95 protein-coding genes, 1 pseudogene and 1 riboswitch (2 of these 97 running past the window's edge) are annotated in these 115,343 nt (G+C 70.8%); of the genes and pseudogenes, 57 read left to right on the top strand and 39 right to left on the bottom strand.

The genetic code is table 11. The features are described 5' to 3' along the window. The 4 genes from OG331_RS35475 to OG331_RS35460 all read left to right on the top strand — a co-directional run. On the top strand, positions 1-1,438 hold the 3' portion of the coding sequence (locus OG331_RS35475) for an ATP-binding protein (RefSeq protein ID WP_406203971.1). 8 nt of this gene lie to the left of the window's left edge; the window shows 1,438 of its 1,446 coding nt (coding positions 9-1,446); the start codon falls outside the window, past its left edge; its stop codon occupies positions 1,436-1,438. After that, positions 1,435-2,097: a response regulator transcription factor gene (locus OG331_RS35470; protein ID WP_406203968.1), complete on the top strand. Its 663-nt coding sequence runs from the start codon at positions 1,435-1,437 to the stop codon at positions 2,095-2,097. The genes OG331_RS35475 and OG331_RS35470 overlap by 4 nt, the downstream gene beginning before the upstream one ends. An 84-nt stretch (positions 2,098-2,181) precedes the next feature. Beyond that, the gene (locus OG331_RS35465) at positions 2,182-3,585 is read left to right on the top strand and encodes an SLC13 family permease (protein WP_406210504.1); all 1,404 of its coding nucleotides are present in this window, start codon (positions 2,182-2,184) and stop codon (positions 3,583-3,585) included. Positions 3,586-3,720: 135 nt separating this feature from the next. Next, positions 3,721-4,914 (top strand): glycerate kinase, encoded by a 1,194-nt coding sequence (locus tag OG331_RS35460; RefSeq protein ID WP_406203965.1) that lies wholly within the window; start codon positions 3,721-3,723, stop codon positions 4,912-4,914. Here the strand turns inward: OG331_RS35460 and OG331_RS35455 are convergent. The 6 genes from OG331_RS35455 to OG331_RS35430 form a co-directional block, all read right to left on the bottom strand. After that, on the bottom strand, positions 4,869-6,236 hold the full coding sequence (locus OG331_RS35455) for an aminotransferase class V-fold PLP-dependent enzyme (RefSeq protein ID WP_406203962.1): 1,368 nt from the start codon (positions 6,234-6,236) through the stop codon (positions 4,869-4,871). The genes OG331_RS35460 and OG331_RS35455 overlap by 46 nt on opposite strands. A 144-nt stretch (positions 6,237-6,380) precedes the next feature. Beyond that, positions 6,381-6,497, bottom strand: a riboswitch (SAM riboswitch). An 85-nt stretch (positions 6,498-6,582) separates the two neighbouring features. Continuing rightward, on the bottom strand, positions 6,583-7,647 hold the full coding sequence (gene trpD, locus OG331_RS35450; protein ID WP_406203959.1) for an anthranilate phosphoribosyltransferase: 1,065 nt from the start codon (positions 7,645-7,647) through the stop codon (positions 6,583-6,585). A 138-nt stretch (positions 7,648-7,785) separates the two neighbouring features. Then, the gene (locus OG331_RS35445; protein ID WP_406203956.1) at positions 7,786-9,423 is read right to left on the bottom strand and encodes a cytochrome bc complex cytochrome b subunit; all 1,638 of its coding nucleotides are present in this window, start codon (positions 9,421-9,423) and stop codon (positions 7,786-7,788) included. Further along, complete coding sequence (locus tag OG331_RS35440) at positions 9,420-10,469, bottom strand: Rieske 2Fe-2S domain-containing protein (protein WP_406203953.1); 1,050 nt, start codon at positions 10,467-10,469, stop codon at positions 9,420-9,422. Before OG331_RS35440 ends, OG331_RS35445 begins: the two co-directional genes overlap by 4 nt. Beyond that, positions 10,466-11,278, bottom strand: a complete 813-nt coding sequence (locus OG331_RS35435; RefSeq protein ID WP_406203950.1) for a c-type cytochrome — start codon at positions 11,276-11,278, stop codon at positions 10,466-10,468. Before OG331_RS35435 ends, OG331_RS35440 begins: the two co-directional genes overlap by 4 nt. A gap of 80 nt (positions 11,279-11,358) precedes the next feature. Next, positions 11,359-11,979, bottom strand: a complete 621-nt coding sequence (locus OG331_RS35430) for a heme-copper oxidase subunit III (RefSeq protein ID WP_328428293.1) — start codon at positions 11,977-11,979, stop codon at positions 11,359-11,361. A gap of 145 nt (positions 11,980-12,124) precedes the next feature. Here OG331_RS35430 and OG331_RS35425 point away from each other — a divergent pair, with 145 nt between their 5' ends. Beyond that, positions 12,125-12,526, top strand: a complete 402-nt coding sequence (locus OG331_RS35425; protein ID WP_406203947.1) for a hypothetical protein — start codon at positions 12,125-12,127, stop codon at positions 12,524-12,526. 22 nt (positions 12,527-12,548) lie between these two features. On the opposite strand, the gene OG331_RS35420 is transcribed toward OG331_RS35425, so the two are convergent. The 4 genes from OG331_RS35420 to coxB form a co-directional block, all read right to left on the bottom strand. Then, entirely contained in the window at positions 12,549-13,811 is a 1,263-nt protein-coding gene (locus OG331_RS35420) for an Ig-like domain-containing protein (RefSeq protein WP_406203944.1), read from the bottom strand. Positions 13,812-13,941: 130 nt separating this feature from the next. Continuing rightward, positions 13,942-14,340 carry a cytochrome c oxidase subunit 4 gene (locus OG331_RS35415; RefSeq protein ID WP_406203941.1) on the bottom strand — a complete coding sequence of 133 codons (399 nt, stop codon included), beginning with the start codon at positions 14,338-14,340 and terminating at the stop codon, positions 13,942-13,944. Next, positions 14,337-16,073, bottom strand: a complete 1,737-nt coding sequence (gene ctaD / locus OG331_RS35410) for a cytochrome c oxidase subunit I (protein WP_406203938.1) — start codon at positions 16,071-16,073, stop codon at positions 14,337-14,339. The genes OG331_RS35415 and ctaD overlap by 4 nt, the downstream gene beginning before the upstream one ends. Further along, the gene (gene coxB, locus OG331_RS35405; RefSeq protein ID WP_406203935.1) at positions 16,070-17,035 is read right to left on the bottom strand and encodes a cytochrome c oxidase subunit II; all 966 of its coding nucleotides are present in this window, start codon (positions 17,033-17,035) and stop codon (positions 16,070-16,072) included. Before coxB ends, ctaD begins: the two co-directional genes overlap by 4 nt. 259 nt (positions 17,036-17,294) lie before the next feature. Between coxB and OG331_RS35400 the strand changes: the two genes are divergently transcribed. Beyond that, positions 17,295-18,671, top strand: coding sequence for a cysteine desulfurase/sulfurtransferase TusA family protein (locus tag OG331_RS35400; protein ID WP_406203933.1), 1,377 nt, complete (start codon positions 17,295-17,297; stop codon positions 18,669-18,671). A gap of 27 nt (positions 18,672-18,698) precedes the next feature. On the opposite strand, the gene OG331_RS35395 is transcribed toward OG331_RS35400, so the two are convergent. Further along, positions 18,699-19,673 carry a carbohydrate kinase family protein gene (locus tag OG331_RS35395; RefSeq protein WP_406203929.1) on the bottom strand — a complete coding sequence of 325 codons (975 nt, stop codon included), beginning with the start codon at positions 19,671-19,673 and terminating at the stop codon, positions 18,699-18,701. Between the two features lie 131 nt (positions 19,674-19,804). Here OG331_RS35395 and OG331_RS35390 point away from each other — a divergent pair, with 131 nt between their 5' ends. Next, positions 19,805-20,014 (top strand): hypothetical protein, encoded by a 210-nt coding sequence (locus OG331_RS35390; protein WP_406203926.1) that lies wholly within the window; start codon positions 19,805-19,807, stop codon positions 20,012-20,014. A 206-nt stretch (positions 20,015-20,220) separates the two neighbouring features. Continuing rightward, positions 20,221-22,137 carry a hypothetical protein gene (locus tag OG331_RS35385; protein WP_406203923.1) on the top strand — a complete coding sequence of 639 codons (1,917 nt, stop codon included), beginning with the start codon at positions 20,221-20,223 and terminating at the stop codon, positions 22,135-22,137. Positions 22,138-22,272: 135 nt separating this feature from the next. On the opposite strand, the gene OG331_RS35380 is transcribed toward OG331_RS35385, so the two are convergent. Beyond that, positions 22,273-22,629: an iron-sulfur cluster assembly accessory protein gene (locus OG331_RS35380; RefSeq protein ID WP_030582488.1), complete on the bottom strand. Its 357-nt coding sequence runs from the start codon at positions 22,627-22,629 to the stop codon at positions 22,273-22,275. Between the two features lie 328 nt (positions 22,630-22,957). On the opposite strand from OG331_RS35380, the gene nadA reads away from it, so the two are divergent. Further along, a complete protein-coding gene (nadA, locus tag OG331_RS35375) occupies positions 22,958-24,142 on the top strand; it encodes a quinolinate synthase NadA (protein ID WP_406203920.1) in 1,185 nt (394 codons plus the stop codon). A gap of 28 nt (positions 24,143-24,170) precedes the next feature. Here the strand turns inward: nadA and OG331_RS35370 are convergent, their stop codons facing one another. Further along, positions 24,171-26,426: a protein kinase domain-containing protein gene (locus tag OG331_RS35370; RefSeq protein ID WP_406203917.1), complete on the bottom strand. Its 2,256-nt coding sequence runs from the start codon at positions 26,424-26,426 to the stop codon at positions 24,171-24,173. Between the two features lie 215 nt (positions 26,427-26,641). Between OG331_RS35370 and OG331_RS35365 the strand changes: the two genes are divergently transcribed. The 5 genes from OG331_RS35365 to OG331_RS35345 all read left to right on the top strand — a co-directional run bounded on the left by OG331_RS35365 (position 26,642) and on the right by OG331_RS35345 (position 33,348). Continuing rightward, a complete protein-coding gene (locus OG331_RS35365) occupies positions 26,642-27,064 on the top strand; it encodes an SseB family protein (protein WP_406203914.1) in 423 nt (140 codons plus the stop codon). Continuing rightward, positions 27,061-27,663: a hypothetical protein gene (locus tag OG331_RS35360; protein ID WP_406203911.1), complete on the top strand. Its 603-nt coding sequence runs from the start codon at positions 27,061-27,063 to the stop codon at positions 27,661-27,663. The genes OG331_RS35365 and OG331_RS35360 overlap by 4 nt, the downstream gene beginning before the upstream one ends. Next, on the top strand, positions 27,663-32,366 hold the full coding sequence (locus tag OG331_RS35355) for a putative T7SS-secreted protein (RefSeq protein ID WP_406203908.1): 4,704 nt from the start codon (positions 27,663-27,665) through the stop codon (positions 32,364-32,366). Before OG331_RS35360 ends, OG331_RS35355 begins: the two co-directional genes overlap by 1 nt. Then, positions 32,363-32,830, top strand: a complete 468-nt coding sequence (locus OG331_RS35350) for a barstar family protein (protein WP_406203906.1) — start codon at positions 32,363-32,365, stop codon at positions 32,828-32,830. Before OG331_RS35355 ends, OG331_RS35350 begins: the two co-directional genes overlap by 4 nt. A gap of 197 nt (positions 32,831-33,027) precedes the next feature. Then, positions 33,028-33,348: a hypothetical protein gene (locus OG331_RS35345; protein WP_406203903.1), complete on the top strand. Its 321-nt coding sequence runs from the start codon at positions 33,028-33,030 to the stop codon at positions 33,346-33,348. A 78-nt stretch (positions 33,349-33,426) separates the two neighbouring features. Here the strand turns inward: OG331_RS35345 and OG331_RS35340 are convergent, their stop codons facing one another. The 5 genes from OG331_RS35340 to OG331_RS35320 all read right to left on the bottom strand — a co-directional run bounded on the left by OG331_RS35340 (position 33,427) and on the right by OG331_RS35320 (position 40,071). Beyond that, entirely contained in the window at positions 33,427-36,618 is a 3,192-nt protein-coding gene (locus OG331_RS35340; RefSeq protein ID WP_406203900.1) for an efflux RND transporter permease subunit, read from the bottom strand. A 254-nt stretch (positions 36,619-36,872) separates the two neighbouring features. Then, the gene (locus OG331_RS35335) at positions 36,873-37,556 is read right to left on the bottom strand and encodes a response regulator (RefSeq protein ID WP_406203897.1); all 684 of its coding nucleotides are present in this window, start codon (positions 37,554-37,556) and stop codon (positions 36,873-36,875) included. 49 nt (positions 37,557-37,605) lie between these two features. After that, a complete protein-coding gene (locus tag OG331_RS35330) occupies positions 37,606-38,778 on the bottom strand; it encodes a sensor histidine kinase (protein WP_406203894.1) in 1,173 nt (390 codons plus the stop codon). 184 nt (positions 38,779-38,962) lie between these two features. Beyond that, entirely contained in the window at positions 38,963-39,241 is a 279-nt protein-coding gene (locus OG331_RS35325) for a hypothetical protein (protein ID WP_406203891.1), read from the bottom strand. 41 nt (positions 39,242-39,282) lie between these two features. Continuing rightward, a complete protein-coding gene (locus tag OG331_RS35320) occupies positions 39,283-40,071 on the bottom strand; it encodes a PspA/IM30 family protein (protein ID WP_406203888.1) in 789 nt (262 codons plus the stop codon). 289 nt (positions 40,072-40,360) lie between these two features. Between OG331_RS35320 and OG331_RS35315 the strand changes: the two genes are divergently transcribed. The 3 genes from OG331_RS35315 to OG331_RS35305 all read left to right on the top strand — a co-directional run bounded on the left by OG331_RS35315 (position 40,361) and on the right by OG331_RS35305 (position 43,321). After that, positions 40,361-40,999, top strand: a complete 639-nt coding sequence (locus tag OG331_RS35315; RefSeq protein ID WP_406210501.1) for a DUF3043 domain-containing protein — start codon at positions 40,361-40,363, stop codon at positions 40,997-40,999. 83 nt (positions 41,000-41,082) lie between these two features. Beyond that, positions 41,083-41,784 (top strand): class I SAM-dependent methyltransferase, encoded by a 702-nt coding sequence (locus OG331_RS35310; RefSeq protein WP_406203885.1) that lies wholly within the window; start codon positions 41,083-41,085, stop codon positions 41,782-41,784. A 448-nt stretch (positions 41,785-42,232) separates the two neighbouring features. After that, the gene (locus tag OG331_RS35305) at positions 42,233-43,321 is read left to right on the top strand and encodes a S1C family serine protease (RefSeq protein WP_406203882.1); all 1,089 of its coding nucleotides are present in this window, start codon (positions 42,233-42,235) and stop codon (positions 43,319-43,321) included. A 42-nt stretch (positions 43,322-43,363) separates the two neighbouring features. Here OG331_RS35305 and OG331_RS35300 read toward each other — a convergent pair whose 3' ends face one another. Next, positions 43,364-43,573, bottom strand: a complete 210-nt coding sequence (locus OG331_RS35300; RefSeq protein WP_389451733.1) for a hypothetical protein — start codon at positions 43,571-43,573, stop codon at positions 43,364-43,366. A 113-nt stretch (positions 43,574-43,686) separates the two neighbouring features. On the opposite strand from OG331_RS35300, the gene OG331_RS35295 reads away from it, so the two are divergent. Next, positions 43,687-44,889 carry a bifunctional adenosylcobinamide kinase/adenosylcobinamide-phosphate guanylyltransferase gene (locus OG331_RS35295; RefSeq protein ID WP_406203879.1) on the top strand — a complete coding sequence of 401 codons (1,203 nt, stop codon included), beginning with the start codon at positions 43,687-43,689 and terminating at the stop codon, positions 44,887-44,889. Here the strand turns inward: OG331_RS35295 and OG331_RS35290 are convergent. Beyond that, entirely contained in the window at positions 44,878-45,750 is an 873-nt protein-coding gene (locus tag OG331_RS35290; RefSeq protein ID WP_406203876.1) for a class I SAM-dependent methyltransferase, read from the bottom strand. The two genes, OG331_RS35295 and OG331_RS35290, sit on opposite strands and share 12 nt — an antisense overlap. Positions 45,751-45,966: 216 nt before the next feature. On the opposite strand from OG331_RS35290, the gene cobT reads away from it, so the two are divergent. After that, positions 45,967-47,094, top strand: a complete 1,128-nt coding sequence (cobT, locus tag OG331_RS35285; RefSeq protein WP_406203873.1) for a nicotinate-nucleotide--dimethylbenzimidazole phosphoribosyltransferase — start codon at positions 45,967-45,969, stop codon at positions 47,092-47,094. A gap of 79 nt (positions 47,095-47,173) precedes the next feature. After that, the gene (locus OG331_RS35280; RefSeq protein WP_406203870.1) at positions 47,174-47,878 is read left to right on the top strand and encodes a hypothetical protein; all 705 of its coding nucleotides are present in this window, start codon (positions 47,174-47,176) and stop codon (positions 47,876-47,878) included. Here the strand turns inward: OG331_RS35280 and OG331_RS35275 are convergent. Beyond that, positions 47,818-48,582, bottom strand: a complete 765-nt coding sequence (locus tag OG331_RS35275; RefSeq protein ID WP_406203867.1) for a hypothetical protein — start codon at positions 48,580-48,582, stop codon at positions 47,818-47,820. The two genes, OG331_RS35280 and OG331_RS35275, sit on opposite strands and share 61 nt — an antisense overlap. Before the next feature lie 73 nt (positions 48,583-48,655). Between OG331_RS35275 and OG331_RS35270 the strand changes: the two genes are divergently transcribed. Continuing rightward, on the top strand, positions 48,656-49,435 hold the full coding sequence (locus OG331_RS35270; protein WP_406210499.1) for an adenosylcobinamide-GDP ribazoletransferase: 780 nt from the start codon (positions 48,656-48,658) through the stop codon (positions 49,433-49,435). 8 nt (positions 49,436-49,443) lie between these two features. On the opposite strand, the gene OG331_RS35265 is transcribed toward OG331_RS35270, so the two are convergent. The 4 genes from OG331_RS35265 to OG331_RS35250 all read right to left on the bottom strand — a co-directional run bounded on the left by OG331_RS35265 (position 49,444) and on the right by OG331_RS35250 (position 55,252). Then, positions 49,444-50,094: a spherulation-specific family 4 protein gene (locus OG331_RS35265; RefSeq protein ID WP_406203864.1), complete on the bottom strand. Its 651-nt coding sequence runs from the start codon at positions 50,092-50,094 to the stop codon at positions 49,444-49,446. Next, entirely contained in the window at positions 50,091-51,593 is a 1,503-nt protein-coding gene (locus tag OG331_RS35260) for a hypothetical protein (protein WP_406203861.1), read from the bottom strand. The genes OG331_RS35265 and OG331_RS35260 overlap by 4 nt, the downstream gene beginning before the upstream one ends. Further along, positions 51,590-53,110 carry a GT4 family glycosyltransferase PelF gene (pelF, locus tag OG331_RS35255; RefSeq protein ID WP_406203858.1) on the bottom strand — a complete coding sequence of 507 codons (1,521 nt, stop codon included), beginning with the start codon at positions 53,108-53,110 and terminating at the stop codon, positions 51,590-51,592. Before pelF ends, OG331_RS35260 begins: the two co-directional genes overlap by 4 nt. Before the next feature lie 108 nt (positions 53,111-53,218). Continuing rightward, on the bottom strand, positions 53,219-55,252 hold the full coding sequence (locus tag OG331_RS35250) for a hypothetical protein (RefSeq protein ID WP_406203856.1): 2,034 nt from the start codon (positions 55,250-55,252) through the stop codon (positions 53,219-53,221). Between the two features lie 353 nt (positions 55,253-55,605). Between OG331_RS35250 and OG331_RS35245 the strand changes: the two genes are divergently transcribed. The 8 genes from OG331_RS35245 to OG331_RS35210 all read left to right on the top strand — a co-directional run bounded on the left by OG331_RS35245 (position 55,606) and on the right by OG331_RS35210 (position 66,615). After that, positions 55,606-57,147: a leucyl aminopeptidase gene (locus OG331_RS35245; RefSeq protein WP_406203853.1), complete on the top strand. Its 1,542-nt coding sequence runs from the start codon at positions 55,606-55,608 to the stop codon at positions 57,145-57,147. 253 nt (positions 57,148-57,400) lie between these two features. Further along, positions 57,401-58,789: a dihydrolipoyl dehydrogenase gene (gene lpdA, locus OG331_RS35240; protein ID WP_328428260.1), complete on the top strand. Its 1,389-nt coding sequence runs from the start codon at positions 57,401-57,403 to the stop codon at positions 58,787-58,789. Between the two features lie 59 nt (positions 58,790-58,848). After that, positions 58,849-60,621: a 2-oxoglutarate dehydrogenase, E2 component, dihydrolipoamide succinyltransferase gene (gene sucB, locus OG331_RS35235; RefSeq protein ID WP_406203849.1), complete on the top strand. Its 1,773-nt coding sequence runs from the start codon at positions 58,849-58,851 to the stop codon at positions 60,619-60,621. Between the two features lie 211 nt (positions 60,622-60,832). Continuing rightward, positions 60,833-61,465, top strand: a complete 633-nt coding sequence (locus OG331_RS35230; RefSeq protein WP_328882140.1) for a GntR family transcriptional regulator — start codon at positions 60,833-60,835, stop codon at positions 61,463-61,465. 242 nt (positions 61,466-61,707) lie between these two features. Continuing rightward, entirely contained in the window at positions 61,708-61,839 is a 132-nt protein-coding gene (locus OG331_RS35225) for a hypothetical protein (RefSeq protein WP_406203845.1), read from the top strand. A 332-nt stretch (positions 61,840-62,171) separates the two neighbouring features. Next, positions 62,172-64,874 (top strand): pyruvate dehydrogenase (acetyl-transferring), homodimeric type, encoded by a 2,703-nt coding sequence (gene aceE, locus OG331_RS35220; protein WP_406203842.1) that lies wholly within the window; start codon positions 62,172-62,174, stop codon positions 64,872-64,874. 134 nt (positions 64,875-65,008) lie between these two features. Further along, positions 65,009-65,983, top strand: a complete 975-nt coding sequence (locus OG331_RS35215) for a helix-turn-helix transcriptional regulator (RefSeq protein WP_406203839.1) — start codon at positions 65,009-65,011, stop codon at positions 65,981-65,983. A gap of 113 nt (positions 65,984-66,096) precedes the next feature. Beyond that, positions 66,097-66,615, top strand: coding sequence for a DUF4240 domain-containing protein (locus tag OG331_RS35210; RefSeq protein WP_328884497.1), 519 nt, complete (start codon positions 66,097-66,099; stop codon positions 66,613-66,615). Between the two features lie 40 nt (positions 66,616-66,655). Here the strand turns inward: OG331_RS35210 and OG331_RS35205 are convergent, their stop codons facing one another. Then, the gene (locus OG331_RS35205; RefSeq protein WP_406203836.1) at positions 66,656-66,874 is read right to left on the bottom strand and encodes a hypothetical protein; all 219 of its coding nucleotides are present in this window, start codon (positions 66,872-66,874) and stop codon (positions 66,656-66,658) included. Between the two features lie 224 nt (positions 66,875-67,098). Here OG331_RS35205 and OG331_RS35200 point away from each other — a divergent pair, with 224 nt between their 5' ends. Next, positions 67,099-68,226: a lipid II:glycine glycyltransferase FemX gene (locus tag OG331_RS35200; protein ID WP_406203833.1), complete on the top strand. Its 1,128-nt coding sequence runs from the start codon at positions 67,099-67,101 to the stop codon at positions 68,224-68,226. A gap of 520 nt (positions 68,227-68,746) precedes the next feature. Here OG331_RS35200 and OG331_RS35195 read toward each other — a convergent pair. After that, positions 68,747-69,481 (bottom strand): peptidoglycan recognition protein, encoded by a 735-nt coding sequence (locus tag OG331_RS35195; RefSeq protein WP_406210495.1) that lies wholly within the window; start codon positions 69,479-69,481, stop codon positions 68,747-68,749. Between the two features lie 1,126 nt (positions 69,482-70,607). Here OG331_RS35195 and OG331_RS35190 point away from each other — a divergent pair. Then, entirely contained in the window at positions 70,608-71,792 is a 1,185-nt protein-coding gene (locus OG331_RS35190) for a MarP family serine protease (RefSeq protein WP_406203830.1), read from the top strand. 53 nt (positions 71,793-71,845) lie between these two features. Here the strand turns inward: OG331_RS35190 and OG331_RS35185 are convergent, their stop codons facing one another. Continuing rightward, positions 71,846-72,343 (bottom strand): GNAT family N-acetyltransferase, encoded by a 498-nt coding sequence (locus OG331_RS35185; protein ID WP_406203827.1) that lies wholly within the window; start codon positions 72,341-72,343, stop codon positions 71,846-71,848. Positions 72,344-72,414: 71 nt separating this feature from the next. Between OG331_RS35185 and OG331_RS35180 the strand changes: the two genes are divergently transcribed. Then, complete coding sequence (locus tag OG331_RS35180) at positions 72,415-73,314, top strand: TIGR01777 family oxidoreductase (RefSeq protein WP_406203824.1); 900 nt, start codon at positions 72,415-72,417, stop codon at positions 73,312-73,314. Positions 73,315-73,515: 201 nt separating this feature from the next. Further along, positions 73,516-74,904 carry an NAD(P)/FAD-dependent oxidoreductase gene (locus tag OG331_RS35175; RefSeq protein WP_406203821.1) on the top strand — a complete coding sequence of 463 codons (1,389 nt, stop codon included), beginning with the start codon at positions 73,516-73,518 and terminating at the stop codon, positions 74,902-74,904. Between the two features lie 7 nt (positions 74,905-74,911). Here the strand turns inward: OG331_RS35175 and OG331_RS35170 are convergent, their stop codons facing one another. Next, the gene (locus OG331_RS35170) at positions 74,912-76,351 is read right to left on the bottom strand and encodes a regulator (RefSeq protein WP_406203818.1); all 1,440 of its coding nucleotides are present in this window, start codon (positions 76,349-76,351) and stop codon (positions 74,912-74,914) included. A 278-nt stretch (positions 76,352-76,629) separates the two neighbouring features. Between OG331_RS35170 and lipB the strand changes: the two genes are divergently transcribed. The 4 genes from lipB (at position 76,630) to OG331_RS35150 (ending at position 79,724) form a co-directional block, all read left to right on the top strand. Continuing rightward, positions 76,630-77,430, top strand: a complete 801-nt coding sequence (gene lipB, locus OG331_RS35165; RefSeq protein WP_406203815.1) for a lipoyl(octanoyl) transferase LipB — start codon at positions 76,630-76,632, stop codon at positions 77,428-77,430. 94 nt (positions 77,431-77,524) lie between these two features. Continuing rightward, on the top strand, positions 77,525-78,490 hold the full coding sequence (gene lipA / locus OG331_RS35160; RefSeq protein WP_406203812.1) for a lipoyl synthase: 966 nt from the start codon (positions 77,525-77,527) through the stop codon (positions 78,488-78,490). Positions 78,491-78,746: 256 nt separating this feature from the next. Further along, positions 78,747-78,947, top strand: a complete 201-nt coding sequence (locus OG331_RS35155) for a hypothetical protein (protein WP_328882127.1) — start codon at positions 78,747-78,749, stop codon at positions 78,945-78,947. Positions 78,948-79,022: 75 nt separating this feature from the next. Continuing rightward, complete coding sequence (locus OG331_RS35150; RefSeq protein ID WP_406203808.1) at positions 79,023-79,724, top strand: DUF4191 domain-containing protein; 702 nt, start codon at positions 79,023-79,025, stop codon at positions 79,722-79,724. Positions 79,725-79,834: 110 nt separating this feature from the next. Here OG331_RS35150 and OG331_RS35145 read toward each other — a convergent pair whose 3' ends face one another. Then, a complete protein-coding gene (locus tag OG331_RS35145; RefSeq protein WP_389451818.1) occupies positions 79,835-80,302 on the bottom strand; it encodes an RDD family protein in 468 nt (155 codons plus the stop codon). 198 nt (positions 80,303-80,500) lie between these two features. Here OG331_RS35145 and glnA point away from each other — a divergent pair, with 198 nt between their 5' ends. The 4 genes from glnA to OG331_RS35125 all read left to right on the top strand — a co-directional run bounded on the left by glnA (position 80,501) and on the right by OG331_RS35125 (position 83,982). Further along, positions 80,501-81,910, top strand: coding sequence for a type I glutamate--ammonia ligase (gene glnA / locus OG331_RS35140; RefSeq protein ID WP_406203805.1), 1,410 nt, complete (start codon positions 80,501-80,503; stop codon positions 81,908-81,910). A gap of 121 nt (positions 81,911-82,031) precedes the next feature. Beyond that, a complete protein-coding gene (locus OG331_RS35135; protein ID WP_406210492.1) occupies positions 82,032-82,304 on the top strand; it encodes a hypothetical protein in 273 nt (90 codons plus the stop codon). A 128-nt stretch (positions 82,305-82,432) separates the two neighbouring features. Continuing rightward, on the top strand, positions 82,433-83,350 hold the full coding sequence (htpX, locus tag OG331_RS35130) for a zinc metalloprotease HtpX (protein ID WP_406203802.1): 918 nt from the start codon (positions 82,433-82,435) through the stop codon (positions 83,348-83,350). 2 nt (positions 83,351-83,352) lie between these two features. Continuing rightward, the gene (locus OG331_RS35125) at positions 83,353-83,982 is read left to right on the top strand and encodes a hypothetical protein (RefSeq protein WP_406203799.1); all 630 of its coding nucleotides are present in this window, start codon (positions 83,353-83,355) and stop codon (positions 83,980-83,982) included. A gap of 56 nt (positions 83,983-84,038) precedes the next feature. Here OG331_RS35125 and OG331_RS35120 read toward each other — a convergent pair whose 3' ends face one another. After that, positions 84,039-84,335, bottom strand: coding sequence for a hypothetical protein (locus OG331_RS35120; protein WP_406203796.1), 297 nt, complete (start codon positions 84,333-84,335; stop codon positions 84,039-84,041). A 266-nt stretch (positions 84,336-84,601) separates the two neighbouring features. Here OG331_RS35120 and OG331_RS35115 point away from each other — a divergent pair. Then, positions 84,602-86,271 (top strand): annotated as a pseudogene (locus tag OG331_RS35115) (alpha/beta fold hydrolase). A 31-nt stretch (positions 86,272-86,302) separates the two neighbouring features. On the opposite strand, the gene OG331_RS35110 reads toward OG331_RS35115, so the two are convergent. Next, a complete protein-coding gene (locus tag OG331_RS35110; RefSeq protein WP_406210490.1) occupies positions 86,303-87,640 on the bottom strand; it encodes a DUF2252 domain-containing protein in 1,338 nt (445 codons plus the stop codon). Between the two features lie 350 nt (positions 87,641-87,990). On the opposite strand from OG331_RS35110, the gene OG331_RS35105 reads away from it, so the two are divergent. After that, entirely contained in the window at positions 87,991-89,181 is a 1,191-nt protein-coding gene (locus OG331_RS35105; protein ID WP_406203793.1) for a winged helix DNA-binding domain-containing protein, read from the top strand. Positions 89,182-89,248: 67 nt separating this feature from the next. Here OG331_RS35105 and OG331_RS35100 read toward each other — a convergent pair whose 3' ends face one another. Beyond that, positions 89,249-89,557, bottom strand: a complete 309-nt coding sequence (locus OG331_RS35100) for a hypothetical protein (RefSeq protein ID WP_391394482.1) — start codon at positions 89,555-89,557, stop codon at positions 89,249-89,251. Between the two features lie 220 nt (positions 89,558-89,777). On the opposite strand from OG331_RS35100, the gene OG331_RS35095 reads away from it, so the two are divergent. The 8 genes from OG331_RS35095 to OG331_RS35060 all read left to right on the top strand — a co-directional run bounded on the left by OG331_RS35095 (position 89,778) and on the right by OG331_RS35060 (position 98,109). Continuing rightward, positions 89,778-90,143, top strand: coding sequence for an ArsC/Spx/MgsR family protein (locus tag OG331_RS35095; protein WP_391394484.1), 366 nt, complete (start codon positions 89,778-89,780; stop codon positions 90,141-90,143). Between the two features lie 131 nt (positions 90,144-90,274). Next, positions 90,275-91,042: a hypothetical protein gene (locus OG331_RS35090; protein ID WP_406203789.1), complete on the top strand. Its 768-nt coding sequence runs from the start codon at positions 90,275-90,277 to the stop codon at positions 91,040-91,042. 327 nt (positions 91,043-91,369) lie between these two features. Continuing rightward, positions 91,370-92,398 (top strand): glutamine synthetase, encoded by a 1,029-nt coding sequence (glnII, locus tag OG331_RS35085; RefSeq protein WP_406203786.1) that lies wholly within the window; start codon positions 91,370-91,372, stop codon positions 92,396-92,398. A 313-nt stretch (positions 92,399-92,711) separates the two neighbouring features. Continuing rightward, a complete protein-coding gene (locus tag OG331_RS35080) occupies positions 92,712-93,257 on the top strand; it encodes a winged helix-turn-helix domain-containing protein (protein ID WP_406203784.1) in 546 nt (181 codons plus the stop codon). 83 nt (positions 93,258-93,340) lie between these two features. Continuing rightward, complete coding sequence (locus tag OG331_RS35075) at positions 93,341-94,363, top strand: NAD-dependent epimerase/dehydratase family protein (protein WP_406203782.1); 1,023 nt, start codon at positions 93,341-93,343, stop codon at positions 94,361-94,363. A 51-nt stretch (positions 94,364-94,414) separates the two neighbouring features. After that, positions 94,415-95,689 carry a sensor histidine kinase gene (locus OG331_RS35070; RefSeq protein ID WP_406203779.1) on the top strand — a complete coding sequence of 425 codons (1,275 nt, stop codon included), beginning with the start codon at positions 94,415-94,417 and terminating at the stop codon, positions 95,687-95,689. Further along, positions 95,674-96,327 carry a response regulator transcription factor gene (locus tag OG331_RS35065; RefSeq protein WP_328882111.1) on the top strand — a complete coding sequence of 218 codons (654 nt, stop codon included), beginning with the start codon at positions 95,674-95,676 and terminating at the stop codon, positions 96,325-96,327. Before OG331_RS35070 ends, OG331_RS35065 begins: the two co-directional genes overlap by 16 nt. 204 nt (positions 96,328-96,531) lie before the next feature. Beyond that, positions 96,532-98,109, top strand: a complete 1,578-nt coding sequence (locus tag OG331_RS35060; protein WP_406203776.1) for a DUF1996 domain-containing protein — start codon at positions 96,532-96,534, stop codon at positions 98,107-98,109. Positions 98,110-98,183: 74 nt separating this feature from the next. On the opposite strand, the gene OG331_RS35055 is transcribed toward OG331_RS35060, so the two are convergent. Continuing rightward, complete coding sequence (locus OG331_RS35055; RefSeq protein ID WP_406203773.1) at positions 98,184-98,615, bottom strand: hypothetical protein; 432 nt, start codon at positions 98,613-98,615, stop codon at positions 98,184-98,186. Between the two features lie 70 nt (positions 98,616-98,685). On the opposite strand from OG331_RS35055, the gene OG331_RS35050 reads away from it, so the two are divergent. The 5 genes from OG331_RS35050 (at position 98,686) to OG331_RS35030 (ending at position 104,018) form a co-directional block, all read left to right on the top strand. Continuing rightward, the gene (locus tag OG331_RS35050) at positions 98,686-99,237 is read left to right on the top strand and encodes a tetratricopeptide repeat protein (RefSeq protein ID WP_406203770.1); all 552 of its coding nucleotides are present in this window, start codon (positions 98,686-98,688) and stop codon (positions 99,235-99,237) included. Between the two features lie 82 nt (positions 99,238-99,319). Next, on the top strand, positions 99,320-101,245 hold the full coding sequence (locus tag OG331_RS35045; RefSeq protein ID WP_406203767.1) for a hypothetical protein: 1,926 nt from the start codon (positions 99,320-99,322) through the stop codon (positions 101,243-101,245). Positions 101,246-101,350: 105 nt separating this feature from the next. After that, the gene (locus tag OG331_RS35040) at positions 101,351-102,247 is read left to right on the top strand and encodes a metal-dependent hydrolase (RefSeq protein ID WP_406203764.1); all 897 of its coding nucleotides are present in this window, start codon (positions 101,351-101,353) and stop codon (positions 102,245-102,247) included. Then, positions 102,247-103,272 (top strand): PDR/VanB family oxidoreductase, encoded by a 1,026-nt coding sequence (locus OG331_RS35035; RefSeq protein ID WP_406203761.1) that lies wholly within the window; start codon positions 102,247-102,249, stop codon positions 103,270-103,272. The genes OG331_RS35040 and OG331_RS35035 overlap by 1 nt, the downstream gene beginning before the upstream one ends. Positions 103,273-103,328: 56 nt before the next feature. Next, positions 103,329-104,018 carry a TetR/AcrR family transcriptional regulator gene (locus OG331_RS35030; protein WP_328882104.1) on the top strand — a complete coding sequence of 230 codons (690 nt, stop codon included), beginning with the start codon at positions 103,329-103,331 and terminating at the stop codon, positions 104,016-104,018. A gap of 30 nt (positions 104,019-104,048) precedes the next feature. On the opposite strand, the gene OG331_RS35025 is transcribed toward OG331_RS35030, so the two are convergent. The 3 genes from OG331_RS35025 to pulA form a co-directional block, all read right to left on the bottom strand. Then, complete coding sequence (locus OG331_RS35025; protein ID WP_406203758.1) at positions 104,049-104,405, bottom strand: 5-carboxymethyl-2-hydroxymuconate Delta-isomerase; 357 nt, start codon at positions 104,403-104,405, stop codon at positions 104,049-104,051. A gap of 28 nt (positions 104,406-104,433) precedes the next feature. Then, positions 104,434-106,329, bottom strand: a complete 1,896-nt coding sequence (locus OG331_RS35020) for a SpoIIE family protein phosphatase (protein ID WP_406203755.1) — start codon at positions 106,327-106,329, stop codon at positions 104,434-104,436. 74 nt (positions 106,330-106,403) lie between these two features. After that, positions 106,404-111,812, bottom strand: coding sequence for a pullulanase-type alpha-1,6-glucosidase (gene pulA / locus OG331_RS35015; protein ID WP_406203752.1), 5,409 nt, complete (start codon positions 111,810-111,812; stop codon positions 106,404-106,406). A gap of 234 nt (positions 111,813-112,046) precedes the next feature. Here pulA and OG331_RS35010 point away from each other — a divergent pair, with 234 nt between their 5' ends. Further along, positions 112,047-112,370: a hypothetical protein gene (locus OG331_RS35010; RefSeq protein WP_406203749.1), complete on the top strand. Its 324-nt coding sequence runs from the start codon at positions 112,047-112,049 to the stop codon at positions 112,368-112,370. Positions 112,371-112,400: 30 nt separating this feature from the next. Here OG331_RS35010 and OG331_RS35005 read toward each other — a convergent pair whose 3' ends face one another. Continuing rightward, complete coding sequence (locus OG331_RS35005; protein WP_406210487.1) at positions 112,401-113,723, bottom strand: alpha-amylase family protein; 1,323 nt, start codon at positions 113,721-113,723, stop codon at positions 112,401-112,403. A gap of 324 nt (positions 113,724-114,047) precedes the next feature. Then, positions 114,048-115,343, bottom strand: the 3' portion of a protein-coding gene (locus tag OG331_RS35000; protein WP_406203746.1) for a glycoside hydrolase family 13 protein. It continues 384 nt past the right edge of the window; 1,296 of the gene's 1,680 nt are visible here — the last part of the coding sequence; its start codon lies off the right edge, out of view; it ends in the stop codon at positions 114,048-114,050.

Genomic DNA, 115,343 nt, shown 5'->3' with positions numbered 1-115,343 from the left:
GACGACACCCCCCGACCCCGTGCGCCGCCGGATCTCCGCGCGGGTCCGCATCCTGCTCTGGCTGCTGCTCGTCATGGCCGTCGGGCTGGTGTCCGTCGCGACGACCACGCGGTCGATCCTGTTGCGGGACGTCGATCACCGGGTGAACGGGCTGCTCGCACAGGAGGCGGGCGAGTTCGCGAACTTCCAGGAGCGGGGCGTCGACCCCGAGACAGGGCGCCCGTTCACCGACCCGTCCCGGCTGCTGCGCGAGTTTCTGGTACGCCAGTACGCCGATCCGGACGAGGAGCTGATCGGCCTGGTGGTCCGGGCGGGCCGGACCCCGGCACAGTTCATCCAGCCGCGCGACATCCCCGCCGCCGTTCCCCTGCACGAGGACGCCGACGCCCGCCGCCGTATCCTCGACTCGCCCGACGCCACCGGCACCGTGCACCGGGCGTCCGGCGAGATCCGCTGGGCCAAGGTCACGATCGCCCGCGCCGGCGGCGAGGCGGAGGCGGCCTTCGTCGTCGCCTTCCACCCGGGGCGCGAACAGGCCGCCGTGAACGCGGAGTTCCGTATCCTGCTCGCCATCTCCGGGGTCGCCCTGCTCATGATGACCGGCATCGGCTGGGCGGTCTCCGGGCGGATCCTCAAGCCGGTGCGGCTGGTGCGCACCGCGGCGGCGCAGCTCACCGAGCAGGACCTCACCCGCCGTATCCCGGTGCACGGGCGCGACGACATCGCCGCGCTCGCGGAGACCTTCAACGCGATGCTCGACCGGCTGGAGCGCGCCTTCGCCGCCCAGCGCGAGTTCGTCGACGACGCGGGCCACGAGCTGCGCACGCCGATCACCATCGTGCGCGGCCATCTGGAGCTGATGGGCGACGACCCGGCCGAGCGCGAGGAGACGATACGCCTGGTCACCGACGAGCTGGACCGGATGAGCCGCATCGTGGAGGACCTGCTGCTGCTCGCCAAGGCCGAGCGCCCCGACTTCGTCACCGCCGAGCCGGTCCAGCTCGCCGAGCTCACCGCCGACGTCTACGTCAAGGCCCGCACCCTCGGCGAACGGGACTGGCAGCTCGCCGAGGTGGCCGACGTCGAGGCCGAGCTGGACGCGCAGCGGATCACCCAGGCGATGGTCCAGCTCGCCCAGAACGCCGTGCAGCACACCGCGCCCGGGCAGACCGTCCGGATCGGCTCGCGCGCGGACGGGCCGGGCGTCGAGCTGTACGTCGCCGACTCCGGCTGCGGTGTCCAGCCGCAGGACGGCGAGGTGATCTTCGAACGGTTCCGGCGCGGCACGTCCCGCCGCGGCGCCCGCGGCTCCGGAGCCGGGCTCGGCCTGTCGATCGTCCGGGCGATCGCCGAGGCACACGGCGGCCGGGTCCGGCTGCGCGACACCGACGGCGGCGGCGCCACCTTCGTACTGGCACTGGGAGAGGCACACACGTGAACCGCATTCTCATCGTCGAGGACGAGGAAAGGATCGCCTCCTTCGTGCAGAAGGGGCTGCGCTCCAACGGCTTCACCACGACCGTCGTCGGCGACGGCGACGCCGCCCACGAGTACGCGCTGACCGGCAGTTTCGATCTGGTGGTCCTGGACATCGGCCTGCCCGGCCGGGACGGCTTCACGGTGCTGCGCGAGCTGCGCGAGGCCCGGGTGACGGTCCCGGTGATCGTGCTGACCGCGCGGGACTCCGTACGGGACACGGTGGCGGGCCTGGAGGGCGGCGCCGACGACTGGATGACGAAGCCGTTCCGCTTCGAGGAACTGCTCGCGCGGGTGCGGCTGCGGCTGCGTACGGCGGCACGGGCGCCCGAGGTGACGGTGCTGCGGTCGGGTTCGCTGACCCTCGACCTGCGCACCCGTCGGGCGCGGGCCGACGAGCGGACCGTCGACCTGACGGCCCGTGAGTTCGTGCTCCTGGAGCTGTTCCTGAGGCATCCCGGCCAGGTACTGTCCCGCGAGCAGATCCTGTCGCACGTGTGGGGCTACGACTTCGACCCCGGGTCGAACATCGTGGATGTGTACGTGCGGGCACTGCGCAAGAAGCTCGGGGCCGAACGGTTCGAGACGGTGCGCGGCGTGGGGTATCGCCTGTCCACCTGAAGTCCCCTTCGGCCCGCGTGAAGTCTCCTTCATGTACGGCTCATCGACGGCTCACGGCCCAGGTGAACCCTGGATGACGTGACCCTGAACCTCCGACTGGGCGTCGGCCTCTGCGTCGCGTTCTCCCTGTGCGCGCTGCTCGCCGTGCCCGGCAACTTCGCCGGACTCGGCGCCGACGCCCGGCTCACCCTCGCCGTGTTCGCCCTGGCGACCTGCGCCTGGATCGCCACCCCGGTCGACGACACGTACATCGCGCTGGGCGCCGGACTAGCGCTCACGGTGACCGGGGTGATCAGCAGCGACACGCTCTTCGGCACCCTCGGCGACTCGACGGTGTGGCTGCTGATCTGCGCCTTCGTGCTGGCGGCCGCGGTGACCCGGACGGGGCTCGCGGGACGGGCGGCGGCGTTCCTGGTCGGCGGGGCGCGGACCGTGCGGCAGCTCGTGCACCTGACCACGGCCGCCCTGGTCGTCACGGCGTTCGCGGTACCGGCCACGTCCGGCCGGGCCGCCCTCGCACTGCCGGTGTTCCTCGCGCTCGCCAAAGCTCTGGCCGACCGGCGCCGGCTGGTCGTGATGCTGGCGCTGCTGTTTCCGACCGTGATCCTGCTGTCGGCGGTGGCGACCCTGATCGGCGCGGGCGCGCACCTGATCACCGTCTCGGTGCTGTGGCAGGCCACCGGCGACCGGATCGGCTTCACCGAGTGGCTGCTGCTCGGCCTGCCGCTGGCCGTGGCGTCGTCCCACCTGGCCGCCGAAGCCGTACTCCTGACGACGACTCGGCGCGCGGACCGCAAGGGCCCCGTGCGCATCACTCCCGAGCAGATCCAGGAGCACAGCGACGAGCCGGTCACCGGCCCCTGGTCGCAGGCCGAGAAGCGGTGCGCGCTGCTGCTCGGCACGGTCGTGGTGCTGTGGTGCAGCGAGCCGCTGCACCGGGTGCCGCCTGCGGTCGTCGCGCTGATCGGCGCGGTGGTGGCGGCCTCGCCGGCCCTCGGCACGGTGCACCTGAAGGACGCGCTGAAGACGGTCCCCTGGTCACTGCTGTTGTTCATGGCGGCGACGATGGCGATGGGCGTCGCGCTGGCCGATTCCGGGGCGGCGGAGTGGCTGGTGGCCGAGCTGCCCACGGGAGTCAGCCCGCTGCTGTTCCTGGCCGTGGTGATCGCGATCAGCACGGCGGCCCACCTGGTTCTTCAGTCCCGCTCGGCCCGTTCGTCGGTGCTGGTGCCGCTGGTGGTCGCGGCGGCGGTGGGGGCTGGGGTGAATCCGGTCGCCGCCGCGCTCGCGTCCACCGCCGCGGCGGGCTACTGCCACACGCTCCCGGCTTCTGCCAAGCCGGTCACGCTCTTCTCCGACCTTCCCGGGACCCCTACCTACACGCCGCGCGACCTGTTGCGTCTGTCCGCCGTCCTGGCGCCGCTGACGGCCGCGCTCGTCCTGCTGTTCGCCGTGGCGGTGTGGCCGCTGCTGGGCGTTCCACTGTGAGTCGCCGCGTCATGCCGTCGGTTGTCTGCGGCGACGTCGTGGCTGGTCACGCAGTTCCCCGCGCCCCTAAGGGCGTTGCCCTCGGGGCGTTGCCGCAGTGCAGCGGCCTCATCCGACCTGCTTAGGAGACCTCTGATGCTGACCCGAGTAGTCGTAGCCCCCAGTGGCTTCAAGGAGTCCCTGTCCGCCCAGGCCGCCGCCGATGCCATCGCGGACGGTGTCCGACGGGTCCTGCCGGATGTCGTGATCGACCTGATCCCGCTGGTGGACGGCGGCGAGGGCACCGCCACCGCGCTGGCCGCCGCGACCGGCGGACGGCTCGTCGCCCTGCCGGCCACGGGCCCGGTGGGCGAACCGCTCGGCACGCACTTCGCCCTGCTCGGCTCGCGGGACACGGCGCTCGTCGAGATGGCCGCGGTGGCCGGGCTGTCCCTCGTCCCGCGCGCCCTGCGCGACCCGGGCGCCACGACGACCTACGGCGTCGGCGAGCTGGTCCGCGCCGCGCTCGACACCGGCGTACGGCGCATCCTGGTCGGCTGCGGCGACTCGGGTACGTCCGACGGGGGCGCCGGCGCGCTCCAGGCCCTCGGCGCCCGACTGCTGGACGTCGACGGCTTCGAACTCCCGCGTGGTGGCCGTGAGTTGACGCGGCTGGCCCGGATCGACCCGTCCGGCCTGGACCCGCGCCTGCGGGACGTCGAGCTGCTGGTCGCCTGCAACCCGTACAACGTGCTGTGCGGCGAGCGCGGCGTGGCCCGCGTCTTCGGCCCGCAGAAGGGGGCGACGCCCGCGCAGGTCGAGCATCTGTCGGCCGGCCTGGAGAACTGGGCGGACGTCCTCACCCGCGACCTGGGGGCCGTGGGCACCGACCTGCACCACGGCCTCGGCACCGGAGCGTCCGGCGGTCTGGGCGCGGGCCTCGCAGCCCTCGGCGCCCGGCTGCTCCCCCGCTTCGACGTGCTCCTCGACCACCTCGACCTCGACGCCCGCCTCGCCCGCGCCGACCTGGTCGTGACCGCGGAGGGCGCCCTGGACCACCAGACCCCTCGTGGCAAGGTCCCGGCCGAGGTGGCCCGCCGGGCCAAGCTGTACGGCCGCCCGGTGCTGGCGCTGGCGGGCACGCTCGGCGAGGGTGCGCACGACGTGCCGGGCGTGGACGCGTTCAGCGGCATCCTGCCGGCCCCGATGGCCCTGGCGGAGGCCCTGGTGCGGGCCTCGGAACTCCTCACGGACGCCACCGAGCGCGCCCTGCGGATGATCCTGCTCGGCGCCCGGCTACCGGCTCACGCGGAGGTGTCCGGGACGCAACGGCCGTCCTCCGTGCGGTAGTTCCACCGGGCGCCGTCCGTCACGAGCTCCCGCACGGCGTTCACGAACCGCTCGACGTGCTCGTCCGGCGTTCCGGCCCCGAAGCTCACCCGGATCGCGTTCAGGGACTTCTCGCCGGGCGCCGCGTCCGGGGCCCCGCACTCGCCCTGCGTCTGCGGGTCGCTGCCCAGCAGGGTGCGCACCAGGGGGTGGGCGCAGAACAGCCCGTCGCGCACCCCGATGCCGTACTCGGCGGAGAGGGCGGCGGCGAAGTGGGAGCTGTTCCAGCCCTCGACGACGAAGGAGATGACGCCGACGCGCGGGGCGTCGTCACCGAAGAGGGAGAGGATCCGGACCTCGGGGACCTCGGCGAGGCCCGCGCGGACCTTCTCGATCAGATACTGCTCACGGGCGACGAGCGAGTCGAAGCCCGCCTCCGTCAGAGCCTTGCAGGCGGAGGCGATGGAGTAGGCCCCGATGACGTTCGGGGAGCCGGCCTCGTGGCGGGCGGCGCTCTCGTGCCACTCCACGTCGACGCCCCCGTCCCCACGCTGCGACACCTTCCGCGAGGCACCGCCGCCCGCGAGGTACGGCTCCGCCGCGCGCAGCCAGTCGGAGCGGCCGGCCAGGACACCGGAGCCGAACGGGGCGTACAGCTTGTGGCCGGAGAAGGCGACCCAGTCGACGTCCAGGTCCCGCACGCTCACCGGGTGGTGCGGGGCCAGCTGGGCGGCGTCGAGCACGATGCGGGCGCCGTGCGCGTGGGCGGCGGCCGCGAGCTCCCTTACGGGCCACAGCTCACCCGTGACGTTCGAGGCTCCGGTGACGCAGACCAGGGCCGGGCCGTAAGGGTCGCGGTCGGCGAGGGCGCGTTCCAGGGTCTCGACGGCCTGGCGGGGGGTGCGGGGCGCGTTGAGGTAGGTGACGCGGGCGTCGCGCCAGGGCAGCAGGGAGGCGTGGTGCTCGGTCTCGAAGACGAAGACCTGGCAGTCGGCCGGCAGGGCGGCGGCGAGGAGGTTCAGCGAGTCGGTGGTGGACCGGGTGAAGATCAGCTGGTCGTCGGGGCGGCAGTCGAGGAACTCGGTGACGGTCCTGCGGGCGTTCTCGAACAGGTCGGTGGAGAGCTGGGAGAGGTAGCCGGCCCCGCGGTGGACGCTGCCGTAGTACGGCGCGTAGGCGGCGACGTCGTCCCAGACGCGCTGGAGGGCGGGGGCGCTGGCGGCGTAGTCGAGCGCGGCGTAGGTGACCTCGCCACCGGTGACGAGCGGAACGGTGACATCACGGCCCAGAACGGGCAGAGAGGCACAAACGGACTGGTCGGCGGCAGCGGTGGAGACAGACATGGCGAACTCCCGTGAGGGGCATGCCGGCTGAGGGGCATGCGAGAAAGAGAAAAGGGTCTGCGGAGGCGGGGCTCTGCGGCCCTATCGCATTCGCTTGCTCACGGAAGGCTCCCTCGAACGACCAGGACCCCTGGTTTCGAGAGGGGCCCGCGCTTGCCGCAGACCTCGCTGCCTACGGCCTGGTCTTCACCCGGGGCACCCCGCCACGGACGGAGGGTTGCCGGACAGTCGGCCGGGGCCTCATGACTGTCACTCATGACCTGGTCCAATATCCTGCCACACGATCTTCAGCCCGCAAGGCGCAGTCCGGATCCTGGACTGCGCCTTGCGTCACATCGCGTGGTACTCAGGCGTTGCTGGCCGCCACCCACCGGTCCAGCGTCCGCTTCGCCGCGCCCGAGTCGATCGACTCCGCCGCCTTCGCCATCCCGGCGCGGATCTGCTCGGTGAGCGGGGCGTCGGTCGGGTTCAGCGCCACCAGGGCGGCGGCCGCGTTGAGCAGTACGGCGTCCCGTACGGGACCCGTCTCCCCGTTCAGCATGCGCAGCGCCACATCGGCGTTGTACGAGGCGTCCGCGCCCCGCAGCGCCTCCACCGGAACCAGCTCGATGCCGACGTCACGCGGGTCGAAGGCCTCCTCGGTCACCTTGCCGTCGCGCACGACCCAGACCCGGGAGGTGGCCGTGGTGGTGAGCTCGTCGAGGCCGTCGTCGCCGCGGAACACCAGCGAGGAGTTGCCGCGCTCGGCGAAGACGCCCGCGACGATCGGTGCCATGCGCGGGTCCGCCACGCCGACCGCCTGGGCCTTCACCTTCGCCGGGTTCGTCAGCGGACCGAGCACGTTGAAGGTCGTCCGGATGCCCAACTGGCCACGGGCCGCCGCCACATGCCGCAGCGCGGGATGGAACTTCACCGCGAAGCAGAAGGTGATCCCGGCCTCCTCGGCGACCGCGGCCACCCGCCCGACCGGCAGTTCCAGATTGACGCCGAGCTTCTCCAGCACGTCCGAGGCACCCGACGCCGACGACGCCGCCCGGTTGCCGTGCTTGACGACCTTCGCGCCCGTACCGGCGATGACGATCGCCGACATCGTGGAGATGTTGACGGTTTTCGCGCCGTCGCCGCCCGTGCCGACGATGTCGACGGTCTGCCCCGGCACCTCGATCACGTTCGCGTGCGCGTACATCGTCCGCACGAGCCCGGTGATCTCCTCCACCGTCTCGCCCTTGGCGCGCAGTGCCACGACGAACCCGGCGATCTGCGCGTCCGTCGCCTCGCCGCGCATGATCAGGTCCATCGCCCACGCGGTGTCGTCGGCAGCCAGGTCCTGACCGTTCAGCAGGCCGTTCAGCAGCAGGGGCCAGGAGCGGGCCGCCGCGGTGTCGCCTCCGGCGGGGGTCACAGCGCTCATAAGCCGCTCCAGGGTCAGGTGTCCCGCACTGCGGGACATGAGTCTCAACGAGGTCCACCCTATCCAGCCCGGGGCACGGCGAAGGGCCCCGTCCGTACAACGGACGGGGCCCTCAACCGTGGCGTGGCGGTCGCAGCGTCAGTGGTGGCCGTGGCCGCTCGTGATCTCCTTGTACTCGTCGACGGTCGGCTTGGGGATCTGGCCGTCCTCGCCGAAGTACGACTTGCTGAGCTTGGCGCGCAGCTTCTCGGAGCCCTTCACCTTGCGCTCGACGCCGTTCTCGTCGACCGTCGGGCCGATCTCGAGCGGCTGGTACTGCTCGTGCGCGGTGAGGGTGTGCAGCGCGTCCTGGCTGAGCGGCTCGTGCACCTCGATGAACTCACCGTGCGGCAGGCGCTTGATGATGCCCGACTCGCGGCCGTGCAGCACCTTGTCCTTGTCCCGGCGCTGCAGGCCGAGGCAGATCCGCTTGGTGACGATGAACGCGAGGACCGGTCCGACGAAGAAGCCGATCCGGACGAACCAGGTGACCGCGTTGATCGACAGGTGGAAGTGGGTGGCCCACAGGTCGTTGCCACCGCCGACCAGGCCGATCATGTACACCGTGACCCAGGCGACGCCGAACGCGGTACGCGTCGGGGCGTTGCGCGGACGGTCCAGGATGTGGTGCTCGCGCTTGTCGCCGGTGACCCAGGACTCGATGAACGGGTAGAGCGCGATCGCCATCAGCACCAGGCCGAAGAGCACCAGCGGGATGAACACACCCAGCACGAGCGTGTGACCCCAGAAGTTGACCTCCCAGCCCGGCATGTACCGGACCAGCCCCTCGGCGAAGCCCATGTACCAGTCGGGCTGGGCGCCGGTGGACACCATGTCCGGACGGTACGGACCGATGGCCCAGATCGGGTTGATCTGCGCGACCGCCGCGATGACCGCGATGACACCGAAGACCAGGAAGAAGAAGCCTCCGGCCTTGGCCATGTAGACCGGCAGCAGCGGCATGCCGACGACGTTCTTGTTGCTCTTTCCGGGGCCCGCGAACTGCGTGTGCTTGTGGTAGAAGACCAGGATCAGGTGGCCGACCACCAGACCGAGCATGATGCCCGGCAGCAGCAGGATGTGGATCGAGTAGAAGCGGGCCACGAAGTCGGTGCCCGGGAACTCGCCGCCGAAGAGGAAGAACGAGATGTACGTGCCGACGATCGGCATGGACAGGATCGCGCCCTCGGTGAAACGGACACCGGTGCCGGAGAGCAGGTCGTCGGGGAGCGAGTAGCCGGTGAAACCGGTGAACATGCCCAGGACGAACAGCAGGAAGCCGAACAGCCAGTTGATCTCACGCGGCTTGCGGTACGCGCCCGTGAAGAACACGCGCATCATGTGCACGAACATGCCGGCGAGGAAGATCAGCGCGGCCCAGTGGTGGATCTGCCGGATGAGCAGACCACCGCGCACGTCGAAGGAGATCTCCAGCGTGGAGCTGAACGCCTGGCTCATCAGCTGTCCCTGGAGCGGGACGTAGCTGCCGTGGTACTCCACCTCAGCCATCGAGGGCTGGAAGAACAGCGTCAGATACACACCCGTGAGGATGATGATGATGAAGCTGTAGAGGCAGACCTCACCCAACATGAACGACCAGTGGTCGGGGAAGATCTTGCGCATGTTGGCCTTGGCGAGGGAGTAGATCCCCAGCCGGCCGTCGGCCCAGTCGGCGACGCGCTCGCCGGCCGGTGCCTTCCCGCGCGAGCGGGACTCGGTGGTCTCTGTCGTGCTCATCCGCGCTCCCAGAATGCAGGACCGACGGGCTCTTCGAAGTCGCCGAGCGCCTCGAGGTAGCCCTCGTCGTTCACGCCGATGCGCAGCTGCGGCAGGGCGTGACCGGCGGGGCCGAAGATCACCCGGGCACCGTCGGAGAGGTCGAAGGTGGACTGGTGGCAGGGGCAGAGCACGTGGTGTGTCTGCTGCTCGTACAGGGAGATCGGGCAACCGACGTGGGTGCAGATCTTCGAGTACGCGACGATGCCCTCGTGCGACCACTCGAGCTCGCGCTTGTCCTTGATGTCGGCCGGCTGGATCCGGACGATCATCAGGGCGGCCTTGGCGATCTCGTTCTGGAAGTCGTGGTCGTGCTCCTCCAGGCCCTCCGGCTTGGCGAAGGTGAGGGAGCCGACCGCGACGTCCGAGGGACGCAGCGGCTCGTCGGTGTTCATGTTGACGAGCAGCTTCCCCTTGGACCACAGCGTGTGGCGCAGCTTGGTCCCGGGCAGCGGGCCGAGGTCGCGCAGCAGCACGACGCCGGAGAGCGGGAACAGGGCCAGCGCTCCGAACATCGTGTTGCGGATCAGCTTGCGGCGACCCAGCGCGGACTCCTTGGCGCCCTGCTTGAAGTCGGCCATGACCTTGGCCTTGACCTCGGGCTCCGCGGCGATCGGGTGGCGCTCGTCGGCGACCTCCACGTCGGACATCAGGGTGCGGGCCCAGTGGACCGCGCCCGCGCCGATGCAGAACAGCGCCGCACCGAGGGTCAGACCCAGCGCGAAGTTCAGCGCGTTGAGGTGACCGATCGGGAAGACGAAGATCGACTTGTCGTGCGGGATCGCGACGTACGAGGCGATGAAGCCGACGGTGGCGAGCATCGACACCGTGAACAGCAGGGCCACCGCGCGCTCGGACCGCCGGGCGGCCCGCTCGTCGACGTCCTGGATCCGGTGCTCGTGGGGCGGCAGGCCGGGGTCGGCGAAGGGGTTCTTCTCGTCCGCCACCGCGACGTGGGCGTCCTGCTCAGCGGGCAGGTTCTCTTCTGGAATGTCTTGGCTACTCATGACTTCTTGGCCTTTGCGGTCCGAGCGGCGACCCAGACGGCGACCGCGATCAGTGCACCGAGCCCGAAGATCCAGGCGAAGAGGCCCTCACTGACCGGCCCGAGGCCGCCCAGCTCCAGACCACCCGGGTTGACCGTCTCGTCGCTGTTGACCGCGTGCAGGTACGCGATGATGTCCTTCTTGTTCTGCTCCGACAGCGTGGTGTCGGGGAACGACGGCATGTTCTGCGGGCCGGTCAGCATGGCCTCGTAGATGTGCTTCGGGTCGACACCCTCGAGGCTGGGTGCGTACTTGCCCTTCGTCAGCGCGCCGCCCTTGCCGGTGAAATTGTGGCACTGGGCGCAGTTGTTGCGGAAGAGCTCGCCGCCCTTGCCGATGTCCGCGCCCTCGGAGCTGTACTGCTCCTCGGTCGGGACGGTCGGACCGGCGCCCAGCGAGGCGATGTACGCCGCGAGCTGGTCGATCTCGGCCTGCGAGTAGATGTTCTTCTTCGCCGGGACCTGGGCGCCCTGCGAGGTGGCGGCCGGCATACGGCCCGTCGAAACCTGGAAATCGACGGAGGCGGCGCCGACACCCACCAGGCTCGGACCGTCGGAGGTGCCCTGACCGCCCGTTCCGTGGCAGCTGGCGCAGCCGACGGCGTAGAGCTTCTTGCCCTCTTCGATGGTGAGGGACTGGGCGGTTTCCTCGGCCTGTGCCTTGCCCGCGGGCGCGAACACGGCGTACACCCCTCCCGTGCACGCCAGCGCGAGGAGTAGGACGACGACCGCCGCCAGCGGATGGCGTCGTCGTGCGGAGAGCTTTTTCACGGATTACCCCGGTGTCAGGATCTTCTGCGTCGATGCTTCTGTCAGGTGCGTTCGTGGAACGCGCGCGGGATCGGGCCCGGCTACTTGATCATGTAGATCGTGGCGAAAAGGCCGATCCAGACGACATCGACGAAGTGCCAGTAGTAGGACACGACGATCGCGGCGGTCGCCTGCTCGTGCGTGAACCTCTTGGCCGCGTAGGTGCGGCCGAGGACCAGCAGGAAGGCGATCAGACCGCCCGTCACGTGCAGGCCGTGGAAGCCGGTGGTCAGGTAGAAGACCGAGCCGTACGGGTCGGACGAGAGCGAGAGGCCCTCGTGCTTGACCAGCTCGGTGTACTCGTACACCTGACCGCCGACGAAGATCGCACCCATGATGAAGGTGACGATGAACCAGCCCCGGAGCTTCTTCACGTCACCGCGCTCGGCGGCGAAGACGCCGAGCTGGCAGGTGAGGGAGGAAAGCACCAGGATCGTGGTGTTCGTCGCCGAGAACGGGAAGTTCAGGGCGTCGGCCTTCTCATGCCAGAAGTCCGGACCGGTCACCGATCGCAGGGTGAAGTACATCGCGAAGAGGGCCGCGAAGAACATCAGCTCGGAACTCAACCAGATGATGGTTCCGACGCTGGTGAGGTTCGGTCGGTTGACCGACGGGTGCGCGTGACCCTTGTCTACTGTCGTTGCTGTCGCCACGACCGACATTATGTCGGTCGCTTATCCCGCCCTCACTCCGGGGGGTGCCGTTCGGAGTGTCTTCACCGTTCGTACCGGTGTTGACGTGGTGTTCAAGGGAGTAGCATCCGGCCCAACGGGCCTGTCCTTACGACGCTGACGTCACGGAGGAACAATGCAGCCGACCGCCACGGTGCTGGTCTACAGCGACGACTCCAACACCCGCGAGCAGGTGAGGCTCGCCACCGGGCGCCGGCCTGCTCCGGACGTGCCGGTGGTGCAGTTCCTGGAGTGCGCGACGCCGGAGGCGGTGGTGCGTGAGCTGGACAAGGGGGGCATCGACGTCTGCGTGCTGGACGGTGAGGCCGTGCCCATGGGGGGCATGGGGGTCTGCCGGCAGATCAAGGACGAGGTGTTCAACTGCCCGCCGGTGCTGTTGCTGATCGGGCGCCCGCAGGATGCGTGGCTGGCCACGTGGAGTCGGGCCGAGGCGGCTGTGACGCTGCCTGTGGAGCCGGTGGAGTTCGCGGGGGCGCTGGCTTCCCTGTTGCGCACGCTGAGGCTTCAGAGCGCGTAAGGGAGCCTGCCGGGCCGGCGGTTCAGACGCTCTGCGGCCTCAGCCTTGCCCGTTCCGACGGGCTGGGGCCGTCCGGGGTGCCGCCCACCAGCGCGCTGCCGTTGCGCCAGTTGTTCCACTCCAGGTTCCAGTCGCCGAAGCCGTTGCCGAACGGTTCCATGGTGTTGCCGTACGAGTTGATGACCTTGACGATGTCGCCCTCGCGGACGTTGTCGAAGAACCACTCGGCGTTGGCGGTGCTCATGCCGGTGCAGCCGTGGCTGACGTTGGCGGAGCCCTGGGAGCCGACCGACCAGGGGGCGGCGTGGACGTATTCGCCGCTCCAGGTCACCCTGGTGGCGTAGTAGACCGGTAGGTCGTAGGACTCCGCGGAGCCTTCGGCTATGCCGATGCTCGTGCCGCGCATGCGTACGAAGTACTCCTTGCCCAGTACGACCTTGACGCCGTTGCGGGTCTCGAAGCCGGGCTTGCCGGTCGTGACCGGTACGGACCTGACCTCCTCACCGTTGCGGTAGAGCGTCAGCTGGTGGGACGCGGCGTCCGTGACGGCTATGACCTGGTCGCCCGTGGTGATGCGCAGCGGCTTGGCCTTGCCGCCCCAGAGGCGGTCGCTGACCTTGACGCCCTCCAGGTTGCTGCGGGCCTGGATGGTGGCGTTCGCGGGCCAGAACTCCTTGGGGCGGTAGTGGAGTTTCTTGTCGTCCACCCAGTGCCAGTTGCCCTCGACGGCGGGCGCGGAGTCGACCTTGAGGGCCCGCTCGACTATCGCCCGCTGGTTCCGGTCCCTGATGGGCTGGCTCACTTCGGCCGTGACGGGCTGGCCGACGCCGTAGGTACCGGCCTTGGGGCCGAAGGTCACCGTCAGGTGCTTCTTGCTGGTCGGCTTGCTGGTGTCGAAGGTGAGGACCTTGCGGCCGGGGGCGCCGTCCTCGTCCTCGGTGCTCACGCGGACCGTGTAGCGGGCGTTGGCGGCGAGCGGAGAGGTGCTGTGCCAGCGGGTGCCGTCGGCGGTGAGTTCGCCCGCGACGTAGCGTCCTGCGGCGTCCCTGGCGGTGACGTCCGTGATACGGCCGTCGGAGTCCTCCGCGGTGACTTCCAGAGGCTTGTCGGGGTCGGCCTTCTTGCCGTCGCCCGCGGGGCCGTTGAAGGCGATCTGGTCCGCCGCGTCGTACGGCTCGGCGGACAGCGGGTTGCCGTCGCTGCTGCAGCCGGCGGCGCTCGCGCCGAGCGCGATCAGCAGGAGCGTGCAACCTATGACGGGGCCCTTGCTCGGTTTTCTGCTCATGGCCTCACGCTAGGAAGCAGCGTCGGCCGCGGCGCGCCGGATAAGGCGTTTGGGTGATCGTGGCTACGGCAAACGAAGGAACCCGGACACTCCTGACGGAATGTCCGGGCTCCTTGGAGCTCAGCTCGTGTTACTGGGTGCGGTTCTCACCGCGGTAGTACTCGAAGACCCAGCCCCAGAGGCCGACCAGGATCAGCGGCGCCGAGAAGTACATCAGCCACCAGCCGATCGCGATCGACAGGAAGGCGAGGGCGCCTCCGATCGCGAGGGAGAGCGGCTGCCAGCTGTGCGGGCTGAAGAACCCGACCTCGCCGGCGTCGTCCGCCACATCCGCTTCCTTGTTGTCCTGCGCGCCCGCGTCGACCCGCCGGGCGGTGAAGCCCAGGTAGAAGCCGATCATGATGCACAGACCGAAGGCCAGGAAGAGGGCCGTGGTACCGGCCGGCTCCTTCGACCAGACGCCATAGACAACCGCCATGGCGAGCACGAAGATGCTCAGCCACATGAACATCCTGCCCTGGATCTTCACTTGCCGGCCTCCTTGCCACCAGCCAGAGCCTTCTCACCGTGAGGGGCGTTCTCGAGCTGGTCGAGAGCGGCGATCTCAGGGTGATGCAGGTCGAACGCCGGGGATTCGGATCGGATCCGCGGCAGAGTGAGGAAGTTGTGCCGCGGCGGCGGGCAGGACGTCGCCCACTCCAGCGAGCGGCCGTAGCCCCACGGGTCGTCGACCTCGACCTTCTTGCCGTACTTGGCGGTCTTCCACACGTTGTAGAAGAACGGCAGCAGCGACGCGCCGAGCACGAACGAGCTGATCGTCGAGATCGTGTTCAGGGCGGTGAAGCCGTCGGCCGCGAGGTAGTCCGCGTAACGACGCGGCATGCCCTCGGCACCGAGCCAGTGCTGCACCAGGAACGTGCCGTGGAAGCCGACGAACAGCGTCCAGAAGGTCATCTTGCCGAGGCGCTCGTCGAGCATCTTGCCGGTCATCTTCGGCCACCAGAAGTGGAAGCCGGAGAACATCGCGAAGACGACGGTGCCGAAGACGACGTAGTGGAAGTGCGCCACCACGAAGTACGAGTCGGACACGTGGAAGTCCATCGGCGGCGAGGCCAGGATGACACCGGTCAGACCACCGAAGGTGAAGGTGATCAGGAAGCCGACCGCCCAGAGCATCGGTGTCTCGAAGGACAACGATCCCTTCCACATCGTTCCGATCCAGTTGAAGAACTTCACGCCGGTTGGTACGGCGATGAGGAACGTCATGAAGGAGAAGAACGGCAGTAGTACGCCGCCGGTGACGTACATGTGGTGCGCCCACACCGTCACGGACAGACCCGCGATCGCGATGGTCGCCGCGATCAGACCCATGTAGCCGAACATCGGCTTACGGGAGAAGACCGGGATCACTTCGGAAATGATTCCGAAGAATGGCAGGGCGATGATGTACACCTCTGGATGGCCGAAGAACCAGAAGAGGTGTTGCCACAGCAGGGCCCCGCCGTTGGCGGCGTCGAAGATGTGGGCTCCGAACTTGCGGTCCGCCTCCAGCGCGAACAGCGCCGCTGCGAGGACGGGGAAGGCGAGCAGGACCAGGACGGCCGTCAGCAGCACGTTCCACACGAAGATCGGCATGCGGAACATGGTCATGCCCGGGGCGCGCATGCAGATGATCGTGGTGATGAAGTTGACCGAGCCGAGGATGGTGCCGAAGCCGGAGAAGGCCAGACCCATGATCCACATGTCGGCGCCGATACCCGGGCTGCGGACCGCGTCCGACAGCGGGGAGTAGGCGAACCAGCCGAAGTCGGCGGCGCCGTCCGGGGTGAGGAAGCCGCCGACCGCGATGAGCGAGCCGAACAGGTACAGCCAGTAGGCGAACATGTTCAGCCGCGGGAACGCCACGTCCGGCGCGCCGATCTGCAGCGGCATGATCCAGTTCGCGAAGCCGGCGAACAGCGGCGTCGCGAACATCAGCAGCATGATCGTGCCGTGCATCGTGAACGCCTGGTTGAACTGCTCGTTCGACACGATCTGCAGACCGGGCCGGGCGAGCTCGGCGCGCATGATGAGCGCCATCACGCCACCGATCACGAAGAACGCGAACGACGTGACGAGGTACAGCGTTCCGATCGTCTTGTGGTCGGTGGTGGTGAGCCACTTGACCACGACGTTGCCGGGTTGCCTGCGCCGGACCGGCAGCTCGTTCTCGTACGAGTCCTCAGCTGCCGCGGCACCCTGGGGTTCGTTGAGGATGCTCACAGGTTGTTCGTCTCCCGGTTCTTCTCGTGGCTCGTCTGCGCGATGCCGGCGGGAACGTAACCGGTCTGCCCCTTCTTGGCGAGGTCCTTGAGGTGCTGCTCGTAGCGCTCGGGGGAGACGACCTTCACGTTGAACAGCATCCGGGAGTGGTCGACGCCGCACAGCTCGGCGCACTTGCCCAGGAAGGTGCCCTCCTTGTTGGGGGTCACCTCGAAGGCGTTGGTGTGGCCCGGGATGACGTCCTGCTTCATCAGGAACGGCACCACCCAGAAGGAGTGGATGACGTCACGCGAGGTGAGGACGAAGCGGACCGTCTTGCCCTCGGGCAGCCACAGGGTGGGGCCGGGGTTGCCCGTCTGGGGGTTCCGGCTGCCGGGGGTACCGGCGTCGTAGACACCGCCCGCGTTCGCCGGGAAGTCCTCCTTGAACCGGTCCGGAATGGCCGCCAGGTTCTTGTCGGTCTTCGCGTTGCCCGTGGAACCGTCGACGGGCTGGACGTAGTTGAAGGCCCAGCTCCACTGGTAGCCCACGACGTTGACCGTGAGGTCGGGCTTGTCCTTGAGGCTGAGCAGCTTCGTCTCGTCGCGCGCCGTGAAGTAGAAGAGCACCGAGACGATGATGAGCGGGACCACCGTGTACAGCGCCTCGATCGGCATGTTGTACCGGGTCTGCGGAGGAACCTCGACCTTGGTGCGGCTGCGCCGGTGGAAGACGGTGCTCCACAGGATCAGGCCCCAGACCAGCACGCCTGTGGCGAGCGCGGCCGCCCACGAGCCCTGCCACAGGGAGAGGATCCGCGGAGCCTCTTCCGTGGTCGGGGTGGGCATACCAAGACGGGGGAAGTCCTCCCAGTTGTACGAGCAACCGGTGGCTGTAGCCAGGACCAGGCCCGCAGTCATTGCCTGCAGCAGCTTCCGCCGCATCGGGCGCCGCGGCGAGCGGTCGGAGCCGTTGGGACTCACGTAGCGCCTTCCCGAGAGTCTCGCCCGCGCGGATCGGCTGCGGCCTTCTCGCTGGTCGGTCGCCGCCCTGCGTCGGGCAGGGGTTTGGATGTTTATGCGGACCAAACCCTAGCCGACGCCCTCCGGGGGTTCGCGGGGAGGGGTGCCTATGGGGTGGGGTGGTTCGCTTGTTTGGCGGCTGCGGGTTGTTTGTGGCCGATCGCGCAGTTCCCGGCGCCCCTGAGGCCCGCTGTCCTCCTGGACGTTCTAGCGTTGGTGTGTGGCTTACTTCGACGCTGCTTCCAGTGCTCCTCTCCATCCCGTTGCCCGGCAGGCGCTCGTGGCCTCCCTTGATGAGGGGTGGGCCGATCCTGCCCGTCTTTACAGGGAAGGGCGGCGGGCGCGGATGTTGCTGGACGCCGCTCGGGAGGCGGCTGCCGAGGCTGTGGGGTGCCGGGCCGACGAGTTGGTGTTCACCTCTTCGGGGACGAAAGCCGTCCACTCGGGTGTCGCCGGGGTGTTGGCGGGGCGGCGGCGCGCCGGACGCCACCTGATCGTGTCTGCGGTCGAACACTCCTCTGTGCTCCATGCGGCTGACGCGCACGAGGCCGACGGGGGGACCGTCACTCAGGTGGCGGTGGATCGTGCGGGGGCCGTGGGCGTACAGGCGTACGCGGATGCGCTTCGGCCGGACACCGCGCTGGCGTGTCTGCAGTCGGCCAACCACGAGGTGGGGACCGAGCAGCCGGTGGCCGAGGTGGCCGCCCTGTGCCAGGAGGCCGGGGTGCCGCTGCTGGTTGACGCGGCGCAGTCGCTGGGGTATGGGCGCGTCGAGGGCGCCTGGTCGGTGTTGACCGGAAGTGCCCACAAGTGGGGCGGTCCGTCGGGGGTCGGGCTGCTTGTCGTGCGCAAGGGCGTGCGGTTCGCCGCGCAAGGGCCCGCGGACGAGCGGGAGTCGGGGCGGGCCCCCGGGTTCGAGAACATCCCGGCGATCGTCGCCGCGGCGGCCTCGCTGCGGGCCGTACAGGCGGAGGCGGCCCAAGAGTCGGTACGGCTGCGGGAGCTGACGGAGCGGTTCCGGGCGCGGGTGCCGCAGCTGGTGCCGGATGTGGAGGTGGTCGGTGATCCGGGACGGCGACTGCCCGGCATCGTCACCTTCTCCTGTCTCTATGTGGACGGGGAGACCCTGCTGCACGAGCTGGACCGCGCCGGGTTCTCGGTCTCCTCGGGTTCGTCCTGCACGAGCAGCACGCTGACGCCCAGCCATGTGCTGAAGGCGATGGGCGTGCTGAGCGAGGGGAACGTGCGGGTGTCCCTGCCGTTCGGGACGGCACAGGAGGACGTCGAACGGTTCCTGGAGGTGCTGCCGGCGGCGGTGGCCGGGGTCCGGGAGAAGCTGGGGGCGCCGGCGCCCAGCACGGTCGTACGGGAGGACGTCCTGGTCGTGGACGCCCTCGGCAAGCTCTGTCCGCTCCCGGTCATCGAGCTGGCCAAGGTCATCGGCGAGGTACCGGTCGGCGGCACGGTCCGCGTCCTCGCCGACGACGAGGCGGCCCGCCTGGACATCCCGGCGTGGTGCGAGATGCGGGGCCAGGAGTACGTGGGTGAGGAGCCGGCGGAGCGAGGAACTGCGTACCTCGTCCGCCGGGTGGCCTGAACGCCCTGTCGGCGAACCGTCGCGGGATCAGCCCAGGTGGGTCCGGACCTCTTCACCCGCGTCATGCCCGTACGCCTTGGTGAACCGGTCCATGAAGTGTGCCCGGCGCAGCTGGTACTCCTGCGTGCCCACCGTCTCGATGACCAGCGTCGCGACCATGCAGCCGACCTGCGCGGCGCGCTCCAGGGACACGCCCCACGCCAGCCCCGACAGGAACCCGGCGCGGAAGGCGTCGCCGACACCCGTGGGGTCGGCCTTGCGCTCCTCCTCGGGGCAGCCGACCTCGATCGGGTCCTCGCCGTCGCGCTCGATGCGCACGCCCCGGGCACCGAGGGTGGTGACGCGGTGGCCGACCTTGGAGAGGATCTCCGCGTCGCTCCAGCCGGTCTTGGACTCGATGAGGCCCTTCTCGTACTCGTTCGAGAAGAGGTACGTCGCACCGTCCAGCAGTATCCGGATCTCGTCGCCGTTCATGCGGGCGATCTGCTGGGAGAAGTCGGCGGCGAAGGGGATCGCGCGGGAGCGGCACTCCTCCGTGTGGCGGAGCATGGCCTCGGGGTCGTCGGCGCCGATGAGGACCAGGTCCAGGCCGCCCACGCGGTCCGCGACGGTCTTCAGCTCGATCTGGCGGGCCTCGCTCATCGCACCGGTGTAGAAGGAGCCGATCTGGTTGTGGTCGGCGTCGGTGGTGCAGACGAAACGGGCGGTGTGCAGGGTCTCTGAGATGCGGACCGACTCGGTGTCGACGCCGTGCCGGTCGAGCCAGGCCCGGTACTCGTCGAAGTCGGCACCCGCGGCGCCGACGAGGATCGGCTTCGTGCCCAGCTGACCCATGCCGAAGGCGATGTTCGCGCCTACGCCGCCCCGGCGTACGTCCAGGTTGTCGACCAGGAAGGACAGCGAGACCGTGTGCAACTGGTCCGCGACGAACTGGTCGGTGAAGCGGCCGGGGAAGGTCATGAGGTGGTCGGTGGCGATGGAGCCGGTGACTGCGATGCGCACGGCGTGGAGTCTCCTGCGAAGAGGATGGGTTGACAGTTCACGCTACCGTTCGTGACCTGGACTCTGAAGCAGTCAAAACTACCCGATAGTAGATCTTTCTTCGTGGGTGTCCGCGTGCCTACGGTGCCGCTATGACGAAATTCGAGGTCCGTGCCACCCCTCAGGCCGACCTGGAGGCCGGCCTGGCGTCGCTGCTCGGTGACTGCGCGCGGATGGCTCCTCACTGGGCCGCTCCCGACCGCGCCTCGTCCCGTCCGGTCTCCCCGTCACTCATCCACGGGGTGTCCGTGCCGCCGAGGTCGGCGCGGCTGGTGGACGCGATGTCGGACTTCGGCGACTGACCGAAACGACGCCGTCCGTCCGGAATACGCCGGCCCGTCCAACTCCGGCGGCTCGATCGGCGCCCTTCAGGGAACCGTGCGCTCCCCCGCTGCGTCCCATCGCTGTCCCCCGTAAAGGGGATGCGGGATACGACCCGGCAGACCGTCCCTTTTGACAGGGTCGGGTCAGGGTCATGGGACATGTGCGCAGCCGAAGGAGCGATGCGGTGAACACCGAGCGACCCGAGAACGACGACACGGGCGCCGACGGCTCCGCCGAGGAGCAGGGCACCCGGGAGGAAAAGGGCGCCGCGGGTACCGAGGCATCCGGTACCGGGGCTTCCGGCGCCGTGGCGGACGGCAGCGGGGCTCCCGACGCCGGGGGCGAGGGCGACGCCGGGGCCCGCAAGTCCGAGGGCGACGCCGAGGTCGGCGAGACCGGGCGCGCCCCTGAGGCCGACAAGACCGACGGCGAGCGCGACGGTGCGCAGAGCGACACCGGCGCGGCCGGCGGGGAGCAGGCCGGGGACGCGGAGGCCGCGGCGTCCGCTGCCGCTGCTGAAGCGGAGCCGGCGACGCCGGCCGGAGCGGATCCCTCTGCTGCCACCGCCGCTGCCGCTGCCCATGAGCACGGAGCCGACGGTTCGAGCCGGCGCCGCTCCCCCGCGATCATCGCCTCCGTCGCCGCCGCCGTACTGCTCGTCGGGGGTGGCGGGGCCTACCTCGCCGCGAACGCGTCCGGGGGTTCGGACGGCGGCACGACGTCCGGGGCGGCCGACGACGACACTCCCCCGCCGCTCCACCTCGACGGCTACTCCGAGGGCGGCGGCACCAAGGGCATCGCGCCGGGTGAGCCGAACCCGTACGGCGTCACCTACAAGGCCGGCGGGGACTTGGCGGACGGCCCCGGCTCGGCGCCCGTGTACCGGGCCGGCGGCGAGGTCGGCGCCGACGAGGTGGCCCGGCTGGCCGAGGCGCTCGGGATCGACGGCAAGCCGGTCGCACAGGGGCAGACCTGGCGGGTCGGGGCCAAGGACGGGGCGGGGCCCAGCCTGCAGGTGAACAAGCAGGCCCCGGGGACCTGGACCTTCTACCAGTACGCCCCCGGCACCGATGACTGCCGGTCCGTCACCACCTGCTCGAAGGGATCGCCGGACGCGGGCGGCGACCCGGTGAGCGAGGCCGCCGCGAAGAAGGCCGCCGCGCCGGTCCTCAAGGCGGTGGGTCAGGATGACGCGAAGCTCGACGCGAGCCAGCTCATGGGCGACCGGCGGGTCGTCAACGCGAGCCCCGTGGTCGGCGGTCTGCCGACCTACGGCTGGACGACCGGGGTGACCGTGAACGCCCAGGGCGAAGTGGTCGGCGGCAGCGGCCAGTTGGCGGCGCCGGTGAAGGGGGACACGTACGCCGTGCTGGACGCCGAGAAGACGCTCGGGCTGATGAACGCGGCACCGGGTACCGACGGCCGTATGGGCATCGGCGGCTGCGCCAGCCCCGTACCGCTGAAGGACCGCCTCGAAGCCCCCTGCGGCTCCTCCGGTTCGGAGGCTTCGACGGGTACGGGTACCGGTACGGACACCGGGACGGACATGCCGGCCAAGGACACCCTCACGGTCGAGAAGGCCGTGTTCGGGCTCGCCTCGCACTTCGTCGACGCGCGGCAGGCGCTGGTGCCGTCCTGGCTGTTCGAGGTGCGGGCGCCGGGCGCGAAGGACAGCTTCACGGTGACGCATCCGGCGGTCGACCCGAAGTACCTGGTGTCGACCACGCCGTCGCAGGAGCCGCCCGCTCAGCCGAGCCCGCGGCCGTCCGGACCCAAGGACGAGTCGACGTCGGCGCCGGTCACGCGGAACGTGGGTGTGGACGCCTACACCGTCGACGGCCGGGAGCTGACCGTGGCCTTCACGGGCGGTGTGTGCGCCGACTACAAGGTGACGGCGAGCGAGACCGGCGACGAGGTGACGGTCCGGGTGACCGAGACGTCGCAGCCGGACAAGGTCTGCATCCTGATCGCCAAGGTGTTCCACAAGACCGTGCAGCTGGACGAGCCGCTCGGGGACCGCAAGGTCGTGGGCACGGACGGCCAGGACGTCCCGCTGGAGAAGCCGGGGACGGTCCGGCCGGAGACGTCCGGGGCCCGGTAAGGGGCCCACGGACACGGGAAGGCGGCGGCCCCGTCGGAGGGGGTCGCCGCCTTCTCGCGTTTCGACCGGGTCGACCGGGGTCGGCCGGTTCGGCCGGTCAGCCGATTTCGACTGAGCCGACCGGTTTCGGCCGGTTCAGCTGAACGAGTCGCCGCAGGCGCAGGAGCCGGTCGCGTTCGGGTTGTCGATCGTGAAGCCCTGCTTCTCGATGGTGTCCACGAAGTCGATGGACGCGCCGCCCAGGTACGGGGCGCTCATGCGGTCGGTGACGACCTTCACGCCGCCGAAGTCCTTGACGACGTCGCCGTCGAGGGAGCGCTCGTCGAAGAAGAGCTGGTAGCGCAGGCCGGAGCAGCCACCGGGCTGAACGGCGACACGCAGGGCCAGGTCGTCACGGCCTTCCTGGTCGAGCAGGGCCTTGACCTTCGCCGCAGCGGCGTCGGACAGGATGATGCCGTCGGTGACGGTGCTGGTCTCGTCCGATACGGACATCTACATCTCTCCCGGGTTGTACGGAGACTGCTTGCCGACGGTTGCAACCGACGGGGCCGCGGATTCATTCCGGGCCGGGCGTTTGTCTTTCGGTCCTTCTTCATGCTCGCACACGGTGCCCGCAGCGGAAAACGACCGATTCGGGAATACGCGGGCCTGTCGCCGGGATTCACGTCACATCGACATGATGGCCATCGTCAAACTGACGTGAACCGGTTATGATAGATAACGTCAATTCGACGAGAAGTCGAAGAAGGTGTCCCGCTTGACCCGCCGGGTCCGGACTTTCCCGGTGCCGGCGAGCCGCAGAACAGAAAGGGTGCGTGTCGTGACCACCGCCCAGACCCAGGAGCTCGACGTACAGCCGACGCCCCTCGCCCTGCTGCTCCTCGGCCGTGAGGCCGACCCGAGGAGCGAGCGTGGCGTCGAGTGTCCCGGCGACCTTCCCTCGCCGTCCGATCCGGACCTGGTCGAGCGCGCCCGCGCGGCCAAGGAGAAGCTCGGGAACAAGGTCTTCGTGCTCGGCCACCACTACCAGCGCGACGAGGTCATCCAGTTCGCCGACGTGACCGGTGACTCGTTCAAGCTGGCCAAGGACGCGGCCGCCCGCCCGGAGGCCGAGTACATCGTGTTCTGCGGCGTGCACTTCATGGCGGAGTCGGCGGACATCCTGACGTCCGACGACCAGAAGGTCGTCCTGCCCGACCTCGCCGCCGGCTGCTCGATGGCCGACATGGCGACGGCCGAGCAGGTCGCCGAGTGCTGGGACGTGCTGACCGAGGCCGGGATAGCCGAGCAGGTCGTGCCCGTCTCGTACATGAACTCGTCCGCGGACATCAAGGCGTTCACGGGCAAGCACGGCGGCACGATCTGCACCTCGTCCAACGCCAAGCGGGCCCTGGACTGGGCCTTCGAACAGGGCGAGAAGGTCCTGTTCCTGCCCGACCAGCACCTCGGCCGCAACACCGCCGTCCGCGACATGGGCATGTCCCTGGAGGACTGCGTCCTCTACAACCCGCACAAGCCGAACGGCGGGCTGACGGCGGACGAGCTGCGTGCCGCGAAGATGATCCTGTGGCGCGGCCACTGCTCGGTGCACGGCCGCTTCAGCCTCGACTCGGTGAACGACGTGCGCGAGCGCATCCCGGGCGTGAACGTCCTGGTCCACCCCGAGTGCAAGCACGAGGTCGTGGCCGCGGCGGACCACGTCGGTTCGACGGAGTACATCATCAAGGCCCTGGAGGCCGCCCCGGCCGGCTCGAAGTGGGCCATCGGCACGGAGCTGAACCTGGTCCGCCGACTGGCGAACCGTTTCGCGCCGGAGGGCAAGGAGATCGTCTTCCTCGACAAGACGGTCTGCTTCTGCTCGACCATGAACCGCATCGACCTCCCCCACCTGGTCTGGACCCTGGAGTCGCTGGCCGAGGGCAACCTGGTCAACCGGATCGAGGTCGACAAGGAGACCGAGGCGTTCGCGAAGCTGGCGCTGGAGCGGATGCTGGCGCTGCCGTAGGTATATCGATGGTCGCGCTTTCAGGCGCTCACCCCGACACGGGCTTCCGGTCGGGGTGAGCGGGGTCGAGGGTGAAGAGGTCACCGTCGGGGGTGGCGGCGATCAGAGAGCCCTCACGGACCATCACCTCGGGCAGCGACCGGCTGCCCGCGTCGGTCACTCGTTGGGCACGCGGCAGGGTCTCCCACAGCAGCGTGCCCTTCTTCGTGTCGAGGGCGGCGACGCGGCCGCTGGCGCTGGACAGATAGACCGCGCGGGCGCGCGGGTCGTGGGTGACGCCGCTGGGCTGCTCCAGGCTCGTCGGGGTCTGCCACAGCCGCTCGCCCGTCCGGACCGACACGGCACTCACCTGGCCGGAGGACGTGACGAACCACAGCGTGCCGTCCCCGAGCGTCACATCGCCCTCGAACTCCTCCGCCAGCTTCGTCGAACGGCCCTCACCGGTCTCCGGGTCCACCAGCCGGATCCGGGAGAACGGCCCCTCGTCGCCGGCCGGGATGTTGCCCTCCTCGTCCTCGGCCGGGTCGACGTAGAGCAGGCGGCCGTCGAACGTCCCCACGAGGGTTCCGCGATGGGGCACCTTCACTCGCCGAACCGATCCGTCGGCCCGGTCCAGCTCCATGAGCAGGATGTTCTCGGAAGGCGCGAACTCGGCGACGCACTCCAGGCGGAGGGCCTCGTCCACACCCGTGGCGGCGCAGTACTGCCCCGCCGGCAACGGTGTCGTCCAGCGCTCGGCGCCGGTGCGCGCCGAGCGGGCGGTCACCGCGCGGGCGCCGTCGGCCGCCATGACCACGAGGCTGCCGGAGACCGCCGGGGACATCCCGTTGTTCGCCACCTTCCGATGCCAGAGCCGCTCACCGGTCCCGGTGTCCAGAGCGGCGACCGTCGTGGTCGACGCCTCCCCGGCGACGGGGGTGAACTCCTGCTGGACCAGCATCGCGTCGTCCACGACACCGAGGACGGAGAAGGTGTACGTCCCCTGGCGCCGGCCCGGGGGCAGCACGTCGGCCCGCCAGTCGATCCGCCCGGTGAGCCCGTCGAGGCGCATGGGCAGCACACCGTCACCCGCGCAGTGGACGGCACCCTCGTACAGCCGGCATTCCGGGCCGTCTCCCAAGCCGGTCCCGCCGGCCGACCCCTTCTTCACGCCGTGCGCGGCGGTGGCGTCCACCGTTGTCTGCCAGGGCGTCCAGCCGGCCGGCACGGCCGCCCACCGGGAAGGCGCGGATGCGGCGGTGTCGGCCTCCGTCGGGGCGTCGTCGTCCCCCACTCCGGTCCCGAGCAGCAGGTATCCCGTCAGGCCGAGCACGAGGGTGCCGACCGTACCGGCCGTGGCCCACAGCGGACGTATACGACTGCGTCGTCGGCCGGGGGCCGCGGCGCCGGGGTCGGCGACCGCGGCGGGCCGGGTCCGGACCAGGGCCATCTCCTCCGTGCGCAGCGTCACGGTGGGCTGGTCGTCCGCACCCGCCTCCGGCAGCGCAGCCACGAACTCCCGCGCCAGTTCGTCCAGTTCGGGCCGGTCCGCGGGATCCTTGGCGAGGCAGCGCTCCAGGATCGCGCGAAGGGGCTGCGGCACGCCGTCCAGTACCGGGGCGTCGTGGACGACCCGGTACGCCGTGAGATAAGGACTGTCCGCGTCGAAGGGGCCCCGCCCCGTGATGGAGAAGACGAGCAGAGCACCGAGGGAGAAGACGTCGGAGGCCGGCTCCACCGAACGGGCGTCGGTGAGTTGCTCCGGAGACATGAACGGCGGGGTGCCGATCATCTGCCCGGTCTCCGTGAGGGTCTTGTGGTCCTCGGCCGCACGCGAGATGCCGAAGTCGATGACACGCGGGCCGTCGTCGGCGATGAGAACGTTGGCGGGTTTGAGGTCCCGGTGGACCACCCCCGCCCGGTGGATGTCCCGCAGCGCCTCCACCAGACCGAGCGTCAGCCGCCGCAGCTCGGTGCCCTTCAGCGGACCTTGGTCGCCGATCCGGGCTGCGAGGGAGAGCCCGGGCACGTACTGGGTGGCCATCCAGGGCCGTACGGCCTCCGGGTCGGCGTCCACCACCGGTGCGGTGAAGGCGCCGCTCACCTTGCGGACCGCCTCGATCTCCTGCCGGAAGCGGGCGCGGAAGACGGGGTCCTCGGCGTACTGGGAGTGCACCACCTTGACGGCCACCTCACGGCCCGAGCGCGCCCTGCCCCGGTAGACGACCCCCATGCCCCCGGACCCGAGCCGGTCGACCAGCTTGTAGCCGCCGACCGATCGCGGATCGTCCTTGTGCAGCAGCACGCCCGGAACCCTCCCCCGTCATGCAGTTCGAGGGCTCAGGATACGTAACGGGGAGACGGCCCGGTCCGGGCGAGGACCCTTGAACCCCGGGTCCCCTCTGGCCGAAACGCCGAGACCGGCGCTACCTGGATCGGCCCGCGTTCACCGGACTAGCATGATCGTTCGCATGTGCGATGAACGGTGAAGTTTTCGGCGGGGTTTCGGCGGGGGTTGTTTTGAGCGCGGATGCCACGGGGCTGCGGCTGCGGTTGGCGGATCTGACGGCGACCGGGCAGGGCGGTCTGCGTGCGGCCGTGGGGGAGTTCCGGCGCAGCGAGGTGCTGGTGCCGGTGGTGGATGACTCGCTGCTGTCGGTGGCTGCCGGCGGGGTCCGATGGCTGTTTGCGTTCACGGATGACGCGGCGTTGGCGCGCTTTGCGCAGGCCCGTGGTGAGGCGGTGCCGGAACGGCTGCCGGTGTACGGGGCGCGTTTGCTGGACCAGGTGGTCCCGGAGGTGGCGAAGGCGGACGGCGGGCCGGTCGGGATCGCGGTGGACGCGGGCAGTGCGGCGGGCCTGGTGCTGCCTCCGGCGAAGGGAGTTGTTCCGGACGCGGCGGCTGTGGACACGGTTCAGGACTCTGAAGGGGTGGACACGTGAGCGGCGGGGACGGCTACCGGGTCGATCCGGAGGCACTGGAGCGGATCACCCGGGGCATCAACCTGGCGATCGACGAGCTGAAGGAGCTGGGCTTCGACATCGAGGCGGCCCAGGGCCGAGGCTTCGACGACCTGGAGCTGGCCGGTCTTGAGGTGGGGGATGCGAACCTGCGCCAGGTGTTCGCCGACTTCTGCGAGCGGTGGAGCTGGGGGGTGCGCTCGATGATGCAGGACGCGAACGGGTTCGCGCAGCGGCTCAACCTGTCGGCGGGGCTGTATCACGAGCAGGAGCAGTACGTCTCGAACACCGTGAAGACGGTGTGGACGGCGGCGGCGGGCAACCCTTACCTGTCCGAGGAGGAGGTCGAGCAGCGTTCCTGGTCGCAGACGTTGAAGGACAACTCCGTGTCCCACTTCATGAACGCGGACTACAGCGCGGAGTCCCTGCAGGCCGGCGACCAGGCGGCCCGGCAGGCCTGGGCGCAGGCGAAGGAGGACCTGGAGACCTCGACGGTGACCCCGGACGCCCCGTTCGATTCGCGGACGGACTGGCAGCCTGACGGCCCCGAGGCCTCGGCGTTCGGGGAGGTTGAGCGCTGATGGGCCTGGGGGACATGGTCAACGACCTCGGGGACGGCCTGGAGAGCGCTGTCGACGGCGTGAGCGCGGGCGTCGGGGAGGCCGTCGACTGGGGCGCGGACAAGGCGGCGGACGGCCTGTCGGCGGTCGGCGCGGACGGCGCGGCCGAAGGGGTGCGTGACTTCGGGGAGGGGGTGAACAACCGGCTGGGCGGCGATGTCGCCGAGCGCCGGCTGGGAGAGAGCGAGGACCCCAAGGAGCTGGTCCACGGCAGCCCGCAGGCATTGGAGGCACGGGCCCGGCATCTGCGGGATTTCTCCCGGGCGTTCGAGAGCGTCGGCCAGGGGATGCGCTCGCTGGACGGCGAGGGCTGGCAGGGCAAGGCGGCGGACGCCTTCCGCGAGAAGTTCGACATGCATCCCAAGCAGTGGCTGACGGCGGCCGACGCCTGCGAGGCGGCGGCCAAGGCGCTGGAGGCGTACGCGGACACGGTGCGCTGGGCGCAGGGGCAGGCGCAGACGGCGATCGACGCCTACCGCACCGCGCAGGAGGACAGCCGGCGAGCGGTGGATGCGCACAACGCTCAAGTGACGGCGTACAACCAGGCCGCCGACCGGTACAACGCGGCCGCTTCGGCGGGACGCAACCCGGGCCGGAAACCGACGGAGCCGGGCGCCTTCGTCGACCCGGGGGCCACCGGCCGACGGGAGGCCGAGGAGATCCTGGCCGAGGCGCGCCGCCAGCGCACCGACGCCGCCCGCGACGCGCAGCGCCGGGTGGCCGCCGCGCTGGAGACGGCTCCGCCGAAGCCGGAGTTCACCGACCGGTTGAAGGCCGACGCGGCGGACGCCGTCGTGAGCACGCAGCTGAACCAGGCCCACGTCCTGGGCGGTCTCCTCAAGGGAGGCGCGGACCTGGTGAAACTGGTCCGCACCGTCAACCCGATGGACTCCTACAACATCACCCACCCCGGCGAGTATGTGAAGAACTCCAACATGCTGCTGGCCGGCCTGGTGAGCACCGCCGCCCATCCCGAACGCCTGCCCAAGGCCGTCATCGGCAGCGGCTGGAGCAGCGACCCGGGTGACTCCCTGGGCTACCTCGCCTCGAACCTGATCGGTGGCAAGGGCGCCACAAGCATGGCCCGGGGGGCTGCGCGAGGGGCCGCGGAGGGTGCGGCGACGGGAGGAGCGCGCAGGAGCGTCGGCCAGGCGATCAAAGATTTCGCCAGGGAAAAGAAGTGCAAGTGGTTCGGCGACCCCATCGACATGGCCACCGGCCGCATGGCGCTGCCGCAGACCGACGTCACCCTGCCCGCCAGGCTGCCCCTGTTGTTCTCCCGGCAGTTCGAGTCGTCGTACGAGGCCGGACGCTGGTTCGGCCCGAAGTGGACCTCCACCGCTGACCAGCGCCTGGAGATCGACGCCGAGGGTGTCATCTTCATCCGCGAGAACGGCGCACTACTGGCCTACCCGCACCCCGCCCCCGGCGTGCCGACCCTGCCGCTTGAGGGCGGCCGATACCCCCTCACCGTCGACGCCTACGGCGACTACGCGATCACCGACCCCGCGGCCGGCCGCACCTGGCACTTCGCGGCCCCGGGCGGCGACGGCGACGGCATCGCCCTGCTGGAACAGATCACCGACCGCTCAGGCCAGTGGCTCACCTTCGAGTACGACAACGAGGGCGCCCCCACGGCGATCGTGCACTCGGCGGGCTACCACCTCACCATGGAGACCACCGAGCACCGAATAACCGCCCTGAGACTGGCCGAAAGCACGGCGGACAGCGGCGGCGACGTCGAGTTGGTCCGCTTCGGCTACGACGAGCAGGGTCACCTGGCGGCAGTAACGAATTCGTCCGGCATACCGACCCGTTTCACCAACGACGAACTCGGCCGCATCACCGCCTGGACCGACACGAACAACTCGTCCTACCACTACGTCTACGACGACCAGGGCCGCTGCACCTCCCAGTCGGGCGACGCCGGCCACCTGCGCAACACCTTCGTCCACGGCGACATCGACCCGCGGACGGGCCACCGGACCATCACCGCAACCAACTCCCTGGGTCACAGCACGCGTTACCTGGTCAACAGTGACCTGCAGGTGGTGGGCGAGACAGGTCCCGACGGAGCGACGACCCGCACCACATACGACCGCTACGAACGCCCGCTGACGGTCACCGACGCCCTCGGCCGCACGCAGAGCTACGCGTACGACGAGGCAGGCCGCATGGTGATGGCCGTCCGCCCCGACGGCCGCTACACCAGCATCGGCTACGACGACCAGGGCCTGCCCGTGGCCATGGCCGGCCCGGACGGTACCCACGTCAGTCAGCAGTTCGACGCCTTCGGCAACCGCACGGCCGTAACCGACGCGTCCGGGATCACGACCCGCTTCGGGTATGACGACCTCGGTCACCTGGCGGCGATCACGGACGCGATGGGCGCGACGAGCACGGTCCGCTGCAACCCCGCGGGCCTGCCCCTGGAGGTCACGGACCCGCTCGGCGCGGTGACCCGCTACGAGAGGGACGCCTTCGGCCGCCCGACCACGATCACAGACCCGACGGGGGCGGTGACCCGCCTGGAGTGGACGGTGGAGGGCCGACTGTCCCGCCGTATCACCGCAGACGGCGCCACGGAATCGTGGACGTACGACGGCGAGGGCAACTGCACCACCCACACCGACGCCATGGGCGCCGTCTCCCGCTACGAGTACACCCACTTCGACCTGATGTCGGCTCGCACCGGCCCGGATGGGGTGCGCTACGAGTTCGCTCACGACACCGAACTTCACCTGACGAAGGTCACGAACCCGCAGGGTCTGACCTGGTCGTACGAGTACGACGCGGCCGGACGGCTGATCGCGGAGACGGACTTCGACGACCGAAGGCTGACGTACGAACACGACAGTGCAGGCCAGTTGACCGCCAGCACCACGGCTTCCGGCCAGACCACCTACTTCCACCGGGACGTACTGGGCCGTGTGGAGAGGAAGGGCGCGGCCGGAGCGGTCACGACGTACGCGTACGACGCAACGGGTGGCCTGGTCCGGGCAGTCGGCCCGGATGCGGTCCTGACGTTGCAGCGGGACGATTCCGGCCGCCTGATGTCCGAGACGGTCAACGGCCGCACGCTCACCTACACCTACGACGTCCTGGGCCGCCGCACCGGCCGCACCACACCGACCGGCGCGATCAGCACCTGGGCCCACGACGCGGCGGGCAACCGCACGGAACTGACCACCGGAGGCCACACCCTCGCCTTCACCCACGACGCGGCCGGCCGCGAACTGACCCGCCACATCGGCGAAGCCCTCACCCTCACCAACGCCTTCGACCCCCTGGGCCGCCTGACGAAGCAGGAACTCACCGGACCGGGCGACACGCGCCTCCAGCACCGCGCCTACACCTACCGCGCCGACGGCAACCTGACCGGCATCGACGACGACCTGAACGGCACCCGCCGCTTCGACCTGGACACGGCGGGCCGGGTCACCGCAGTCCAAGCCTCGAACTGGACGGAGTCCTACGCCTACGACGCGGCAGGCAACCAGACCCGAGCCGCCTGGCCGGACTCCATGCCTGGCCAGGAGGCAACCGGCGATCGCACTTACACCGGCACCCGAATCACGCGCGCGGGCAATGTCCGCTACGAGCACGACGAAGCCGGCCGGATCACCCTGCGCCAGAAAACCCGCCTGTCCCGCAAACCGGACACCTGGCGCTACACCTGGGACGACGAGGACCGCCTCACCTCCGTCGTCACCCCCGACGGCACTACCTGGCGCTACCGCTACGACCCCCTGGGCCGCCGCATCGCCAAGCAACGCCTCGCCGCCGACGCCGAAACCGTCCTGGAACAGGTGGACTTCACCTGGGACGGCACGACCCTGTGCGAACAGACGACGCACACCCCCGGCACCGACCAGTCGGCCATCACCCTCACCTGGGATCACCAAGGCATACGCCCGTTGACCCAGACCGAACGCAAGACGGCGGGCGACGCGTCTCAGGATGAAATCGACCAGCGCTTCTTCGCGATCATCACCGACCTCGTCGGCGCCCCCACCGAACTCGTGGATGAGCACGGTGACATCGCTTGGCGTACACGCCGCACCCTCTGGGGCACCACCACCTGGGACCGCAGCGCCACTGCCTACACACCCTTGCGCTTTCCGGGGCAGTACTTCGATCCCGAAACCGGCCTCCACTACAACTTCCACCGGCACTACGACCCCGAGACGGCTCGCTACACCACCCCGGATCCGCTCGGACTCGCACCAGCCCCCAATCCAAACAGTTACGTTCACAATCCTCACACCTGGTCCGACGCCCACGGCCTCGCACCATGTCAGGTGGGTCAGGTTCTGGGGGACACATCCAAGCTCCAGGGATGGATCCCCACTCAGGTGCCCGCGGAGTCCAAGGCAGTGCTGCAGGACATCCGGCAGTTCGGAGTCGAAGCGCAAGGCGCTGGACCACAGCTCATGGGCCCGTCAATGCCTCGGACGTTCGAGAACAGTGGTAGGAGCGGCGGCTACAAACTCCCGGAATTTGACAGCACCGGAAAGCCCATTCACTACACGGAATGGGGGACCGTGCAGTCAGCGCAGAATCCGAAGCCCGGCGGGGAGCGCATCATCACCGGGTCGGACGGCTCGGCATACTACACTCCGACCCACTATCAGACTTATATCGTTATGGAGGCTGGTCGATGAGTGGACTGTCATGGTGGGCCGAATCGCCCCCCTGGGTGCACGTCATCGCAAGCGATTCACAGGTCACGGCTACAGAAGCCCTGCCACCAAACGGTGCCATCTTTGCTGCCAGATTGCACGGCCAGGACATGGCCGACGCGGACGGCGTCTTCACGCAGTTCTATGAGAGCTTCCGGCTGCCGGACTACTTCGGCTGGAACTGGGATGCCCTATATGACTGCCTGTCAGATCTCAATTGGATTCCGGCCACGCGATACATCTTGATCATCGAAGGCTCCGAGAACGTCCTCTCTGGGAGCATGGAGGAGCGGTCGATGTTTTTCCGAACCCTTCTTAGATCTGCTGAATCTTGGGCTAGTCGACCGGAATTCCCAGAACAACCGAAGAGTACATTCCACGTCATTTTCGTGTGTGATTCCGGAGCGCGCGACGAACTCACCCGAGAGACTCGAGAGCTGACGTGAAAACTCGACGCGGCGTCCGGCCCTGACGTGTGGTGATGGCGAGAGACCGCCGCATCCTCACCGGAGACCTCGCCGCCGACCCTGACAGCTGACACCAGGCATCGCTGGGGCTCGGGACAACTGTTGAACAAACGCCCATCCATCTGCCGCTACCCCGGAGCCGATTCAGTAGGCGATGGAAACGGAGGCTCACCGACGTGTCTGAGAAGGCAACTCTGAGCATCCTGTCCGTCGAATCGGTCACGCCCAGCAGCCCCGCTGCGGCGGACAGCGCAGTCGTGTGCGTTGTGCGCTGCATCGAAGGGACTGCACAGCTGGGCATGGAGTTGCACCGCCTCGCCCCGTGGAAGGGGACGGCGAGCCCGCTCACTCTGGTCGCCATCGAGTGGTACGGCCGGCAGGTCGACCAACTGGACACCATGCACTCGGCGAAGGTCACCCTCATAGGTGCAGGAGCGGACAGCCTGGCCGTCTGGGGGGTCCTGGACTCCGCCCCGGACGCGAGTGAATCGCCATGAGCGGGGCAGCCCACGAACACCAAGAAAGCCCGACCCAGGAGACCTCCTGGGTCGGGCTTTCTTCCGTTAGGCGGTAGCTCAGACCCCAGCGCGCTCCGGCTCATCCGAGCCCGAGCCCGAGCCCGAGTCCGAGTCCGAAGTCGCAGCCGGCGTCGGCTGTGCAGCCACCCCGGCCTTCTTGTCCCGCTTCGCCTGCCGCTTCTTCGCCCGCCGTTCCTTCCGAAGCTCCACCATCGCGTACAGCGTCGGTACGAGGAGGAGGGTGAGGAGGGTCGACGTGATCAGGCCGCCGATCACGACCACGGCCAGGGGCTGGGCGATGAAGCCGCCCTCGCCGGTGACGCCCAGGGCCATGGGGAGGAGGGCGAAGATCGTTGCCAGGGCCGTCATGAGGATGGGGCGGAGGCGGTGGCGGCCGCCCTCGATCACGGCCTCCACGACACCGTAACCCTGGCTTCGGTACTGGTTGATGAGGTCGATCAGCACGATCGCGTTCGTCACCACGATGCCGATCAGCATCAGCATGCCGATCATCGCGGGGACGCCCATCGGGGTGCCGGTCGCGATCAGGAGGCCGATCGCGCCCGTTGCCGCGAACGGGATGGAGACCAGCAGGATCAGGGGCTGGATGAGGGAGCGGAAGGTCGCGACCAGGAGCATGAAGACGATCGCGATCGCCGCCAGCATCGCCAGGCCCAGGTTGACGAACGCCTCGTCCTGGTCCTCGGACACACCGCCGATCGAGGCCGTGGCACCGGCCGGGAGGGTCAGCGAGTTGACCTTGGACTGGAGGTCCGCGCTCACCGCGCCCGTGTTGTCGCCGGTCGGCTTGGCGGAGATCGTGGCCGCGCGCTGGCCGTCGATGCGGGTCATCGAGACCGGGCCGTCCACCAGCTTGACGTCAGCGATGTCGCCGAGCTTCACCGGACCCAGGCTCAGGTCCTGAAGCTGCTTCAGCGTCGTCGCCGGCTTGGCCGACTTGATGACGACGTCCCGCTCAGTGTCGTCGAGGGTCGCCTGCGCCGCCGTGTTGCCGCGGACCGCCTGGGCGACGGCCAGACCGAGGGTCTGGTCGTTGAAGCCGACCGCGGCCGCCTTGTCGTTGGCCTTCACCGAGATACGCGGCACGCTCTGCGCCAGGTCGCTGGTCACGTCCGTGACGTCGTCCAGGCCGGCCACCGCCTCGCGGACCTGCTCGGACGCCTTGCGCAGCACGTCCCCGTCGGCCGCCTTCACGACGACGCTCAGGTCCTGGGCGCCGAAGCCGTCACCGGCCGCGATGGTGGTCGTACCGATGCCGTCCAGCTTCTTCAGGCCCGCCTCGACGCGGTCCTGTACGTCCTCGTACGACGCCGAGTCCTCCAGCATCACCTGGTAGGACGCCTGATTGGTGTCGGTGCCGCCGCCGAAGGCCGCCATGAAGCCGGACGAGCCGATCGTGACCTGGTAGTCCTTCACGCCCTTGGTGTCGGCGAGCAGCTTCTCGACCTTCTTCGCCTGCTCGTCGGTCGCCGACAGGCTGGTGCCCGGCTTCAACTCCTGCTTGACGGTGAGGACTTCCTGCTCGCCCTGGTCGAAGAAGTTCGTCTTCAGCAGCGGCGCCATGCCGAACGTGCCGATGAGGATGACGATCGCGAGCAGCACGCTGGTCAGGCGGCGGCGGGTCGCGAAGCGCAGGACGGGGACGTAGAAGCGCTGGAGCCTGCTCTTCGCCTCCTTCTCCTCCGCGATCCGGCGGGCTTCGGCAGCGTCCTCGGGGGTGCCCTTCGGGGCCCGCAGGAACCAGTACGACAGGACCGGTACGACCGTCAGGGACACGAGCAGCGACGCCAGCAGCGCGGCCGTCACGGTCAGGCTGAACGAGCCGAACAGCTCGCCCACCATGCCGCCGACGAGGCCGATCGGCAGGAAGACGGCGACCGTGGTGAGGGTGGAGGAGGTGACCGCGCCGGCGACCTCGCGGACCGCCTTGAGGATGGCCTCCTGGCGCTCCTCGCCGTAGCCGAGGTGCCGCTTGATGTTCTCCAGGACCACGATCGAGTCGTCGACGACGCGGCCGATGGCGATGGTGAGCGCGCCGAGCGTCAGCATGTTCAGCGACAGGTCGCGCGTCCACAGGACGATCAGGGCCAGGACCACCGACAGGGGGATCGAGACCGCCGTCACCAGCGTCGAACGGATCGACGCCAGGAAGACCAGGATGACGAGGACCGCGAAGAGCAGGCCGAGCGCGCCCTCGGTGGTCAGGCCGTCGATGGACTTCGAGACCGCCGGGCCCTGGTCGCTGACCACGGTCAGCGTGGCGTCGGAGCCGAGGTCCTTGCGCATCTCCGCGAGCTTGTCCTGGACCGCGTCGGAGATCGCGACCGCGCTGCCGTCGCGGTCCATGGTGACCGCGATCGCGAGGGACGGCTTGCCGTCCGTGCGCGTGAGGGAGTCGGCCGGGGCCTGCTGCTGCTCGACGGTGGCGACGGAACCGAGGCGGACCGGCTTCTTACCGGAAGCGTCCGCACCGCCGCCCGCGCCGCCCGAGCCGGTGACCCTCAGGTCCTCGATCTGCTGCAGCGAGGTGAACCCGCCGCCCACCTGGACGGTGCGGTTGTCGCCGCCCTCGTCGAAGGAGCCCGCCGGGACGGTGGCGCCGCCCGCCCTCAGTGCCTCGGAGAGGTCCGCCGAGGTCAGGCCCGCCTTCGCCAGCTTCGCGTCGTTGGGGGTCACGGTGACCTGGAGGTCCCGCACGCCGTCGACGGTGACCTGGCCGACGCCGTCGATGTCCTTCAGGTCCGGCACGACGGTCCGGTCGAGCTGGTCGGCGAGGGCCTGCTGGTCACGGCCGGAGGTGACGGCGAGGACGACGGTCGGGATGTCGTCCGTGGAACCGGCGATGACCTGCGGGTCCACGTCGTCCGGCAGCTGGGCGCGGGCCCGGTTGACGGCCTGCTGGACGTCGGCGACCAGCTGCTGGTTGTCGGGGCCGTAGTCGAAGGACGCCATGATCACGGCGTTGCCCTCGCTGGCCGTGGAGGTGACGCCGGTGATGCCGTCGACGGCTTCGAGGCTGTCCTCGATCGGCTCGACGACCTGCTTCTCGACCACGTCCGGCGCGGCGCCCTGGTACGGCGCCAGCACGGACACCATGGGCAGTTCGATGGAGGGCAGCAGCTGCTGCTTGAGCTGGGGTATCGCGATGGCGCCGAAGACGATCGCGATGATCGACATCAGCCCTATCAGGGCGCGCTGGGCGAGGCTGAACTTCGACAGCCAGGACATGGTTCAGGGTCTCTCTTCTGTGAGCGGCAGAAGCGGCAAGGAAGGCCTGGAGCAGGCATGGGTCAGGCGTGGATCAGGCATGGAGCAGGCATGGATCGGGCAGGGCGTTCACGGCACGCTCGTGAGACACGCTTGTGCGGCACGGATGAGCACCCGCCCCTACACCCTGAGCCATCGGGGAGCCCGGTTTCGTAGGCCGCAGGTCCCGTTCCTTATCCGGCGCATACTCCGGGCGCAGTACACCCGGGTCGAGCTCACTCCACCCTTGGACGTACCAGCCCGGACTCGTACGCGATCACCACGAGCTGCGCCCGGTCGCGGGCGCCGAGCTTGGACATGGCCCGGTTGACGTGTGTCTTCACGGTCAGCGGGCTGACCGCCAGCCGCTCGGCGATCTCGTCGTTGGAGTGCCCGCCGGCGACCTGGACCAGGACCTCGCGCTCCCGGCCGGTGAGCGCGCCGAGCCGCTCGGCGCGGGCCGGGTCGCGGTCGTCGTCGGCGCCGTCGCCCTGAGCGAGGAAGCGGGCGATCAGGCCCTTGGTGGCGGCCGGGGAGAGCAGGGCCTCGCCCCCGGCGGCGACGCGGATGGCGGCGAGGAGTTCGTCGGGTTCGGAGCCCTTGCCGAGGAAGCCGGAGGCGCCGGCGCGCAGCGACTGCACGACGTAGTCGTCGACCTCGAAGGTGGTCAGTATGACGACGCGGACCTGGGCGAGGGCCGGGTCGGCGCTGATCATGCGGGTGGCGGCGAGGCCGTCGGTGCCGGGCATCCGGATGTCCATCAGGACGACGTCCGCCCGCTCCTCCTTGGCCAGTCGCACCGCCTCCGCGCCGTCGGACGCCTCGGCGACGACCTCCATGTCGGGCTCGGAGTCGACCAGCACCCGGAAGGCGCTGCGCAACAGGGCCTGGTCGTCGGCGAGCAGGACACGGATCGTCATGCGGGGTCCTCTCCGTGCCCTGGTGCGGGGCGGTGGGGGCGTTCAGTTGTCATACGGCGTCGTCGGCGGCGCGCGCACGGCTCTTGACCGGCAGGATCGCATGCACGCGGAAGCCGCCTCCGTAGCGGGGCCCGGTGGTGAGGGTGCCGCGCAGGGCGGTGACACGCTCGCGCATGCCGAGCAGGCCGTGGCCGCCGCCGTCGATCGTGTCGTCCTCGCCGGCCCCGTCGTCGAGGACGGTGATCTCGACGTTCGGTCCCACGCGGACGACGCTGACCTCGGCCTTGGCGGCCGGGCCCGCGTGCTTCTGCACGTTGGTCAGCGCCTCCTGGATGACGCGGTAGGCGGCCAGGTCGACGGCGGCCGGGAGCGTGGCGTCCTGGTCGGCGCGGGCGACCTCCACCTGGAGGCCCGCGCTGCGGAAGGTGCCCACGAGTTCGTCGAGGCGTACGAGGCCGGGAGCGGGCTCGGTGGGGGCCTCCGGGTCGCCGGACTGCCGCAGCAGGCCGACGGTCGCGCGGAGTTCGTTGAGCGCGGAGCGGCTGGCCTCGCGTACGTGCGCGAGGGCCTCCTTGGCCTGGTCGGGCCGCTTGTCCATGACGTGGGCTGCGACGCCGGCCTGCACATTGACCAGGGCGATGTGGTGGGCGACCACGTCGTGCAGGTCCCGGGCGATCCGCAGCCGCTCCTCGGCGACGCGGCGGCGGGCCTCCTCCTCGCGGGTGCGCTCGGCGCGTTCGGCACGTTCGCGGATGGCGGTGACGACGGCGCGGCGGCTGCGGACCGCGTCGCCGGCAGTGGCGCCGATGCCGGTCCAGGCGAAGATGGCCAGGTTCTCCTGGGCGTACCAGGGCAGGGGGCCGGCGAGCATCGCGGAACCGGTCAGGACGGTGACGGTGAGCAGGCCGACGCGCCAGGTGGTGGTGCGGTCGGTGGTCGAGGCGACGGTGTACAGGGCGATCACCGCGGACATGGCGACCGGAGCGCGGGGGTCGCCGGTGACGGACTCGATCAGGGAGACGGTGCCGGTGACCGCGAGGACCGTCATGGGGGCGCGGCGGCGGAAGACCAGGGCCGCGGCGCCGAGGGTGATGAGCACCAGGCTGAGGGTGTCCGGGGTGCGCAGACCCCAGGTCACGCCGTTCTTCCCGTGCGGGTCCACGAACGAGCCGGACACCATGCACACCAGTACGCCGACCGCCAACGCCGCGTCCAGCGCCATGGGGTGCGCCTTGAGATGCCGCCGGACGCGTTCCCCTGCGGAGCTTGGAACGGGGGCCAACTGGAGGTTCCTCGTGTCATGTGCCCGGCGCTGCGGTGTGCGTCGTCCGGGGGCTGCCGCCCCCGGACGCCCGCTTCGGCCCTGAACGGGCCTCGTCCTCAAACGCCGGACGGGCTGGTGTGACTCAACCCGGGATCAAGCCGTCATCGCTCAGCAGCTCCCGGACCTCCTCCAGCGTCGCGTCCGGCGACGGGAGGATCAGTTCCGACGGCTCCAGGGAGTCGTCGGGCAGGGGCTCGCCCAGTTCGCGGACCTTCTGGAGAAGGGCGTGGAGGGTCGCGCGAAAACCTGGGCCGTCGCCGTTCTCCATTTCCTCCAGGAGCACGTCGTCCAGCTTGTTCAGCTCGGTGAGGTGGCTGTCGGCCAGACTCACCTGCCCCTCCCCCATGATCCGTACGATCATGTCGCCCTCCTCGGCGATGGGCTCGCCCCGTCTCCGGGGGACTACTGCTTGTCGAAGCGCGGGGTGTCCTTCGGCTGCTGCTGGGACTGCGACTGGGACTGGTCGGTGCCGCCCTCGATCGCCTGCTGCGACGAGGAACCTCCCGCCAGTTCCGCCTTCATGCGCTGCAGTTCCAGCTCTACATCCGTACCACCGGAGAGCTGGTCCAGCTCGGCCTGGATGTCGTCCTTGTGCATGCCGGACTGGTCGTCGAGGGCGCCGGAGGCGAGGAGTTCGTCGATGGCTCCGGCACGGGCCTGGAGCTGGGCCGTCTTGTCCTCCGCGCGCTGGATCGCCAGGCCGACGTCGCCCATCTCCTCCGAGATGCCGGAGAAGGCCTCGCCGATGCGGGTCTGGGCCTGGGCGGCGGTGTAGGTGGCCTTGATCGTCTCCTTCTTGGTGCGGAAGGCGTCGACCTTCGCCTGCAGGCGCTGGGCCGCGAGGGTGAGCTTCTCCTCCTCGCCCTGCAGCGTCGCGTGCTGTGTCTCCAGGTCCGTCACCTGCTGCTGGAGGGCGGCGCGGCGCGAGAGCGCTTCGCGGGCCAGGTCCTCACGGCCCAGCGCGAGCGCCTTGCGGCCCTGGTCCTCCAGCTTCGTCGACTGCTGCTGGAGCTGGTTGAGCTGGAGTTCCAGGCGCTTGCGCGAGGTGGCCACGTCGGCTACGCCGCGGCGGACCTTCTGGAGCAGCTCCAGCTGCTTCTGATACGAGTAATCGAGGGTCTCGCGCGGGTCCTCGGCCCGGTCAAGGGCCTTGTTCGCCTTCGCGCGGAAGATCATCCCCATACGCTTCATGACACCGCTCATGGGCTTCGCGCGCCCCCTTCTGACGGACTCCACTCCAGCACCTGCGACAGAACCCACAGTACGGGCCCTGCATCCATTACCGCACTGTTCGGGGACGGATGCGCTCATCCCCAAGGACGACTGCGTACGCTCCCGCTCCGGCGTAAGGAGTAGGTGACTCCCGGGTGCCGGCCCGGTGCCGCCCACGTGCCTTCCTCATGGCCGTCGGAGGAACCGTCCGCAACGTCCCCTCTGTCCCCCTACGACGACTGGCGTTGCCGGATCGTTCCCCACGGAGCTGGGGTCCAACCCCTGGCACCCCGTACCCTTGGGTTTTGTGTTCCGTAGCCGCGCGAAGGAAGAGAAGGCCCAGTCCGCCGACAAGGCGCTGGTGACCGACTCCAATGAGACCCGTCACCCCGAGGCCCCGAAGGGCCGGCCCACGCCCAAGCGCAGCGACGCCCAGTCGCAGCGTCGAAGCGTGGCCAACACCTCGATGACGCGCAAGGACGCCGCCAAGCGGCAGCGCGAGGATCGCCGTGCCGCCCTGGCGAAGCAGCGTCAGGCGCTGGCCGGGGGCGACGAGCGGTATCTGCCGGCCCGTGACAAGGGTCCGGTGCGCAAGTTCGCGCGTGACTTCATCGACTCGCGCTTCAACATCGCGGAGTTCTTCCTGCCGATGGCCGTGGTCATCCTGGTGCTGAGCATGGTCCAGGTGCCCGCGCTGCAGAACATCGCGCTGCTGCTGTGGCTGATCGTGATCGTGCTGATCGTGCTCGACTCGGCCGTCACCGGCTTCCGCCTGAAGAAGCGGCTCGCCGAGCGCTTCCCCGACGACAACAAGCGCGGCGCCGTCGCCTACGCGCTGATGCGCTCCCTCCAGATGCGCCGGCTCCGGCTGCCGAAGCCTCAGGTCAAGCGCGGAGAGCGGCCCTGAGCGCAACTGCCTTTTCCGGGGGTGCGGCGGATGCGTGGCTCGACAAGCTGGGCGGGCTGCGTGATGTCGTACGACAGGAGCTGGTGGGCCGCCAGCTCGACGAGCAGATAGCCGGGCGGTTCCCCGTCGGGCAGCGCTTGCGGGTGCTCGACGTCGGGATGGGCCAGGGCACGCAGGCGCTGCGCCTGGCCAGGGCCGGGCACCAGGTGACCGGCGTGGAGCAGGACCCGAAGATGATCGCCACGGCCCGCGAGGAGCTCGCCGGTGAGCCGGAGGGGATCCGGGAGCGGGTGCGCATCGTCCAGGGCGACGGTCGGGACACCGGCGTCCACTTTCTGCCGGGCAGCTTCGACGTCGTGCTCTGCCATGGCGTGCTGATGTACATCGACGAGCCCGATCCGCTGCTGGCCGGGCTGGCCCGGATGCTCGCCCAGGGCGGGCTGTTGTCGCTGCTCGTCCGCAACGGCGACGCCCTCGCCATGCGGCCGGGGCTGGCCGGGGACTGGCCCGGCGCACTGACCGCCTTCGACACGACCGCCTACCGCAACCGGCTGGGCCTGGACGTACGGGCCGACCGCCTGGCCGACCTGACGTCGACACTCGCGGGAATCGGGGCACCGCTGCACGCCTGGTACGGAGTGCGCGTCTTCACCGACACGGCCGCCGACGGGGCGCAGACCCCGCCGGACGTGGAGACCTTGCTGGCGGTCGAGGAACGGGCCGGCAAGACGGACCCCTACCGGAGCGTGGCGGCACTGCTGCACCTGTGCGGGGTGCGCGGCTGAGCCGGCCGGGGGCCGGTCCCTGAGGACGTGAGCGTGACGCCGGAGTCGAGGCCCTTGCTCGTCTCGGGGAGCCTGGCCCGTCCGGGCACGTGACGGCGCGGGTCGGCGCGGGCTGCTGCTCGACGGCGTCCACGACACCCGGACGGACCCGACCGCCTCCCGGAAGGGCCCCGCCTCCCTCGCCGCCAAGGGCTTCGCCCCAGGAACCCGGTCGCTGAACACGGCGAGCGTGACGCCGGAAGCGACATCGCTTGGGCGTCTCGGCGAGCCTGGCCCGTCGGGGCGCGTGACGGAGTGGGCCGGCGACGACTGCTCGACGGCGCCCACAGCACCGAGGCGGAACCGGCCGCCTCCCGGAAACGCCCCCGCCCGAGGCGCGGACCGTCAGGTCAGCTCGTTCGGGTGCGTAGCGCAGGACGGGTTCCTGGCCCGCGGGGAGACTCGGGGCATGGATGCTCGGCGTTCCCGTACCGCGCGGCTCGGTCTTCCGGTTGTCGGGCTCTGCTGCTGTCTCGGGGTGTTCTCAGGTTGTTCCGGCTCGTCGGCATCGGGCGGGCGGGAGGGCTCGACCACGCAGGCCGCGCAGGCCGCCGTTCCGAAGGCGCTGACGGCGACCGAGGATCTGCAGGACGGCTATCTGAAGGTGATCAGGGACGTCCTGCCGTCGGTCGTGCAGATCCAGGCAAGGAACGATCTCGGATCGGGTGTCGTCTACGACGACCAGGGACACCTCGTCACCAACGCACACGTCGTCGGGGACGAGAAGACCTTCCGCGTGACGATCGCGAACCGCGAGGACGAAGTCACCGCGCGGCTCGTCTCCTCGTACCCGCAGCAGGACCTCGCCGTCCTCAAGCTGGACGACATGCCGGACGGGCTGAAGGCGGCGACGCTCGGGGACTCCGCCAAGGTCGAGGTCGGACAGATCGTGCTGGCCATGGGCTCGCCGCTGGGGCTGTCGTCCAGCGTGACGCAGGGCATCGTCTCGGCGACCGGACGGACCGTCACCGAGGGCAGCGACAACGGCGGTACGGGCGCGACGATCGCCAACATGGTGCAGACGTCGGCCGCCATCAACCCCGGCAACAGCGGCGGCGCCCTGGTGAACCTCGACGGCCGGGTCATCGGCATCCCGACCCTCGCCGCCACCGACCCCGGCCTCGGGGACAGCGCAGCGCCCGGCATCGGGTTCGCCATCCCGGCGTCGACGGTGCGGACGATCGCCGACCAGATCATCAAGGACGGCAGGGTCACCGACTCGGGCCGGGCGGCGCTCGGCATCACGGCCCGTACGGTCGTGAACGACGACTACCAGGCCGCCGGCGTGGCCGTCGTCAAGGTGCAGACGGGCGGGGCGGCCGACAAGGCCGGTCTGGCACCAGGGGACATCATCACCCGGCTGGGCGACACGGACATCACCACCATCACCTCGCTGTCCGAGGCGCTCGCCGCCGACAGGCCGGGCGAGCGGACGAAGGTGACGTACACCCGCAACGGCAGTGAGAAGACGGTGGATGTGACGCTGGGTGAGCAGTGACGGAGGTGGGCGAGGGCCACAACGCCCCCGCCCCCGTGAGCGTTACGCGTCGGCGTGCAGGCTCATCGGCCCGTAGATCTCCGTGGAGTCCTCGAGCAGCCGTACCTGGTCCGCACCGCCTTCGAGCAGTGCCTTCCAGTGCTCCCCGATCCACGACTCGGCGTCCCCCTGGGTGGTGAACTCCTCGGGCTGCACCGCGGGCTGGATCTCCGCCCCGTCGGCCTTCTCGAACCGCCACGTCCATGCCGCCATGTACGCCTCCAAGGTGTCGGCACGTGCAGAGTAGGAGCCGGATCAAGGTCCGGCTCCTGTCCTGAGCCTAGCCGGATGCGCGAGACCTGCGCCGACACGCGAAAATCGGTTCTGTGGAACTCACTCTGCTCGGCACCGGTGCCCCCGCGGGACTCCCCCGCCCCGACTGTCCGTGCGCGGCTTGTGCGAGCGCGCTCGGGGATGATGCGCGGGCGGCGACCGCGTTGCTCGTGGACGGGGCACTGCTGCTCGATCTGACGCCCGGGGCGGCTTTCGCGGCGGCCCGGGCGGGGCGCTCGCTGGGGAACGTACGGCAGGTGCTGCTGTCGCATCCGCACAACGGGCCCGCCGTCGAGGTGCCCGCCGGGGTGCCGCAGCCCGGGCGGGTGCCGGACGGGCGGGAGTTGGCGCTGCTGACGGGGCATCGGGTGCGGGCGGTGGCGATGGACCACCCGGGCACGGGGTACGCGGTGACCGGCCCGGACGGACAGCGGCTGCTGTATCTGCCGCCGGGGGGTGCACCGGCCGGGCTGGAGAACGGGGCCGTCGGGATGTACGACATGGTGGTCGCCGATGTCGTGGGGCGCCCGGACGCGCTGGCCAAGCTGCGGGCGGTGGGTGCCGTCGGGCCGACGACGGATGTCATCGCCGTACATCTGGATCACGACGCGCCGCCGGGTGCCGAGCTGCGGCGGCGGCTGGCCGCGGCGGGGGCGCGGGCGGTGCCGGATGGGACGACGCTGGAGGTGGGGGCGTACGAGGACGTGCCGGACGTGCCGCGGCGGACTCTGGTGCTGGGCGGCGCCCGGTCCGGGAAGTCGGTGGAGGCGGAGCGGCGGCTGGAGGCGTTTCCCGACGTGCTGTACGTGGCGACCGGGGGCACCCGGGGCGGGGACACCGAGTGGGCGGCGCGGGTCGCCACGCACCGGGAGCGCCGGCCGGGGTCGTGGCGTACGACCGAGACGTGCGACCTGGTGCCGCTGCTGGCCGCGGAGGGGCCGCCGCTGCTCATCGACTGTCTGTCCCTGTGGCTGACGGACGCCATGGACGCCGTCGGGGCGTGGGACGACGCGGTGTGGGCGGAGGGCGGGGAGAAGGCACTGCGGGAGCGGGTGCGGGAGTTGACGCAGGCCGTGCGGGCCACCCGGCGGACCGTGGTCGCCGTGTCGAACGAGGTGGGGTCGGGGATCGTGCCGGCGACGGCGTCGGGGCGGCGCTACCGCGACGAGTTGGGACGGCTGAACGCCGCGTTCGCCGGGGAGTGCGAGCAGGTGCTGCTGGTGGTGGCCGGGCAGGCGTTGGTGCTACGCGGCTGAGGGCGGTGGGGTCGGCCGCACGATCGGCAGTGTGGCCGGTGGTGCGGTCGGCTGGGCGGTCGGCTCCTTGCGGGCGATGACGCGGTACGTGTTCGACAGGCGGGTGCGGCGCACCACGGGGGCCAGGAGGTGATCGAGCGCCCAGGCCACGCCGACCAGGGGTGCACTCACGCGGGACAGGGGCGCGGGCAGAAGGTGCGTCAGCACCCGTGAGGTGAAGGCCGCGAAGTCGTACGGGATGTGCGTGCCGCGGCGGTCCGCCGAGAGCACGGTGCAGCCCAGGGCCTGGAGCTCCTCGCGGAGGGTTTTCAGGGGCAGCAGGTGCAGGTGGCCCGGGCGGCTGTGCGGGATCCACCACCTGCCGAGCAGCAGGGCGAACACGCCCCGCGGGTTGGGCAGTTCGAGGAGGAGGTGGCCGCCCGGGCGCAGGACCGCGAGAGCGGCGCGCAGTTCCCTGCGGGGGTCCTGGGCGTGTTCCAGGTGGCGGAACATGCTGACGATGTCGTAGCGGGCGCGCAGCCGGGCCGTGATGCGGGGGTCCGTGAGGTGGCCGACGTGGGCCTCCTCCACCCGCTCGGCGACGCGGGCGTCCAGGACGCGGTGGGTCAGGTCGAGGCCGTCGAACGCCGTGTACGGGAAGAGTTCCTTCGCCACGTCCGGGAAGCGGGCGTATCCCGTGCCCACGTCCAGCCAGCTCTCCGGCTCGGGGAAGTCCAGCGCCACGCGGGCCGCAGCTCTCAGGTGGCGGTACGGCAGCCGTGTGAGTCGCAGGTGGCGGGGGGCGTAGGTGTGCTCCCGGCATCTGGCGAGGGTGAACGCACAGTCGGTGCGGTGTCGTTCGGAGGGGGCGGTCGCGGTCATGGGTGGCTCCCGGGCGCGAGGGCGTACGCGGGGGGCGTACGGCTGAGGCGGACGGCGGGTGGTGCGAGCATGCCCCGACAATCCACGGCAAAACGGAACGTATGGGATGGCGATCTTGGGTGCAACGACGTCGCTCGGACGGGGTGGGGCCGTGGCGGAGCCCGAGGTGGCCATGGGGCGCCGTTCTGTTCGACCGGTGCCGGTACTGTTCGGCGAATGAGCTCGCTTAATCTCGACGACTTCACTGATCTGATCGAGCGCCCCGACGGAGGGGTGCGCCGTGACGCAGAGGCGCGCCGTGAGCGTCAGATCGTGCCGCCCGGAGCGCTGGGCCGCCTCGACGAACTGGGTGAGTGGCTGGCGGCCGCGCAGTCCGCGGTGCCGGTGCGGCCGATCGAACAGCCGAGGGTCGTGCTGTTCGCCGGAGACCACGGCGTCGCCGAGCTCGGTGTGTCGGCGCGGGCGGCGGGCAGCGCCGGGGAGTTGGTGCGGGAGATCCTCGAGGGCGGCCGGCCCGTGTCGGTGCTCGCGCGGCGGGCCGGGGTTCCGGTGCGGATCGTCGACATGGCCCTGGACTGCGACCCGGAGTCGCTGCCGGAGGCGGTCGTACGGCATCGGGTGCGGCGCGGCAGCGGTCGTATCGACGTCGAGGACGCGCTCACGACCGAGGAGGCCGAGGCCGCCTTCCGGGCCGGGGTGGCGGTGGCCGACGAGGAGGCCGACTCCGGGACGGACCTGGTGGTGCTCGGCGATGTGAGCGTCGGCGGGACCACGGCGGCGGGGGTGCTGGTCGCCGCGCTCTGCGGGACCGACGCGTCCGTCGTCACCGGGCGGGGCGGACTGGCCATCGACGACCTGATGTGGATGCGCAAGTGCGCGGCGATCCGGGACGCCCTGCGCCGGGCCCGGCCCGTGCTCGGGGACCAGCTGCAGCTGCTCGCGGCCGTGGGCGGGGCCGATCTCGCGGCGATCACCGGATTCCTGCTGCAGAGCGCGGTGCGGAAGATGCCGGTCGTGCTGGACGGGGTGGTCGTCGCCGCCTGCGCCCTGGTGGGACAGCGGATCGCGTTCCGGGCGCCGGACTGGTGGCTGGCCGCGCACAACAGCGGGGAGCCCGGTCAGGCCAAGGCGCTGGACCGGATGGCCCTGGAGCCCCTGCTCGACCAGGGCGTGAAGGTCGGGGAGGGCGCCGGGGGCATGCTGGCCCTGCCGATGGTGCGGGCCGCGGCGGCGCTTGCGGCGGAGCTGCCGGAGCAGCCGGAGCAGCCGGAGAAGCCGCAGGATGCGGAGGACTCGGAGGCGGCAGAGGGTTCGGAGACGGCGGAACCGGCGGAGACCGAGTAAGAGCCGGAGCCGCGGCAGCGGCGAGGAGCCCGGAGCGAAACGGGCGATTCACTCACGAGCGGACATATGATCCCGACTTGTGAGAGCTGACACCCTCGGTCGCTGGGCCCGTGCCGAGTGGGGGGCTCTGTACCTCGCCGCGCGCGGGACCCTGGCCGAGCGGCGGTGGCGGGCCGTGCCGATGACCCTCGGGGCCGTATGTCTGACCGGGGTCGTGCAGTTCGTGCAGAACCGGTCCTGGGGCTATCGGCTCGTGCAGAACCTCGGCGGCGTACGCGCCGAGGATCCGCTGTGGCAGGCGCTGCTGCGGACGCCGCTGTCCCTGTTCGTACCGGCCCTCGACCTGCCGGTGTGGGGTGCTCTCGCGCAGATCCTGCTGGTGTTCGGGATCGCCGAGCTCTGCCTGGGCTGGTGGCGGACCCTCGTCATCGCCTACGTCGCGACCCTCGCCGGCACCCTCTACGCGCGCGTGGGCATCGCGCTCGGCCCCGGCCACCCGATCGGCCTGCCCGCCTCGGACGCACACGTCGTGGACACCGGACCGTCGGCCGCGGTGGTGGGCCTCGTGGTGTTCCTGGGCTGGCGCTACGGCGCGTATGTCACGGCCGGTGTGGTGATCGCGGCGATGGTGGTCGAGGTGGTGCTGGAGGAGAACCTCGCCGGGAAGGAGCACCTCGCGGCCGTCGCGGCGGTCCTGGTGCTGTGCGCGCTGGTGGCCGTACGTCAGCGGCGTTCCAGGGCGCGCGGCGGCTCCACGTCGGGAGCGCCGCCGATCCAGTCCTGAAGTTTGCGGCTGGGGCCCGCCCAGCGCCGGTCGTGGTGGTAGGCGCGCAGCTGGGCCTTGGCACGGGCGCGCGGGCGGCGGCGGTAGAAGCGTTTCGCCCAGGGGGACGTGGGGCGGGCCAGGCGGATGGCGCCGAACAGGGCGATGAAGGGGATGACCACCCCGAAGATCGCGATCCGTGCCTTGCCCTTGGCGAGGGCGATCAGGGCGAGGAGGAAGTTTCCGGCGATGGTGGTGAGCACCGTCCCGCGGCCCTGCGTCTCGTCGTCGGTCAGGTCGTTCACCCCGAAGGGCGCGTAGCCGAGGAGCAGCAGGCCGACCACGGCGGCGGTGAGCACGACCACCTCGACGCTCTTGCGGCCGTCCTCGGTCCAGTACACGTCGTCCAGATGCAGGATCAGCGCGAACTCGTCCATGACCAGGCCCGCGCCGATCCCGAACACCACGGCCGCCGCGGCCGAGCCGAAGCCGCGCTGACCGCCGGCGACCGCGCAGAAACCGCCGATGATCGTGAGGATGATGCCGGGAACGACATGGTGGATGTGGACGGAGCCGGTCTCGATGTTGCGGAAGGGCCCTTTGCCCGCGCGGATGAGGCGGGTGATGACGCGGGTGACGAGGAAGGTGACCACGAAGGCCGTCAGAGCCAGGAGCAGGGGGAGCTTGCCCGGTTCGATGATGTTGCGCTGCCACCAGTCACCCATGGTTTCAGTGTGTCCGGGACAGGGGTGGGCCGCCTGGCGGGGACGACGTCCGGGCTAGTCTGCGGGCGTGTCCATGACCCCGCCACCCCTGCACGGCCTCCGATTCGCCTTCGGCACCCTGAGCGTGCTGCCCGTCAGGGTGAGCCGCTGGGACCGGGAAGCGGCGCGCGGCGGGATGCTGTGCGCCCCGCTCGTCGGGGTGGTCCTCGGCTGCGGTGCCGCCGCGGCAGGGCTTGTGCTGCTGTTCCTGGGCGCCGGTCCCCTCCTCGCCGCCATTGCCGGCGCCGCCGTCCCCGCCGTCCTGACCCGGGGGCTGCATCTCGACGGTCTCGCCGACACCGCCGACGGCCTCGGCAGCGGCAAGCCCGCCGAGGACGCGCTGCGGATCATGAAGCAGTCGGACATCGGGCCGTTCGGGGTCATCACGCTCGTGTTCGTGCTGCTGGCGCAGGTGGCCGCGCTGGCGCAGCTGTACGACGACTCGTGGGCCCGCGGCGCCCTCGCCACCGTCGTCTCGGCCGTCGCCGCCCGCCTCGCGCTCACCCTCGCCGCCCGCACCGGTGTGCCCGCCGCCCGGCCGGAGGGGCTGGGGGCGGCGGTTGCCGGCGTCGTTCCCGTACGGGGCGCGGTGGCCGTGGCCCTGGCCGTGACCGGCGTCGCCGCCGCGGCCGGAGCGCTGTTCGGGGCGTACGACATCGCCCGCACCGCCCTCGCGGTCCTCGCCGCGCTCGCCGCCGCCGAACTCCTCCTGCGGCACTGCACCCGCCGCTTCGGCGGCGTCACCGGTGACGTCTTCGGTGGGCTCGCGGAGACGGCGGCGACGACGGCGCTCGTCGTGCTGTCACTGGGCTGACGCCCCCATCACCGGGCGGGCGCCAGCCCGTGCGGCAACGTGCCCCACGGATGATCGCCCACGCCCGGCACCGCACAGTGCACGGTGGCCCCGCGGGCGCGCGCCGGCTCCGCCAGGTCGACGCCCGCCGGGACGCCGTACACCAGGTGGCACAGCCGCACTCCGGTGGCGGCCCGCCACGACTGCGGGCCGAGCCGGGTGTACGACGCCCAGGGCCCCTCGAAGGTGACCAGGAGGTCCGCGATCCTGGCGTACGACGGGTGCGGTGCCGTGCCGTGGTTCAGGGCGAGCGTGCCGCAGCCGGCACCCCAGGCTGCCGTCGCGAGCCGCTGATAGTGGCCGAACTCCTCGCGTCCGGCGGCGACCTGGTCGAGGAAGACGCCATCCGCGCGGTACCAGTCGCGGTGACGGGTGATGTCGTGTACGACGTCGGCGTGCGGCCTGCGGCCGTAGTCGGTGTCGGCGTAGCCGAGCACCCGTACGTCCACCGCCCGCAGGCGGGCCGCGACGTCGGCGAACGCCGGGTCGGGCGCGTCGCCGGGGCCGCCGGCCGGGTTCAGTACGACCCCGTAGAGGCGGGGCGCGGCGGCGATGATCGCGTCCCATTCGGCGGGGCGGACGGACGGGTGCTCGTAGTAGGGGATCAGCAGGTCGGTCATCGGTGAGCGGTCACTCTCCCCAACAGGGCGCAGACCAGGGCAGCCTGGGCCACCGCAGCCGTCCCGTGGACGATCAGGGCGACCCAGTGCGGATTGCCGGTGTGCGTCACCACGGCGACCGTCTGGGCGAGGGCGGCCGCACAGCAGATCGCCGCCGCGCCGGCCACCGCGCCGAAGGACTGGAGCAGCAGGGCCGTCCACAGGACCACACCCAGCAGGAGCAGACCGGCGAGGCGGACACCGGCGAAGCCCGAGGTGTGCGGCCACAGGGCCGAGGTGGCGAGGCTGAGCGCGAGCAGGGTGACCAGGTAGACGGCGAGGCACTCCACCACCGTCAGCACCGTCGTCCGCCAAAACGCCCTCGGTGTGCTGCTGGAGCGCAGGCCCGCCAGGCTGCCGCTGCGGAAGCGGTACAGCAGCCATTCGGCGGGGCCCATGCTGAGGGTGAGGGCGACTGCTGCGGGGGCGCTGCGCTGCTCGCCGGTGAGGATGTCGCCGAGGGCGGCGTGGAGGACCAGGACGCCGGTGGCCAGGCCGAACAGGGCGTACGGGAGGGATGCGAAGAGGCGGGGGCCCATTGTCGTGCGTCGGCTGCGGCTTCGTCGTGGCTTGTCGGGCCCACGCGGCGGTAGCCGCACATCGGATTCAGCCCCGCGCCCCTTGAGGGGCGCTACCTCACGGAGGCCAAGGGCGGCGACCACGGCAAGCGAGCCCAGCAGAAGGACGAGCCGTGCGGGCTCCGGCACCGGATATACCAACGCCGGCACCGCTCCCGCCGTCATCGGCAGCAACGCGGCCAGCAGGACCCGTTCGCGGCCCATCACCAGGAGGGCGGTGGCCGCGCCCAGGTAGACCGACTGGCCGGCTGCGAAGGCGACGGCGGCCGGGTGTGCGGCGCCCGCAACGATCAGGGCCACCAGGGCGCCGAGCAACGCGCCCACCGGCGCGCCCATGAGCAGGGCGCGGCGGGCGGCGCCGCGGTCGCCCAACCCCAGCCAGGAGTACGCCCGATGGGCGAGTCCCTGGTTCCACGTCCAGCCGACCAAGGCGCCGGCCAGCAGCGGAACCGTGCCCGCGGGGAGGCCGAAGTCGTCGTGCGGGCCGGCGAGCAGTGGGGCGCCGAGGACGTAGCCGAAGCCGGGGAGGGCGAAGACGACGCCGCGCAGGAGGCAGCCGAGCAGGCCCGTCCGCCAGGGGTCGTGGACCGGGCCGTCCGGCTCCGGGTAGCGGCGCTCGACCCGCTCGTACAGCTCCTCGGCGAGGGCGAAGGAGTTCTTGACGCCGTAGCGCTCGCGTATCCGGTCGTCCGAGAGGCCGTCGGACTCCAGGAGCGCGGCGATCTCGTCGGGGTGGACGGCGGCGGCTATGAAGTCGTCCAGGCGCGCGGCGAGTTCGTCGACGGGGTCGGGTCGGGCCCAGCTGGGCCGGTCGCGCTGGTGCGGGATGGCGGGCAGGGTGTCGGAGCGGGAGCCGGGCGGCATCCAGAGGCTGCCGCTCACCAGCCGGTTCCGTCCGTCGCGACCTTCTCGTACCAGGGGTCGCGCAGTTCGAGGGTCCAGTCGGCGACCGTCTCCAGCGTGGGCTCGTACACCTCGGGGCTGCCCGCGAGCTCCTGGTAGATCGTCCGGAAGTTGTCCACGGAGCGGCGCAGTGTGAAGCGGTCGATCACACGCTGCCGGGACAACTCGCCCAGTTTCAGGCGCCGTTCGTCGTCGCGGAGGAGGGTGAGGGCGGCGGCCGCCATCTTCTCCGGCTCGCGGGGTGGGACTACGAGTCCGGTGTCGCCGACGGCCTCGCGCACTCCCCCGACGTCCGTCGAGACGGTCGTACGGCCGCAGGACATGGCCTCGATGATGGAGAACGGAAAGCCCTCGGAGATGGACGACAGCATCACGAGGTGCCCGGCCGCGTAGGCGCGCCAGACCTCGGTGATGCGGCCCTCGAAGGTCAGGGCGTCCGTGACGCCGAGTTCGGCGGCGAGCTTCTCCAGCCTGGTGCGGTAGGCCTCGCCGCCGGGCGGGACCGGGCCGAACAGCCGCAGGCGGGTCTCCGGGAGCTCGGCGCGGACCATGGCGTAGGCCCGCAGCAGGGTCTCCAGGTCCTTGATGGGGTCGACACGGCCGCACCAGGTGAGGGTGGGTACCTCGGGCTCGGGGCCGGCGTGCGGGAAGGCGTGCGGGTCGACGCCGTTGTAGACGGTACGGATCTTGTCGGCGTCGGCGCCGCCGCGCTCCTCCCAGCGGCGGTTGTACTGGTTGCACGGGGTGATCAGGTCGGCCGTGCGGTAGCCGAGCGAGTTCAGCTCGCGGTAGAAGCCGAGCATGAACGCCTTCACGGGCCAGCGCTGGGCGTCGCTGCGGTAGCCGAGGTAACGCTCGCGCAGATAGATGCCGTGCTCGGTGAGGAGGAAGGGCACGCCGTCCAGCCTGCGGGCGGCGAGGGCCGGGAGGGTGGCGAATCCGCTGCTCACCGCGTGGGCGACCGAATCCTCGGGGATGCGGACTCCGAGGGGGCGCAGGGCGTGTTCGAGCAGGTCGGTCGCAGTCAGGGCGTCGTGGACGGTGGGACGGGCCGCCGCGGTCGCCAGATGCGGCATCGTCCATATCCACATCAGCGAGCGCAGCGCGGATTCCGTGCGCAGGGCCGCCGACAGGCGTCCGGCGCGGGCGAGTTCGGCCAGCTCGTCGAGGGCCTCGCCGAAGTCGCAGTGAGCCTCGGGGTCGAGGAAGGAGAGCAGGAAGCGCTCGTAGGCGTCGGTGAAGCGGCGCCGGGCCCGGCCGTACGGCGGTCGCTTGTGCCCCGGACGCGGGCCCCAGGTCGGTACGGAGGTGTGCCGGTAGACGTTGGCCGGCAGCTCCCAGGTGACGGGTTCCCGGCCGGTCCCGGTCAGCGACACGATGTGGAAGTCGACCTCCGGCATGCCCCTGACGAGCTGGTCGCACCAGGTGCTGACGCCGCCGTGGACGTGCGGATAGGTGCCTTCGGTGAGCATGGTGACATGACGGCCATGGCGCATCACGCGCGTTCCCCCCTGTGGAACAAGTCGGTGCCTCGGCTCGGAAGCGCACCCCGGCAGGTCGGTCGTGAGATGGCCGGGGTGCGCCTCAGGTCCGGCTGAGCCGCGCTACGGCAGCCTGAGCTTGAGAGCGGTCTGCAGCAGCCCCGGCGTGGTCCACGCCGAGCGCTCTCCCGCGTACGGCGTCCCGAACGCGGTGGTGCCGATGAGGAGTTGCTTGACGGTCCCCTGCGGTGCGGTCACCGGGATCTGGGTCCCGGACGGGGCGGTGACGGTGACCGTGTTGCCGATGCGGTACGCCGTTACGGAGCCCTTCGCGAGAGCGGACTGCCAGGCGGCGCGGCGCTGCAGCTCCGTGCCGATGGCGCTCTGCGCGAGGTTCTCCACCGGGGTGTTGTCGGCGAAGAGCGCCCGGTAGTCGGCGAGCACCTTGTCCAGGACCGGGTACAGCGTCCGGTCCTCGGCCAGGTTGGACTGGTGGGCGTAGTGCGGGCGCGGGTCGTTGCTGATGGCGTGCCCGAGGGCGGTGCGGGCCTCCAGCGGGACGATGTGGTCGTCGTAGCCGGTGGCCGTGTCCAGCGGCTCGTCCAGGCAGGTGGAGGCGGGGTTGTTCTCGCAGATGCCACTGCCGCCGTCCGCGGCGGAGGTGTAGATCCAGTTGTACTCGTCGGCCATCTCCTCCTCGGTACCGACGTTGTAGTACACGTTCATCGGATACCGGGGCACGGTCAGCGCGGCGCCGACCGGACGCTGGGCGGGGTCACGGGAGTTGTCCGAGGCGATCCACTTGACGCCGTTGTCGGCGAGGGCGCGGGCGAGGTTGGGGTTGTCGTCGGGCTGCTGCGGCAGGGTCTTCAGGCCCGAGTGCTCGCCGGTCACGAGTTCCGTGCGGTCGAGCGGGAGTCCCTTGGTGACGCCCCAGTTGTGGTTGTCCCTGATCTGGGCCGAGATGTCCGCGCGGCTCATGTACCGCGTGGAGCCGTCGGCGTTCTTGGCGCAGCTCCACGGCACGGTCGAGGTGTCCTGGACGCAGCCGAGGAAGGGGTGCGTGTAGGTGTGGTTGATCCAGCGGTACTGCGCCTTGTCGGCGAGCAGTTGGGTCGCGAGGGGGTCCGTGCCGCCGTTCTCGCTCTTCCACTCCTCGCCGGAGCCGGCGTTGTAGACCATGTCCAGCTTGAAGCCGCGCTCGCGCTGCCACTGTGCCGCACGGACCGCGTCCTCGGCCGTCATACGGATCGGCGGGGTCTCCTCGCCGCCACCGCCCACGCAGTCGATGTCACCGGGCGTGCAGTTGCGCTCGGTGTCCCAGCGGGCGTCGGGCGCGAAGACGTCGTCGACGTGCACCGCGAAGTAGTTGCGGGCCTGACCGAGGTGGACTCCCTGGGTCAGCCATTCGACGATGCCGCGGGCCAGGACGCGGAACTGCTGCTGGTACTGGTTGTACGCGAAGGTCACGACCAGTTGCCGGCGCCCGTCGTTGGTGTACTCGCCGACCAGGCTGCCGCGTCCGGAGCCGCCCGGCACGGGAACGTCGACGTAGCTGGTGAAGCCGGTGCGGGGGCGGGCGACGAAGCCGTAACTCTCCGGTACGGACGGGTCGTTGTCCTCGAACGCGAAGGCGCCGTCGAGATAGCCGAAGTACCCCGACTTCCCCTGGGCCGTGACCGAGGCCTGCTGTCCGTCGAGGCTGCCCGTCCAGCCGCCCTCGCTGGTGTAGTCGAGGCCGACGCCCGGGTGGGCCCAGGTGTAGGCGTCGACCTGCGGGATGCCGTAGGTCCGCTCGTAGCTCTCCAGCGCGGTCTGCTCCGCGGAACCCTCGCCGAAGGGGGCCTCGTTGGGCAGGACGACGCCCTGGAACTTGGCGCGGGGCGTGCCGCCCACCGTGTCGCTGAGGAACGCGGCGGTGACGGTCGGGCGGTCGGCGTCGGTCAGGTCGACGGTGGTGTACGGGATGCCGGTGCTCTTGAGCTGGGCGGTGATGGCCTGGACAGGGGCGTCGCCGTTGTCCACGACCAGCACCCTGAGATCGATGCGCGGCTCCCCCGCAGCCGCGGCGCCGGGTACCCCCAGCCCCAGCGACAGCAGACCGGCGGCCCCCAGAACGGCGGCCGTGTTTCTCCATCTGTGCGCACTCTGCGCCATTGATCGTTCCTTCCCCCCAGAAGATCCCCTTGTGGCCGGTTGCGATGAATCGGCGGAGGATCCGTGGAAATCATGCAAAGCGGCGAGCAGACAGCTCACCGGAACCAGACGAGTGTGACTCAGCTCACCGGTCCCGAGAATCAGGAAATGGCCGCGACGCCACCGACAGGTGAACGTCCGAAGGAATGAGCGAACGCTCACACGAGCGTAGGCTCATGGCGAGTGTTCGCCGTACCGGGGAAGGCCCCGCTGATACCGCACCCGTAGGTGGTAACTAGGGTCGGCCGTCGGGCCCGGTCGACCCACACCATTCGGCCACTGCAACTTCACATCGGAAGCGAGAATTCACCACCGTGACTGCTCTCACTCTCAGCACCGCCGCGGCGCCCGGCCTGCGCGCCGACGCGATCGTGATCGGTGTCGCCAAGGGCTCTGGTTCCAAGGCCGCTGGACCGGTCGTCGCACCGGGCGCCGAGGCCGTGGACAAGGCGTACGACGGCAAGCTCGCCGGCGTCCTGGAGACCCTCGGTGCCACCGGTGCCGAGGGCGAGGTGACGAAGCTCCCCGCGCCCGCCGGCTTCAAGACCCCCCTCGTGGTGGCTGTCGGCCTGGGTGCCGCGCCCGAGAAGGACGCCGACTACGACGGCGAGGCGCTGCGCAAGGCCGCCGGCGTCGCCGCCCGCGCCCTCACCGGCTCCAAGAAGGCCGCGTTCGCGCTGCCGCTGAACGACGCCGCCGACATCGGCGCCGTCGCCGAGGGCGTGCTGCTCGGGGCGTACGCCTTCGACGCGTACAAGGACAACGGCAAGAGCGACCGGGACAAGAAGAACGGCAAGGCTCCCCTCGCCGAGGCCGCGCTGCTCGGCGGCAAGTCCCGCGACAAGGAGCACAAGGCGGCGATCGAGCGCGCCACCGCCGTCGTCGAGGAGCTCAACCGCGCCCGCGACCTGATCAACACCCCGCCCAACGACCTCAACCCCGAGTCCTTCGCCGCGGTCGCCTCGACGGCCGCCAAGGAGCACGGCATCAAGGTGCAGGTGCTCGACGAGAAGGCGCTGACCAAGGGCGGCTACGGCGGCATCCTCGGCGTCGGCTCCGGATCGGCGGCCGGACCGCGGCTGGTGAAGCTGTCGTACACGCACTCCAAGGCCGACAAGCACCTCGCGCTCGTCGGCAAGGGCATCACCTACGACTCGGGCGGCATCTCGCTGAAGCCGGCCGGGCACAACGAGACGATGAAGTGCGACATGAGCGGCGCGGCCGCCGTGTTCGCCGCCGTCGTCGCAGCCGCGCGGCTCGGGCTGCGGGTGAACATCACCGGCTGGCTGGCGCTCGCCGAGAACATGCCGTCGGGGTCCGCCGTGCGTCCCGGTGACGTGCTGCACATGCTCAGCGGCAAGACCGTCGAGGTGCTCAACACGGACGCCGAGGGCCGGCTGGTGCTCGCCGACGCGCTGTGGGCGGCCTCGCAGGAGAAGCCGGACGCGATCGTGGACGTGGCGACGCTGACCGGAGCGATGGTGCTGGCGCTGGGCAACCGGACGTTCGGCGTCATGGGCAACGACGACGCGTTCCGCACCGCGATCGTGGAGGCGGCCGAGGAGGTCGGTGAGCCGTCCTGGCCGATGCCGCTGCCGGAGCACCTGCGCAAGGGGATGGACTCCCCCACCGCCGACATCGCCAACATGGGTGAGCGCATGGGCGGCGGGCTGGTCGCGGGGCTCTTCCTGCGCGAGTTCGTCGGCGAGGGCATCACCTGGGCGCACATCGACATCGCGGGTCCCGCGTTCAACGAGGGCGGGCCCTTCGGGTACACGCCGAAGGGTGGTACGGGGTCCGCGGTGCGGACGCTGGTACGGCTCGCCGAGCTGACGGCGGCCGGGGACCTGGGCTGACGTTGTCATGAGTGAGGGGGCTCCGCGCGCGGGTAGGGCGGAGCCCCCTCTTCCATGCCCTCCGCCATGCCCGCTCAACTGAACGTGGGACGTCTCACACACCGGCCCGGCGTCTCGTTCGGTGTGGACAAGTGCGAAGATGGGGCTCGGCAGGACAGGGCCCCACCACAGGGCCGAAGAAAGAGCGGCCGGACACCAGCCGCCGACCGGTCACCGCTGACCGGCGTAGGCGCACATGCATGGAGGACGTGACGTGGCGAACGACGCCAGCACCGTTTTCGACCTAGTGATCCTCGGCGGTGGTAGTGGCGGGTACGCCGCGGCCCTGCGCGGGGCGCAGCTGGGCCTGGACGTCGCCCTGATCGAGAAGGACAAGGTCGGCGGCACCTGCCTGCACCGGGGTTGCATCCCCACCAAGGCCCTGCTGCACGCGGGCGAGATCGCCGACCAGGCTCGTGAGAGCGAGCAGTTCGGTGTGAAGGCCAGCTTCGAGGGCATCGACATCGCCGGTGTCCACAAGTACAAGGACGGCGTGATCTCCGGCCTTTACAAGGGCCTGCAGGGACTCGTCGCCTCCCGCAAGGTGACCTACATCGAGGGTGAGGGCCGACTGTCCTCCCCCACCTCCGTCGACGTGAACGGCCGGCGCGTCCAGGGCCGCCACGTCCTGCTGGCGACCGGCTCCGTGCCGAAGTCGCTGCCGGGCCTGGAGATCGACGGCAACCGGATCATCTCCTCCGACCACGCCCTCGTCCTGGACCGCGTCCCGAAGTCGGCGATCGTCCTCGGCGGCGGTGTCATCGGCGTCGAGTTCGCCTCCGCCTGGAAGTCCTTCGGCACGGACGTCACCGTCATCGAGGGCCTGAAGCACCTCGTCCCGGTCGAGGACGAGAACAGCTCGAAGCTTCTTGAGCGCGCCTTCCGCAAGCGCGGCATCAAGTTCAACCTGGGCACCTTCTTCTCGAAGGCCGAGTACACCGCCGACGGCGTCAAGGTCACCCTCGCCGACGGCAAGGAGTTCGAGGCCGAGGTCCTGCTCGTCGCCGTCGGCCGCGGCCCGGTCTCCGCCGGTCTCGGTTACGAGGAGCAGGGCGTCGCCATGGACCGCGGCTACGTCCTCGTCGACGAGTACATGCGCACCAACGTGCCCACCATCTCCGCCGTCGGTGACCTCGTCCCGACCCTCCAGCTCGCGCACGTCGGCTTCGCCGAGGGCATCCTGGTGGCGGAGCGTCTGGCCGGTCTGAAGACCGTTCCGATCGACTACGACGGTGTCCCGCGGGTGACGTACTGCCACCCCGAGGTCGCCTCCGTCGGCATCACCGAGGCCAAGGCCAAGGAGATCTACGGCGCGGACAAGGTCGTCGCTCTCAAGTACAACCTCGCGGGCAACGGCAAGAGCAAGATCCTCAACACCTCGGGCGAGATCAAGCTCGTCCAGGTCAAGGACGGCGCCGTGGTCGGCGTCCACATGGTCGGCGACCGCATGGGCGAGCAGGTCGGCGAAGCCCAGCTGATCTACAACTGGGAGGCGCTGCCCGCCGAGGTCGCCCAGCTCATCCACGCCCACCCGACGCAGAACGAGGCGCTCGGCGAGGCCCACCTGGCCCTGGCCGGCAAGCCGCTGCACTCGCACGACTGACCCTCGGTCGACGAAGCGACGACTCAGACTTCCGCAATTCGTAAGGAGCAACCGAAACCATGGCGGTTTCCGTAACCCTTCCGGCGCTCGGCGAGAGCGTCACCGAGGGCACTGTCACCCGCTGGCTGAAGGCCGAGGGTGAGCGCGTCGAGGCCGACGAGCCGCTGCTCGAGGTCTCCACCGACAAGGTCGACACCGAGATCCCCTCCCCCGCCGCCGGCGTCCTGGCCTCCATCAAGGTCGCCGAGGACGAGACGGTCGAGGTCGGTGCCGAGCTGGCCGTGATCGACGACGGCACGGGCGCCCCCGCTGCCGCCCCGGCCCCCGCCGCCGAGCCCGCCCCGGCCGCCGAGCCGGAGCCGGCCCCGCAGGCCGCTGCCCCGTCCACCGAGCAGGCCGCCCCGGCTCCGGCGCCCAGCGCCGAGGCCGCCTCCGGCGCCGGCTCCGCCGAGGGCACGGACGTCGTCCTGCCCGCGCTCGGCGAGTCCGTCACCGAGGGCACCGTCACCCGCTGGCTGAAGTCGGTCGGTGACAGCGTCGAGGCCGACGAGCCGCTGCTGGAGGTGTCGACGGACAAGGTCGACACCGAGATCCCCGCCCCCGCCTCCGGCACGCTGCTGGAGATCGTGGTCGGCGAGGACGAGACGGCCGAGGTCGGCGCCAAGCTGGCCGTCATCGGCGCCGCGGGTGCCGCTCCGGCGGCCGCCCCGGCCCAGGAGACCCCGGCCCCTGCCGCCGCTGCCCCGGCCGCGCCCGCGGCTCCGGCTGCCCCCGCCGCTCCGGCCGCGCCCGCCGCTGCCGCCCCGGCTCCGGCCCAGCCCGCCGCTCCGGCTCCCGCGCCGGCCGCCCCGGCCCCGGTCACCCCGGCTCCGGCTGCTCCGGCCGCCGCCAAGCCGACCGACGAGGGCGCCTACGTCACCCCGCTGGTGCGCAAGCTCGCCGCCGAGAACGGCGTCGACCTGGCCGCCGTCAAGGGCACCGGCGTCGGCGGCCGCATCCGCAAGCAGGACGTCATCGCCGCCGCCGAGGCCGCGAAGACCGCCGCCGCTGCTCCGGCTCCCGTCGCTGCCGCGCCGGCCGCCAAGAAGGCGCCGTCCCTGGAGGCCTCTCCCCTCCGTGGCCAGACCGTCAAGATGCCGCGCATCCGCAAGGTCATCGGCGACAACATGGTCAAGGCGCTGCACGAGCAGGCGCAGCTGTCGTCGGTCGTCGAGGTCGACGTCACGCGCCTGATGAAGCTGCGCGGCCGGGCGAAGGACTCCTTCGCCGCCCGCGAAGGCGTCAAGCTCTCCCCGATGCCGTTCTTCGTCAAGGCCGCGGCCCAGGCGCTGAAGGCGCACGCGCCCGTCAACGCCAGGATCAACGAGGCCGAGGGCACGATCACCTACTTCGACACCGAGAACATCGGTATCGCGGTGGACTCGGAGAAGGGCCTGATGACCCCGGTCATCAAGCACGCGGGCGACCTCAACATCGCCGGCATCGCCAAGGCCACGGCCGACCTGGCGGGCAAGGTCCGCGCCAACAAGATCACGCCCGACGAGCTGTCCGGCGCGACCTTCACCATCTCCAACACCGGTTCGCGCGGTGCGCTCTTCGACACGATCATCGTGCCGCCGGGCCAGGTCGCGATCCTCGGTATCGGCGCCACGGTCAAGCGCCCGGCCGTCATCGAGACGGAGGAGGGCACGGTCATCGGCGTCCGCGACATGACGTACCTGACCCTGTCCTACGACCACCGCCTGGTGGACGGTGCCGACGCGGCCCGTTACCTGACGGCGGTCAAGGCGATCCTGGAGGCCGGCGAGTTCGAGGTCGAGCTCGGCCTGTAAGGACGCTGCCGGCCGAATGCGGCCTGCCCGTACGACGATGCCCTCTCCTCGGACTTCCGGGGGGAGGGCATCGCCATTGTGTCGATCCGACCGAGCGTGTAAGTCTCCGTGTAAGTCTCGTCTCACCTGCACCAAAGCGCCCCCGTGCGCCCCTCCGGCGGAGCCTCCCGGCCTTATTGTCTAAACGTCAAACGCGCCCTAAGGAGCTCTCATGACCGCCCCCGTCATCCACTCGCTGCGCGAACAGATCCGCGAGCACATCCTGGAGGGGATCATCAGCGGGCGCTGGCAGCCGGGCGAGCGGATCGTGGAACGGCGGATCGCCACCGAGCTGGAGGTCAGCCAGACACCGGTGCGGGAGGCGCTGCGTGAGCTGGAGTCGCTGCGGCTGATCGAGTCCGCGCCCAACAAGGGCGTGCGGGTACGGAGTCTGACCGCGGCCGACCTGGAGGAGAGCTACCCGGTCCGGGCCGGTTTGGAGGCCATCGCCGCGGAACTCGCGGCCGACCGCCTCTCGGAGGACTGCTCCGCCCTGGAGCCGCATGTCGCCGCTCTGTACGAGGCCGACCGCCTCTCGGACGGCACGGCCCAGGTGCGGCACACGGTCGCCTTCCACCGGGAGCTGGTGCGGGCGGCGGGCAACTCGGTGCTGCTGCACACCTGGGAGGGCCTCGGCATCGAGGTGTTCACGGCCCTTTCCATCCGCTGGCTGGGGACGGTGCAGCAGTCGTACGCGGAGGAGCACGAGGAGCTGGTGGCGGCGTTCCAGCGCCGGGATCCGCGCATCGCCGAGATGGTCAAGGCCCACGTACTCGGGTGCGCACCGCGGCACGAAGGCGAATAGCACAGCTCCCTTCCCTGCTCCCCAGGACGCGGGCCGCGATCCGGTGGTGGCGGCCACGGTGGGGTCCCTGGTGGTGCCGGGCGTCGGCGGCGGGGGCGGTGCTGGGGCCCGCGGTGGCCCGGTGCGCCGTCGATGCGCTGGGGAAAGTTCACCCGCAGGAAACCCGTGCGCGGCCTGCCGGATGACATCGGCCCGGACAAAGGAGCCGTACCCCCGCACGACGCACACGAAAGGCGGCGACCATGCCGCAGATACTCGGCACGATCCTGACCCAGGTGGCGATCGCCCTCGTCGAGGCCGTTCTGGTGCGCCTGGCCATGCAGCTGTGGAAGGCGTTCGCCACGAGCGCGCGTCCGGCGGCCGCGCACGCCTGAGCCGGCCGCGCAGACCCCGTCGCTGCATTTACACACCGCGCACCCCCGGGTTCCCATCCCTTACCGAGAGCCGAGCGCGCGCAAGCTAGCCGCCCACAACTCATGTGAGCAGGGAAAACGCGGCACCGCGTGCCTGCTCTCCCGGCACCGGATGCCAATTTTCGCGGTATAGGGACCTTTTAGCCCTCCACCCTTTGATCGATCATCGATCAGGGAGTTACAGTCGCCGACGGGCTTGCACCCAAGCCCTCCGCCCTGTCCTGCCAAAGACAAAGGGCACCCCCGAACCCTTGCCGATGAGGGAACCCCCTTCGACTGAGGAAGGCGGCGACATGACCGACCCCAACGCCATCCAGCCGAGCGCGCTCGACCAGCTCCCCGACCGTGATCCGGAGGAGACCGCCGAATGGCAGGCCTCGCTGGACGCGGTAGCCAAGGCAGCCGGTCCGCACCGCGCCGCATACCTGATGCGCCGGACGCTGGAGCGGGCCGAGGGCACCGGCATCGCGCTGCCCAAGCTCCTCGAGACCGACTACGTCAACACCATCCCCACCCCCGCCGAGCCGTCCGCGCCCGGTGACGAGGCGCTGGAAGCCCGTATCACCGCGTGGAACCGCTGGAACGCGGCGGCCATGGTGACCCGCGGCTCCAAATACGGCGTCGGCGGCCACATCGCCACCTTCGCCTCCGCGGCCTGGCTCTACGAGACCGGCTTCAACCACTTCTTCAAGGGCAAGGAGGCGGACGGCTCCGGCGACCAGCTGTACATCCAGGGCCACGCCTCCCCCGGCATCTACGCCCGCGCCTTCCTCGACGGCCGCCTGAACGAGCAGCAGCTCGACAACTTCCGCCAGGAGGCCGGCGGCAACGGACTCCCGTCGTACCCGCACCCCCGCCGCCTGCCCTGGCTGTGGGAGTTCCCGACGGTGTCCATGGGCCTCGGCCCGCTCTCGGCCATCTACCAGGCCCGTTTCAACCGCTACCTCACCAACCGCGGCATCAAGGACGTCTCCGCGTCCCACGTGTGGGCGTTCCTCGGTGACGGCGAGATGGACGAGCCCGAGTCGACGGCGGCACTCGCCCTGGCCTCCCGCGAGGGCCTGGACAACCTGACCTTCGTCATCAACTGCAACCTGCAGCGCCTCGACGGCCCGGTCCGCGCCAACTTCAAGATCGTGCAGGAGCTGGAGGCCCAGTTCCGTGGCGCCGGCTGGAACGTCGTCAAGACGCTCTGGGGTACGGCGTGGGACGAGCTGTTCCAGCTCGACACGACGGGCGCGCTCGTACGCCGGCTGCGCGAGGTACCCGACGCGCAGGTGCAGACGTACCAGACCCGCGACGCCGCCTACATCCGCCAGGACTTCTTCGGCAAGGACCCGGAGCTCGCCGAGATGGCGAAGCTGCTGAGCGACGACAAGATCCTGGAGTGCTTCCACCTCTCCCGCGGTGGCCACGAGGCGCGCAAGGTGTACGCCGCCTACAAGGCCGCCGTCGAGTTCAAGGGCGCGCCGACGGTCATCCTGGCCCAGACGGTCAAGGGCCACACCCTCGGCGAGGGCTTCGCGTCGAAGAACGCCAACCACCAGATGAAGAAGCTGACGGTGGACGAGTTCAAGACAATGCGTGACCTGCTCGAACTGCCCATCTCCGACGCGCAGTTCGTCGACGGGGTCGTCCCCTACGGCCACCCCGGCGCCGACTCCCCCGAGGTCCGCTACCTCCAGGAGCGCCGCGCGGCCCTCGGCGGCCCGGCCCCGGCCCGCCGCGTCCACCCGGTGGCGCCGCTGCCCGCCCCCGCCGAGAAGGCGTTCGCCTCCTTCGACAAGGGCTCCGGCTCCCAGAACGTGGCCACCACCATGGCCTTCGTCCGCCTGATCAAGGACCTGGTCCGCGACAAGGAGTCGGGCAAGCGCTGGGTGCCGATCGTCCCCGACGAGGCGCGCACCTTCGGTATGGAGAGCCTCTTCCCGTCCCTGGGCATCTACTCGCCCAAGGGCCAGACGTACGAGCCGGTCGACCGCGACCAGCTCATGTACTACAAGGAGGCCCAGAACGGCCAGATCCTCAACGAGGGGATCACCGAGGCCGGTTCGATGGCCGACTTCATCGCCGCGTCGACCGCGTACTCCACGCACGGCGAAACGATGATCCCGTTCTACATCTTCTACTCGATGTTCGGCTGGCAGCGCACGGCCGACCAGATGTGGCAGCTCGGCGACCAGCTCGGCCGCGGCTTCCTCGTCGGCGCGACGGCGGGCCGTACGACGCTGACGGGCGAGGGCCTGCAGCACGCCGACGGTCACTCGCCGGTGATCGCGGCGACGAACCCGGCCGCCCTGACGTACGACCCGGCGTTCGCGTACGAGGTCGCGGCGATCGTCAAGGACGGTCTGCGCCGGATGTACGGCGAGGCGGCCCCGGGCGAGGACCAGAACGTCTTCTACTACCTCACCGTCTACAACGAGCCGCTCCCGCAGCCCGCGAAGCCCGCCGTGGACGGCGTGGACGAGGGCATCGTCAAGGGCCTGTACCGCTTCAACACGGCGGAGTCGGCCGGCCTGTCGCCGGTGGCGAACGCCCCGCGCATCCAGCTGCTCGGCTCCGGCACGGCGATCCACTGGACGCTCAAGGCGCAGCAGCTGCTCACCGAGGAGTGGGGCGTGGCGGCCGACGTCTGGTCGGCGACGTCCTGGACGGAGCTGCGCCGGGACGCCCTCGAAGCCGACGCGGCCCTGCTGCGCGGCGAGGAGCGGATGCCGTACGTCCGTCAGGCGCTCCAGGGTGCCGAGGGCCCGGTCCTTGCGGTCTCCGACTACATGCGCCAGGTTCCCGACCAGATCGCGCAGTGGGTCGAGCAGGACTACTCCTCGCTGGGCGCGGACGGCTTCGGCCTCTCCGACACCCGCGAGGCGGCCCGCCGCCACTTCGGCGTCGACGCCGAGTCGATCGTCGTCGCGGCCCTGGCCCAGCTCGCGAAGCGGGGCGAGGTCAAGGCGACGGCCGTGAAGGAAGCGCGCGAGAAGTACGGCCTGTAAGGCAGGAGCACGGACGAAGGGGTACGGCGGCCGCCGTACCCCTTCGTCGTTTGTGGGCCGTCGTCAGTGGGGCCGTCGTCAGTGGGTTCGTCGTCGGCGGGTTCGTTGTCAGTGGGCCCCGGCATGATGGCCGTATGCGTGCTGCCCGGCTCATCAAGATGGTGCTGCTTCTCCAGTCCCGGCCCGCCATGACCGCGGCCGAACTCGCGCGTGAGCTGGAGGTCTCCGAGCGGACCGTCACCCGGGACGCGCAGGCCCTGTCCGAGGCCGGGGTCCCGGTGTACGCGGATCGGGGGCGGGCCGGCGGCTACCGGCTCATCGGCGGGTACCGGACCAGGCTGACGGGGCTCGGGCGGAGTGAGGCCGAGGCGCTGTTCCTGAGCGGCGTTCCCGGCGCGCTGCGGGAGATGGGGCTGGAGGACGCCGCCTCCGCCGCCACGCTGAAGGTGTCGGCGGCCCTGATGCCCTCATTGCGGGACGCCTCCCGTTCCGCCGCCCAGCGGTTCCATCTGGACGCCCCGAACTGGTTCAAGGAGCCGAAGACACCCGAGCTGCTGCCGGTCGTCGCGGACGCGGTGTGGGACGACCGGCGGATCGTGGCCCGGTACCGGCGCGGGGAGAGCGAGGTCGGCCGGGAGCTGGAGCCGTACGGGCTCGTGCTGAAGGCGGGGGTCTGGTATCTGTGCGCCCGCGTGGCGGGGCACGGCTCGTACCGGGTGTACCGCATCGACCGGTTCACCGCCGTGGACCGGGGCGAGGAGCGGTTCGAGCGGGACGGGGAGTTCGATCTGCCGGGTTTCTGGGAGGAGCGGGCCGAGCAGTTCGCGCGGTCCCTGCTGCGGGCCGAGGTCGTGGTGCGGGTGTCGCCGGGCGGGGTGCGCCGGTTGCCGTACACCGTCGATCCGCAGTCCGCACGGGAGGCGCTGCGGGCGGCGGACGCGCCTGACGCGGACGGCTGGGTGACGCTGACGCTCCCCGTGGAGTCCGAGGAGGTCGCCCACACCCAGCTCGCGGCGCTCGGGCCGGAGATCGAGGTGCTGGCGCCGCAGTCGCTGAGAGAGCGGTTCACGGACGACGCGATACGGCTGGCCGCGCTGTACGGGGCCTGACCCGGACGCCCGCCGGGCCCGGTCCTGCCCGGCCGCCCAAGGCCCGTACGCCCATAACAATCCGTCGCACTCCACGTGCGCCCCACCCGCACAGGGCCGATGCTGGACCCGTGATGGACGAGACGGAGTTCTGGGAGCTGGTGGACGGCGCCCGTGAGGCCGCCGAGGGCGACCCCGAGGAGCAGGCCGACCTGCTGGTGGAGCGGCTGCTCCAGCAGGACCCCGACTCGGTGCTCGACTTCGCCCGTCACTTCGAGGCCCGCTACAACCGCGCGTACACCTGGGACCTGTGGGGCGCCGCCTGGGTTCTGCTGGACGGGGCCAGCGACGACGCGTTCGACTTCTTCCGGTGCTGGCTGATCGGCCAGGGCCGCGAGGTGTACGAGGGCGGTGTGCACGACCCCGACTCGCTCGCCGACCTGCTGGACGACTTCGACGAGGAGTTCGACGGCGACGCCGAGGAGCTCGGCTATGCCGCGGACGAGGCCTACGAACAGCTCACCGGCACCGTCGCCCCCGACCTCGGCATCCCGCCCGCGCCCCCGGAACCGGAGGGCACACCGGTCGACTTCGAGAACGAACGGGCGCTGGCGGACCGGTATCCCAAGCTGTGGGAGCGGTTCAAGGACTGAGACAGGTGTTGGGCCAGGCCGGCGGAAGGCCTGAGCCGGCTCACGCCGGGGCGGTCCGCCTGCGGCTGGGGTCCGACGGGATGTACGCCTGCGTCGGCGCCTGGTCGGCCTTCACCGCGTGGTGCAGCGGTGCCTTGTTGGCCTGGTCGAGCGCGGACGCCGTGACGGCGGCCGGCCCCAGGACGACGGTCGCGACCGCGCAGACGACGGTCCAGGCCCGCTTGCTGCTGTGGTCGCGCGTGCCGTTGCTGCTGCTCATGATCCCCACCTCCGGTCAGTTCGTGGGCATGACGGTAGGGAGGCTGTCTCGGGGAGATCGTTGAGCCGGCTAGGAGAAGCCTGTGAGCGGGCGGGTGAAGGAGCCGGTGAAGGAGCCGGTGAGGGAGCCGGCGTGGGCCTTTCCGGAAGGTTCACGCGCCGTCTCTTGACCGGTTCCGTGATCTCCGGCTTAGGGTGACCGGACCGAACAGGAGCACCCTGCCCATGACCAGCCTGTACGTGCGGGAGATACCGCGCCAGGAGCATCTGGCCCACCTACGGCTGTATCCCGATGCGAGCCATCTGCAGATCCCCGAGTGGGGCGATGTGAAGCCCGACTGGCTGCCGGAGAGCGTGGGGTGGTTCGAGGGCGACGACATGGTCGCGACGGCGCTCGTCCTGTACCGGCCCCTGCCCGGCACCCGGCGCTACCTGGCCTACCTCCCCGACGGGCCCGCGATCGACTGGCGTACGCCGCGCCTGGAGCGGTGGCTGGACCCGCTCGTCGCCCACCTGAAGCGGATCGGGGCGTTCTCGGTCCGGATCGGCCCGCCGCTCGTCGTACGCCACTGGGACGCGGCCGACGTGACGGCGGGCATCGCCGACCCTGCGGCGGGGCATCTGCGCGACGTGCCCACGGCCGGCATCGACGGCTACGCGCTCGACGCCGCGGAGCGGCTGCGGCGGCTGGGGTGGCGGCGGTGCGAGGAGGACGACGGGAGCGGGTTCGGGCTGGGTCAGCCGCGCTACGGCTGTGAGATCCCGTTGGCGGGGCGTTCGGTGGACGATCTGCGCGACGCCCTCGCACCGCACTGGGAGCAGTCGCTGCGCACGGCCGAGGCGGCGGGCGTCCGTGTTGCGTGGGGCTCGGCGGCCGACCTGCCCGAGTTCTACCGCCTGTACACCGTGACGGCCGCCCGCGACGGCTTCAAGGCCCGCCCGCCGGACTACTTCCGGCGCATGTGGGCGGCCCTGAACGCCGAGGACGAGGACCGGCTGCGGCTCTACCTCGCCGAGTACGACGGCGAGGTGCTCTCCGCGGCCCTCATGATCAGCGTCGGCTCCAGGGCCTGGCACTCCTACGCCGCGTCCGGCCGCCGGGGGCGTGAACTGCGGCCCAGCAGCGCCCTGCTGTGGCGCATGCTGGGCGACGCCCGTGCGGCGGGCGCCGACACGTACGACCTCCGCTCCATCACCCCGACCCTCACGGAGGACCGCCTCCTCGGCCGCCTCCTGTTCAAGACCGGCGCGGGCGGCCGTGCGGTGGAGTACCTCGGCGAGTGGGAACTTCCGGTGGGGAGCCAGGGGAGGGTGTTGCAGCGGGCGCTGGGAGTTTATTTGGGGAGGCGGTGACCGGCCGGGGCGGGGTTGGGCCGGGGCGGCCGGGGGGTGGGGCACGCCGGGCAGGGTTGGGCCGGGGCGGCCGGGGAGTGGGGCACGCCGGGCAGGGTTGTGCCGAGGGTGGGCCACGGTGGGCGGGGGTTGGCCGGGGCGGCCGAGGAATCGGGCACGCCGGGGCGGTTGGGGGCGGGGCTGCCGAGGACTGGGGCACGCCGGGCAGGGTTGTGCCGAGGGTGGGCCACGCTGGGCGGGGGTTGGCCGCGGCGGCCGAGGAATCGGGCACGCCGGGGCGGTTGGGGGCGGCCGAGGAGTGGGGCACGCCGGGCGGGGCGGGTGACGCCAGTTCGGGCCGGGGCGCGTGATCGGGCAGGTCCGCGCTGGAGGGCGGAGGAGGCCTGCGTCTCCCTGGAACTCCGGCGGGCGGACTGAGGGCCGGGCTGCGGAGGGCTGCGTCCCGGGCTCCGGGCGCCCGGCATCGGAGGTGTGCGCGGCCGCACGACAGCTCAGGGCCGCGGCAAGGACACAGCTCGCGTCAGCGCCTGCCCTGCAGGCGGGCCGCCGTCTCCCTGATCTCCGGGAGACGCTCGCTGAGGGCCGCGCCCGGGCAACTGGTCATGTAACCGACGTTGTGGCCGGCGACGGCGGGGAACATCGCGGCGGTGCCGGACGGGTAGCGGCTGTAGCTGTTGCTGGAGGTCAGTCGGACTTTCGCGCGGGGGTCCGTGTCGGAGAGCCCCAGTTTCCAGGCGGCCACCGACGCGATCGCCTCGGTCATCGCCTTCGGCACGGGCACGCCGGCCGTGAAGGTGCCGATGGCGGCGATGCCGGTGGTGCGGTGGTTGAAGCCCTGGGTGTGGGCGCCGGTCACGGGTCGGGCAATGCCGCCCTCGCGGCCCTCGTAGATGGTGCCGCAGCGGTCGACGAGGAAGTTGTAGCCGATGTCGTCCCAGTCGCGGGAGCCGGTCTGGCCCGCGTACACGTACCGGATGATGCGGGGCACGTCGGCGCAGTCGTAGCCGTTGGGCGAGTCGGTGTGATGGATGAACACGGCGACGACGGTGTCGTCGTAACGCGGCGGCGGCTGGGCCCGACGGGTCTCGTCGTCGAGCCAGGCCGACCTCGGCACGATGGCCGGCCTGGGCGCCTGATGCGAGTCGGCGGGCCGCGCCGCGACCGGCCGCGCACCGGCCGCGACGATCCGCTCGACGCCACTCGCGCACAACCCCAGCGCGAGAACGGCGGCGAGGCCGGGGACACAGCCGAGCAGCGCGAACGCGACGGGGTGTACGCGCCACCCCGAGGGCGGCTGCCACCGGCTCCGTGCCTGCACCCGGGCCCACCGACCGGCCGACGGCCCTCCGGCCCGCTCTTCCGGTACGTCCTGCTGCGGTCGCAGTTTCGACTGGCCCTGCCGGGCAGGTTGCTCTCCGCCGGCGGGCGGAACCTGCGGGTCCGACTGTTCCCGCGGGGGCGGCCGGTCCCTCACGGGCGGCTGAACCGGCCCCACGGGCCGTTCCGGTACGGGCAGCCACTCCGGCCCGCACGGATTTCCCCGCACGGGCGGCTGCTCCCGCCCGGAAGACCGACCCCGTACGACAGGCGGCTCTCGCAGACCCGGCTCCTCGCTCGCAGGAAGCTCTTCCGGCACGCCTCGCTCCCCCCGCCCGGACGGCCGCTCCGATACGACGCCCTCCCGCACGGACGGCGCGTCCTCCACCCGCCCCGCAGCCGGCCCGACCTCAGCCTCCTGCAAACCCTCCGCGCCGGCTCCTCGCGAAGCGCCCCGCGACGGTTCGCCGTCCGATGCCGGCGCACCCCCCGCTACACCGTCCAGGCCCGCTGTCCACGCAGACCCCTGCACGCCGCCCCCGCCCGGAGCACGCGGCGTCCCTTCCAAGCCACCGCCACCCGACGCCCCGGCAGCCCCAGCAGCCCCGGCACCCCCCGCTACACCGCCCGGGCCCGCTGCCGGCGCAGCCCCCCGCACGCCACCCCCACCCCGAACCCGCGAAGCCTCCGGATCTCCCCGTAACGGCCCCCGGCCCGCGTCTCCCTCAGCCCTCCGAAAGTCCTCCGGCGCAGCTTCGTCCCGCTCCCGGCCCGCCCCCTGCATCGGCGCAGCCCACGGCATTCGTACGGCACGTGGTCTTCGTTTCCCCCGTGTTCCTCGGAAGACCCTTCGGGTTACCCGTCGGAAGGCACGCATGGTCCTACTGTCCGACGGATCCGGTCCGCCCGCGATGTGTGGTGTGACACCCGGTGGAACCATCGTCCTGGTCCGGGGCGTTTCTCCAGGTGCACGCGGCGTGGCCGGTTCCCGGCGGCGCGTGCGCGGGCACTGATCAACAGGCGGCTCGCGCGCGTACTAAGGGGTCCGAGAGAAAGGCGGCTCTGTGGACCTGCTCGACATCCTGCTGTTGCTGGTGATCCTGGCCCACGCGGCCTCCGGATACCGGCGCGGACTGGTGGCCGGATGCGTCTCGCTGGCCGGCTTCGTGGGCGGCGCGGTGATCGGCGTATGGATCCTGCCGTGGATGATGGACCTGGTCACGCCCGGTACGACGGAGGCGACCGTGACCGCGGTGCTCACCGTGCTGCTCCCGGCGGTGCTGGTGCACGAGCTGGCGGGGCGGCTGGCGCTGCGGCTGCGAAGGGAGCTGGACCGCGGGCCGCTCAGGGTGGCGGACGGCGTCGGCGGAGCCGTGGCCAACTCGGTGGCCGTACTGATCGTGGCGTGGGTGGCCGCAAGCGTGCTCGCCGCGTCCTCCTCCCCCTTGCTGACCGCCGCCATCCGGGACTCCCGGCTGCTCGGGACCGTGCAGGACGCGATGCCGGACACGACCCCCGCCTGGTTCTCCGGAGCCACGTCCGCGCTCACCGAAGCCGGCTTCCCGCAGGTCTTCAACCCCTTCGAGAACGAGTCGACCGCCGAGGTCGCCGAGCCCTCCGGCGACAGCGTCACGACGGCCGCCACCAACGCCGCCAAGCTCAGCACGGTCAAGATCGAGGGCACCGCGGGCACTCAGGGCCGCGAGGGCAGCGGCTTCGTCTACTCCCCCCAGCACGTGATGACCAACGCCCATGTGGTGGCCGGCATCGACGCCCCCAGCGTCCGGGTCGGCGGCGTCGGGCCGTCGTACGCGTCACGGGTGGTGCTCTTCGACCCGGACCGGGACGTCGCCGTGCTGTACGTCCCGGATCTGCGCGCCCCCGCGCTGTCGTTCGACGACGACGCCAACCGCGGCGACTCGGCCGTCGTGGCGGGCTATCCGGAGGACGGCGACCTGAACCTCCAGGCGGCGACGGTCGCGAACCGGGTGCGGGCGACCGGCCAGAACATCTACAACGACGAGACCGTCACCCGCGAGATCTACTCGATCCGCTCCACCGTCCGCCCCGGCAACTCCGGCGGCCCGCTGCTGACCACGGACGGCAAGGTGTTCGGCGTCGTCTTCGCCCGCTCCACCTCCGACGACCGGACCGGCTACGTCCTCACGGTCGCCGAGGTCGCCTCCGACGCCAGGCGCGCGGCCAACGCGACGGCGGCGGTGGACACGGGGGAACTCGTCACCTCGTGAGGCCCGGGGGCCGCCGGCCCCCGGGTACGGCCCGTGACGTACGTGACACCCCGTCAGAGACTGCGCCCCATGAATACGTCGTCCACGTACTGCCCGTCCAGGAGGAACTCCTCGGGCAGCACCCCCTCGACCACGAAGCCCTCGGACTCGTACAGCTTGCGCGCCGGTGTGTTGTGGCCGAGGACGCGCAGGGTGATCCGGCGTGCGCCCCTGCGGCGGGCCTCGTCCACGGCCGCCCGGATCAGCGCCCGGCCCACGCCGAGGCCACGCGCCTCGTCGGCGACGGCGAGGCCCTGGATCTGCCGGACGTGCGCGTTACAGGCGAGCGGAGTGGGGAAGCCGAGGCGGACGTAGCCGACGATGCGGCGGTCGAGCTCCGCGACCAGATGGTCCTCCGGGGCGTGACGCTCGGTGAAGAACGGCGGGTAGGGCGGGCGCGGTTCGGGAATGACCGCGTGCATCGGCGACCACGTGACACGGTCGAGGTGGGACAGCTCCTCCTCGTCATCGGGCAGAGCAGCGCGTATACGGGCTTTGTACGACTCGGGCATGAGCGTCACCCTACGACCGGTGCCCGGGAACCCGACCGGGGTTTTATGTGGTCAACGGCAGGATTGAGGTCATGGAACTTTCAAGAATCGCGGTGGCCGGCTCCTCCGGACTGATCGGCGGCGCGCTGGTGCGGTCGCTGGTCGCGGACGGGCACGAGGTGGTGCGGCTGGTGCGCCGGGCACCCCGCTCGGCGGGCGAGGTCCGCTGGGATCCCGAGCGGAAGTACGTGGACGCGGCCGGGCTCGCCGGGTGCGATGCCGTGGTCAATCTGGCCGGCGCGAACGTGGGCTCGCGGCGCTGGACGGACGCGTACAAGGCGAAGCTCCGGTCCGGCCGGGTGCGGGGCACGGCGGCGCTCGCGGAGGCGATGGCTTCGCTGGACGAGCCGCCGAGGGTGTTCGTGAACGGCAGCGCGATCGGCTACTACGGGGAGACCGGCGAGCGTGCCGTCGACGAGAGCGCCCCGCCCGGGGAGGGCTTCCTGCCCTCGCTGGCCGTGGAGTGGGAGGGTGCGGCGGCTCCCGCGCAGGAGGCGGGCGTACGGACGGTGTTCCCGCGCACGGGGCTGGTGGTGGCCCGGCAGGGCGGGGCCTGGGGGCGGCTGTTCCCGCTGTTCAAGGCGGGGCTCGGGGGGCGGCTGGGGGACGGACGGCAGTACTGGTCGTTCGTCTCGCTGCACGACGAGGTGGCCGCGATCCGGCACCTGATCGACCGGGACGATCTGTCGGGCCCGTTCAATGTGACGGCGCCGCAGCCGCTGACGAACCGTGAGATCACCGAGGCGATGGGGCGGGTACTGCACCGCCCGACGCCTTTCCCGGTCCCCGCACAGGTCCTGCGGACGGTACTCGGCGAGTTGGCCGGAGACGTGCTGGGCAGCCAACGGGTGCTGCCGACGCGGCTGCTGGAGTCCGGATTCACCTTCGCGTTCCCGGACATCGAGGGGGCGATCCGGGCGGCCGCCAAGTAATCGAAGGGTCAAGCCGGGCTTCCGCCATGTATCGGTCGGCGACACCGAGCGCCTGCATGCGACCACTGTGCGACCGTGCTCTGTTCATGCGCGACTGTTTTTGACCGATCGCAGCCCTAACCTCGACCCGAACTCGGGTATCCCCGGAGCCAGTTGGGGGCATGACGTCTCCACCGGCCGCGCAACCTCGAGGAGGGGCACGTGCTTGAGCCCGCGTACCAGGCGGACGTCGTCATCGTGGGAGCCGGGGTCGCCGGACTCTCCGCGGCGCATCGGCTGACCAGCGCAGGAGTGAGGACCGCAGTGCTGGAGGCCGCCCCTTACCCGGGCGGCCGCATGTCGACCGAGAAGGTCGACGGGTTCCGGCTGGACCGGATGGGCCAGCTCCTGTCGACGTCGTATCCGGAGCTACGGCTGACACCCGGGCTCGACGCGCTGGCGCTGCGCCCCTTCGCGCCGGGCGTACTGCTGCACAGCGACGGGCGCCGGCATCGCGCGGGCGCGGTGGCGAGCCCGATGAGCGCTCGGCGCGCGAGGGGCGCACTCCATGCGGTGCGCGCCCTGGCGAGCGCCCCGAGGACCGGGCCCGTACGGGGCGTTCCGGGACAGGGCCCCATACCGCGGGTTCGCGCGGGGGCACCGCTGGGTACCGCCGTGGACCAGGCCCGGCTCGGCGCCGCGCTCGCCCGGCTGGCGACCGTGCCGATCGAACGGCTGCTGTCCCGCCCCGAGTTGCCCGCCGCGCAGGCGCTCGCGGAGCGGGGCGTTCCGGCTCGGACGATCGACGGCTTCCTGCGGCCGCTGCTCGCCGCGCTGCTGTGCGACCCGGAGCTGACGACGTCCAGCCGGTGCGCGGATCTGGCACTCCGCTCCTTCGCGAGCGGACGGATGTGCATGCCCGAGGGCGGCGCCGAAGCGCTGCCGGAGCTGCTGGCACGGGCGTTGCCGCCGGGCACCGTGCACACCGGTGTGCGGGTCACGTCGGTCGCGACGACGTCCGTGACCACCGCCGAGCACGGCGAGATCCGCTGCCGGGCCGTCCTGCTGGCGACGGACGCGCGGACCGCCGCCGAACTGCTGCCGGGCCTGCGCGTCCCGGACTTCCACCCGGTGACCGTCGTCCACCACACGACCGACGAGCCGCCGACGACCGGCGCCTCGCTGCTGCTCGACGCCGACCGGGGCGGCCCGGTCGCGCACACCGCGGTGATCAGCCAGGTCGACCCGAGCCGCGCACCGGCGGGCCGCACGCTCGTCTCGTCGACGGTCCTCGGCACGCCGCCGCCCGACATCGACACGGCCGTGCGGATGCACTTGTCCCGCCTCTACGGCACCGCCACGGCACGCTGGGAGACCCTCGCCGTGCACCACACCCCGGAGGCCGTCCCCGCGATGCGCCCGCCCCACGACCTGCGCCGTCAGGTTCGCCTCCTGGCGGGCCTGTACGTCTGCGGCGACCACCGCGACACCAGCACGGTCCAGGGCGCCCTGCACTCGGCCCACCGGGCCGCGGCGGCGATCCTGACGGACCTGGGGGCGGCGGGGTCCATGCACAGGGCGGAGCCGGTCCCCACCGCCAGGGCCGCCTGAAGCACCCCTACCCCAGGGCGGCGACCTTGTCGCGATACCCCCTCACCGGCGCCGCGTCCCGGTACGGCTCCAGCCTCCGCTCGAAATCCTTGACGTACTCGATCGCCCGCACCGACCGCATCTCCGCGGCAGCGCCCGCGGCCTCGGCGCCCAGCGCGCAGGCCTGGTCGAGTTCGCCGAGGCCGAGGCGGGCGGAGGCGAGGACGACGCGGGAGAACAGGCGGCTGCGGGCGTAGGCGGGGGCGCGCAGCTGCAGGGACCGCTCGGCATGCTGGGCCGCCGCGCGGAACTGCTGCAGGTCCCGGTGGCAGTGGCCGAACTCGTCGGCGAGCTGCGCCTCGTCGAAGAAGCGCGCCCAGTGCGGGACGTCGTCGACGGGGCGGGCCGCTTCGAGGGCGCGCTCGGCCCGCACCAGGGAGGCGGTGCAGGCGCGCACCTCGCCCAGTACGCCGTGCCCGCGCGCCTCGCACGCGTGCAGCAGGGCCTGCACGACCGGCGGCGCGCTGGTCCCCACACCCTGCTGGGCCACGCGCGCGAGCTGGACCGCCTCACGGCCGTGCCCGAGGTAGACGGCCTGGCGGCTCATGGTGACCAGGACGTAGGCGCCGAAGGCCCGGTCGCCGGCCGCCTGCGCGAGCCGCAGCGACTGCACGAAGTAGCGCTGGGCGAGCCCGTGCGCCGCGATGTCGTACGACGTCCAGCCCGCGAGCCTCGTGAGGTCGGCGGCGGCCGCGAAGAGGCGGCGGCCGGTCTGTTCGCCGTAGGTGCCGCGCAGCATCGGCTCGCACTCGTGCTCCAGGTAGCGCACCAGGGCCTGCCGGGCGTGGCCGCCGCCGTACATGTCGTCGAGGGAGCGGAACAGCTCGCCGACCGAGCGCAGCGCGGCGATGTCGCCGCCGGTGACCTTCTGGCCGGGGCCGCGCTCGGCCTGCCCGCGCTGGCGGGGTACGGCCGTCGGGCGGCCCTGCACCGGGATGCGGGCGATCGTCTCGCCGCGGGCGACCTTCTCGTCGGCGCGGCCGATCAGCCAGTCCCGGCTGGGCACGACGAGGCCGGCCGGGGTGAACGCGATCTTGCGCAGCTCGGCGTGGCTGCCGGAGTCCTTGCGCCACAGGCCGCTGACGATGTCGACGGCCTCCTCCGGTGTCGCGGCGAACTCCAGCCCCGCGTACACGGGCGCGCAGGCGTCGAGGCCGAGGTCCTGGGCGGAGAGCCGGCGGCCGAGGCGGCGCGTGAAGACCTCGGCGATGAGCGCGGGCGTCGTACCGCGTGGCTGCTGCCCGCGCAGCCAGCGGGTGACCGAGGTCTTGTCGTATCTGAGATCAAGCCCGTGTTCGAGGCCGAGCTGGTCCACCCGGCGGGCGAGACCCGCGTTGGAGAATCCCGCTTCTGCGATGAGCGCGGCGAGCTGGCGGTTGGGAGTGCGCTGCGCGGGTCGTTCCGTCATCTGCGGTGCGGTCTCCTGCCTTTCGGGCCTTGCGGGGCCGTACGGCCGCGGGTGCCCGGATTGCCGGTGAGCAGCCCTTTTGGCCTGCTCGAACGGCGCGAATGTAGCGGAGAGTAAGCAGCCGATCGCACATTACGCCGCCCATTCATCCGATCGTGTGAGGATTGCCCTACCGGGCTGACGCGGACCGCGAGACGTCACCCGAACGAGCCGGTCGTACAGTGGCGTAGGCACGCTTTGTGCCTTACGACCTTCTAGGCACCAGGGAGGCGCTTGCCGTGAGTGAGTTGCGGTTCGTGCGCATGGGGTTCGGAGCGGACGCCGTCGAGTACCAGCAGGCGTGGGACGAGCAGCGCCGGGTGCACGCGGCGCGGTTCGAGGACGAGATCCCCGACACGGTTCTGCTGCTCGAGCACCCCCCGGTGTACACGGCGGGCCGGCGCACGGCGGACAACGAGCGGCCCCTGGACGGCACGCCGGTCATCGACGTGGACCGCGGCGGCAAGATCACCTGGCACGGCCCGGGGCAGCTCGTCGGTTACCCGATCCAGAAGCTGCCGCGCCCCGTGGACGTCGTGGCCCATGTACGCCGGCTGGAGGAGGCCCTGATCCGCACCTGCGCGGAGTTCGGCCTGGAGACCAGCCGCGTCGAGGGCCGCAGCGGGGTGTGGGTCCTGGGCGACCCGGTCGAACAGCGTCCGTCGTTCGGCGGACTCGCGCTGGACTTCGACCCCCGCCTGACGGACGAGGAGTTCGACCCGCGTCTCAACGGCCCCGAGTACGCCCCCTCCAACGCCGGCCAGCGGCGCGAGGACCGCAAGATCGCGGCGATCGGGATCCGGGTCGCGAAGGGCGTGACCATGCACGGCTTCGCCCTGAACGTGAACCCGGACAACAAGTGGTTCGACCGGATCATCCCGTGCGGGATCCGCGACGCGGGCGTCGCCTCGCTGGCCGCCGAGCTCGGCCGGGACGTCACGATCGACGAGGTGCTGCCGGTCGTCGAGCGGCACCTGACGGACGTACTGGAGAACGCCGATCTGAAGCCGCGGGAGATCGAGAGGGAACCGGCGGCATAAACGGGCCCGTGGAGGGGCTGACACCCACGCAGGCATTCAAATCCACGGGCGTACCCTTGAGGGCGCCGAAGAATCAATCGCTAGGGAGCCGGTCGTGTCCGCAGTCTCACCCGACGGACGCAAGATGCTGCGCCTGGAGGTCCGCAACGCCCAGACCCCCATCGAGCGCAAGCCCGAGTGGATCAAGACCCGGGCGAAAATGGGCCCCGAGTACACGAAGATGCAGAACCTCGTGAAGAGCGAGGGCCTGCACACGGTCTGCCAGGAAGCCGGCTGCCCCAACATCTACGAGTGCTGGGAGGACCGCGAGGCGACCTTCCTCATCGGTGGCGACCAGTGCACCCGGCGCTGCGACTTCTGCCAGATCGACACCGGCAAGCCCGAGGCGCTCGACCGCGACGAGCCGCGCCGCGTCGGCGAGTCCGTGGTCACCATGGACCTGAACTACGCCACCATCACCGGCGTCGCCCGCGACGACCTCCCGGACGGCGGCGCCTGGCTGTACGCGGAGACCGTGCGCCAGATCCACCAGCAGACCGCCGAGCGCGAGGCCGGCCGCACCAAGGTCGAGCTGCTCGCCCCCGACTTCAACGCCGTACCGGAGCTGCTCCAAGAGGTCTTCGCCTCCCGCCCCGAGGTCTTCGCGCACAACGTCGAGACGGTGCCCCGGATCTTCAAGCGCATCCGCCCCGGCTTCCGCTACGAGCGTTCCCTGAAGGTCATCACCGAGGCCCGCGACTACGGCCTGGTCACCAAGTCCAACCTCATCCTCGGCATGGGCGAGACCCGCGAGGAGATCAGCGAGGCGCTCCAGCAGCTGCACGACGCGGGCTGCGAGCTGGTGACCATCACGCAGTACCTGCGCCCGTCCGTGCGCCACCACCCCGTGGAGCGCTGGGTCAAGCCGCACGAGTTCGTGGAGCTGAAGGACGAGGCCGAGCAGATCGGCTTCTCCGGCGTGATGTCCGGCCCGCTGGTGCGGTCCTCGTACCGTGCCGGGCGGCTCTACCAGATGGCCATCGAGAAGCGAGGCTCCTACGTCGCGTCGCAGGCTGTCTGATGGCACGGAGTGCCACCAGGTTCATGTGAACCTGCGCACAAGCAACTGCCCTCCGGCAGCGGCCGATTGACGCGGTCCTGGACGTCCCCGCAGATAGGGGCACCATCAGGGCCGCGTCAAGCATTTCCGGCCGCGCATCAAGGTTTCATTGGTGTTTGACCGGTCGGTCACGCCCTGGTAACACCAATCAGTGACCCTGGTTTTACACCCCGTGCACCACTCACGAAGCCGCCATTCCCGAGGGGGGACCTCCACCATGCAGGCCGCGCCCGTTCGCGCCACCGCCATCCCGTCGTTCACCACTGCACTGCGTGCCGTCGAGTCGCTGCTGATGAGCAGCGGCCAGCGCACCGCCCGTCGCAACGCCTGGACGTCCGTGCTGGAGGACCGCCGTCGCGCCAAGGACCGGGTCGAGGCGCAGCGCGTCCTGGACCAGGTCACCACCGTCCGTCCCTGACTCCGGCGCGCTCCCCTGCGCTCCGGCATGGCACTGCCGTCGTCGGCGCTTCCGGGGGCACGTAGACTTCGTGGCATGGCGAGGAAGGACACGGCAGCGGACGCTGCAAACCCCGGGCGACTCAAGCAGATCGCTCTGACCTACAAGATGACCCGCAAGGCCGACAAGAAGATCGGTCTTGTACTCGCGGCTGTCGGAATCGTCACCTTCGGTGTCTTCCTCGCGATCGGTTTCTTGATCGGTCACCCCATCTATCTCGGCATCCTGGGCCTGCTGCTCGCCTTCCTCGCGTCGGCGATCGTGTTCGGGCGCCGGGCCGAGCGGGCGGCCTTCGGGCAGATGGAGGGCCAGCCGGGCGCCGCAGCGGCCGTGCTGGACAACATCGGCCGAGGCTGGAACACGACCCCCGCGGTGGCGATGAACCGCAGTCAGGACGTGGTCCACCGCGCCGTCGGCAAGGCCGGCGTCGTGCTGGTCGCCGAGGGCAACCCGAACCGGGTGAAGACCCTGCTGGCCGCCGAGAAGAAGAAGATGAACCGCATCGTCGCGGACGTGCCGGTGCACGACCTGATCGTGGGCACGGGGGAGGGCCAGGTCGAGCTGAAGAAGCTGCGGACCACCATGCTGAAGCTGCCGCGCGTGCTGACCGGTCCCCAGGTGACCGCCACCAACGACCGGCTCAAGGCCATGGGCGACCTGATGAGCAACATGCCGCTGCCCAAGGGTCCGATGCCCAAGGGCATGAAGCTGCCGAAGGGCGGGCCGAAGGCTCGCTGACCTCCCTCATACATCGATGGGGGCGCCGGGACTGATCCGGGCGCCCCCATCGTCGTATGCGAAGCGTGCGGTACGAGGAGTACGTTCGATTTATGCGAGGCGTACGGAGGTCAGATCCGTACCTCGACCGTGTGGGCCAGCCGGTCGTGCAGGCCGCGGCCGTCGCGGTCCCAGATCAGGGCCGGGATGGCGACGCACAGCAGGGCCGTGCGCAGCAGGGCGCGCAGCGGGTTCACGGTGCCGGTCTCCAGGACGACCACGCGCAGGCCGAAGAGGCGCTTGCCCGGGGTGAAGCCGACGGTGCCGACGGTCAGGACGCTCATCAGGAAGAACAGCAGCAGCGCCCAGTTGCTCGTCGCCTGACCGTAGCCGTCCGTAATGAGACCGTATGCGATCAAGACACAGATGCCCCAGTCGACGGCCAGGGCCCCGAGCCGGCGTCCCGGGCGGGCGATGGAGCCCGGTCCCTCCTCGGGGAGACCGAGCTGCTGACCCCGGTATCCGAAGTCGACACCGGCGTCCTCGGCGGCCGCGCGGGGGCCCGAGAGCCAGGATCCGATTGCTTGCCTCTTGTCCACGCGACCACGGTACTGTGCCCGTTTTGCGATGTGGACAGGTGGGGGGAGGTCGGGGATGTCCGGTTAACGTGTGCGAAACAAACGGGTCACGCCCGAGAAATCACCCGTCCCTAGGGTCGAGGTCAGCGTGTGCCACCGCACTGGCCGCACGACCGAACTACCACCCCGGACCGACGGGTCGGGAGTAGGAGGAGCTGGATGTTCCAGAACGCCGACGAGGCCAAGAAGTTCATCGCGGACGAGGACGTCAAGTTCATCGACGTCCGGTTCTGCGACCTGCCGGGCGTGATGCAGCACTTCACGATCCCTGCCACGGCCTTCGACCCTGCCGAGGAGCTCGCGTTCGACGGCTCCTCGATCCGCGGCTTCCAGGCCATCCACGAGTCCGACATGGCGCTGCGCGCCGACCTGTCCACCGCGCGCGTCGACCCGTTCCGCCGCGACAAGACGGTCAACATCAACTTCTTCATCCACGACCCGATCACGGGCGAGCAGTACTCCCGTGACCCGCGGAACGTGGCGAAGAAGGCGGAGGCCTACCTCGCCTCCACCGGTATCGCCGACACCGCGTACTTCGGCCCCGAGGCCGAGTTCTACGTCTTCGACAGCGTGCGCTTCAAGACCGCCGAGAACGAGGCGTACTACCACATCGACTCCGAGGCGGGTGCCTGGAACACGGGCGCGCTGGAGGACAACCGCGGTTACAAGGTCCGCTACAAGGGTGGTTACTTCCCGGCCCCGCCGGTCGACCACTTCGCCGACCTGCGCGCGGAGATCTCCCTGGAGCTGGCCGCCTCCGGCCTCCAGGTCGAGCGCCAGCACCACGAGGTGGGCACCGCCGGCCAGGCCGAGATCAACTACAAGTTCAACACGCTGCTCGCCGCGGCCGACGACCTGCAGCTCTTCAAGTACATCGTGAAGAACGTCGCCTGGCGCAACGGCAAGACGGCGACCTTCATGCCGAAGCCGATCTTCGGTGACAACGGCTCGGGCATGCACATCCACTCGTCGCTGTGGTCGGGCGGCTCCCCGCTCTTCTACGACGAGGCCGGCTACGCGGGCCTGTCGGACACCGCCCGCTTCTACATCGGCGGCATCCTCAAGCACGCTCCGTCGCTGCTGGCCTTCACCAACCCGACGGTGAACTCCTACCACCGCCTGGTCCCGGGCTTCGAGGCGCCGATCAACCTGGTGTACTCGCAGCGCAACCGCTCCGCCGCGATGCGTATCCCGATCACGGGCTCCAACCCGAAGGCCAAGCGCGTCGAGTTCCGCGCGCCCGACTCCTCCGGCAACCCGTACCTGGCCTTCTCGGCCCTGCTGCTCGCGGGGCTGGACGGCATCAAGAACAAGATCGAGCCGGCCGAGCCGATCGACAAGGACCTCTACGAGCTGGCTCCCGAGGAGCACGCGGGCGTCGCGCAGGTCCCGACCTCGCTCCCGGCCGTCCTGGACCGTCTGGAGTCGGACCACGAGTTCCTCCTCCAGGGCGACGTCTTCACGCCGGACCTGATCGAGACGTGGATCGACTTCAAGCGCGCGAACGAGATCGCCCCGCTGCAGCTGCGTCCGCACCCGCACGAGTTCGAGATGTACTTCGACGTGTGATCGACGCCTGATCTCAGGCACCGAGGCATAGCGCCCGCGCCCCCGCTGTTCTCCTGACAGCGGGGGCGCGGGCGTATGTTCTATTCTGCCTCTGCCGATGGACGACACGGGGGTGGGCGGGATGCCGGAGCGGCACGAACACGACGATCAAGAACGCGAGTTCGACCTGAAGTGGGCGGACAACGCCGAGCACAAGGAGCCCTCGGCGCGGGCCCGTATGCTCGCCGCGCGCTGGAAGGACAACCCGCCCGGGCCGGTGCCGTTCCGGGGTGAGCCCGATCATGTGGCACGGCGGCAGCGCAGGTCGGGCTGGGTGTCCACGGCCATCGTGCTGGGCTGCGTCGCCGGGGTGATCGTGCTGCTGGGCTACATCAACTTCCGCGCGGGCTACTAGGCCGTCGGCCTGCGGTCCCGCGCTGCCGGCCATTGCCGGTCCTGGGGCCGATCACGACCCGTTCATGGGAGTCACCGGGTGCACACTGGGCAGTGGGACGAGTGCCTGAGTGCGCGGGGTGATGCGAAATGCAGAGCCGGTTCCGGAGTGATCGGCGGTTGACCGCCCGAATGGGGATCACTCTGTTTCTGCTCGGTTTGTTGTACGTGGCGTTCGTCGTCGCGTTGATCTTTCTGCTGAAGTCCTGGGTGCTCGTCGTGGTCGTGGCGGCGGCGCTGCTGGGGGCCCAGTACTGGTTCTCCGACCGGGTCGCGCTGTTCGCGATGCGGGGGCGGGTCGTGGAGCGGGAGGAGTATCCCGAGCTGCACGGGGTCGTCGACCGGCTGTGTGCCATCGCCGATATGCCCAAGCCCGTGGTCGCCGTGTCGGAGATGGACATGCCGAACGCGTTCGCCACGGGGCGCAATCCCGATCATGCCGTGGTCTGTGTGACCACGGGGCTGCTGCGGCGCCTGGAGCCGGACGAGCTGGAGGGTGTCCTCGCGCACGAGCTGTCGCACGTGGCGCACAAGGACGTCGCCGTGATCACGGTCGCCTCGTTCCTCGGCGTGATCGCGGGGCTGATCGTACGGTTCGCCTTCTACTCTCAGCTGTTCAGCGACGGGCGCCGGGATCAGAACACCGCCGTGATCTTCGCCGCCGTGATGGGCGTGTCGGCGGCCGTGTACGCGCTCAGCTTCCTGCTGATCCGGGCCCTGTCCCGGTACCGGGAGCTGGCCGCCGACCGGGCCGCGGCGCTGCTCACCGGGCGGCCCTCGGCGCTGGCGTCCGCCCTGACCAAGGTCTCCGGCGACATCGCCCGCATCCCCACCAAGGACCTGCGGACGGCGCAGGCCTTCAACGCCTTCTACTTCACCCCGGCCCTGGGCCGCGAGCCCGGCATCGCGCGCATCTTCTCGACTCACCCGAGCCTGGAACAGCGGCTCGACCAGCTGGGACGGATCTCCGCCGAGCTCGGCGAGGCTGCGGCTCCCGGAGGGGCGTGAGCATGGGGCTGCTGGACATTCTGCTGGGCCGTACGAAACCGGTCGCGCCCGATCTCGACCAGCTCTTCGGGCTGCCGTCGGCGGCGATCACGCTGGAGGCGGCGGCCGGGTTCCGGCCGACCGGCAGCGGGGCGGTGTGCTTCGCCACGGTCGAGGGCGCCGTCTTCGAGCAGACGCACCGCGAGGTGCAGGCGCTGCTCGACGCGGACGCGGAGCGCGAGGGCCGGCCGGTGCAGCTGACGCGGGACGGCTACGGCTACTCGTGGCTGGTCTCCCGACGCACGCCCGAGCAGCTGCCGGAACTGGTCAACGACCTGCACGCGGTGAACAGCGCGATGGAGGTCAACGGCTTCGGCCCGCAGCTGCTGTGCTCGCTGGCGGGATTCGAGTACGCAGGGGGTGAGGGGCCAAAAGCCGGCGACGGGGCGGAAAGCGGCGAGCCGGGGCGGCGGATGGCGCTCGTCTACCTCTACAAGCGCGGCACCTTCTATCCCTTCGCACCCCTGCCCGGTGCGACGGAACGCCGCGACAACGCGCTGGAGCTGCGGGTGCGGGCGGCCCTCGCGAACGACCTGCGGATCGAGCAGGACCTGAACCGCTGGTTCCCGCTGTGGGGTGCCCCCGGCCTGTGACCGGGGGCACCTCGCACTGCGGGCGCAACCCCCGCGGCCTACCACCGCGGGTGGTTTCACTTGCTCTTCTCGCGCTCCTGACGGCGCGTCTCGATAGGGCGCTCGCGGCGGTAGCGGCGCTCCCACTTGGCCTGCATGTCACGGCGGTCGCGGTAGGCGCGGTAGTCCGCGGGCATGGAGCCTCCGGACGGGGCCCCTCCCCCGCCACCGCCCGCACCACCGCTCGGCGCGGAGGCGCTGCGGCCGTACTGCAGGTAGAGGAAGAGCACCGCGACGGCGGCCAGCCAGTAGAGGTGGTTGTCGAATCCTAAGATCACCAGGACGACGGTCCCGGAGATGACGATGGTGCCCATCACGGGCCTCCGTGAGCGTGGGTTGGATCTGGATCTGGTGGATCTCGAGCGGTGACCGATGGATGCCCGACGGGGCGCTGGGGGATGGCGACCGTCCGTCGGTGCGTAGAGAGTAGCCCCGAGTCCGCAGGGTGACGCCCGCCCTGCGAAAAGCGGCGTGAACTGCTCCGTTACGCATGTCCAGGGTAGGGAGACGGTCACTCGGCGTGCATCTCCTTTTCCCGGGGCCCGAGTTCGGCCGGTGGCCGCTGTGAGTGAATGGGCGCATGACCGAGCTCTCCTCCTTCACCCACACCCACGACGGTGAACTGCTCAGCTGCGTGTACGGCGGTGCCGCCGCCGGCCCGGAAACGGCCACCGCCGTCCTGCTGCACGGCGCGGGCGTCGGCAGCAAGGAACGGCTGCTCCCGATGCTTGCCGAGTTCGTGTCCCGTGGCTGCCGCGGGCTCGCCCTCGACTTCTCGGGGCACGGCGAAAGCAGCGGTGCGCCAGGGGAGTTGAGCCTGCGGCGACGCTGCGAGCAGGCGGTCTCCGTGATCGACGCGTGCGTGCCGGCGGACGGTCCGCTGATCCTCGTGGGCTTCAGCATGAGCGGACAGACGGTGACGGATCTCGTCGCGCACTACGGGGAGCGCGTGGCGGCGATCGGGCTGTGCGCGCCCGCCGTGTACGCCGAGGAGGCCTGGGATGTGCCGTTCGGCGAGGGGAACGGGCGGTTCAGCGAGATCATCCGCAGGCCGGACGGCTGGCGCGGGGCACCCGCATTCGAGGTGCTGCGGGGGTACGAGGGCCGGGCGGTGCTCGCGGTGCCGGGGACGGACGCGATCATCCCGCCGGAGGTGACGGAGGCGGTTCAGGACGCGCTGGCCGCGCACGCCCAGTTCACACGGTTCGAGGTGCCGGGCTCGGAACACATGCTGGGCCTGTGGTTCCAGGAACATGCCGGGGACCGGCGGGAGTTCGTCACCGCGGTGCTGGCCGGGCCGGGCGACCGGGGGTGGACGGCCACCCGGTCGTGGCTGGCCAAGCAGGTGCCGCAGGGGCGGACGGTCGCCGGTGCCGCCTTCGCCAAGGGAGGCTGGAGCTCGCAGATGCGGCGGCTCACCCTCGACGACGGCACCGGGCTCGCGCTGCGCACGTTCGTGAAGCCCTTCTTCCGCAGGCACGCGCCGGGACTGCTGGCCCGTGAGGCGTCGGTCCTGACCCTGCTCGCCGCACAGGAGGGCGTCCCCGCAGCCGAGTTGATCGCCGTCGACGCCACCGCCGAGCACTGCGACCACCCCTCGCTGCTGATGTCACTCCTGCCGGGCCGGGTGCGGGTGGACGACGAGGACCTGGACCGGCGCCTGGACCTGCTGGCGGCCCAACTCGCCGCGATCCACCGGGTCGTACCGGACGAGCGCCCGCGGCCGTACCAGGCGTGGACGTCCGCGGAGCGGGTGCGGACGCCGTCGGGCGGGCTGTGGGAGCGGGCCGTGGAGGTGATCCGGCAGGAGCCTCCGGCGTACGAGGGATGCTTCCTGCACCGGGACTTCCACCCGGGGAACGTGCTCTTCACGGGTACGGGTGAGGACTGCCGGATCAGCGGGGTCGTCGACTGGGTGGAGACCTCGTGGGGCCCCGCCGACCTCGACGTCGCCCTCCCCACTGCCTTGAGGGCGTGGGAGGTGCCCCCAGCTCCACCGCGCTCGCGCTGCTGCACGGGCCCGCGTACGGCCTCGGCTTCCGGGACCGGTACGAGGCGCACGGCGGGCGGCGGCTCGCCGACGGGGAGGACCACCTGTACTGGCGGCTGATCGACGCCCTCGCCTACTCCCCCGACGCGGCGAAACTCGCCGGGCCGTGGCGTGAGCTGGGGCGGACCGAGCTGACGCCCGAGGTGCTTGGCGGGCGGCTGACGGCGTACGTGGAGGGGCTGCTGGAGTCGTACGGCTGACCGTGCCGCCCGGGCCGTACGGCTCAGGTGCTCAGACGCCGTGCGTGGCCCTGACCACGCCGGCGCCGACGGCCGCGCCCAGGGCCGTGTGGTCGCTGACCGTCTGGTTCGCGTAGGCCAGTGCGAAGTCGGTGACCGCGCGGTCGAAGGTGTCGGCGCCGCCGAGGTAGCCGGCGATGGCGATACGGTCGCCGGAGCGGGCGTGGGCGCGGGCGAGGGTCGTGCCGCACAGGCGGGTGTAGGCGAGAAGGGCCTCCGGGCTCATCCCGGCGACGTCCGTGGAGCCCTTCATGTCGCGCAGCTGACGCCAGTAGAAGGCACGGCCCTGCGGCCCGGACATCCAGCCGAGGAAGATGTCGCCGGTCGCCTGCATCAGACGCTGGCCCGCGACGACCCGATGGCCGTGGTGGACGAAGGGCCCGCTCGGCAGATGTTCCTCCAGTACGGACGGCCGCGCCTCCTTGATCTGCAGGAACAGCGGGTCGTCGGTGTCCCGTCCGGCGAGCAGCACGAGGAAGCAGCGCAGTCCGACACTGCCGACGCCGACGACCTTGCGGGCGGCGTCCACGAAGCGGTAGCGGTCGAGGAGCAGGCGGCGCTCCTCGGAGAGGGTCGAGCGGTAGTCGCTGAAGATCTTGCGAAGCGAGGCCATGTCGGAGGTGCCCGCGCGTTCGAGGAGCGGCGGGTCGTGGATGATGCGCCGGCGTCCGTCGACGATCTCGGTCAGCCTGTCGAAGCCCCGCATGCTGGTGCGGCGGCGGGCGCGGCCGAGGCTGGCCTCGACGCTGCGGCGGTCGCGGGTGGAGCGGACCAGGGGCAGGAGCTGCTGGGCGTCGATGCGGGTGTGCCAGACGGCGAGCTCGCCGAGCTGGGCCAGCCGCCGGATGGTGGTGCGGTACGCGGTCACGGCCGCCAGGGCCACGCGGCCGGCCTTGGCGTCCGGGTGGCCGATCTCGCGGGCGGCCACGGCGACCGAGGCGGCGAGCCGTTTCACGTCCCACTCGAACGGGCCGCAGCACGTCTCGTCGAAGTCGTTCAGATCGAACAGCAGGGAGCGTTCCGGGGAGGCGTACAGCCCGAAGTTGAGCAGGTGGGCGTCGCCGCACAGCTGCACGGTGAGGCCGGTGTGCGGGGCGGCGGCGAGGTCGGCGGCCATCACGGCGGCGGCGCCGCGCAGGAAGGCGAACGGGGACGCCGTCATCCGGCCGTACCTGATCGGCAGCAGCTCCGGCAGCCGGTCGCGGCCCTGGCGTTCCAGTACGGCGACAGGGTCGGGCCGGTCGACGGAGGGGACCCAGGCGGCGTGGGCGGAGCGGGACACGTGCTTGCGGGCGGCCTTGCCCCGACGGGCCCGCTCGGCGGGCGTCATGGGGGTCGTCACCGGGACGCGATTCTGTCCACGGCCGTCGCGTGCACCGGCCGCCGTATGCCAGGCCTGCCCATCGCACCTCCCGCTGCCGCCGCCCGCTCGGGCGAGTCCGCCGCTCGGTCCGTCCCCCGGCCTTCCCCCGGTCCGTCCCCCGGTTCATCGCGCTCCTGATGGCAGTGAAGGCGGGGCCGGGGGTGTGCGCATGCCGGGTACGGCAATCGGGTGACGGGCGAGCCCGCCTCGGGTGGCCGGGCATGACCGGGACCGCGACCGGTGCGAGGGCCGTTGTCAGTGGGGTCCGGGAGGATGCAGTCACTGGCTGGGTGACGGCATGACGGGTGGAGGCCGGGATGGGTGACGGGCTGCGGTACATCGGGGTGGCGGAGCGGCGGGCCCGGCTGGGGGTGCGGCATCGGCTGGCCGGGGCGGCTCGGGCCGGGCGGCCGGAGGACGTCGCCGAGTCCCTGGTCGCGCTGCACGGCACCGATCCGGCGACCGTGTACCTGGCCGTGGGGGCGCGGCTGGCGGAGCCCGGGAAGACCGTCGCGGAGACCGAGCGGGCGCTGTACGAGGAGCGGGCGCTGGTCCGGATGCACGGCATGCGGCACACCGTGTTCGTGTTCCCCACCGGGCTGACGGCCGTCGTGCATGCCTCGACCGGCCTCGCGGTGGCCGCCCGGGAGCGGGCCACGCTGGTCAAGCAGATGGCTGCGGCGGGAGCGCCGGACGCCGCCTGGCTTGCGGAGGTCGAGGAGTCGGCGCTGGCCGCGCTGGCCCGGCGCGGCCAGGCGACGGCGGCCGAACTCGCCCAGGACGAGCCGCGGTTGCGCGAGCAGTTCCTGTACGGGGCCGGAAAGAGCTACGAGGGCATGCACACCGTCTCGACACGGCTGCTGCGGGTGCTGGGCGTCGAGGGGAAGGTCGTGCGCGGGCGGCCGCTGGGCTCCTGGACGTCCTCGCAGTTCCGGTGGGCTGTGGCACCCGAGCATCCCGAGCTGGACGTGGCCGGGGCACAGGCGGAGCTGGTCCGGCGCTGGCTCGCGGCGTGCGGGCCCGCGACGGAGTCCGACCTGAAGTGGTGGACGGGGTGGCGGGTCACCGAGGTGCGCCGGGCGCTCACGGCGATCGGGGCCCAGGCCGTGGCCCTGGACGAGGGGACGGGGTACGTCCTCGACGGCGACGACGGTCCGGTGGCCGGGGCCGCTGAGCCGTGGGCGGCGCTGCTGCCGGCGCTCGACCCCACGGCGATGGGGTGGCAGCGGCGGGAGTGGTATCTGGCGCCGGAGCTGTGGCCGTCCCTGTTCGACCGGAGCGGCAACGTGGGGCCGACGGTGTGGTGGAACGGGCGGGTGGTGGGCGGATGGGCCCAGCGCCGGGACGGGGAGATCGTCTGGCGGTTGCTGGAGGATCTGGAGGGTGCGGAGCGGCGAGCGGTGGAGGCCGCGGTCGCCGTGGAGGCGGAGGGGTTGCGGGGGTGGGTGGGGGCGGCTCGGGTGACGCCTCGCTTTCGGACGCCGCTGGAGCGGGAGTTGTCCGCGTAAGGGACTGTTCCGGATTGTTCCGGGTTTTCCGGGTGCCCTCGTCGTTGAGGGCACCCGGCTGCGCTGTCTACCTCGAGTACCTCATGAGCGCCCGCACCATGTGGCACGTCGTGTCCGACGGTGGGTGGACCCCGATCGTCTCCGCGGTGCTTCGGATCGTCTCGTTGCGGGCCTGGTTCGGCATGAGGACGCCCGAGTCGAGCAGGGCGATCGCCAGGCGCAGGGCCTTGAGGCGGCGGTTGTGGGTGACGTACCACTCGCGCGGACGGCCCGGCGGCAGCGGCCGCTTCTGAACGGGCGCGTACGGCAGGTCGAGCAGCACGGGGTGCTTTGCGGTGGACTGGGTGGGCTTCGCCTTCAGTGCGGCAGCGGGCACAGGCATCCTCCTGTCGCGGTGGAGCGCCGGCCGGATTCCCGGCGACACTCTCGAACACTGCTTACAGTTTACTGCCCGGCACTGACAATCAGGGGGTGCCGTACGTCCATTAAATGCCCTGGTCAGCAACTAAACTGTCGCCGTGTCACGTCGGGTTCGGGAGGTGCGCGTGAGGCGCCAGAAAATTCGAACACGGAGAGGCTCGGATACGGTGGGCGGCATGGAGATCTGGATCAATCCGGCCTGTTCCAAGTGCCGTAGCGCCCTCACGTTGCTGGACGCCGAAGGGGCCGACTACACCGTCCGCCGTTACCTGGAGGACGTGCCCAGCGAGGACGAGATCCGGGAGGTGCTCACTCGGCTGGGACTGGAGCCGTGGGACATCACGCGGACGCAGGAGGCTGCCGCCAAGGAGCTCGGCGTGAAGGAGTGGGCGCGGGACGCCGGTTCGCGGGAGCGGTGGGTGAAGGCGCTGGCCGAGCACCCGAAGCTGATCCAGCGGCCGATCATCACCGCGCAGGACGGTACGGCCGTTGTCGCGCGCACCGATGACGCCGTTCGGGACGCTCTGTCCCGGGAGAGCTGACGGGCGAACCGGCGGTTCCCGGATGGGGTGTGACGCAGGTTACTTCGGCCAACTCCCGTGACCACTGAGTAACTTCGTTCGGCATCTCGTACATAGCGACGTACGCTCCCCTAGCTCTTCAGGAGGCGCGCATGTCGCGTAGGAGGACTCTCAGTCCGAAGAAAAAGCTCGCGCTGTTGCTGAGTGCGGCGACGGTGGCGGGCGGCGGTGCCTTCGTCATGGCGAGCACCTCGAACGCCTCGCAGACGCCGACCGTCAAGTCCGCCGCGGAGTCGACCGTCTGTCAGGGGCTCGCCACCGCGCTCGGCAACAACGAGCGGTTCATCGAGGGGCAACGGGCCGATCCGGACGCGCAGTCCGAGGCGCGGATCGCCAACCGTGAGGCGGTCATCGCGCAGATCAAGGTCCAGCAGGAGGCGTCCGGGTGCGGGGTTGGGGAGTCGGCTCAGGACTCCCAGGCTTCGCAGCCGGCGCCGAGCGCTCCCGCGGGGGATGCCGGTGACGCGGGCGCTGGTGACGCGGGCGCCGGGGAAGCGGGCGCCGGGGATGCAGATAACGCGGGGGCCGGGGAAGCGGGCGCCGGGGATGCAGATAACGCGGGGGCCGGGGAGGCCGGCAACGCGGGGGACGGCGGCGGTGCCGCGGCCTCGGGGCAGCAGGTCTGCAACGGGTCGACCGTCACGCTCTCCGGCGAGGGCGGGGCGCCGGCCGCGTCCAGCAACCAGTTCCCGGCCGGTACGAAGCTGAAGGTCACCAACCTGGACAACAACAAGTCCACGACGGTGGAGGTCACCTCGGTCTCCGGCAGCTGTGCGCTGCTCAACAACGCGGCCTTCGAGCAGGTGCGTGAGCCCGGCAAGTTCCTGATTCGCCGGGCCCTGATCGAGAAGGTGGGGTGAGGCTCCGGTAGTCACGTCGTACGTGTCAAGGGCCCTGCCGCTCGCGGCCACGAGCGGCAGGGCCCACGTGCGTGTGCCTGCACGTGCTTCGTTCACTCCCATCGCATACGAGCGGACGGTGCCCCTCCTTGCGGCGGTACTCGAAGCCCATGTCGGCTCGGTACGGCGCTCACAGCGTGAAACGGGCCACACCAACACCAGGTAACACGGGGTTCACATTCGAGCAATGGCCGGGAAATCGCCTGTTGACAAGCTCCTGAAGCGCGGCGCCCCAGTGCCGCAGCGCCGCAGCGCCCGCAACAGACCCACCCCCGAAGGATGTGGCCCGTGACCTTCAAGGCTGAGTACATCTGGATCGACGGCACCGAGCCGACGGCCAAGCTCCGTTCGAAGACGAAGATTCTGGCCGACGACGCCAAGGGTGCCGAGCTGCCGATCTGGGGCTTCGACGGGTCCTCCACGAACCAGGCCGAGGGTCACGCCTCGGACTGCGTGCTCAAGCCGGTCTTCTCCTGCCCGGACCCGATCCGCGGCGGGGACGACATCCTGGTCCTGTGCGAGGTCCTGAACATCGACATGACGCCGCACGCCAGCAACACGCGTGCCGCACTCGTCGAGGTCGCGGAGAAGTTCGCCGCCCAGGAGCCGATCTTCGGTATCGAGCAGGAGTACACGTTCTTCCAGGACGGCTACCCGCTCGGCTTCCCCAAGGGTGGCTTCCCGGCACCGCAGGGCGGCTACTACTGCGGTGTCGGCGCCGACGAGATCTTCGGCCGTGACGTCGTCGAGGCGCACCTGGAGAACTGCCTCGCCGCGGGCCTGGGCATCTCCGGCATCAACGCCGAGGTCATGCCCGGCCAGTGGGAGTTCCAGGTCGGCCCGCTGGCCCCGCTCGTGGTGTCGGACCAGCTGTGGGTGGCCCGCTGGCTGCTCTACCGCACCGCCGAGGACTTCGGCGTCGCCGCGACGCTGGACCCGAAGCCGGTGAAGGGCGACTGGAACGGTGCCGGTGCGCACACCAACTTCTCCACCAAGGCGATGCGCGAGGGCTACGACGCGATCATCACCGCGTGCGAGTCGCTCGGTGAGGGCTCCAAGCCCCTCGACCACGTCAAGCACTACGGCGCCGGCATCGACGACCGCCTGACCGGTCTGCACGAGACCGCCCCGTGGAACGAGTACTCCTACGGTGTCTCCAACCGTGGTGCCTCGGTTCGTATCCCGTGGCAGGTCGAGAAGGACGGCAAGGGGTACATCGAGGACCGGCGTCCCAACGCCAACGTCGACCCGTACGTCGTGACCCGTCTGCTCGTCGACACCTGCTGCTCCGCGCTGGAGAAGGCCGGCCAGGTCTGATCGTGCCCAGTAGTTCCCGAAGGGGCGCCCACCGGGACGGTGGGCGCCCCTTCGCGTCTGATGAGACGAGGGTCCCGCCGCGGGCAAGTGTCTGCTTCAATGGGGCCATGGCCAGCTTCCAGAAGTACTCCGCGACAGGTCGCCATGACCTCGAGCCCTTCTGGCCTTCCCGTCAGCACCACGACTTCGACCGGGTGTGTTGCCGCGCGTTGAACGCGCGGGCCCTGTAAAGCCGTAACCTTCCGGCCTTCGGCCAGCGCGAAACGACGTACGTCTTCCCAACGGACCTCTCGCGCGAAAGAGCTGACCTCTCATGGCGACCACTCGTTCTCTCTCCACCGCCGCCACGCTCACCTCCCCGAACGGTTCCCGGCACCATCTGCGTGCCGTGGACCGGGACGAGGTGATCGACGTCGCGGACCTGCTGCCGCCGGGCGCCACCTGGCTGCCCGCTCCCCCGCACTCCCTGCCCACGCTTCCGGGGCAGCCGCCGATGATCGGCTACCTGGTGCTCGTCCCGACCGACCAGCACCCGCCGGTCGCGCCGGTCCCCGACGCCGGCGGGGACCCGCTCGTCAGCGTCGACGCCGTACGGCGTACCGCCGCGGTCGACGGGCGTGAACTCGACCTCACCTACCTGGAGTTCGAGCTGCTCGCACATCTGGTGGCCAACCCCCACCGCGTGCACACCCGCGACCAGCTGGTCACCACGGTGTGGGGGTACGGGCATGTGGGCGACGGCCGTACCGTCGACGTCCACATCGCCCGGCTGCGCCGCAAGCTGGGCGCCGAGCACCGGAACACCATCCGCACGGTGCGGCGGGTGGGGTACAAGTACACCCCGCCGGTCGGGCGCTGAGCCGTCGCGGCCGCCTCCCCTGATCTTCTGCTGACGGCAGAGTCCTGTTCCGTCCCGCGCCCGTACCGTGCAGAGTCGGCCGTATGAGGCTTCTGATGCTGGGTGGTACGGAGTTCGCGGGGCGGGCCGCCGTGGAGGCGGCGCTGGGGCGCGGCTGGGACGTGACCGTCTTCCACCGGGGGCGGCACGAGCCGCCGGCCGGGGTGCGGTCGCTGCACGGTGACCGCACCACGCCCGACGGGCTCGCCGCCCTCGCCGAGGCGGAGGGCGACTGGGACGTCGTCGTCGACACCTGGTCGGCCGCGCCGCGTGCCGTGCGGGACACGGCGCGGCTGCTGCGGGGCCGCGCCGGGCGCTATGTGTACGTGTCGAGCTGCTCGGTGTACGCGTGGGCGCCGCCCGCGGGCTACGGCGAGGACGCGCCGCTGGTCGAGGGCGCCGAGGCCGGTGCCGAGCACACCGACTACCCGCGGGACAAGCGGGGCGGGGAGCTGGCCGTCGTCGAGGAGTTCGGGGCGGACCGTTCGGTGCTCGTGCGGGCGGGGCTGCTCGTCGGCCCGTACGAGAACGTCGGCAGGCTGCCGTGGTGGCTGACCCGCATCGCCCGTGGCGGGCCCGTACTGGCGCCGGGGCCGCGGGAGCTGCCGCTGCAGTATGCCGACGTCCGTGATCTCGCGGACTGGATCCTGGGCGCGGTGGAGCAGAAGCTGACCGGGCCTTACAACCTGATGAGCCCGCAGGGGCACGCCACCATGGGCACGTTCCTCGACGCGTGTGTGGCTGCCGTCGGCGCTGCGGCGGAGCTGCGGTGGACCGAGCCCGAGGTCATCCTCGACGCGGGCATCGAGCCGTGGACGCAGTTGCCGGTGTGGGTGCCGCCGGGCACCGACATGCACGACGCACTGCACGCCGCCGACGTGTCCCGGGCGGTCGCGACGGGACTGCGGTGCCGGCCGGTCGAGGAGACCGTCGCCGACACCTGGGCCTGGCTCCAGGACATCGGCGGCACGGCACCCCAGCGCACGGACCGGACGGCGAAGGGGCTCGACCCGGAGGTGGAGGCCAAGGTCCTCGCGGGCGGGGGTGTATCTGGCACCACCCACTGACCGGGGCCCCGGCCCAGTGACCCGCGCCGCCGGTTCCGTGAGACTTGCGGCATGACCTACGACACGAAGAGCGGCACCGGCGGCGACCAGCGGACACGGGCGCGGGGCATGGGACTCGCGGCCGTTCGGGGGCTGGCGCTGGCCCTGGTCTCGCTGCCGGGCGCCGTCCTGTGCTTCGTCCTGTCCCTCGTGTCCATCGCGCTCATCCCCATCGGCGTCGGCATCGTCACGACACCCTGGGTGCTGACCGGGGTACGGGCGTTCGCCGACTGGCGGCGGGTCCTCGCGGCCGAGTGGGGCGGGGTGCGGATTCCGCCGGCGTACCGGCCGTTGCCGAAGGACGCCAACCCGTGGGCCCGCACCTTCGGGATGCTGGGCGACCCGGCGACCTGGCGGGACCTGAGGTGGCTGCCGGTCGACATGACGGCGGGGTTCGTCACCGCACTGCTGCCGGCCGTGCTGCTCTTCTATCCGCTGGAGGGCTTCGCGATCGCGGCGGGGCTGTGGCGGGTCCTGCCCGACGGGTACTGGTACGGCTTCGTACAGGTCGAGGGGCAGGCGTCCGCGCTCGGCGCCGCCGCCCTCGGCCTCGGCCTGCTCTTCATCGCGCACTTCTACACGGCGCGCCTGCTCCAGGTCCACTTCCAGCTGACCCGCGCCGTCCTCGGCGCCGGACAGGGTGAACTTGCCGAGCGCGTAAGGGTGTTGACGGAAACCCGCCAGGACGCCGTCGACACCTCCGCCGCCGAACTGCGCCGTATCGAACGGGATCTGCACGACGGGGCACAGGCGCGGCTGGTGGCGATGGGTATGGATCTCGGGACCATCGAGATGCTGGTCGACAAGGACCCGGAGAAGGCCAAGCAGCTCGTCGCGCAGGCCCGCCGGTCCTCCGCCGACGCCCTCGACGAGCTGCGCGACCTCGTGCGCGGCATCCACCCGCCCGTGCTCGCCGAGCGCGGACTGGGCGACGCCGTACGGGCGTTGGCGCTGCGGCTGCCGGTCGCCACCGAGGTGAACGTGGAGCTGCCCGGGCGGGCCGAGGCGCCCGTGGAGTCGGCGGCGTACTTCGCGGTCAGCGAGGTGCTCACCAACGCCGTCAAGCACGCGGACGCCGACCGGATCTGGATCGACCTGCACCACACGGAGGGAAGGCTGCGCATCACCGTCACCGACAACGGCAGGGGCGGCGCGGTGATCGGGACCGGTTCGGGGCTCGCCGGAATCGAGCGGCGACTGGGTACATTCGACGGCGTCCTGGCCGTCAGCAGCCCCGCGGGCGGCCCCACCATGGTCACCATGGAGATCCCTTGCGCGTTGTCCTAGCCGAAGACCTGTTCCTGCTGCGCGACGGCCTGGTCCGGCTCCTTGAGGCCTACGACTTCGAGATCGCGGCGGCCGTGGAGACGGGCCCCGAGCTGGCGCGGGCGCTGGCCGAACTGGAGCCGGACGTCGCCGTCGTCGACGTACGCCTGCCGCCGACGCACACCGACGAGGGGCTGCAGTGCGCGCTGGAGGCCCGCCGGAAGAAGCCCGGTCTGCCGGTGCTGGTTCTCTCGCAGCATGTGGAGCAGCTGTACGCGCGCGAGTTGCTCGCCGACGGCAGCGGCGGGGTGGGGTATCTGCTGAAGGACCGGGTCTTCGACGCGGACCAGTTCGTGGACGCCGTACGGCGGGTCGCGGCGGGCGGCACGGCGATGGACCCGCAGGTGATCCAGCAGCTGTTGTCCCGGCGCGCGGCCGACGACCAGCCGCTGGCGCGGCTCACGCCCCGTGAGACGGAGGTGCTGGAGCTGATGGCTCAGGGCCGCACGAACGCGGCGATCGCCGAGCGGCTGGTCGTCACGGAACGGGCGATCGCCAAGCACACCGCCAATATCTTCGCCAAACTGGGCCTGGAGGTGTCGGACGACGACAACCGTCGCGTGCTGGCGGTTCTCGCGTATCTCGACCACGGCCGGTGAAAACGGACCCATCCATTTACCCCCCGTGCGGGATCAACAACTGCAGGTATTTCAGAGGCGGTTGAGCACACAGCGTTCTCACGAATCTCTCAACAATTTCCGGGACGGCTGAACACCCCTGGGACGACCTCCGTATCAAAGGGAGCCGCTTCACTCCTGTCGGGCGCCCTCGATGCCCCCGAAAAAGGAAGTCAGAGGAGTTCCATGGGACGCAACACAAGAAAACGCCGTACGCCGCTGGCCACCAAGGCCATTGCCGCATCGGCAGCCCTAGCGCTCGGTGGGGGCGGGCTTGTATGGGCCAACTTCTATGCCTCGGCGCACGAGGACAACTCTGGGTGGAACCAGACGAAGTCCGCGAATGCCCGGGTCGCGACGATCAACTGCCCCGATGTCGGCCAGCAGCTGACGAAGGTGCCGAGGAGCGCGCGCAGGGGTGTCGCCAAGGAGCTGGCGCTGCTGGACAGGCAGGTCACGGATGCCTACAAGCGTCTCGCCGAGACGCGGCAGGCCCAGGCGGGGGACGCCAACTACGTCAACAACGCCATTCTGAGCCCGCTGAAGTCCAAGCGCGTGGCCACGCTCGACCGGATCGGCATCAACATCAACCGGGCCGGCGGGCAGCGCCCTGGGAACCTCGACCAGCTCGCCCAGTGCCAGGGCGTCCCGGTCGAGCAGCCTGAGACCAACGACGGCCAGCAGGACGGGGACCAGAACCAGGACGGTCAGGACCAGAACGACGGTCAGGACCAGAACCAGGACGGTCAGGACCAGAACAACGACGGTCAGGACCAGGGCGGCCAGGACGGCGGCGGACAGGACCAGGGCGGCAACGGCGGGCAGGCCGGCAACGGTCCGTCGGCGGACGACTTCGTCGACATCACGCAGGTCCAGGCCAACGCCCAGCTGGGCGTCGGCGCGAACGGCCTCCCCGCGAACGGGGACAGCGGTTCGACCGGTAGCTTCACCACGAGCTGCGGCACCAACGAGAACGAGAACCGCAACTCGGACAACGTGATCGTCGCTCCCGGTGTCAGCAACGGTGCGCAGCACCAGCACGACTACGTCGGCAACCAGGCCAACAACGCTTTCGCGAGCGACCAGGACCTGGCGAACGGCGACACCACCTGCGAGAACCAGGGTGACCGGTCGTCGTACTTCTGGCCGGTGCTGCGGGTGCAGGACGGTCAGGACGACATCGACGCGGATGCCCCGGGTGGCGGTCAGGACGGCAACGTCGGCACGATCGTCGAGGCCAGCGAGGCGCAGCTGAAGTTCGTCGGCAACAAGACGAGCGAGGTCGTCGCGATGCCGGAGGCTCTGCGCATCATCACCGGTGACGCCAAGTCCTTCGTCAACGGCAACGCCAACGCCAACGCCAACTGGAGCTGCACCGGCTTCGAGGACCAGGTCCAGCTGCACGACAAGCTCCCGATCTGCCCCGAGGGAAGCTCCGTGGTGCGGACGTCCAACTTCCAGAGCTGCTGGGACGGTCAGAACATCGACAGCGCCAACCACCGCACGCACGTGTCGTTCGTCCAGGGCGACGGCACCTGCGCCAACGGTTTCCAGGCGATTCCCCAGCTCCAGGTCCGCCTGGTCTACGACGTTCAGGCCCCGCAGATCCAGGACGGACAGGTCCAGAACGCCTTCGCGGTGGACTCCTTCCCGGACCAGCTGCACAAGGCGATCACCGACCACAACGACTTCATCAACTTCTTCGACGAGAACACGATGAACGAGATGGTCGACTGCATCAACAGCGGCCAGAACTGCCAGTAGCGGTCCTGAACCGGTAACGAAAGCCGGCGGTGGGAATTCCCACCGCCGGCTTTCGTCCGTCCGGGTCCGCGCGGTCAGCTGTGGTGGCCGCCCTTGTTGTGACTGCCACCGGGGTTCATGTGCGCGGAACCCTCCTCCATGGTCCCGCCCAGCTTGCTCCGCAGCGTCGTGACCGTGTTCTCCTGGCCCACGGCGACCCACTTGCGGCCGACGAGGTAGTAGCCGCCGTAGTCCTTCGCGCCGCTCAGCCACTCGGCCTGGCCGCGGTCCGTGGCGAAGGTGGCGAGGATGTACTTCTCCTTGCCGGTCTTGCAGATGGCCTGGCGGATCTCGTCCGCGTCGGTCTGCATGTTCGGGTCGCACTTCGCCATGGCCGCCAGATGCTCCAGGCTGCCGGTCGCCGTCTTCGGCACCTCGGCCTCCTTGTCGCCGCCGGAGCCACAGCCGGCCAGCGCGAGCACCGCCACCGCGCCGGTCAGCGCGAGCATCGGTCGGGTCAATGTCATCGGTTCCTCCGGTCCATGCCGCACAGAGCCCCGACGGGGGGCCTCGTCTCCCATACGGCTGTGGTGTGCGATGCGCTCAAATCAGAGGCTCTCATGGGCACGGGTGTGCGAGTGTGACTCGGTGGACAAGGACTGGGAAGATCGCGTGACCGCCGCATGGGCAACCTTCGACAGCTACCCCGAGGAGGCGGCCGCCGACTTCCGCGCCGTCATCGACGCCCTCGTCGCCGAGCTGCCGGACGACAGCCCGCTGGGCCCCTTCGAGCAGGCGTGTGCCTGGGACTCGACGGGTCATTCGGACCAGGCGGTGCCGCTGTACCGGGAGGCTCTCGCGGGCGGGCTGAGCGGCTACAAGGGCCGGCGTGCCAAGATCCAGATGTCCAGCTCGCTCCGGAACGTCGGCCAGGCGGAGGAGGGCGTCAAGCTGCTGACGCCCGAGCTGGACGCCCCCTCCGACGAACTGGACGACGCGGTACGAGCGACGCTGGCGCTGTGCCTGTCGAGCCTCGGACGTGATCGCGAGGGCCTGTCCCTCGTACTGGGCGCCCTCGCCCCCCATCTGCCGCGCTACCAGCGCTCCATGGGGAACTACGCCCGCGCCCTGCTGGAGCCCGACGACTGAGCCGGCACGGCCTCGCCCCGGCATCGTGCGGGGCGGTGTCGCGCGGCGGTGACCAACCGACGATTCGCTCGTTCTGCTGAACGTGCAGTCACAGGATGTCGCCCCGCGCCCCGCACCCGCCCCGGCCGAGCCGGTCGTCGACGTCGAGCGGGCGGAGGCCGCGCTCGTCGAGCACTATCCGCGGCTCGTCCGGCTCGCCTACCTGGTGCTGCCGCCGAGCCTCGGCCGAAACCGGCGCGTGGTGACCGCGCACTCCCTCACCCAGCGCGCACTTCCCCGCGGCCGGACGGCGGCGACGCCCGCGATCCCGGCCCAGTCGACGGGCCGCGAAAGCGACCCCGGGTACGCCTTCCTGCGGCTCCGGGTCCTGCGCACGGCGCTGGAGGCGGGCCTGCCGCTGCGGCGCCTTGCCTGGCCCAAGCGCTCCCAGCTGCCGCCCCTGCTGCCCCAGATCTGGGGCCTGCGTCTCTTCCCCCGGTCGGGCGGCGCCGACGAGCTCGCGCTGGACCAGCAGCTGTCGGCGCTGTCCGGCCCGGCGCGGGCGGCCTATGTGCTGCGCGGACTGGAGAAGCTCGCGGACGGCGAGGTGCGCGACGTCCTGACGGCGGCCGGCGTCGAGGACGTGGACGACGCGCTGGAGGAGGCCGACACCGTCCCGGCGCAGGCCGCGCTGCTCGACTCCCCCGAGTTCGACCCCTGCTCCCTCCAGGCCCGGCCCACCGACCTGATGCGGCGCAGGCAGCACACGAAGGCCGCGCTCGCCGCCGGGGCCGCCCTCCTCGTCTGCGGGGCCCTGCTCGGCCTGCCCGGCGAGGGCTGGGGCCCCGACGGCCCCGCCGCGCCCTCGTACGCGCAGAACCCGGCGGCCGAGGCCGCCCTCGACCCGGCCCAGCTGACGAAGGTCCCGCCGCTGGCGTGGCAGTCGGCCGCCCGCACCGACTTCTCGGTGTGGCCCGCGCGCGGCGATCTCACCGGCGACTCGGCCCTGCTGCGCCGCGCCCTCGCCGTCTGGGCCCGTCCCGGCGAGAAGGTCACGGTCTCGGCGACGCCCGGCACCCCGTCGGGCGGCCCGGCCGGAGCGCCGCAACTGCTGTACGCGGGGACCATCGACACCGCGCGCGTGGTGATCCTCTACGACGGTCTGCGCATCGCCCGCTACGCCGAGCCGACGGACGGCACGGCCGGTGCCGCCCTGGACTTCTCCCGCGTCGACAACGCGACCAGGGCGGAGGCGAGCGCGGTGGTGCTGAGCCGCGCCGACGGCAACGTCCGCTATCTGATGGCGCCCTGGGTGAAGCGCACGGCCGAGCGGGACCTGCTGAAGCCGGGCGCGGGAGCGATGGACCTCACCGTGACCGAGGGGGTCACCTCGCCGATGGCGAGCCCCACCGCCCAGCAGACCGGCGCTTGCTCCTCGTGGAACGCCCTGCAGGTCACCGACAGCGCCGGCACCCGGCTGCTGACCGACCTCGCCGAACTGGTCCCGGCCCGCCTCACCACCGGCCGCCCCGCGGAGACCAGGGACGTGACCGGCGCGCAGGCCCTGCACACCTGGGCGCCGTACTCCTGCTGGCTGGGCGCCCTGCGCTCCGCGGGCGTACGGACGGTCAACGCCTGGTCGTACGCCCAGCAGACGCTTCCCGACGGGACCGGCACCGCGGACTGGGTGTGCACGCGTGCCGAGACCTGGCGGGGCGGCGGGGAGCGGGTGCTGGCCCAGTTCCGGACGCCGGGCACGCCGCAGGCCGCGGTGGTGGCGAAGGCCCAGAACGTGCCGGCGTGCGGGCAGCGCGATCCCCACGTGCTGGCCGGTGTGCTGTGGAAGGCGCAGGCGGGCGGCTGGTATCTGCTGGCGGCGGGCACCCGGGACACCGAGTCGATCCGGGCCACCGGCGGGGTTCGCGGCAGCGCCGAGGGCAGCCAACTGGCCGTGCGGACCAAGCAGGGTGCGCAGGCCGAGCTGAAGGGCACGCTGGCGAGCGGGCGCTCGATCAACGGGCTTCAGTGAGATCCCAGTGAGACGACCCCAATGAGACCCGCCTTGCTGACAGACATGTAAATAAGGCCGTGCACAAGGGTTCACCACGGCCCTACCCGTCAGTACATTGACGCCATGTCTAACACGCAGGACCGGATACCCCTCAAGGCCCGCAAGGTGTCCTTCTCCTGGGACGCCACCCCGCTGCACTGGGTGCCCGGCGATCCGTTCACCACGCACACCATCAACGTGCTGCATCTGCTCCTACCTGCCGGTGAGCGGTGGTTCGTGCACGTCTACAAGCAGGTGCTGCCGTACATCCGGGACGAGCAGCTCCGCGAGGACGTCATCGGGTTCATCGGGCAGGAGGCCATGCACTCGCAGGCCCATGACGAGGTGCTGCCGCACCTGCGGGAGCAGGGGCTCGACCCGACGCCGTACACCGCGCAGGTCGACTGGTTCTTCGAGAAGCTGCTCGGCGACCGCACGCTGCCGCCGGGCCGCGCGCGCCGCTGGTGGCTGATGGAGCGGGTGGCGCTCATCGCGGCCATCGAGCACTACACCGCCTTCCTCGGCGACTGGGTGCTCAACGCCGAGGAGCTGGACCGGCGGGGCGCCGACCCGACCATGCTGGACCTGCTGCGCTGGCACGGTGCCGAGGAGGTCGAGCACCGGTCGGTCGCGTTCGACCTGTTCATGCACGTCGACGGGGGCTACCGACGGCGGGTGCGGACCTGGGCGACGGCGTTCACCGCTCTGATCTTCCTGTGGCAGCGCGGGTCGCGCTTCTTCATGGAGAACGACCCGACGCTGATGGACGGCCGGGCGAGCTTCAAGGACTTCTACGTCCGGGGCAGGCGGGGCACGCTCCCCTCGACCGGGGACATGCTCAGGTCCATCCCCCGCTATCTGAGCCGGACCTACCACCCCTCGCAGGAGGGCTCCACCGAGCAGGCCGTCGCCTATCTGGCCTCCTCCCCCGCCGCGCTGGCCGCCGAGACCGCCGAGAAGTCCGCGAAGGGTGCCGCCTGATGCCGAAGCTCCGCACCCTCGCCGTCGTCGCCGGTGCCGCCCTGCTCGCCCGCCGGGCGATGCGGCACCGGATCCGGGTCTCGCCGCTGTGGCCGATGCCCGCCCTCGACGAGCCGACCTCCGGGCGGCCCCGGTCACGGGCACTGCGCCTGCTGGTGACCTCGCACGAAGAGGTCGCCGAAGGGGTCGTACAACTACGGCTGGAGGGCCACCACCTGCCGCGCTGGGAGCCCGGCGCGCATCTCGACGTCGTGCTGCCGTCGGGGCTGGTGCGGCAGTACTCACTGTGCGGCGACCCGGAGGACACCTCGTCGTACACGGTGGCGACCAGGCTGGTCCCGGACGGGCGGGGCGGCTCGCGCGAGGTCCACGAGCAGGTGCGGGAGGGGATGGAGCTGGAGGTGCGCGGGCCTCGGAACCGGTTCCCGCTGGTGGCCGCCTCGTCGTATGTGTTCGTGGCGGGCGGCATCGGGATCACGCCGATCCTGCCGATGCTGCGGGCGCTGCCCGACGGCGTGGAGTGGCGGCTGCTGTACTGCGGACGGGACCGTGCCTCGATGCCTTTCCTGGAGGAGGTCGAGAAGCTGGGCGGCGGGGATCGGGTGACCGTCGTCGAGGGGCCACCGGATCTCGGCGTGCTTCTCGCGGACGTGCCCGACGGGGCCGCCGTCCACTGCTGTGGTCCGGAGGGGCTGATGGCCGCGGTGGAGGAGCGGTTCCCGGGCGTCCACCTGGAGCGGTTCACGCCCCGCTCCTCGGCGGGCGGCGCCTTCGAGGTCGAACTCCGGCGCAGCGGGCGGACGTTGACCGTGCCCGCCGACTCGACCGTACTGGCCGCCGTTCGCGCGCAGCTGCCCGACACCGCCTACTCCTGCGAACAGGGCTTCTGCGGGACCTGCCAACAGCGGGTACTGGAGGGAGAGGTGGACCACCGCGACGAGTTGCTGACCGATGCGGAGCGGTCCGACTCCATGCTGATCTGTGTGTCGCGGGCCCGAGGTGACCGGCTCGTACTGGATCTGTGAACGCCGGCGATCGGTCCGGTCCGTTCGGGGCCTGATTCGATCGGTAAGGTGTTCGCATGACTACCGGGGTACGCCGAAGAATGGGAGTCGAGGAGCGACGGCAGCAGTTGATCGGCGTCGCCCTCGAACTGTTCAGCCAGCGCTCGCCCGACGACGTCTCCATCGACGAGATAGCGTCGGCCGCGGGCATCTCGCGCCCGCTGGTCTATCACTACTTCCCCGGCAAACTCAGCTTGTACGAGGCCGCGTTGAAGCGTGCCTCGGACGAACTGGCGGGCCGTTTCGTCGAGCCGCCGGACGGGCCGCTGGGGGCCCGGCTGCTGCGGGTGATGCGCCGGTTCTTCGACTTCGTCGACGAGCACGGACCCGGTTTCTCGGCGCTGATGCGGGGCGGTCCTGCCGTCGGCTCGACGGCGACGAACGCGCTCATCGACTCCGTGCGGCAGGCCGCGTATGTCCAAATCCTTTCGCATCTGCGGGTGGAGGATCCGCCCGCGCGCCTGGAGCTGGTCATCCGTTCCTGGATCTCGCTCGCCGAGTCGACGGCGCTGATCTGGCTGGACGGCCGCCGCATCCCGCGCGGCGAGCTGGAGGTCCAGCTCGTGCACGACTTCGCCGCGCTCGCGGCGGTGAGCGCGGCGCACGACGAGGAGATGAGCGGGCTGCTGCGCCGCATGCTCAAGGACGAGCCGGGCGACGGGCCGTTCGGCGACCTGGTGACCCGGCTCATCGCGCTGGCGTCCTGAGCGGATCCCGAGCCGATCCCGAGCGACGGCTCAGCTCTCGAACTTGCGGTAGGAGGGGTCGAGGTCGCGCACCTCCGCGGACACGTGCAGCGCGAGCCCGTCGGCCGGCTTCAGGTGCTGCCGCACCAACTCCAGGACCGTCTCGGTGAGTCGGGCCTTCGTCTCGTCCGTACGACCGGCCAGCAGGCCGATGGTGACATGCACGACGCCGTGTCCGTCGGTGTCGTCGCCGACGGTGGTGTTCTCGGTCCTGCGGAACTGCGTCTTGCACGCGGGCGGCTTCGCGGCCGCGATCTCGACCACGGCCGCGTGCAGCCCCCGGGCGAAGCCGGGCCGGTCGAAGTCGTCCGCCAGCTGTTCCGAGTAGTCGACGGTGATCTGCGGCATGAGCACTCCTGTTCTGGGTCGGCAGCGCTCACCCTAACCGCAGTGCCAGCATCGCGATGTCGTCCTCCTGGTCCCGTCCGAAGTGGTCCAGCAGGGTGTCGCAGAGCGCGTCCACGCCGGGCGGGGCGTCGGCGGCGGCCGTGCGGAGCTGCTTCAGGGAGACGTCGAGGTCGGTGCCGCGGCTCTCGACCAGGCCGTCGGTGACCATGAGCAGCCGGTCCGCCGCGGTCAGCACCAGCTCGGTGGGCTCCGGCCGCCGAAGGCCGAGGCCGAGCAGCGGACCGTCCACGGGGACGTAGTCGGCGTCGCCTCCGTCCCGCACGACCAGCGGCGGGATGTGTCCCGCGTTGGCGATACGGCCGCGTCCGGTGCCGGGGTCGACCAGGGCCAGGCAGACCGTGGCCGTGACGTCGGGGTGGTAGTGCACGAGCATCCGGTCGAGCCGTTCGGCGAGCGTGCCCGGGTCGCTCTCCTCGACGCAGTAGGCGCGCAGCGCGTGCCGGATCTCGACCATGACGGTGGCGGCGTCGAGCGAGTGCCCGACGACGTCCCCGACCGCGGTGAGCACCCCTTCCCGGGTGCGCAGGGCGGCGTAGAAGTCCCCGCCGATCTCGGCCTGCCGGGACGCGGGGACGTACCGGACGACGACCTTCACGCCGGGCAGCGCGGGCAGCCGGTACGGCTGGGGCAGGAAGCTGTGCTGCAGGGTGAGCGCGATCTGCCGCTCCGCCTGGTACATCAGCAGCGGCTCGGCGGCGAGCGCGGTGGCCTGGGCGAGCCGGGCGAGGAGGTCGTCGGCGGCGGGGTCCGGGGCGGGGACCGGCGTGGTCGGCGGGCGCCGGGCCGCAAGCGGGTCGGACGCCGGCAGCGGTACGGCGGGTACCCCGTCGTGCGGGCGCCCGGGCGCGAGCGGGTCGTACGCGGGCATCGGCTCGGCCGGCAGTCCGGGCTGCGGGCGATGGAGCGCGAAGGGGACGTACACCAAAACCGGCTCGGCGAGCACCCCGGCGTGCGGGCGCCGGGCCGACGGTGGGGCCGGGACCGGTGCGGGGGCCGGCGGTACCGGCATGGCGACGCACACCGACGTGCGGCCCTCCTCGGTGAACGCCAGGACCAGGCGGGCGTCCTCCCGGACGCCGGGCCGGAAGAAGCCGGCGGGCCAGAGCGAGGCGGGCACGGTCGTGCTGTGCACCCCGGTCCTCCCGGTCCGGCCCTCCGCGATCCGGGTGATCAGGCGGGCCGCCGCGACCTGCGGGGCGGTGTCGGGCAGTGCGGTGGGGGTGCCCGCCGGACGGGCGAAACCGTCGCCGCGGGGCAGGCGCAGGGAACTGCCCCAGTGCGGCTCGCCGCCCGGGCCGATGACGAAGACGACGGCGGGCGTACCGGTGAGCCGGGCCGTGCCCGCGGCGGCGGCGTCGGCCAGCTCCCCCAGGCAGCGCGCGGTCTGCACGGTGACGATCGCCTCCGACAGCAGCGTCAGCCGGTGCGCGAGCACCTCGGCCGCGCTGCGCCGACGCGCCCCGCGCACGGCGGCCCGTACGACGGCCTCGATCTCGCTCGGCTCGGCGGGCACGGTCAGGTAGGCGTCGGCGCCCGCGTCGAGCCCCCGGCACCGGTCCCCCGGGTCCACGGCCATGGCGGAGAAGTGGACGACGGGCAGCACGGCCATGGACGGCCGGGCCTTGACCAGGCGGCACAGTTCGAAGCCGCTCATGTCCGGCAGCCCCACGTCGACGAGCGCCACGTCGGGCAGGGCGCCCGCGCGAAGCCGTATGTCGAGTTCGCTCAGCGCCTCCCCCGCGCTCGCGACCGGTACGACGTCGTGGCCCGCGCGGCGCAGCACGGCACCCATGGCGAAGCGGTTGGTCGAGACGTCGTCGACGACCATCACGGTCGTGCCCGACTGCTTGCCGAAACCGTCCATCGTCGGGAGCCCTTGGATACGCACGCGTGGGGCGGGCCCGTGACCGGGTCCGCCCCACTCAACCTAGTGCGCTGTCAAAGGGCCCGTGAGAAGACGGCGACAGTACGACCCGGAACGGCGAACGTGCCGGATTCCCGCTCGTAGGACGAGGACTTGACGATAGGGTCCGCGCCCGAGGCCTGCACCGAATGCAGTCGATAGCCCTCACCGGCCAGCGAGGCGATCCGCTGCTCCTGCTGCTCGGGCGTCGCGTTGAAGACGACGACGAGGTCACCGAGCCGCATGGTGATCACGCCGGGCGTCTCGTCCTTCCCGGACAGCGGGAAGGACAGCTTCGACTGCACCTGACCGGCCGTGCCGAGGGAGAAGGCACTCTCCGTCGAACGGATGCTCAGCAGGTCCCGGTACGCCGCCGAGGCCCCGTCGATCTGCTCGCACCCCACCCTCACGGTACTCAACAGGGGCTTGGCATAAGGCCACTTGGACTGGTTGTCGGCCGCCGGCGGCAGCCCCCGCCCGAAGCCGTTGCCGTCGGCGCAGTTCCAGTGGATGGCGTTGAACCAGTCGCCGCTGTCGTAGGAGTTGCGGTCCAGCGACTTGGAGCGCAGCAGGTCGGTGCCCGCCTGGGAGAGGGCCGGTCCCTGCGACAGGGTGGCCGTGGCCATGGCGAGGACCTGCATGCGGGCCCGGTCGGCGGCCGACGTGTCCTTCGGCAGCTTGAACGCGAGCGCGTCGAACAGCGACTCGTTGTCGTGCGCGTCCGCGTAGGCGAGGGCGTCGCCGGGGGCGTCCGCGTACCCGGCGGGCTGGCCGTTGTAGTCGACCTCGGCGCCGGTGACCTCCTTGCCGGCGGTGTCGGTGAACCGGTACTGGGCGAGGTTGCCGGACAGGCCGACCTTGATCAGGTCCTGGTAGTGCAGCAGCCGGGCCTTCTGCTCCCCGGAAGTGCCGTTGTTCTCCGACGAGTTGGGGTCGGTGAACAGCCCGGAGGCAAAGCCCTGGACGCCGGGGTCCTCGTCGAAGGGCCCGCCACCGCGTACGGCGTCCCGCGCCCGGTCGGAGAAGGTCGCGATGCCGGTGCCGGCCATGTTCTTCTGGGTGGCCTGCGTGAAGCGGGCGTCGTCGGCGACCTCGCCGAAGTTCCAGCCCTCGCCGTACAGGATGGTCTTCTTGCCGTCGACGCCGTCCTCGGCGAGGGTCAGCGCGTCGAGGGCCTTGCGCACGGCCAGGATGTTGGCCTTCGGGTGGTGGCCCATCAGGTCGAAGCGGAAGCCGTCGACCTTGTACGCCTTGGCCCAGGTGACGATCGAGTCGACGACCAGCTTGCCCATCATGGTGTTCTCGGTGGCCGTGTTGGCGCAGCAGGTGCTGTTGGCGACCGAGCCGTCGGCGAGGAGGCGCTGGTAGTAGCCGGGGACGATCCGGTCGAGGACGGAGGTGTCCGCCTGGCCGCTCGCCGCGGTGTGGTTGTAGACGACGTCCATGACGACCCGCAGGCCGTCCTCGTTCAGCGCCTTGACCATCCTGCGGAACTCGACCGTGCGGCCGGTGCCGTCCGGGTCGGTGGCGTACGAGCCCTCGGGGACCGTGTAGTGGTACGGGTCGTAGCCCCAGTTGTAGGCGTCCTTCGCGGCGATCTTCGACACGCACTCCTGCTGCTTGTCGGAGTCGGCCGGGAAGGAGGCGAGGTCGCAGCCGACGGTCGCCTGGTCCTGGCGGCGTTCGGGGATCGTGGCGATGTCGAAGGCCGGCAGCAGGTGGACGTACGACGTGCCCGCCTCCGCCAGCTCACGCAGGTGCTTGGAGCCGTCGCTGTCCTTGTCCGTGAAGGCGAGGTAGGTGCCCCGGTTCTTCGCCGTCCGGTCCTCGACGGAGAAGTCCCGGACGTGCAGCTCCTGGATCTGCGCGTCCTTCAGCGGTACGGCCTTGGGCTTGGTGTACGAGGACCAGCCGCCCGGCGCCAGGGCCCTGTCGTCCAGGTCGACGACGAGGCTGCGCTCGGAGTCGGTGGTCAGGGCGACCGAGTAGGGGTCGGTGACCTTGTTGGTGACGACCTTCTGGACACTGGGCGCCCAGACCTTGACGACGTACCGGTAGGGCTTGCCCTTCCAGGACTTCGGGCCGGTGACGGACCAGACGCCGGTTCCGGCGTTCCGCTTCATGGCGACGGTGGAGTCGCCGATCTCCAGCTCGACCGACTGGGCCGTGGGCGCCCAGACGGACAGCGTCGGACGGCCCTTGTCGAAGGTCGGCCCGAGGTCGGCCTTCGACGCGCCGGAGTACAGGTCGTCGAGCACGCCGGCGATCTGGACGCCGGTCGCCGCGAGCACGGCACCGTTCGCTGCCCGCTGCGAGGCGACGACCTGGCCGGCGAGGGCCTCGCGGACCCGGTCGCGGTCGCGCGGGTCGACGGACCAGGCGGGGTAGTCCTTGAGGTGCGGGAACTGCGCCTTCTGGGCGTCGGTGAGGGAGCTCTTGGACAGGCGCAGCCACTTGGCGTCACCGGTCAGGGTGCCATCCTTGACCGCGATCCCGCCGTCCCGGCTGTAGAGCAGCTGAGTGGAGGCCGCGCCCTCGGAGCCCTTCCAGGCGACGGTGTTCCGGTCGATCCAGACCGCCTTGGAGGTGCTCAGGTCGAGCGCCGCCGCGGAGCCCGCGGGCTGCGGGAGCAGGTACTTCTCCTGGCCGCTCAACAGCCACACCTCATGGCCGTTCGCGGTGAGGTCGAGGGACTGGTCGGTGGGCAGGTCCTTCTCGTCGCCCTTGTGGAGGATGTAGCTGAGGCTGGTGGCACCGTCGGTGAGCGGTACCTCGAAAACCGCACCATAGGCATCAGTCTTGACCGGCTTCAGGGGGTTCGACCACTCGGTGGGGTTCGCGGCACCCGTCCAGGTGTGCAGGCCCCAGCCGTCGTAGTTGCCGTCGGCGCGGCTGTAGTGCAGGACGGCCTTGGACTTGTCCGGCGCCGGATAGTCGGCCGCGGGCTTCTCGGTGCGGACGGCTTCCTTGCCCTGCTCGATCCAGATCTCGCCCGTCTTGGTGAGGTCGATCGTGCGGTCGGCGGAGACGTCCTTGTTGCCGTCCTTGTCGATGACGAGGAAGCCGACGCCCGTCGCGCCCGGCTTCAGCTTGACGTAGGCGAAGGCGCCGTACGCGTCCCGGCCGATGAAGGGGTGGCTGTCCGGCCAGTTCGTGGACTCGCCGTCGGCGAGGTCGCCCCAGGCGTACAGGCCCCAGTTCGCGTAGTCGCCGTCGGTGCGCTTGTAGTGGACGACCGCGTGGTCGCGGGAGGCGGCGCTGGGGATCTCGGGTGCGGGCGGGGTGCCGGTGGTGGAGGCCGCCGTGGCACCGGCGGTGCGGCCGGCCGAGTCGATGACGACGGCCTTGTAGCGCAGGGCCGTTCCGGCGGGTACGTCCTTGCCGATGGCCTGCGTGACCTTGTACGGGGCGTGGTCGGCGGAGCCGAGGGTCCGCCACTTGCCGTTGCCGACCTGGGCCGCGAACACGACGCGGTTCAGCTGTCCGCCGTCGACGTCCGCGCTGATCTCCACCGTGCCGGTGGCGCCGGCTGCCGGGGCCTTCAGGGTCAGGGTCGGCGCGGTGGCGGGCTTCGCGGGCCTGCCGGTCGCCTTGAGGACGATCGCCGAGCCGGCCGGGACGGTGACGGTGACCTTCTTGCCGGCGTCGCTCCTGACCGAGTCGCGCGTCCCGTGGATCCCCTTGAACGTCATGCCGGCCGAACCGGTCGCGAAGGTCGCCGTCTTCGCCTCGCCCGCGTTGTTGAACGCGACGACGTACTCCGTGCCCGACTTGGCGGCGGTGCGCGAGAAGGCGTAGATCCCGGCGCCGTCGGCCGCGTACCGCTCCGTCTGGATGCCGTCGGCGAGGGCGGGGTTGGCCTTGCGGAGTGCGGAGAGCTCGGCGATCTGCCGGTAGAGCGGCGCGCTCGTGTCGTAGGCGTCGCTCGCATGCGTGCGGTCGGTGCCGAGCTGGTCGTCGTCGAGGTAGTCGGCGGTCTTCGAGGCGAACAGGGTCTGGCGGGCGTCCTTGTCGCCGCCGGCTCCGGTAAAGCCCTGCTCGTCGCCGTAGTAGACGACCGGGTTGCCGCGGCTGAGGAACATCAGCTCGTTGGCGAGCTCGTCCTTCTTCAGCAGCTCGGCGTCGGTCGCCTTCGGGTTGTCCTGGTTCAGGAAGTACCCGATGCGGCCCATGTCGTGGTTGCCGAGGAAGGTGACCTGCTCGTACGCGTTGGCCTTGTCGGTCGTGTACTTGTAGTCGTCGCCGAAGACGGACGCCAGCTTCTGCGCGGTGCCGCCCTGGGAGGCGTACTGCCGGGCCGCTTCCTGGAAGGGGAAGTCGAGCGTGGCGTCGAGGCGGCCCTCGGTGACGTACGGCGACGTGACCGACGTGTCGGCGGAGTACACCTCGCCGAACATGAAGAAGTCGTCGCGGCCCTGCTTGGCGGCGTAGGAGTCCAGCGCCGTGGCCCACTGGGTCCAGAACTCCATGTTGACGTGCTTCACGGTGTCGATCCGGAAGCCGTCGATGTCGAAGTCCCTGACCCAGCGCTGGTAGATCCTCTCCATGCCGCTGACCACCTCGGGACGCTCGGTCCACAGGTCGTCGAGGCCGCCGAAGTCGCCGTGGGTGGAGCTCTCACCGGCGAAGGTGGAGTCGCCGCGGTTGTGGTACATCGTCGGGTCGTTGAGCCACGACGGGACCTTGACGTTCTTCTTCGCGGCGGAGACGGCCGGGGTGCGCGGGAAGGAGTCGGTGCCGACCGCCGGGAACCCGGACTTCCCGTCCGCGTAGTCGGCGTCGTCGAAGGGCTTGCCGTCCTTCGTCAGATACGGGAAGGCGCCCTTGGAGAGGTAGTCGTACGACTTCTCCTCGTAGTCGACGACATCGGCCGTGTGGTTGGTGATGACGTCGAAGAAGACCTTCATGCCCTTGGCGTGGGCCTTGGAGATGAGGGTCTCCAGGTCTTTGTTGGTGCCGAAGTGCGGGTCGACCTGGGTGAAGTCGGTGATCCAGTAGCCGTGGTAGGCGGCGGAGGCGTTGGCGCCGGTGCCCTGTACGGGCTGGTTCTTGAAGATCGGCGCCATCCAGATGGCGGTGGTGCCGAGACCCTTGATGTAGTCGAGGCGCTTGGTCAGGCCCTTGAGGTCGCCGCCCTGGTAGAAGCCCTTGTCGGTGGGGTCGTAGCCGGTTGCGAGGCGGGAACCGGTCAGGCCGCCCTTGTCGTTGCTCGCGTCGCCGTTGGCGAACCGGTCCGGCAGAACGAAGTAGAACTGGTCGCGGGTGGTCTCGTGCCGGGCGGGCTCGGCCGCGAGCCTGGCGTCGGACGGGGGCGGCGGCGGGGTGTCGGCCCGCGCCGCGAGGGGCTGGACGAGTGCTGCGGCCAACGCGGTCACGGCGACCGCAGCGACCCGTCCGACATGGGTGGTTCGGCGCCTCGACGGCGTCGGCCATCTCGCTATCACAGATGGGCTCCTTGCGATTACGGCTCAGTGGGTCCGACCCCGCGCGACCGTATCGCCGCCGTAAGGCTTACAGCAAGAGGCTTGAAAGCATCGGTAAAAACTTTCACCTGGGTGCTCAGCAGGGCGAGTTGGTCCGTGGTCGGCGGCCCGAGGACGGTGGGGGTCTGGTCGCTGTCGGCGCGGATCGCGCATAATCGGTCGCCACGCGCGGCAGCTCCTGCCTACCGTCCCCGCATGGAGCAGGAATCGCCCCTCGTTCGCGAGGTCTTCCCGGAACTCGTCGACGAGCTGGTCCACCTCCTGGAGAAGGAGGGCGAACGCGAGCTGGCCATATGCGTGTGGGACGTCCGCATGATCGGCGAGTGCGGCTGCGGGGACGACTTCTGCCAGAGCATCCGGACGTCGGATCATCCAGGCGGACAGCCGTACGGCCCGGGCCGTCGGTGCGTACCGCTGTTGCCCTCGTCAGGCGATCTGATACTCGACGTCGTATACGGCCGGATCATGTACATCGAGATACTCGGACGGCCACCCCTGCGCCGGCCTGTGCAGGCATGACAGAGGTGGCCGTGCGCAGGGCGTGCCGGCTCAGCAGTTCGTCCTGCCGGCGTAGAGCGCCAGGGCGGTGTTGGAGCCGAGGGTGGCCGTGAACTGCCCGCTGGAGTTCACCGTCACGCTCGTGTTGTTCTGCACGTTGCAGTACGTGCCCGCCGCGAGGGACGTCTGGTAGGTGCGGGTCAGGCTGCTGGACTCGTGATTGATGGCGACGTAGCCCTTGCCGCCCCGCCCGAAGGCGATGGCGTCGCCGCCGTTGTCCCACCAGTTGGTCACCGACTCACCGCGTGTGGCGTTGCGGAAGGCGACCATCGACTTGATCTCCGGCCAGGCGTGCTGGCACTTCCAGCCGTCCTGCCAACAGGCGTTGACCGTTCCGCCGTTGGGCGGGCCCGCGTCGTTGTCGGAGAACTCGTAGCCGGAGTTGATGTCGGGGGCGCCGTACGGGTGGGCCAGCATGAAGACACTGGCCAGCGTGTAGTTGGCGCCGTCCTTGTAGTTGAGCGTGGAGCCGTTGCGCTCGGTGTCGTGGTTGTCGACGAAGACACCGGAGACACCGCTGCTCATATAGCCCCAGCCCTCGCCGTAGTTCTTCAGGTAGGCGAGGTTCTCGTTGTTGAAGACGCGCTTGAGGTCGTAGGCGTAGCGGAACTCCTGGACGTCGCCGTTGCCCGTGTACTCGGTGGGCTGGACGGCCTCGCCGCTGCCGTGGATGACCTCCTGCTTCCAGTACACCGACGGGTTGCTGAGGCGCGACTTGATGTTGGCGAGGTCGGCGGCCGGGATGTGCTTGGCCGCGTCGATGCGGAAGCCGTCGACGCCGAGGGAGAGCAGGTCGTTCATGTACCCGGCGATGGCGCCGCGGACATAGGACTCGCCGGTGTCGAGGTCGGCGAGCCCGACGAGTTCGCAGTTCTGGACGTTCGTACGGTCCGCGTAGTTGGTGATCTGCGCGGTGCAGTCGTCGAAGTCGAAGGAGGAGTACAGACCGGGGTAGTTGTACTTCGTGTACGACGAACCGCCGGTGCCGGTGCCGCTGCCCGCGGACATGTGGTTGATGACGGTGTCGGCGACGACCTTCACCCCCGCCGCGTGGCAGGTGTTCACCATGTTCTGGAAGGCTGTCCGGTCCCCGAGCCGGCCGGCGATCCTGTAGCTGACGGGCTGGTACGACGTCCACCACTGCGAGCCCTGGATGTGCTCGGCGGGCGGGGAGACCTGGACGTAGCCGTAGCCGGCGGGGCCGAGGGTGTTGGTGCACTCCTTGGCGACCGAGGCGAAGTTCCACTCGAACATCACCGCGGTGACGTCCTTGGTGCCGGGCGGGGAGGCGGACGCGGGGGTCGCGGGGGCCATCAGGGCCGCCGAAGTGGCGGCGAGCACGGTCGCGGTGACGGACCATCTCGATATCACAGGCGTAACTCCTTGCGATGACGGCCAGGCGTCTTTGCCGGGCGCCGGCGTGAACGTACCGCCGCGAAAGGTTTACAGCAAGAGAGTTGAAAGTCATAGCAAGTACTTTCATCCGCAACCTTGACGCGCCCTCCTCAACTCCCTCACGCTCACCAGGTGTTGAAGCACCCACCCGCCCCTCTGCACGACGTCTTCTGACGTCCTCCGAGGAAAGGCTGAGGGCCCGCTGCCTGAAAAGCAGCGGGCCCTCAGCTATTTGATGATGTGTCAGACCGTCGTCCACCACACCGTCGTGTCGCCCGGCACCTTCGCCTCGCCGTCGGTCTCGCTGATCTCGCCGCTGGCGAGCAGCACGCGGCCGTACGCCGGGGTGGTCACCGACTCCGCCCCGGTGTTGGCGATGCAGACGAACTCGCCGCGCCGGAAGGCGAGGACCCCCTCGGGGGCCTTCAGCCACTCCACCGCGTCGCCCGCGCCCAGGTCGGACTGCGCGCGGCGCGCGGCCAGCGCGGAGCGGTACAGCTCCAGGGTGGAGTCGGGGTCGCCGGTCTGCGCCTCGATGCTCAGCTCGCCCCACCCCTGCGGCTGCGGCAGCCAGCTGCCACCCGTGCCGAAGCCGTACGACGATCCCGTACGCGTCCACGGGATCGGCACCCGGCAGCCGTCACGGAAGCCGTCCTGGCCCTCGCCGCGGAAGTACGCCGGGTCCTGGCGCACCTCGTCCGGCAGGTCGACGACGTCCGGCAGGCCCAGCTCCTCGCCCTGGTAGACGTACGCCGAACCGGGCAGCGCGAGCATCAGCAGGGTCGCCGCCCGCGCCCGCCGCAGCCCCAGTTCGCGGTCGCCCGCCGTGCGGATCTGGGTGCCGAGGCCGGGCGGGTTGGCGAACCGGGTGGCGTGGCGGGTGACGTCGTGGTTGGACAGGACCCACGTCGCCGGGGCGCCCACCGGGCGCATCGCGTCCAGGGTGCGGTCCACGACCTCGCGGAGCTCCTTGGCGTCCCACTCCGTCGACAGGTACTGGAAGTTGAAGGCCTGGTGGAGCTCGTCCGGGCGCACGTAGTTGGCGGTGCGCTCGACGGTCGGGGTCCAGGCCTCCGCCACGAAGATGCGCTCGCCGGCGTACTCGTCGAGGATCGTGCGCCACTGGCGGTAGACGACATGCACGCCGTCCTGGTCGAAGAACGGCATGACATCGTTGCCCAGCAGCTTGAGCTGCTCGTGGGACCCGAGGTCGGGCAGCCCCTCCGCCTTCACCAGGCCGTGCGCCACGTCGATACGGAAGCCGTCGACGCCCATGTCGAGCCAGAAGCGCAGGATGGAGCGGAACTCGTCCCCGACCGCCGGGTGCTCCCAGTTGAAGTCGGGCTGCTCCGGGGCGAAGAGGTGCAGGTACCACTCGCCGGGCGTGCCGTCGGGCTCGGTGACCCGGGTCCACGCCGGGCCGCCGAAGATCGACTCCCAGTCGTTGGGCGGGAGGGCACCGTCCGCGCCCTTGCCGGGGCGGAAGTGGTAGCGGTCCCGCAGCGGGGAGCCGGGTCCTTCCGCGAGGGCACGCTTGAA

The sequence above is a fragment of the Streptomyces sp. NBC_01017 genome, from assembly GCF_045162795.1.
In the GTDB taxonomy this organism is placed as follows: Bacteria; Actinomycetota; Actinomycetes; order Streptomycetales; family Streptomycetaceae; genus Streptomyces; species Streptomyces machairae.
This window is presented reverse-complemented; position numbering and strand designations above follow the sequence as displayed.

What these genes read in the sequence shown, in the direction of transcription:
- OG331_RS35350 (WP_406203906.1), top strand. Translation starts at nt 32,363, where the DNA reads ATGAGTGGACTGTCATGGTGGGCCGAATCGCCCCCCTGGGTGCACGTC.
- OG331_RS35460 (WP_406203965.1), top strand. Translation starts at nt 3,721, where the DNA reads ATGCTGACCCGAGTAGTCGTAGCCCCCAGTGGCTTCAAGGAGTCCCTG.
- OG331_RS35335 (WP_406203897.1), bottom strand. Translation starts at nt 37,556, where the DNA reads ATGACGATCCGTGTCCTGCTCGCCGACGACCAGGCCCTGTTGCGCAGC.
- OG331_RS35010 (WP_406203749.1), top strand. Translation starts at nt 112,047, where the DNA reads ATGGAGCAGGAATCGCCCCTCGTTCGCGAGGTCTTCCCGGAACTCGTC.
- OG331_RS35090 (WP_406203789.1), top strand. Translation starts at nt 90,275, where the DNA reads ATGTCGCGTAGGAGGACTCTCAGTCCGAAGAAAAAGCTCGCGCTGTTG.
- OG331_RS35325 (WP_406203891.1), bottom strand. Translation starts at nt 39,241, where the DNA reads ATGATCGTACGGATCATGGGGGAGGGGCAGGTGAGTCTGGCCGACAGC.
- OG331_RS35290 (WP_406203876.1), bottom strand. Translation starts at nt 45,750, where the DNA reads ATGACCGCGACCGCCCCCTCCGAACGACACCGCACCGACTGTGCGTTC.
- pelF (WP_406203858.1), bottom strand. Translation starts at nt 53,110, where the DNA reads ATGCGCCATGGCCGTCATGTCACCATGCTCACCGAAGGCACCTATCCG.
- OG331_RS35330 (WP_406203894.1), bottom strand. Translation starts at nt 38,778, where the DNA reads ATGGCGCTGGACGCGGCGTTGGCGGTCGGCGTACTGGTGTGCATGGTG.
- OG331_RS35200 (WP_406203833.1), top strand. Translation starts at nt 67,099, where the DNA reads ATGACCAGCCTGTACGTGCGGGAGATACCGCGCCAGGAGCATCTGGCC.
- OG331_RS35455 (WP_406203962.1), bottom strand. Translation starts at nt 6,236, where the DNA reads ATGTCTGTCTCCACCGCTGCCGCCGACCAGTCCGTTTGTGCCTCTCTG.
- OG331_RS35050 (WP_406203770.1), top strand. Translation starts at nt 98,686, where the DNA reads ATGCGCTCAAATCAGAGGCTCTCATGGGCACGGGTGTGCGAGTGTGAC.
- OG331_RS35300 (WP_389451733.1), bottom strand. Translation starts at nt 43,573, where the DNA reads ATGGCGGCATGGACGTGGCGGTTCGAGAAGGCCGACGGGGCGGAGATC.
- OG331_RS35105 (WP_406203793.1), top strand. Translation starts at nt 87,991, where the DNA reads ATGGGTGACGGGCTGCGGTACATCGGGGTGGCGGAGCGGCGGGCCCGG.
- OG331_RS35430 (WP_328428293.1), bottom strand. Translation starts at nt 11,979, where the DNA reads ATGTCGGTCGTGGCGACAGCAACGACAGTAGACAAGGGTCACGCGCAC.
- OG331_RS35030 (WP_328882104.1), top strand. Translation starts at nt 103,329, where the DNA reads ATGACTACCGGGGTACGCCGAAGAATGGGAGTCGAGGAGCGACGGCAG.
- OG331_RS35075 (WP_406203782.1), top strand. Translation starts at nt 93,341, where the DNA reads ATGAGGCTTCTGATGCTGGGTGGTACGGAGTTCGCGGGGCGGGCCGCC.
- OG331_RS35270 (WP_406210499.1), top strand. Translation starts at nt 48,656, where the DNA reads ATGACCCCGCCACCCCTGCACGGCCTCCGATTCGCCTTCGGCACCCTG.
- OG331_RS35355 (WP_406203908.1), top strand. Translation starts at nt 27,663, where the DNA reads ATGGGCCTGGGGGACATGGTCAACGACCTCGGGGACGGCCTGGAGAGC.
- OG331_RS35420 (WP_406203944.1), bottom strand. Translation starts at nt 13,811, where the DNA reads ATGAGCAGAAAACCGAGCAAGGGCCCCGTCATAGGTTGCACGCTCCTG.
- OG331_RS35025 (WP_406203758.1), bottom strand. Translation starts at nt 104,405, where the DNA reads ATGCCGCAGATCACCGTCGACTACTCGGAACAGCTGGCGGACGACTTC.
- OG331_RS35020 (WP_406203755.1), bottom strand. Translation starts at nt 106,329, where the DNA reads ATGGACGGTTTCGGCAAGCAGTCGGGCACGACCGTGATGGTCGTCGAC.
- OG331_RS35180 (WP_406203824.1), top strand. Translation starts at nt 72,415, where the DNA reads ATGGAACTTTCAAGAATCGCGGTGGCCGGCTCCTCCGGACTGATCGGC.
- sucB (WP_406203849.1), top strand. Translation starts at nt 58,849, where the DNA reads ATGGCGGTTTCCGTAACCCTTCCGGCGCTCGGCGAGAGCGTCACCGAG.
- OG331_RS35055 (WP_406203773.1), bottom strand. Translation starts at nt 98,615, where the DNA reads ATGACATTGACCCGACCGATGCTCGCGCTGACCGGCGCGGTGGCGGTG.
- OG331_RS35110 (WP_406210490.1), bottom strand. Translation starts at nt 87,640, where the DNA reads ATGACGCCCGCCGAGCGGGCCCGTCGGGGCAAGGCCGCCCGCAAGCAC.
- OG331_RS35170 (WP_406203818.1), bottom strand. Translation starts at nt 76,351, where the DNA reads ATGACGGAACGACCCGCGCAGCGCACTCCCAACCGCCAGCTCGCCGCG.
- OG331_RS35155 (WP_328882127.1), top strand. Translation starts at nt 78,747, where the DNA reads ATGCAGGCCGCGCCCGTTCGCGCCACCGCCATCCCGTCGTTCACCACT.
- trpD (WP_406203959.1), bottom strand. Translation starts at nt 7,647, where the DNA reads ATGAGCGCTGTGACCCCCGCCGGAGGCGACACCGCGGCGGCCCGCTCC.
- OG331_RS35120 (WP_406203796.1), bottom strand. Translation starts at nt 84,335, where the DNA reads ATGGGCACCATCGTCATCTCCGGGACCGTCGTCCTGGTGATCTTAGGA.
- OG331_RS35135 (WP_406210492.1), top strand. Translation starts at nt 82,032, where the DNA reads ATGCCGGAGCGGCACGAACACGACGATCAAGAACGCGAGTTCGACCTG.
- OG331_RS35390 (WP_406203926.1), top strand. Translation starts at nt 19,805, where the DNA reads ATGACGAAATTCGAGGTCCGTGCCACCCCTCAGGCCGACCTGGAGGCC.
- OG331_RS35440 (WP_406203953.1), bottom strand. Translation starts at nt 10,469, where the DNA reads ATGAGTAGCCAAGACATTCCAGAAGAGAACCTGCCCGCTGAGCAGGAC.
- OG331_RS35320 (WP_406203888.1), bottom strand. Translation starts at nt 40,071, where the DNA reads ATGAAGCGTATGGGGATGATCTTCCGCGCGAAGGCGAACAAGGCCCTT.
- OG331_RS35445 (WP_406203956.1), bottom strand. Translation starts at nt 9,423, where the DNA reads ATGAGCACGACAGAGACCACCGAGTCCCGCTCGCGCGGGAAGGCACCG.
- OG331_RS35210 (WP_328884497.1), top strand. Translation starts at nt 66,097, where the DNA reads ATGGACGAGACGGAGTTCTGGGAGCTGGTGGACGGCGCCCGTGAGGCC.
- OG331_RS35125 (WP_406203799.1), top strand. Translation starts at nt 83,353, where the DNA reads ATGGGGCTGCTGGACATTCTGCTGGGCCGTACGAAACCGGTCGCGCCC.
- OG331_RS35080 (WP_406203784.1), top strand. Translation starts at nt 92,712, where the DNA reads ATGGCGACCACTCGTTCTCTCTCCACCGCCGCCACGCTCACCTCCCCG.
- OG331_RS35205 (WP_406203836.1), bottom strand. Translation starts at nt 66,874, where the DNA reads ATGAGCAGCAGCAACGGCACGCGCGACCACAGCAGCAAGCGGGCCTGG.
- OG331_RS35340 (WP_406203900.1), bottom strand. Translation starts at nt 36,618, where the DNA reads ATGTCCTGGCTGTCGAAGTTCAGCCTCGCCCAGCGCGCCCTGATAGGG.
- OG331_RS35225 (WP_406203845.1), top strand. Translation starts at nt 61,708, where the DNA reads ATGCCGCAGATACTCGGCACGATCCTGACCCAGGTGGCGATCGCCCTC.
- OG331_RS35185 (WP_406203827.1), bottom strand. Translation starts at nt 72,343, where the DNA reads ATGCCCGAGTCGTACAAAGCCCGTATACGCGCTGCTCTGCCCGATGAC.
- OG331_RS35230 (WP_328882140.1), top strand. Translation starts at nt 60,833, where the DNA reads ATGACCGCCCCCGTCATCCACTCGCTGCGCGAACAGATCCGCGAGCAC.
- OG331_RS35070 (WP_406203779.1), top strand. Translation starts at nt 94,415, where the DNA reads ATGACCTACGACACGAAGAGCGGCACCGGCGGCGACCAGCGGACACGG.
- OG331_RS35250 (WP_406203856.1), bottom strand. Translation starts at nt 55,252, where the DNA reads ATGGCGCAGAGTGCGCACAGATGGAGAAACACGGCCGCCGTTCTGGGG.
- htpX (WP_406203802.1), top strand. Translation starts at nt 82,433, where the DNA reads ATGCAGAGCCGGTTCCGGAGTGATCGGCGGTTGACCGCCCGAATGGGG.
- OG331_RS35005 (WP_406210487.1), bottom strand. Translation starts at nt 113,723, where the DNA reads ATGGCCCCCGCGACCCCCGCGTCCGCCTCCCCGCCCGGCACCAAGGAC.
- OG331_RS35425 (WP_406203947.1), top strand. Translation starts at nt 12,125, where the DNA reads ATGCAGCCGACCGCCACGGTGCTGGTCTACAGCGACGACTCCAACACC.
- OG331_RS35060 (WP_406203776.1), top strand. Translation starts at nt 96,532, where the DNA reads ATGGGACGCAACACAAGAAAACGCCGTACGCCGCTGGCCACCAAGGCC.
- OG331_RS35095 (WP_391394484.1), top strand. Translation starts at nt 89,778, where the DNA reads ATGGAGATCTGGATCAATCCGGCCTGTTCCAAGTGCCGTAGCGCCCTC.
- OG331_RS35040 (WP_406203764.1), top strand. Translation starts at nt 101,351, where the DNA reads ATGTCTAACACGCAGGACCGGATACCCCTCAAGGCCCGCAAGGTGTCC.
- cobT (WP_406203873.1), top strand. Translation starts at nt 45,967, where the DNA reads ATGAGCTCGCTTAATCTCGACGACTTCACTGATCTGATCGAGCGCCCC.
- glnA (WP_406203805.1), top strand. Translation starts at nt 80,501, where the DNA reads ATGTTCCAGAACGCCGACGAGGCCAAGAAGTTCATCGCGGACGAGGAC.
- OG331_RS35275 (WP_406203867.1), bottom strand. Translation starts at nt 48,582, where the DNA reads ATGGGTGACTGGTGGCAGCGCAACATCATCGAACCGGGCAAGCTCCCC.
- aceE (WP_406203842.1), top strand. Translation starts at nt 62,172, where the DNA reads ATGACCGACCCCAACGCCATCCAGCCGAGCGCGCTCGACCAGCTCCCC.
- OG331_RS35215 (WP_406203839.1), top strand. Translation starts at nt 65,009, where the DNA reads ATGCGTGCTGCCCGGCTCATCAAGATGGTGCTGCTTCTCCAGTCCCGG.
- OG331_RS35265 (WP_406203864.1), bottom strand. Translation starts at nt 50,094, where the DNA reads ATGACCGACCTGCTGATCCCCTACTACGAGCACCCGTCCGTCCGCCCC.
- OG331_RS35150 (WP_406203808.1), top strand. Translation starts at nt 79,023, where the DNA reads ATGGCGAGGAAGGACACGGCAGCGGACGCTGCAAACCCCGGGCGACTC.
- OG331_RS35035 (WP_406203761.1), top strand. Translation starts at nt 102,247, where the DNA reads ATGCCGAAGCTCCGCACCCTCGCCGTCGTCGCCGGTGCCGCCCTGCTC.
- OG331_RS35305 (WP_406203882.1), top strand. Translation starts at nt 42,233, where the DNA reads ATGGATGCTCGGCGTTCCCGTACCGCGCGGCTCGGTCTTCCGGTTGTC.
- OG331_RS35380 (WP_030582488.1), bottom strand. Translation starts at nt 22,629, where the DNA reads ATGTCCGTATCGGACGAGACCAGCACCGTCACCGACGGCATCATCCTG.